The organism is Streptomyces sp. SS8 (assembly GCF_054072955.1).
Map to the genome: position 1 here is coordinate 1 of NZ_JBSVCZ010000014.1, position 111,132 is coordinate 111,132.

Genomic DNA, 111,132 nt, shown 5'->3' on the forward strand with positions numbered 1-111,132 from the left:
GCGGGGGGGCGCCCCCCGCCGGGGGGGGGGGGGGGGCGGCGGGCCCCCCCCCCGGGGGGGGGGGGGGCCCCGCCCCCCGACAGGGAGCGGGGCCGATCCACACCCGGGCGGTCCACCGGGAGGCGGATCAGATCCCGGCCGGTTCGCGCGGCGGCTCGGCGGGCGTCCTCGGGGGAGCGGCGGTCTCGGACAGCCCCACCCGGCCGTGCAGCAGGCGCAGGGCCTTCGGCGCGTACCAGGCGCCGCGGCCCAGCAGCCGCATCGCGGCCGGGACGAGTACACCGCGCACCGCGACGGCGTCGATCAGGATGGCCAGCCCGCTGCCGAGGCCGAACATCTGGATGAAGCTGATCTCGCTGGTGGTGAAGGCGAACAGGCTCACCGCCAGCAGGCCGGCGGCCATGGTGACGATCCGCCCGGTGCGCGACAGCCCGCGGGTGACGGCGGTCTCGGTGTCCTCGCCCGCGTCGTGCAGTTCCTTGATCCGGCTGGTGACGAAGACCTCGTAGTCCATCGACAGCCCGAAGACGATGCAGAACAGCAGCACGGTCATCGAGGTGTTCATCGGCATCGGGGTGAAGCCCAGCACCGAGGACAGGTTGCCCTCCTGGAAGATCCACACCATCGCGCCGATCGAGGCGGTGAGGCTGATGGTGTTCAGTACCAGCGCGCGCAGCGGCTGCACGACGCTGCCGGTGAACAGGAACAGCAGGGCGAAGGTGGTCAGCGCCACCCAGGTGATCGCGGCGGGCAGCCGGTCGCCGATGGCGGCCTTGGTGTCCACCAGCCGGGCGTCCGGACCGCCGACCAGGGCCTCCACCCCATCGGGGGCCGGCACCGCGCGGATGTCGCGCACCAGATCCTCGGCCGCGCCGGATCCGGACTCCGGCTCGATGGCGACGGTCAGCCGCTGGGCGTCGTCCCGGCCGAGCGCGGCGCCCATCGGGCCGGGCGGGGCGGCCTCGCCGTCCTGGTAGGTGCCGGAGGAGGCCTGGACGCCGGTGACGCCGTCGAGGCGGGAGAGGGCGGTGGCGTAGGCGTCCAGCCCGGCGGTGTCCACCGGGCCGGTGGTGACGATCTGGACGGCGGAGGTGTTGTCGCGGCCGAAGTCCTCGTCGATGGCGGTGGCCACCTGGCGGCTGGGCGCGTCGCCGGGCAGCACCCGCTCGTCGGGGTTGCCGAAGGACGCGCCCAGCAGGGGGCTCGCGGCGAGCAGCAGCACGGCAAGGACCGGCAGCGCGGTGAGTGCCGGCCGGCGCATCACCACCGAGGCCAGGCGGCCCCACACCGGCGCGTCGGGGCGGCGCACGGAGTCCGCCCAGGGCAGCCGGCCGCTGTTGACGCGGTGGCCCAGCACCGCCAGCAGGGCGGGGACGACCACCAGTGCGCCGACCGCGGCGATCGCGACGACGCCGATCCCGGCGTAGGCGAAGGTGCGCAGGAAGAAGGGCGGGAAGAGCAGCAGCGCGGCGAGCGCGGCGACGACGGTGGCGGCGGAGAAGGCGATGGTGCGGCCCGCGGTGGCCACGGTGGTGCGCAGCGCGTCCGGTACGTCGTCGCCCTCGGTCAGCCGCTCGCGGAAGCGGCTGACCAGCAGCAGGCCGTAGTCGATGCCCAGGCCCAGGCCGAGGGCGGTGGTGAGGTTGACCGAGAAGATCGAGACGTCGGTGATGCTGCCGAGCACGTAGAGCTCGGCGAAGGTGCCCATGACCGCGATCAGACCGATGGCCAGCGGCAGCAGCGCGGCCACGACACTGCCGAAGGCCATCACCAGCAGGATCAGGGTGATGGGGACGGCGATCGCCTCGGCGATGGCGAGGTCCTTGGAGATCTGGGAGGTGATGTCGCTGGCGACGGCCGCCTGGCCGCCGGTGCGCACGGTGACGGCGCCCCGGTCGCCGGACCACTTCTCGGAGAGTTCGCCGGCGCGGTCGGTGCGCTCGGTGTCGTCTCCCTCGATGTGGGCGAGGATCAGCGCCTGGTCGCCGTTGCGTGACGTGAGTGCGGAGCCGCCGGTGTCCCAGTAGGAGATCACACCGGACACGCCGGGCTCGTCCTTCAGCCCGTCGGTGATCTCCCGGCCCGCACGCTCGGCGGCGGGGGAGTCCAGCCGGCCGCCGTCTTCCGCCCTTACCAGCAGGACGAGGTTGCTCTCGCCGCCGAATTTCTCGTCGATCAGGGCGGTGGCGCGACTGGAAGGCGCGTCGGGGTCGTCGAAGCCGCCGCTCTGGAGCTTGCCGAAGGCGCCGATGCCGACGGCCGCCATGGCCAGCACGGAGACGAGCGCGGCCACCAGCACCGTTCGGGGGCGGCGCAGTACCAGATCGGCGATCCACGACAGCATGGTCTTCCCTCTCGCTCACTTGCGGACGCGCGCCGTAATATGTTTACGACGTTAACTTCGACTCTGGCAGAGAGATGTTAATGATGTCAACATCAGGCAGTATCGAATGATGCGAACAGAAGGCGCCGGAAAGAGCGGCTACCACCACGGAGATCTGCGCAACGCGCTCATCGAGGCGGCGACGGACCTCGCACGCGACGGCGGACCGGAAGCCGTCGTGCTGCGCGCCGCCGCACGCAGGGTCGGGGTCTCGCCGACGGCCGCCTACCGCCACTTCACCGGTCAGGGCGACCTGCTGATGGCGGTCAAGGAGCAGGGCCAGCGGGGGCTCGCGGAGACGATGGAGCGGTCGGCCGCCGACGGCGGCGCGGAAGGGGACGGGGCGCGAGGCGCGGGAGAGGCCGCCGAGGAGCGGCTCAAGGCGCTCGGCGCGGGCTACATCGAGTTCGCGCTGGCCGAACCCGGTCTGTTCCGTGCGGCCTTCTGCCGCCCGCCCGAGGCGGCGGACGGGAGCGGCGACCCCGGCGCGCAGGAGGACTCGGCCCGTTGGATGTACCGCTCCTTCCGCTTGCTGGCCGAGGCCCTGGACGGGCTCGTCACCACCGGCCGGATGCCCGCCGGGCGGCGCTCCGGCGCCGAGATCACCGCCTGGGCGGCGGTGCACGGACTGGCGGTTCTGCTGCTGGACGGCCCGCTGGGCCGGCTGTCGCCGGAGCAGCGGGACACCCTCGCCGCCGGAGCGCTGGACACGGTCATCCGGGGTTTCACCGCGTCGGAGTGACGGCCCGCGGCCCGCTCCGGCGGACCCGCGGCGAAGAATGCCCCGGTGTACGACGTAAGCTGATCCGGCCCCGTCGGACGGCGTGCGGGGCCCCCGACACCCGGTCGGCCGAGTACCGGGCCGGACCCGGGGCATGCCCGAAATATGATGTTCCACATCGCGGGTGGTGACCGACGGCCGCAGGCACGGACGGCCAGGGGCATCGATGCCCGGGTGCTGTCGGTCGGAGAGGCGGAGAGGTGACGGCGATGACAGCGGGCGGCCCCCGGTGACCCCCGCGCGGGACGCGCGCAGCCGAGCCGTCCTGGACAAGGCGGCGCGTGAGAACTTCCCCGTGGCCCCCCGCTTCCTGCCCCGCGCCTGGCGGGACGACCTGATGGCCGTGTACGGCTGCGTCCGCCTCCTGGACGACATCGGCGACGGCGACCTGCCGCCCGGCGGCGCCGACGCCGCGCTGCTGGGAGTGGACCCCGACCGGGCCGGTGACCGCGGCGCACTGCTCGACGCCTTCGAGGCCGAGCTGCACCGGGTCTTCCGCACCGCCCGGGACACCGGCGCCGGGGGCCGGGACGTACCCCGCCACCCCCTGCTGTACGCCCTGGTGCCGACCGTGCGCCGCCACGCGCTGACCCCCGAGCCGTTCCTCGCCCTGGTCGAGGCCAACCGGCTGGACCAGAAGGTCCGCCGGTACGGCACCTGGGAGGAGCTGCTGGGCTACTGCGAGCTGTCCGCCAACCCCGTCGGCCGGCTCGTCCTGGCCGTCACCGGCACCACGACCCCCGAGCGCGTCCGCCGCTCCGACGCCGTCTGCACCGCGCTGCAGATCACCGAGCACCTCCAGGACGTCGCCGAGGACCTCGCCCTGCGCGACCGGATCTACCTCCCCGCCGAGGACCTGGAGCGCTTCCGCGTCACCGAGGCCGACCTCGCCGCGCCCACCGCGAACGCCTCGGTGCGCGCCCTGGTCGCCTGGGAGGCGCGGCGCGCGCACGAACTGCTGAACGAAGGAGTCCCGCTGGTGGCCAGCGTCCCCGGCATACCGAAGATCCTCATCGCCGGATTCACCGGCGGCGGGCGGGCGGCCCTGCGCGCCCTGCGCGCCGCCCGGTACGACGTCCTGGGCGGCGCCCCGCGCCCGGGAAAGGCCGGTGTGCTGCGCGAGACCGCGTCCGTCCTGGGAGCGGCGAGGTGAGCCCGACGGCGAGGCGGAGCGCGAACGCGGAACGGGCCGCGCGGCAGGCGCCGCCCTCCCCGCAGGTCTTCGCCGCCTACCGCTACTGCGAGGCCGTCACCGGACGGCAGGCCCGCAACTTCGCCTACGGCATCCGGCTGCTGCCCACCGACCGGCGCCGGGCGATGTCCGCCCTGTACGCCTTCTCGCGCCGCGTGGACGACATCGGCGACGGCCCCCTAAAAGCGGAGGTCAAGCGCGCCCGGCTGGAGGAGACCCGCGCCCTGCTCGACCTCGTCCGCGCCGGGAAGGTCCCCGACGACGCCACCGACCCGGTCGCCGTCGCCCTGGCCGACGCCGCGGAGCGCTTCCCGATCCCGCTGGGCGGGCTCGACGAGCTGATCGACGGCGTCCTGATGGACGTCCGCGGCCGCGCCTACGAGACCTGGGACGAGCTGAAGGAGTACTGCCGCTGCGTGGCCGGCGCCATCGGACGGCTCTCCCTGGGGGTCTTCGGCACCGTGCCGGGCGCCCCGGGCGCCGACCGCGCCCCCCACTACGCCGACACCCTCGGCCTCGCCCTGCAGCTGACCAACATCCTGCGCGATGTGCGCGAGGACGCCGCGGAGGGCCGCACCTACCTGCCCCGCGAGGACCTGGCCGCCTTCGGCTGCGACACCTCGCTGGACCGCCACGCGCCGCCCGCCGGCGCGGACTTCGCCGATCTGGTGCGCTTCGAGGTGGACCGGGCCCGCGCGCTGTTCGCCGAGGGGCTGCGGCTGCTGCCGCTGCTGGACCGCCGCTCGGCCGCCTGCGTGGCGGCCATGGCCGGGATCTACCACCGCCTGCTGGCCCGTATCGCCCGCGACCCGCACGCCGTACTGCGCGGCCGGGTCTCCCTGCCGGCGCGCGAGAAGGCCTACGTCGCCCTGCGCGGCCTGTCCGGGCTCGACACCCGGCTGGCCGCCCGCACGGCCCCCCGGGAGAGCACGACGTGACCGGCGCACCCGATCCGCGCGCCGTCGTCGTCGGAGGAGGGCTGGCGGGCACCGCCGCCGCACTGCGCCTGGCCGACGCGGGGGTGGCCACCACCCTGGTGGAGAGCAGGCCCCGGCTGGGCGGGCTAGCCTTCTCCTTCCGCCGCTCCGGCGCGGCCGGCGAGCTGACCGTCGACAACGGCCACCACGTCCACCTGCGCTGCTGCACCGCCTACCGCTGGCTCCTGGAGCGCATCGGCGCGAGCGACCTCGCCCCCCTCCAGCCCCGCCTGGACATCCCCGTCCACGACGCCGCACGCGGCAGGACCGGCCGGCTGCGGCGCGCGGCCCTGCCCGTGCCGCTGCACCTGGCCGCCTCCCTGGCACGCTACCCACACCTCTCCCCGGCCGAGCGGCTGGGCGTGGGGCGGGCCGCGCTGGCGCTCGGACGCCTGGGCGGGATCGACCCGTCCGACCCCGCGCTGGACTCCCAGGACTTCGGAAGCTGGCTGCGCCGCCACGGCCAGTCCCCGCGCGCGGTACGGGCACTGTGGGACCTGATCGGCGTCGCCACCCTCAACGCCCGCGCACCGGACGTCTCGCTCGGGCTGGCCGCGATGGTCATCGGCACCGGCCTGCTCGGCGGCCCCGGCGCGGCCGACATCGGCTGGTCGCGGGTCCCGCTGGGGCACCTGCACGACACGCTCGCCGCCGCCGTGCTGGAGAAGGCGGGTGTACGCGTGGTCCGGCAGGGCCGGGCCCGGGAACTGACCCGGGAGCCGGACGGCACCTGGCGGGTCGCGGTGGACACCGGCGCGCGCCGGACCGGCGAGACGCTGCGGGCCGGCACGGTCGTCCTGGCCGTACCCCAGCGCGAGGCCCACCGGCTGCTGCCCGAGGGCGCCCTGGAGGAACCGGAGCGGCTGCTGCGCATCGGCGACGCGCCGATCCTCAACGTCCACGTGGTCTACGACCGCAAGGTGCTCCACCGCCCCTTCCTCGCCGCGCTCGGCACCCCCGTGCAGTGGGTCTTCGACCGCACCGCGGCCTCCGGCCTGCGGGAGCGGCCCGGAGGAGCGGCGAGCCAGTACATCGCGGTGTCCCAGTCCGCCGCGCAGGAGGAGATCGACCTGCCGGTCGCCGTCCTGCGCGACCGCTACCTGCCCGAACTGGCCCGTTTGATGCCCGCCGCACGCGGCGCGAAGGTGCGCGACTTCTTCGTCACCCGCGAGCGCACCGCCACCTTCGCGCCCGCACCCGGTGTCGGACGTCTGCGCCCCGCCGCCCGCACCGGTGCGCCGGGGCTGTGGCTGGCCGGGGCGTGGACCGCCACCGGATGGCCCGCGACGATGGAGGGCGCCGTGCGCAGCGGGCTGACCGCCGCCCGGGAAGCGCTGGCCGCCCTCGGCCGCCCGCACGACGACGTCTTCCAGGAGGCGGCGTGAGCACGACACCGAACGCAGAGGAGACCCCGTGACCCCGGCGACCCCGAGGACCCTGACGGACACAGCCGTCGACACCGCCAGCGTCATCGAGCTGCTGGAACGCGGCCGCACGCTCGCCACGCCGATGCTGCGCGCCGCCGTGGCACGGCTCGCGCCGCCCATGGACTCCGTCGCCGCCTACCACTTCGGCTGGATCGACGCACAGGGCAACCCGGCCCGCGGCGACGGCGGCAAGGCGGTGCGCCCGGCGCTGGCCCTGCTGTCGGCCGAGGCCGCGGGCGCCGAGCCCGCCGCCGGCGTCCCCGGGGCGGTGGCCGTGGAACTGGTCCACAACTTCTCCCTGCTCCACGACGACCTGATGGACGGCGACGAACAGCGCCGCCACCGCGACACCGTGTGGAAGGTGCACGGACCGGCGCAGGCCATCCTCGTCGGCGACGCCCTGTTCGCGCTGGCGGGCGAGGTGCTGCTGGAACTGGGCACCGCCGAGGCCGCGCACGCCACCCGCCGCCTGACCCTGGCCACCCGCAAGCTCATCGACGGGCAGGCGCAGGACATCTCCTACGAGCACCGGGAGAAGGTCACCGTCGCCGAGTGCCTGGAGATGGAGGGCAACAAGACCGGCGCGCTGCTGGCCTGCGCCAGCTCCATCGGCGCCGTCCTCGGCGGGGCGGACGAGGCCACCGCCGACGCGCTGGAGGCGTACGGCCACCACCTGGGCCTGGCCTTCCAGGCCGTCGACGACCTGCTGGGCATCTGGGGCGACCCGGCGGCGACAGGCAAGCTGCCCTGGAGCGACCTGCGGCAGCGCAAGAAGTCCCTTCCGGTGGTCGCCGCCCTGGCCGGTGGCGGGTCGGCCGCCGAGCGGCTCGGGGAGCTGCTGGCCGCGGACGCCACCAAGAGCCAGCGGGAGTTCGAGGACTTCAGCGAGGAGGAGTTCGCGACCCGCGCCGGGCTGATCGAGGAGGCCGGCGGCCGCGAGTGGACCTCCCAGGAGGCCCGCCGGCGGCACGCCACCGCCCTCGCAGCCCTGGACGGCGTGGACATGCCGGACCGGGTGCGCGAGCGGTTCGCCGCCCTCGCGGACTTCGTCGTCGTCCGCGAGGGCTGATCCGGCCGGCGGCAGGCCGACGGGGGCCTGCGGGCCGCCGGAGCCGGGGGCAGGGGCCGCGGCGCCTCAGAGCTCCAGCAGGCGGCCGCGCAGCCGCTCGCGCAGACCGGGGGTGAGGCCGAGCCCCTCGGAGAGGTAGGACTCCACCCCGCCCCAGGTGTCGGTGATGGTGTCGAACGCCGCGTGCAGATAGGCGGGGCGGACCTCGAAGAGGGGCGCGAGCAGCTCCCTGACCTCGGGCGACATCCCGCCGCCCGCGTCGGGGGAGCGGTGGATCCGGTAGCGGCGGTGCGGGGCGTTGGACTCCAGATAGTCCGCCTCGATCGCGTCCCGCTCCACGTTCAGTGCCAGCAGCGTCACCGCGACCGACAGCCCGGCCCGGTCCTTGCCCGCCGCGCAGTGCATCAGGGCGGGCACGCTCTCCTCGGCCAGCTCCCGCAGCAGCCGGCCGTGCTCGGCGGTGCGCTGCCCGACCATCAGCCGGTAGGAGGCCACCATCCGGGCCTCGGCCTGTCCGTCGCCGAGCAGGGACCGCAGCAGGGCCAGGTCGCCCTCGCGCACCATCGTCCAGAACTCGGCGCCCTCGGCCGGGTCCGACAGCGGGATGTTCACGTTCCGCACGCCCGGCAGCTCCACGTCCGGGCCCTCCAGGGCCTGGTCGGCGGAGTTGCGGAAGTCGAAGACCGTGTGCAGGCCGAGCCGGGACAGGAAGGAGGTGTCCTCCTCGGTGGCGTGTGCCAGGTGCCCGCTGCGGTAGAGCACGCCCTGGCGCACCCGCCGGCCGTCGGCGGTCGGCAGACCGCCGACCTCGCGGAAGTTGCGCACCCCCGTCAGCACGGGTTCCACGGTCTCGGATGTCATGGGCACTCCTTGTTCCGGCCTCGCTCCGGTGGTCGGGACGGCGGGGTCGGCGCGCGGCCCGCCGCGCGGTCCCGCACCGGCCACTGAGACCCTACGGCATGAGGGCGCGGGCGGGCCGGGTCCGCACGGAGATGGGGCGGAAGCGTGGAGATCCGGTGCGGCGGTGGTGCCGGGACCGGTGCCGGTCCGGGACCGGGAGGTGAGGTGGAGGACGTGGACGACGGACTGTTCCGGCTTCCGGCGGCCGAGGTGGCGCCGGGCGCGGTGCACCTGCCCGGCCACCTGGGGGAGGCCGCGCAGCGCGAGCTGCTGGACGCCTGCCGCGCCTGGGCCCGACCGCCCGCCGGGCTGCGCACCGTGCGCATGCCCGGCGGCGGGGAGATGTCGGTGCGCCAGGTCTGCCTGGGCCTGCACTGGTACCCGTACGGCTACGCCCGCACCGCGGTGGACGGCGACGGTGCGCCGGTCAAGCCCTTCCCGGCCTGGCTGGGGCAGTGGGCGCGGCGGGCGGTGGAGGAGGCGTACGGGCAGGGGCCGTGCACGGTCCCGTACGACATCGTGCTCGTGAACTTCTACGGGGGGAGGGCCCGTATGGGGATGCACCAAGACAGCGACGAGCGATCCCGCGCCCCCGTGGTCTCGTTCAGCCTCGGCGACACCTGCGTCTTCCGGTTCGGGAATCCGGACGGCCGCGGCCGCCCGTGGACCGACGTCGAGCTGAGCAGCGGCGACGCCTTCGTGTTCGGCGGTCCCTCCAGATACGCCTACCACGGCGTTCCGCGCGTCCGCCCGGGCACCGCGCCGCCCGGGACCGGACTGCGGGGGCGGGTCAACGTCACGGTCCGGGCACGGTGACCCGCCCCCGGCGGGCGGCGGTTGCGATCGTGCCCCCTTTCCCGCGGAACGACGGTGCTCCCATCTGCCGGGGCCGCCGAACCGGTGGAGCGGATCCGCCGGCGTGAGCAGGGTGTCCGGACGGCCTGCCGTGCCGGGGCCGGGTCCCCGGGTGTGCGGAGGCGGGAGGCCCTGTTCGGCCGCGGCCGCGGCGGGGAAGGGTCTTGTCCGACCCGCTGACCCACCGGCCTACCGGCACCGAGGAGCGAGAGAACTTGACCCTGCGAGCGGACACCACCCGGGCCCAGGACGGACTGCCCGTCGCCACCTACACCTGGTCCCCTGCGGAGGGAACGCCCCGCGCGCTGGTGCGGATAGCGCACGGCGCGGCCGAACACGCCCTGCGCTACGGCCGGTTCGCCCGTTTCCTGGCCGGGCACGGCTACGCGGTGGTCGCCTCCGACCACCGCGGCCACGGCGCCACCGCCGAACACACCGGCGGCTACGGCGTGGTGGGGGAGAGCGGCTGGCGGGCCGTGGTGGAGGACCTCAAGGCGGTCGGCGACCGGTTGCGCGCGGAGCTGCCCGGTGTGCCCCACGTCCTGCTCGGGCACAGCATGGGCTCCCAGCTCGCCCGCGACTTCGCCCAGGAGTACGGCGGAGAGCTGGCCGGGCTCATCCTGTCGGGCACCTTCCGCTCGCTGCCCGGTGCGGAGCCGCAGGGGGCGGTGGAGCGGCTGCGCGAGGAGATCGGCCGCGGTGGCCGCGCCGCGCCCTCGGACTTCGTGCCCGCCCTCTTCGGCTCCTTCAACGACCCCTACGAGTACCGCACCGGATTCGAGTGGCTCTCCCGCGACGAGGCGGAGGTGGACGGTTACGTCGCCGACGAGCGGTGCGGTTTTCCCTTCAGCGCCGGCCTGGCGCTGGACTGGGTGCTGGGGGTGCGCAAAATCAACGACCCGCGGCAGCTCGACCGCGTGCCGCGCGACCTGCCGGTGCACATCGCCGTCGGCGACCAGGACCCCTGCCACCAGGGCATGACGCTGGTGTACGAGCTCCTGGAGGACTTCCGCTACCGGGGGCTGCGCGACCTGACCTGGCGGGCCTACGGGGGAGCCCGGCACGAGATCCTCAACGAGACCAACCGCGACGAGGTCCAGGCGGACCTGCTGGACTGGCTCGGCGACCGGGTGTGAGGCGGTGCGGAGGGCGGGGCGCGGAGGACCGCCGCGCCCCGCCCTCCGCACCGTGCCGTCAGACCGCGGCGCGGGCGGTGAAGGCGGTGATCCGCTCCCGCAGCGAGCCCGGGTCCAGGCCGTGGGCCGCCAGGTGCTCGGTGGCCGTGCCGTAGCGGCGCAGCTCGGCCCGCGCCGTCCCCAGCCCGAGGATCCGGTGCGGGACGTCGGCCAGGGCGTCCGCGGCGGCGGCCGTGGAGGTGCCGGCCAGGTACGGCTCGACCAGGACGGCCTCGGGGGCGCCGGAGCCGGCGACGGCCGCCCGCAGCGCGGCCGCGTCGAAGGGGCGGACGGTGGCGGCGTACAGGACCGTCGCGTCCAGCCCCCGCACGGCCTCGAGGACGGGGTCGAGCAGCGGGCCGACCGCGACGACCACCGGCGCCCCGGGCCCGCCGCGCCGCACGGTGAGGAAGCCCTCGCCGGTGACCGGCCGGGGGCGGGCATTGGTCTGCGCCGACAGCCGGACGTACACCCGGTCGTTCCCCTCCCCGCTTCCCTCCCCGTTTCCGTCCCCGTTTCCGCCCGTGCCGCCCGCGCAGGCGCGGCGCAGCAGCGTCTCGGCCTCGTCCGGGTGGCCGGGGACATGGACGGTCCAGCCGTCCAGGGTGTCCAGCAGCGCCACGTCGCCGGGCGCCATGTGGGTGAAGCCGCCGGCCGGCCAGTCGTAGGACCCTCCGGCGCTCACCAGCACCCCGCCCGTCCCCTGGTGGCCGAAGTCCAGCTTCAGCTGCTCGAAGGGCCGCTCCACCAGGAAGGAGGCGAAGGTGTGCAGTACCGGGCGCATCCCGGCGAGGGCCAGTCCGCCGCCCACTCCGACCAGCAGCTGCTCGCGGATGCCGACGTTGACCACCCGGTCCGGGTGGCGTTCGGCGGCCCGGCGGAAGCCGTCCGTGCCGATCTCGGCGAGGACGACCGCCAGACGCGGATCCTCGTCCAGCAGGCGGGATACGACGGAGGCGAAGCGTTCGCGCATGGTGTCCATGTGACAGGTTCTCCTTGTGTTCCCGCGGGGGTCAGGCGTGCTTGGGTTCGACACGGGCGACCACGGCGTGCGGGCGTCCGGGGTGCGGGCGGGTGTACGCCGCGTACAGCGCCTCGTGGTCGCGGCCGTCGACGGTCAGTGCGGACCAGCCCGCGGCGGTGAAGCGGGAGGCGATGCCGCCGGGCAGGGGGTGGGAGGCGGAGGAGTTGTCGATCACCAGGGTGTGCAGGCGGTCGAGCCCCGCGGCGCCCGCGAAGTCGATGGCCTCGTGGTTGCTGCCCTCGTCCAGCTCGGCGTCCCCGACCAGCACCCACACCCGCGGCCCGGTCAGTTTCCGGGCGCGCAGCCCGAGTACGGTGCCCACGGCCAGCGGCAGCCCGTGCCCGAGCGAGCCGCTGCCGATCTCCACGCCGGGGATCAGCGTGCGGTCCGGGTGGTGCCCCAGCGGCGAGTCGTAGGAGCCGAAGCCCGGCAGCCAGTCGGCCGGGAGGAAGCCACGGGCGGCGAGCACGGCGTAGTACGCCATCGGGCCGTGCCCCTTGGACAGCAGGAAGCGGTCCCGGCCCGGGTCGCCGGGGCGGTCGGGGCGGACGCGCAGCACCCGGTCGTACAGCACCCACAGGGTGTCCAGGGTGGAGGTGGCGGCGGCGTCGTGCTTCTCGTCGCCGGTCATCAGGGACATCAGGGAGGGAAGGGAGTCGAATCCCGGGCTCCGCGGCGGTTCGGCGCCGGGCGTGGAGCCGGGCGCGAGGCCGGAGGAGTGCGGTGCGGGGCCGGAGGAGTGCGGTGGTGTCGCGGTCGTCATGCCAAGAGGCTGCAACCTCAAGGTGACTTGAGGTCAAGCAGTATGCTCGCCGGCATGACCGACCGAGACGGACGCCTCGCCATCGGGGAACTGGCCGCCCGCTCCGGGCTCGCCCCCTCCGCCCTGCGCTACTACGAGGAGATGGGCCTGATCCACTCCGAGCGGACCACGGGAAACCAGCGGCGCTATCCGCGCACCGCCCTGCGCCGGGTCGCCTTCGTACGGGCCGCCCAGCGGGTCGGCCTGTCCCTGGAGGAGGCCCGCGCCGCGCTGGACCGGCTGCCCGTGGAACGGGCGCCCAGCGCCACCGAGTGGAACGCCGTGGCCCGCACCTGGCAGCGGCGGATCGATGCGCGGATCGGTGAACTGGAGCGGCTGAAGGAGCGGCTGACCGGGTGCATCGGCTGCGGCTGCCTCAGCCTGCGCAAGTGCGGCCTGTACAACCCGGAGGACATCGCGGGCTCGCAGGGGGCCGGCGCCCGCTACCTGGAGGGGGACGCGCCGCCGGAGGGCTGAGGGGCGCGGGCGGTGTGCGGGTTCCGCGTCCGCCGCGCCGGTCCCCCACGCACCGGCCCGGGTTTCCACGCGCCGGTGCGCGGGCACTCGCGCGGCGCGAGAGACCCGGGAGGTTGACGATGGCCGACATCTCCGAGCTGGAACTGGACGCTCTGTGGGACGAGTTCCACGCCGTGGTGAACATGACGTCGAACGAACTGGAGGCATGGCTCAGGACGAGTGTCGCCGGGGAGCGGACCGAGGAACTGCCCGAGCAGGCCGGCTCCGAGCGGGGACGGCAGGTGCTGGCGATCCTGCGCAAGCGCCGCACGGACCTCACCGACGGCGACATCGCGGTGATGCGCGAGGTCGTCGACACCGTCGGCGCCGAACGCGAGCGGGTGCGCGTCGCCGAGGCGGTACGGGACCCGGACTGGCGCCACCGGATGATGTCGCTGGGCCACGACCCCGTCAGGGCGTCCTGACCGCGGTGCGGGCCGGGGGCCGTGCCGTGCGCCCGGCCCGCCCGTCATCGCGTGTCACCACGCCACCGCATGCCCGCCCGTCACTGTCCGGCGGCCAGCGGCAGGGCCCGCGACGACAGGCGCTCGGGCGGGCCGGGCCGGGCGTAGTACCAGCCCTGGGCGGAGTCGCAGCCCAGCTTCCGCAGCTGGTCGGCCTGGGCCGCGGTCTCCACGCCCTCGACGGTCACGGCCAGCTCCAGGGCGTGCGCCAGCGAGACGATGCCCTCGACGACCTTGAGGTCGACCGGGTCGGCCGGGTCCTGCTGGAGGCCCCGGGTGAAGGAGCGGTCCAGCTTCAGGGTGGTCGCGGGCAGCCTGCGCAGACTGGCCAGGTTCGAGTAGCCGGTGCCGAAGTCGTCCAGGGCGATCCGCACCCCCAGGTCGGCGAGCCGGCGTAAAGGCTTCAGCTCCGCGTCGTCGGCGCGGATCAGGGCGCTCTCGGTGACCTCCAGGCAGAGCGAGGCCGGATCCAGCCCGGCGTCCTCCAGCACCGCCACGGTCTCGGAGACCAGCTCCGGATGGTGCAGCTGCCGCGGCGAGAGGTTGACGTTCACCCGCAGCGGCCGGGGGCCGCCGATGCCGCGCACCTGCCACTCGCACGCCTGCCGCACCGCCTGCTCCAGCACCCAGCGGCCCAGCGGCACGATCAGCCCGGTGTGCTCGGCCAGCGGGATGAAGCGGTCCGGGCCCAGCACCCCGTGGAGCGGGTGCGCCCAGCGCACCAGGGCCTCGGCGCCCTCCACGCTGCCGTCCTCCATCCGCACCAGCGGCTGGTACTCGATGAAGAACTCCTCGCCCTCCAGGGCCGCGGGCAGATGGGTGGTCAGCATGTGGCGGCTGATGGTGCGGGCGTCGCAGTCGGGATCGGCCAGCTCGTAGCGGTTGCCGCCCCTGGCCTTGGCCCGGTACATGGTGATGTCGGCGCTGCGCAGCACCTCCGCCGGCGTCAGCTCCCCGACCGGCCCCTCGACGACGCCGATGCTGGCGCGCACCGGCAGCTCCCGGCCGGCCAGCGGGATCGGGCAGGACAGCGCGTCCAGCGCCCGCCGGGCCAGGTCGGTCACCTCCGAGCGCGAGGCGGGATCGCTGACCAGGGCCACGAACTCGTCGCCGCCGATCCGCGCGACCATGTGGCGCGGGGAGGCCACACAGCTCTGCAGCCGCTCGGCCACGTTCACCAGCAGCTGGTCGCCGACCGAGTGGCCCAGGCTGTCGTTGACCGTCTTGAAGCCGTCCAGGTCCAGGTAGCACAGGCCGATCCGGGCGGTGCCGGAGCCGGGGGAGAGGACGTGCTCCAGCCGCTCGAAGAACAGGGTGCGGTTGGGCAGGTCGGTCAGCGCGTCGTGGGTGGCCTCGTAGCGCAGCCGCAGGTTCAGCAGGCGCCGCTCGGTGATGTCCTCCATCAGCGCCAGCATGTAGCGCGGCTCGCCGTCGGGTCCGCGCAGCAGCGAGACGGTCAGATTGGTCCACAGCACGGTGCCGTCGCTGCGCGTGTACGGCTTCTCCACGCGGTAGTGGTCGCGCTCGCCCCGCACCAGCTCGTCGTGGACCCGCCAGACGCCCGGTGCGTCGTCGGGGTGGACCCAGTCGGAGACCCGGCGGCTGCGCACATGCTGCTCCGAGCCGCCGAACATCTTCGCGAGCGCGCTGTTGATGTCGAGGATGGTCCCGTCCATGTCGGCGATCCCGATGCCGACCGTGGCGCCCTCGAAGACCGCCCGGAAGCGGGTCTCGCTCTCGTGGAGGGCCTTCTCGGCGCTGGCCCGGGCCGCGAGCGCGGACCGGGCCAGCGCCTCCTGCTCGGAACGGGTGCGCTCCTGCAGCGCGCGGGCGAACCCGGCCGAGACGGCGTGCTGGAGGCGGGCGCAGCGGGCCCGCCCGTCCTCGGTCGGCAGCACCGACGGGTCGCTGCAGTACAGCAGCAGGTAGGCGTCCACCACGCCGAGCACCTGCGGCAGGGCCTCGGGCGAGGTGCAGTGCGCCCCGACGAGCGCCGCCCCCACCTCGCGCCCCGGCGAGGGGTCGAAGGGGCGGGCGTGCAGCGCCTGGCCGAGGATCCGCGCCAGCGGGAGGAGGTAGTCCTCGAACTCGGTGCGGGTCATCGAGGTGGCCGTGGCGGGGTAGACCGCGCGGCTCCAGATCCGGGCGAAGCGGCGGTATCCGTCGTGAGGGTCGCCGGAGGCCTCCGGCGCGAGGGGGCGGCCGGAGGCGGCGGGCCCCTGCGGAGTGGGGCTCACGCCTTGCGTCCCACTCCGCCGAAGCCGGTGAAGATCACGGGGTCCTCCTGGTCCACCGGTCCGTCCGGGCGCCAGTTCGGCATGGACACCAGACCGGGCTCGACCATCTCGAAGCCGTCGAAGAAGCGTTCCACCTGGGAGCGCGAGCGCATGATCAGCGGCGAGCCGATGTTGCGGTAGACGCCCTCCACCTCGTCCCCCTGCTCGGGTCTGCGCGGGCCGCCCTCGACCGAGGCGTGGGTGAGGACCAGCAGGCTGCCGGGGGCGAGAGCGTCGCGCAGCTCGGCCACCTTCGCCCACGGGTCGTCGCCGTCCTCCAGGAAGTGCAGCAGCGCCACCAGCAGCAGGGCCACCGGGCGCTCCAGGTCGAGCAGGCGCCCGACCTCCGCGCTGCCGAGGATGTCCTCGGGCTTGCGGAAGTCGGCGGCGACGACGCCGGTGCGCTCCTCCTGGCCCTCCAGCACGGCCCGGCTGTGGGCGACGGCGACGGGGTCGTTGTCGACGTAGACCACCCTCGCCCCGGGTGCGGCGGCCTGCGCGACCTCGTGGACGTTGCCGAAGGTCGGGATACCGGAGCCGATGTCGAGGAACTGGGTGACGCCCTGCCGCGCGGCGAAGCGGACGGCCCGGCGCATGAAAGCGCGATTGGCCTGCATGATCTTCGGCAGCCCCGGGAACACCTCGATGGCCCGCCGGGCGGCCTCCCGGTCGGCCTCGAAGTTGTGCGACCCGCCCAGGTAGTAGTCGTAGATGCGGGAAACGCTCGGCACGGACAGGTCTATGTCCTGCGGAGCCCAGGCGGGACGCTCCATCAAAGTCTCCAACCGGTCGGTGAATATGACAGGGACTCCTGAGGCTACTGATCCCAGGCTGACAGGTACACGGATCCGAACGCCGACGTTCCGGCACCGGCCCGCTACGTATAGCTTGCCCCGGTTCCTCCATCGGGATAATCGTGGCGGCCACCGGGTTTTCGCGGCCCCCGGCCCGGACACCCGGGGTGGATGAGTAACACCGATCACGACGAACTCCCGTTCCCCGACTACGATCACCTCTCCGCGGGCGAGCTGGAGCACCGGATCCGGGCCCTGTCGCACGAGGACCTGGAGCGGTTGCTCCACTACGAGCGCGAACACGCCGGCCGTACCCATGTGATCGCGCTGCTGACGGCCCGTATGCGCCAGCTGGAGGAGGGCAGCCCGCGCTCCCCGGGCGGCGCCGAGCCGCCCTCGGGGCCGCAGGGCGAGCCCGGCGGATCCCCCGTCAGCCCGGCGACCTCGCCGGAGCCGTACAACCCGCCCCCGCACGGCACCCCCGACCAGCGCGCCAAGCCGGTGGGCAACCGCTTCCGGTAGAGGCCGTACCGCGGTCGGGGCCCCGGGAGCCTGTCCCCGCTCCCGGGGCCTCGCCCGTGCCCGGCCTGTCCGCGTCGGGCCGCCCTTCCGGAAGGGCGGCCCGACGCGGACAGGCCGGAGGCCGGAGCGGCCCGGGGCTCAGTACTCCTCGGCGCGGGTGGAGGGCAGCAGTTCGCGGATGTCCGGCGGCAGCACGTGGCCCACCTTGATCATCAGCTCGGGCGAGACCGCCGCGTCGAGCACCTCCAGCACCGCCGTGGCCTCCCGCACCGCGGTGTCCTCCGTCGCGCGGGACCGCCAGGCCACCCGCCCGGCGAAGGTGGTCAGGTCGAACGGCTCACCGTGGGTGCGGGCGTCCGCCCGCCGCTGCGGCGAGGCCTCGTGCCCGGCCACCACCCGGCGCAGCGACTCCGCCGCCTCCCCGGGCAGCTGGGCGGCCAGATGGTCGGCCACGCCGTCCGGTATCCGCTCCGCCAGCGTCTCCAGCGTGGCCCGCAGGGCCCGCTCGGCCGTCTGCCGGTCCGGCAGGTCCGCGTGCGCCTGCACCTGGCCGGTGAGCTCCTCGTACCGCATGGTCGGCACTCCTCTCGGCGTCTGGTCGGGATCTCGCGGGAGGACCCCGCCGCGGCCCCCGGATGGCGGGTGACCCCGCAGGTGCGCATCGACACCTGCCGTTTCCGTGACCGGCGGCCGGGAACCCGTAACGGACCCGACGAATCGGAGGTGAGGAAGGTGCCCGCACGGAAGGAGCTTCCGTCGACCCTGGAGCGCTCCCCCGAGGAGGCGCAGCGCACCTGGATCAAGGCCCACGACTCCGCGGTGGAGGAGTACGGAGAGGGCCGGCGCGCACACCAGACCGCCTACGGCGCCCTGAAGCACAAGTTCGAGAAGGTGGGCGACCACTGGGAGCGCAAGGAGGGCGGCCGCAAGGGGCCCTCCGACGAGCGGGCCGCCCGCCCGCGGGGCAGGGGCGGACGCAGTGGTGAGGGCGTCGACGAGAACGCCAGCAAGGAGCACCTGTACTCCATCGCGCAGCGGCTGGACATAGGCGGACGCTCCAGGATGACCAAGGACGAACTGCTGCGGGCCATCCGCAAGGCCAACCGCTCCAGGACCCGCGAGGCGCGCTCCTAGCAGAGCCCGGCCGGTCCTGGCCGGGCAGGAGCGGCCGAAGCCGTGCCGGGCGGAGGCACCGCGGCCCGGCACGGCGCCGGCGGGCCGCGGTGCCTCAGCCGACGTAGCGGCGGGCGGCGGAGCGGCGCTGCTCCTCCTCCAGCAGCCGCAGCCGCTCCTCGACCTCCGGCGGCACCGCCCGGCGCTCGCGCAGCACCCACGGCAGCCCCGCCAGTGCCCGGCCGAAGGCCCGAGCCGAGGCCGCGTCGCGCGGCACCGTGCGCGCCAGCCGCCAGGTGCGGCGCAGCGCCGCGGGCAGCGGGCGGCGCAGCCAGCCGAACCACAGTGTGTTGCGCAGCCCGTCCTCCCGGCGCGCGGTCGCGTCCCGCACCGCCGAGGGCGCGTGGTGGACCGTCAGCTCCCCGGCGTAGGCCAGCCACCAGCCGCGCACCATCAGATCGGTGGCCAGCAGCTCCTCCTCGCCGCCCAGCCACAGCCGGGGCGAGAAACCGCCCGCCTCCCGGAAGGCGTCGGTGCGCAGCACCGTGGCCGCTGCCAGGAAAGAGCCCAGGGCCGGACCGGGCAGCCACCCGGGACCGGGGACGGGCGAGTCGCGCAGTTCGGCGACGATCGGGTCCTCGGCGCCGCCGGGCTCCACCACGATGCGCGCGGTGACCGCCGCCAGGCGGGGGCGGGCGTCCAGCAGATCGGCGGCCCCGGCCAGCGATCCGGGCTCCCACCAGGAGTCGTCGTCGCTGAAGGCCACGTACGGTGTGGTCACGCGCTCCACCGCGACATTGCGCCCCACCGCCCCCAGGTTCCGCTCCGCCCGCAGCAGCCGCACCCACGGGTGGACGCGTGCGACGGTATCGGCGGTGCCGTCCGACGAGGCGTTGTCGACGACGAACACCGGCGGGCGCTCGGGCAGTTCGGCCAGCCGGCCCAGGGTGCGCAGCAGCTCCTCACGGCGGTTGTGGGTGATCACCACGACCGAGACCCGGGAGCCGGTCTCCCCGCCGGCTTCGGTGATCCCCCCGGCTTCGGAGGCTTCGGCGGTTCCGGGGTGCTCAGAGGCCACGGAGCTGTCCTTCCACACGGCGTGCGGCTTCCTCGGTGTACGGCGGCAGGGGCCTGCGGGCACGCACCGCCGACGGCAGCCGGGCCAGCGCGCCGAGCAGGGCGCGGCGGGCCTGCGGATCGCGGCGGGCCCGCGCGGCCAGCGCCCCGGTGCGGCGCGCGGCCAGCGGCAGCGGCCGGCGCAGCCAGGTGGTGAGCAGTTCGTTGCGCAGCACCCGGGAGCCGCGCCCGGAGCGCTGTGAGGGATCGGGGTGGTGGTGGGCCACGACCTCCGGGCAGTGGGCGACTCCCCAGCCCCGGGCGGCCAGATCGTAGGCGAGCAGGGTCTCCTCGGCGCCGAAGAACAGCAGCGGATGGAACCCCCCGGCGTCCAGGAACGCCGACCGCCGCACCACCGAGGCGCACCCCAGGAAACCCAGCACCTGCGGGCCCGGCAGATCCCGGGCCGTGCCCAGCGGGGAACCGGACAGCAGACCGTTCAGGGGGTCGGGGTCCTCCTCGGGGCCCACCAGGGTGCGGGCGGCGATCAGCCCCAGCCGCGGATGGGCGTCCAGCAGATCGGCGGCCCTGGCCAGCGATCCGGGCTCCCACCAGGAGTCGTCGTCGCTGAAGGCCACATACGGCGTCCGAATCGCCGCCACACCCAGGTTGCGGGCGATCGCCCCCCTGTTCTCGGGCAGCGGCATCAGCTCCACCCGGGGGAAGAGGGACGCGACCATGGTGCGGGTGTGGTCGGTCGAGGCGTTGTCGACCACCAGCACCGGCGGGCGCTCGGGCAGTGAGGTCAGCGCGCGCAGCGTACGCGCGAGGCTGTCGGCGCGGTCGCGGGTGGCGATGACCACGCCCGTCGGCGAGCCGTTCAAGCGGTACGCACCTCCGGCAGCAGGGACAGCGCCTCCAGTACCTCCTCCGGCCGGATGCGCAGCAGCAGGGGGTCGGGGCGGCGGCCGTGGGGGTCACCGGGCGGACCCGGGTGCCACAGCACCCGGTGGCGCTCCAGCGGTGGCGGGCCCCACAGCGCGGGCGGCACCGGCCCGAACAGGGTCACCGACGCGGTTCCGTGGGCCACCGCCAGATGGGCCACACCGGTGTCGCCGCTCACCACGGCCGAGGCGCCGGCGACCAGCGCCGACAGCCGCTCCAGCGGCGGCTCGCCGTGGACGTCCGCGTCGGGCAGGCCGGCCGACTCGGCCAGCCGCGCCAGCAGGTCGTACTCGTGGGCGCCGCCGGTGACCACCACCCGTCGCCCGGCACGCCGCAGCCCGGCGGCGACCTCCGCGTACCGCTCGACGGGCCAGCGGCGGGCCGGGGAGCCCGCGCCGGGGTGGAGCAGCACCGCCCCCGGAGCGGGACAGGCCGCGGCGGGCGGCGGCAGCCGCAGGTCGGCGGGGTCGGCCGGGATGCCGTACCAGGCCAGCAGACGGCACCAGCGGTCGCGTTCGTGCTCCCCGGCGTACCACCGCGGGCCGTCGCCGGCGGCGAAGGCCAGCAGGCGGCCGGGGTTCAGCGCTGCCAGCGCCCGCATGCTCTCCGGCCCCTTGCCGTGCAGATCGACGGCGACCCGGGGCGGCGGTCCGTGCCACCCGGTGATCCGGGGTACGGCGCGGCCCGGCGCCGAGGCGGGCAGCAGGGTGTCCACCGCGCCGCTCGCGAGGGCGAGGGGCGCCAGCTCCGCGGGGGCGGCGAGTACGGTCTCGTGGCCGGGGAACGCCCGGCGCAGCGCCCGCAGCGCGGGCACCCCGGCCAGCAGATCGCCCAGGCCCAGCGCGCGCAGCACCAGCATCCGGGGCCGGTGGGGGGCGCCCGCGGAACCGTTCACGGGGGCGTCCGGCCGGGCGCTCGCAGCCCTCCGCTCCCGGCCGCTCACCGTGCTCCGTTCCGGGAGACGGAGTTCCGGGACACGGACACCGCCGCACGCTCGGCGATACGGCTGCTGGAGCGGCCGTCGAGGTACGGCAGCAGCACCGCCTGCCCGCCCCAGCTCTCCACCAGCGCGGCCTCGGGCAGATCGGCCAGCGCGTAGTCGCCGCCCTTGACCCACACGTCCGGGTGCAGCCGCTCCAGCAGTTCCTCGGGGGTGTCCTCGTCGAAGACCGCCACCGCGTCCACGCACTCCAGGGCGCGCAGCACCCGGACGCGGTCGGTCAGCGGGTTGATGGGCCGGCCCGGTCCCTTGCGGCGGCGCACCGAGGCGTCCGAGTTCAGGCAGACCACCAGGCAGTCGCCGGTACGGCGGGCGGCCTGGAGCAGTCCGACGTGGCCGGCGTGCAGCAGGTCGAAGCAGCCGCCGGTGGCCACCACCGTGCCGCCCGCCGCCCGGACCCGGGCCACCAGGTGCTCCGCGTCCTCGCCGCGGGCGGCCGAGGAGGGCCGGGGCGCGGCCCGGTCGGGGAAGGCCAGCGCCCCCGCGCCCCCGGCCGCCACATAGCCGGTGGCGGCCGCCACCGCGCCGCGTACGGCGGTCTCCGGCAGCGCGCCGTCGGCCAGCAGCCCGGCCGCGGCGGCCGCGAACTGGTCGCCGGCGCCGCAGGAGTCGCCGCTGTGCCGCGCGGGCGCGGGCACCAGCAGCGGATGGTCGCCGTAGGACAGCAGCGCGCCGCGGTCACCGAGGGTGATGGCCACCGAGGCCGCGCCCCAGGCCTCGGCCAGCGCCCGGGCGTGGTGGGCCGCCGCGTGCAGGCTCTCCGACTCGCCGGACGGCTTCGCCGGCCGCGCGGGCCCTGCCGCCCGCACGGTCCTCGGGGGCGGCGAAGCCCTGCCTGCCCTGGCCGGGGCCGCGCCGGCCGCCGGGCCGGACGGACCGCCGGAACCGCCGGGGCCCCCGGGACCGCCCTCCAGCCGTCCGGCGAACAGCCGGGCCTCCGCCGCCGTCGGGGTCACCAGACGGGTGCCCGGGACCGGCTCGCGGCCGCGCGGATGCGGATCCCACACCAGCGGTGCCCGGGCGGCCCGCTCCGCCAGCAGTCCGCGTACGGCGTCCGCCGTGCCCCGGCCGTAGTCGGAGACCAGCAGGGCCGGGGCCGAGGCGATCGCCTCGCGGACCTCCTCGGGCACGCTCCCGCTTCCGCCGGACGGGGCCCGGCCGTCGCCCCGGTCCATCCGGACCACCGGGCGGCCGCCGGCCAGCACCCTGGTCTTCTCCGACAGGGCGCCCTCCAGGGGCAGTGCGGCCACCGACACCCAGGGGGCCAGCAGTTCGCGCAGTCGAGCGCTGGCCGGGTCCTCCCCCAGGGCGGTCACCAGGGTGACCGGGCGACCGCCGAGCGCCGCCACATAGGCGGCCAGGGCGGCGCCGCCCGGGCGCAGCCGCTCCTCGCAGTCCTCCAGCACCGGCACCGGCGCGTCCGGGGCCAGACGGTCCGCGCGGCCCACCAGATCGCGGTCGAGCAGGGCGTCGCCGACCACGACCAGCGGCGCGGCGCCGCCGCCCGGCGCGGTGGAGGCACCGGGCGCCGGGCCGTACAGCGAACCGGGCAGCGGGCCGGGCGGCGTGTCGGACACCGGACCGTGTGGTGTACCGGGCATCGGATCAGGCGTCGGCGGCATCGTCCGCGCTCCCCCCTTCCAGGACGCCCTCCAGGGCGGCGTCGAACGCGGCGCACACCATGTGCACCGTCACCAGGTGGAGTTCCTGCACCGTCGCGGTGGAGCCCGCCCGCACGCACAGCGACTCGTCGCTGCCCGCGGCCAGCGGGTTGGGCGCGGGCCCGGTCAGCGCCCACACCGACATCCCCGCCTCGCGACCGGCCTCGGCGGCCGACAGCAGGTTGGCGCTGGCGCCGCTGGTCGACAGCAGCATCAGCACATCGCCCTCGCGCCCGTGCGCCCGCACCTGCCGGGCGAACACCTCGTCCACGCCGTAGTCGTTGGCGATCGCGGTGGTGGAGGAGGTGTCGGCGTGCAGGGCGATGGCGGAGAAGGGCGGACGGTCGTCGCGGTAGCGGCCCACCAGTTCGGCCGTCAGATGCTGGGCCTGGGCGGCGCTGCCACCGTTCCCGGCCGCCAGCAGCCGCCCGCCGCCCGCCAGCGCCCGCGCCAGGCGCTCGCCCCAGCTCTGGGCCGTGCCGGCCTGGTCGCGGAAGGGCGCCAGCGCGTGCAGCAGCTCGTCGCAGTGGCCGGTGACCGGCCCCGTCGCCGGGGCGGGGGCCGGAGCCGGTGCCGGTGCCGCCCGGACGCGGCGTACCTTCGCGCCGTTCCCGGCGGCGGACTTGGCAGAGGCTTTGGCGGCGGCTTTGGCCGCGGGCTTGGCGGCGGCCCCGGAGCCGTTCTTCGCGGTGGTCCTGGGTGTCGTCATCGGGTCGCCCCCGTCGGAACGCGGTGGCGCGCGACCACCTGGGCGTACACCTGCTCGGCGCCGTCGGCGACCCGCTCCCAGGAGAAGCGGGCCAGGGCGCGCTCACGACCGGCCTCGCCGTAGCGGCGCAGCAGCTCGGGGGAGCCGGTCAGCTCGTTGACGGCGCGGGCGAGCGCGCCGGGGTCGTCCGGCGGTACCAGCCGCCCGGTGATCCGGTCGGCGACCGAGTCCAGGTGGCCGCCGACGCCGGTGGCCACGATCGGCACCCCGCAGGCCATGGCCTCCAGCGGAACGATGCCGAACGGCTCGTAGCGCGGCGTGGACAGCACCAGGTCGGCGCCGCGGATCAGCCCGGGCATCCGCTCGTGCGGCACCGCCCCCAGCAGCCGCACCCGGTCCGCCACCCCCAGCTCCCCGGCCAGCCGCCGCAGCCGCACCGCCTCGGGGTCGGTCTCCAGCAGCGCGGGTTCGGGGCCGCCGGCGATCAGCAGCTCCGCGCCGGGGACCTGGGCCAGCGCCGTGATCGCCTGGTCGAAGCCCTTGCGCGGCACCAGGCGGCCGATCGCCAGCAGCCGGTGCGGGCCGTGGCGGCGGGCGCCCCGTCCGGCCGGGTCGGCCGGGCTGAACTCCAGGGTGTCCACGCCGCACGGCACCACCGACGTCCGCTCCGGCGGCACGCCCATCGCGGTCAGCTCGAACACCTCGTCGGCGCAGGTCGCCAGGACGCGGGCGCACTCGCGGCCGATGCGCCGCTCCACCGCGATCCGCTCGGGCGGGCTGGTGTCGTCCGCGCCCTGGTGGCGCCGCTTGACGGTGCCCAGCGCGTGGAAGGTCTGCACGACCGGGACGCCCCGGCCCTTCGCGCCCAGCAGCGCGGCCGTGCCCGACATCCAGAAGTGCGCGTGCGCCACGTCCGGCCGCCGTGCCTCCCAGCGGCGCGCCAGATGGTCGCCGAAGGCGGTCATGTGCGGCAGCAGGTCGTCCTTGGGCACCGGCCGGGGCGGCCCGGCCGGGACGTGCTCGACGATCACCCCCGGCGCCAGCGGCACCCGGCCGGGCGGCTCGGGGGAGTCCCGGCGGGTGTGGACGGTGATCTGGTGGCCGCGCCGCGCCAGCTCCTTCGACAACTGCGCGACGTACACGTTCTGGCCCCCGGCGTCGGGGCCGCCGAGCGCGGCGAGCGGACTCGCGTGCTCGGACACCATGGCGATCCTCATCGGGCCACCTCCTTGATCAGCCGCTCCCAGTCGTCCAGGAAGCGCGGCAGCCCGTAGCGGGCCAGTGCCGCCGTACGCGCCTGCTCGCCGACGTGGCGCGCGTACGCCGGGTCGGCGAGGAAACCGCGGACGGCGTCGGTCAGGACGTCGAGCCGGTTGGAGAGCACCCCGGCCCCCTCGGGCACGGCCGCGGACGCCTCGGTGGTGTCCAGCGCGACCACGGGCATGCCCAGGTGCATGGCCTCCAGCAGCGACAGGCCGAGCGAGGTCCAGCGGACCGGGTGCACGTACACCCGCCGCCGGGCCATGGCTTGGTGCAGCTCGCACTGGGGGAGTTCGTGGGAGCGGCAGCGCTCCCCGGGGACGCCGAGCCGCTCGGCCAGCCCCCGCGTCCGCATGCCGAAGACGTCCAGCGGCGCGGCCTCGGCGAAGCGCGGCAGCAGGTCGGTGCCGGTGGTGCGGCCGCGGCGCAGCGGCTCGTTGACCACCACCGCCGCCCGCTCCAGATCGCCGGTGTACAGCGGCCCCGGATCGACGATGCCGTGTTCGACGACGGCGGTGGGGGAGGGACCGCAGTCCCAGAACAGCCGGTTGAAGTGGGTGACGTGGACGATCGGCAGGCCCGGCTGCCCGGCCATCGGATGGCGGGTGTCGGGCACGTTCCCGTCCGGCGCGTTGTGCTCCAGGTAGACGGCCGGCACGTCGCGGCCCGGCAGCCGGCCGCCCAGCCACTGCTCGGCCAGGCCGAGCTCGTGGGGGCGCTGGAGCACCACCAGATCGACGTCCGTCTCCCGCAGCTCCTCCGGAGTCGGCTCCACCACGCTGTCCGGCCAGTCGAAGGTGACGGCGCGGCCGAGCCCGTCGGGACCCCGGTCCGGGGTGACGGGTACGAGGTAGGTGTGCGGGCCCTGGACGAACGCGGTGGTCCAGGAACCGTGCACATGCCACAGCAGGATCCTCATACGGCGCCCTCCCGGCCTGCACCATCCCGGCCGCCTTCGGCGGCGGTGCTCTGCCTACCGCCTTCGGCGGCGGCCTTCTCCACGGCGGTGACCACGTCCTGAGGCGTCACGCGGTCCAGGCAGGGGTGCCCGGGTACGGGGCAGACGCGGGCCCTGGTCCCGGCGCACGGGGCCTGCTGGTCGCCCAGCAGCACCAGGGGAACGCGGAAGGGGGCCCAGCGCTCGGCCGGGACGACCGGCGAGAACAGCGATACCACCGGCGCGCCCACGGCGGCGGCCAGATGGGCCGGGCCGGTGTTCCCGGTGACCACGGCCGCCGCGCCCGCCAGCACTCCGGCCAGCTGGGCGGGCGAGGTGCGCCCGCCCAGGTCCAGCCCCGCGCGGCCGGCCACGTACGAGGTGAGCTCGCGCTCCTCGGGCACACCGGTGACCACCACCCGGTGCCCGGCCTCGGCCAGGGCCTCGGTGGCCTCGGCCGACAGCTCCGGACTCCAGCGGCGGGCGGGCACGCTCGCGCCCGGGTGCAGTACGACATAGCCCGGCGGCCCGGCCAGCTCCTCCGCCCCGGGCGGCGGCAGCACCCGCAGCCGCCCGTCGTCGCCCCCGGGCAGGGGGAAGCCGGCCGCCTCGGCCAGCGCCAGCGCGGCCTCGGCCTCGTGCGCGTGCTCGTCGCGCCGGTGGCGGACGTCCAGCAGCGATCCGGGGTAGTGGACGCTGTCGGCGGCGATCCGGGAGATCCCCGCCATCCGCAGCACCAGGGCGGTCGGCAGAGGGCTCTGGTGGGCCGAGGCCAGGATCAGGGCGGTGTCGCAGCGCTGCCCGGCGACCGTCTCCACGGCCTCCTCGACGCTGTCCCGCGTGGTGGGGGGCGGGTCGAGGCCCACCCAGGGGGCGTCCCAGACGAGGACCTCGTCCACCCCGGGCAGCATCCGCCCGGCGGGCGCGCCGCGCGGGCCGCACAGCAGCGTCACATGGTCGGCGCGCGCGGCCACGGCCCGTACCGCCGGGCCTGCCAGCAGCACGTCCCCGAAGCTGTCCAGACGTGCGACGAGTGCTCTCATGACGGCCTCCGGACGGTGGCGGTACGGGCGGCTGTGCGGGTGGACGTACGGGAGGGAGCGCGGGCCGCGGTGCGGGCGGCCGCGGTGGTCCGAACGGCCTGGGCGGCGGGCGCCCGCACGGGAGCGCGGCCGTCCCCGGTCCGCTCGCCGGCGGGGCCGGGCCACGGTCCGTCCAGCGCGGCGCGCACCGCCGTGAGCAGGTCGGGGGCGACCGCGGGCGCCTGACGCACCTCCTCCGGAAGGGTCGCGGGGGTGGGGACGAGGATGGCGCGGGCGCCGGCGGCACGCGCGGCGCCCATGTCGGAGCCGATGTCCCCGATCACCACGCACTCGGCGGGGGCCGCGCCCAGCCGCCGGGCCGCGTCCAGCACCAGGGCGGGGGCGGGCTTGCGGCAGGCGCAGCCGTCGTCCGGGCCGTGCGGGCAGACCGCCCAGGCGTGGAAGGGGCCCAGCAGTTCGTCGATCCGGGAGTGCACCCGGCCCATGTCGTCCCAGCCGATCAGACCGCGCGCGATGCCGGACTGGTTGGTGACCACCGCTGCCGGCACACCGCGGGAGCGCAGCAGCGACATCGCCTCGGCGGCGCCCGGCACCGGGCGCACCAGATCCGGGTCGCCGTTGTAGGGGACGTCCTCCACGAGGGTCCCGTCCCGGTCGAGGAGCACCGCGCGCACCGCCGTCATGCCGTGCCTCCCCCCGCGCGGCCCCCGCCGCCGGGCCCGCCGCCCGGACCCGCCTCCCAGGGGGCGGCGGCGCGGTGGCGCAGCGTCCCGGCCAGCCGGTGGTACACCGCCAGCGGCGGTATGAGCGCGCTGGTCACCAGCATGGTCGTGACCTCCTCGCGGGTACGGGGGCCGGGCGCGATCCGGGCGCGGGCGAACTCTGCCGTGCCCAGCAGCCACCCCGCCCCGGCCAGGGCCGCGGCCCACCGCCGTCCCGCCGCGGCCGAGAGAAGCGCCGCGAGACCTGCCGCGGTGACCGCCGCGTGGCGCCGGATGCGGCCCCGGGGGGCCGCGGCCCGCCGCCACCAGGCGGGGCCGTGCAGCCGCAGCATCAGCGCGTCGTCGGCGTTGCCGCGCTGCATGCGCAGCGACACCCAGCGGCCGGCGGGCCGCACCGGATGCGTGGTCAGCCGGTTGCCGCGCCGGATGCGCCAGCCGTCGTCTAGCACCCGCAGCGCCAGGTCGGCGTCCTCGCGGAAGGCGCGCGGGAAGCGCTCGTCGAAACCGCCGACCGCCTTGAGCGCCTCGGTGCGGTAGGCCATGTCGGCCGTGGCCCACTGGGCGCGGGCCAGCCCGGCGGTGTTGCGCTCCCAGTCGGTGGGGCGCCGCCCGGTGGGCAGCGGCACGTCCAGCATGCCCTGCACCCCGGCGACGGTGGGGTCGGCCTCGCCCAGGTCGCGGGCCAGGGCCTCGCGCCAGCGGGCGCCCACGCGCACGTCGTCGTCGAGGAAGGCCACCCAGGGGGCGGTGACCAGCTGCCAGCCGATGTTGCGGGCGCCGGCCGGGCCCCGGCCGCCGGTCTGCACCACGGTGGCGCGCTCGCGCAGCGGGCCCAGCGCGTGCAGCGGCAGGTCCTCGCGGAGCGGTTCGGGCTGCGGCCGGTCGTCCACGATCACGATCTCGCGCGGCTCGGGGCCGGCCGACCCGCCCAGCGACGCCAGGCAGTCGGCCAGGCAGGGGCGGCCGACGGTGGGTATGACCACCGAGTAGTCGACGGCGGCCCGGTGCGGGGCGCTCACGCGAAGAACCTTCCGCGGCGGACCGCGAACGGTCCGATGGCCAGCAGGTCCACGGGGGAGGAGCCGAAGCACTCCAGCGCGTCGCGGGGGGAGTCCACCATCGGGCGCCCGGCGGTGTTGAGGCTGGTGTTGACCACCACCGGCAGCCCGGTACGGCGCTCGAAGGCCGCCAGCATGCGTGCCACCAGCGGCTCGTCGCCTGAGTTCACCGTCTGGATGCGGGCGGTGCCGTCCACGTGCACCACCGCGGGGATGCGGCCGCGCCACCGCTTGGCCACGTCGTGCACGAACAGCATGTACGGGCTGGGCAGCGGCCCGTCGAAGATCTCCGCGGCGCGCTCCTCGGCGACCATGGGCGCCACCGGGCGGAACTCCTCGCGGCCCTTCACCCGGTTGAGCCGGTCCAGGTTCTCCGCCCGGCCCGGGTGGGCCAGCAGCGAGCGGTGGCCCAGGGCACGCGGACCGTACTCGGCACGGCCCTGGAACCAGGCCACGATCCCGTCGCCGGCCAGCGTCTCGGCGACGGTCTCGGCGATGTCGGCGGGCCGCTCGTAGGGGACGGCCGCGTCCTTCAGGAAGCCCTCGATCTCCTCGTCGGACCAGCCGCGGCCCAGGTCGGCGCCGGGCATCGGCGGCGGGGACTCGTCGTGCGCGGCGGCCAGGTGCAGGGCCGCGCCCAGCGCGGTGCCCGCGTCGCCGGCCGCGGGCTGCGCCCACACCCGCTCGAAGGGGCCCTCGGCGGCCAGCCGGGAGTTGGCCACGCAGTTCAGCGCCACCCCGCCGGCCAGGGTCAGCTCCCGGCCGCCGCCCTCGGCGTGCAGCCAGCTCGCCAGGTCCAGCAGCGTCTCCTCCAGCACGGCCTGGGCGCTGGCGGCCAGGTCGGCGTGGTCCTGGTTCCACTCGGCGCCCGCCTCGCGGGCGGGGGCCAGCGCCGCCCACTCCACCCCGTGGGCGGTGAAGCCGCCCCTGCCGTCGCTGTGCACCCACTGGCGCAGCTGGGGCAGGAAACGCGGCTTGCCGTAGGAGGCCAGCGCCATGACCTTGTACTCGTCGCTGGAACGCAGGAAGCCCAGGTGCTCGGTCAGCTCCTCGTAGACCAGGCCGAGCGAGTGCGGAAGCCTCTGCGTGGCCAGCACCTCCAGCCGGTCGCCGTGGTAGCGGCCGGACAGGTGGGAGGCGCACTCGCCGCGCCCGTCGAGGACCAGGACCGCGCTGTCGCGGTGCGGCCCGGCGATCCCGGCGGACGCGGCGTGCGCCATGTGGTGCGGCACGAAGCGGACGACGGAGGGGTCCAGGCCCGGCAGCGCCTCGGCCAGGAAGGACGGGGCGCGGCGGGCGTACTCCTGGCGCAGGTGGTCCCAGGGGTCGTTCAGGCCCAGGGACTCGGCCGGCGCCGACAGTGCCGGGTCGAAGGAGTAGGCGACCGCGTCCAGGTCGGCGGGGGTGAGACCGGCCTGCCGCAGGCACCAGGCCGCCGACAGCCCGGGCATCTCCCAGGCGGAGAACGGCACCGGCCGCTTGCCGTGCTTGCGCCGGCTGAACCGCTCCTCCTCCGCCGCCGCGACGGTGCGGCCGTCGACCACCAGTGCCGCCGCCGGGTCGTGGAAGACGGCGTTGATGCCGAGGATGCGCATGAGGGATGCCTCCGTGGTGTCGGTCCCGGTGCGCCCAGGTGCGTCCGGGGCCCCTGGGGATGCCGTGGCGTCCGTGGTTACCTCCGGCGGTGATGCCAAACGCCGCAGGTCGACTCTGTACGGGGGAACTGACTCCAACGGGTGACGGAGAGCGCGCCCGGGAGGGCGCGGGGAAGGGCCGGGCGCGGCCCGGCCCCGGTCCGGACATCGGCTCGGCCCCCGGTCCGGGTACCGGCTCAGGCGGCGGCCCGGCGGGCGAACCAGCCGATGGTCCGCTCCAGCCCCTCCTGCCAACCCACGCGCGGCGCCCAGCCCAGCTTCTCCCTGGCCAGGGAGGTGTCCGGGCAGCGCCGGGCGGGATCGTCGCCGGGCCGCTCGACGAAGGTGACCGGCGAGGCCGAGCCGGTGAGCTTGACGATCCGGTGGGCGATGTCCAGGACGGTGGTCTCCTCCTCGCCGCCGATGTTGACCGGCCCCGGCAGATCGCTCCAGGCGAGCGCGACGATGCCCGCCACGGTGTCGTCGACGTAGCACAGCGAACGGGTCTGGCCGCCGTCCCCGGCCACCGTCAGCGGTTCGCCGGCCAGGGCCTGCCTGATGAAGGTCGGCACGGCGCGGCCGTCCCCGGCGCGCATCCGGGGACCGTAGGAGTTGAAGATCCGCACGATCGCGGTGTCCGTGCCGCGCGCCCGGCGGTGGGCGGTGACCAGCGCCTCGGCGTACCGCTTGGCCTCGTCGTAGACGCTGCGCGGGCCGACGGGGTTGACATTGCCCCAGTAGTCCTCGCGCTGGGGGTGCTCGCGCGGGTCGCCGTAGACCTCGGAGGTGGAGGCCAGCACCATCCGCGCGCCGTCGCGCCCGGCCAGCTCCAGGGCGTTGCGGGTGCCGCTGCTGCCCGTCTCCAGGGTCTCCAGCGGCAGCCGCAGGTAGTCCGCGGGCGAGGCGGGGCAGGCCAGGTGGAAGACCAGGTCGAAGGGGCCGCCGGGCAGGTCCTCCAGGGCGCCCGGCGCGCAGGCGTCGCGCCTGACGAAGGCGAAGCCGTCCCGGCCGAGCAGATGCGCGAGGTTGCTCTCGGACCCCGAGAGCAGGTTGTCCACGGCCGTCACCGCCAGGCCGTCGGCCAGCAGGCGTTCGCACAGGTGCGAACCCACGAATCCCGCACCGCCCGTCACCACGGCCCGCCGCCGGTCACGTTCACCCATCATCGGCAACCTCTTCCTCTCGTTCCCCGCTTTTGTCCCCCGGAGCCGGTGTAAGGGGGCGGTCTGCTGCGCACTCGGAGACCATGAGCGAAACGCACCCGGATCCGGACCCCAGGCGGTCGCCCGGTCTCGAGAGCGGTGGCGGAGTGCCGCCGGGCGAGACGCCGCCGGGCGAGAGCAGCACGCCCGCGGGCGCCCCGGACCAGAACGCCAACACACCCAGCGGCTGGGGCCCGGTGCCACTGGCCCTGCTGCTGGTCCTGGCCGTGCTCGTCGCGGGGTTCTTCATCGCCTACGCAGTGGCGCTGTGACCCCGAGTCCCCGGATGACGACACCGAAAACACCGGGAACACGCGAAGCACCCGGAGCGACCGCAACAGCCGAAACGACCGCGACGGCCGGGAGGGCCAGGGCCGCGGGAGCGACCAGAGCACTGCTCACCGGCTGGTTCTCCTTCCCGCACGGCGAGGCCACGGCCGGCGACGTGCTGGCGCTGGAGCGCGTCCGGGAGCTGCTGGACCGCTCCGGCATACCCCACGACACCGCCTGGAGCCCGGGCTTCCGGCCGGACGGACCGCACCTGGAGGACGCGGACCCGGCGCGGTACACCCATGTGGTCTTCGTCTGCGGCCCGCTGCACGGGCCGCAGGTCGCACAGCTCCACGAGCGCTATCCGGACTGCGTGCGCATCGCCGTGGGCGTGTCGGTCATCGACCCCGGCGACCCCGCCGCACGCGGCTTCCACCATGTGCTGCCGCGCGACGCCGACGGGGCGCGGCCCACCGCCGACCTGGCCGCCGCCGCGCCGGAGGCGCCCGCCGCGCCGGTGGCAGGCGTGATCCTCACCCGTGGGCAGGGGGAGTACGGCGGGCGCCGCCGCCACGAGGAGGTCGCCGACCGGGTGACCGGGTGGCTGGCGCGGACCGACTGCGCCCGGGTGGAACTGGACACCCGGCTGGCGGACGGCGACTGGCGGCTGTGCGAAACCCCCGCCCAGTTCCAGTCCGTACTGGCCCGGCTCGACGTCGTGGTCACCGACCGGCTGCACGGCCTGGTGCTCGCCCTGCGCGCAGGGGTCCCGGCCCTGGCCGTCGACCCGGTGGCCGGCGGCGCGAAGGTGACCGCCCAGGCGCGGGTGCACCGCTGGCCGGCCCTGGTGCCGGCCGAGCGGCTGACCGGGCAGGAGCTGGACCGCTGGTGGAGCTGGTGCCTGAGGGAGGGCCGGGCCGCCGCCCGGCGCCGGCGGCACGCCTTCCGCCGCGCCCCCGACCGGGACCAGGGCGGCGCGCTTGCGCGGCTCCTGCGACCGGAGCCCGGCGCCGCGTCCGGGCCGCCCGGCACCGGGCGCGTACGGCGGTAGCCCGCGGCGGCCGGGGACGGGCGGCCGGATCAGGCCCGGCCGCCCACCCCGGTGGCGATCTCGTGTCGCCGCCCGCCCGCCACGACGGGCGCCAGCGGGGCGGTGGGCGCCCCCGCCACCTCGCGCATTCCGCGCAGCAGCTCCCGCAGGGCCTCCTGCGCCGACCGCCGGGGCCGCCAGTCCAGCTCCCCGGCGGCCCGCCCGCAGTCCATCACCGGCAGCCGCAGGAACGCGTCCAGCAGCTCCGGCGGCGCGGGCACCAGCCGCAGCCGCCACGCCGCGCCCACCGCCGCCCGCACCGGCCCCAGCGGCACCCGCACCACGCGGGCGCCCAGCACCCCGGCCAGCACGGAGGCGTCCACCACCGGCCCGGCGGCCAGGTTGAACGCGCCGTGCACCGGCCTCAGGACCGCGAGCCGGTACGCCTCGGCGGCGTCGTCGGTGTGCAGCACCTGGAAACGCATCCCCGGAAGGGCGGGCACGGCCGGCACCACGCCGAGTCCGGCCAGCCGCTGCGGCAGGAACGGGCCGGCGAACAGCCTGCGCTGCTCGCTCGCCGCCTCCCGCTTGAAGAGGAAGCCCGGTCGCATCCGTACCACGCGCACCCGGGGGTGGTCGCGCTCGAAACCGTCCAGCAGCCGCTCCACGTACGCCTTCTCCCGGCAGTACGCGGCGTCCGGCCGGCCGCCGTGGGTCGGCCAGGTCTCGTCCACCGCGCGGTCGACGGGCCCGGGGGAGTAGGCGCCCACCGAGGAGGCGTACACCAGCGCGGGCACCCCGGCCGCCGCCACGGCGCGCAGCACCCGGGCGGTGCCCAGCACGTTGGTGCGCCAGGTGACCGGCGGATCGTGGGTGGGCTGGATCAGCCAGGCCAGGTGGACCACGGCGTCGGCACCCCGGAACAGGTCCGTCAGCCGCTCCTCCGCCGCCCGCCCGGCCGGGTCCTCGCCGTCGCCGCCGGCCCCGATGTCCGCGCTCGCCCACTCGGTCTTCGGCGGCGTCCACAGCGGCGTGCGGCGGGCGACGCCGAGCACCGAGCCGATGCGCGGATCGTCGCCCAGGGCCCGCACCACCGAGGTGCCCACATTGCCGGTGGCGCCCAGGACGACCACACGCAGACCGTCCCCGGCGCCCCCGGCCGGCGCCCCGGTCACCGCTCCTCCCGGCGCAGTCCGCCCCGGGCCCGGTCCGCCACGGCGGCGAACGGGCCCGCCGCGGCGTCCCCGCCGCCCGGCGGGGCCGGATACGGACGGGCGGGCGCCACCGATTCGGCGGCCCGCACGGCCCGGGCCATCGCCCTGCGCCACTCGGGGTCGCTCCCGGCCTCCAGCGGGGGGAACTCGTACCGCTCCTCGGCGCGCGCGTGCGCCTCCGTCCGCTCGCGCAGCGCCGCGAACTCCCGCAGGAAGGCCGCCCGGCCGTCCCCCGCGCAGTCCATCGACTCCAGCCGCAGCAGCGCCCGTCCGGTCTGCCGCTCCTCCTCCAGGCGCGCCGCGACGATCTCCTCACCGTCCTCGGCGGCGCCGCGCGCGTACGGGTGGACGATCTCCTCCTCGGCGGTCTCGTGCGTGGTCAGCAGCCGCACCAGCCGCCGGAACGCCGCCCGGCACTCGCCGCCGTCGTCGCCGGCGGCAGCGGCGTTCTCCACCGCGTCGAACAGCTCACGGATCTCGTCGTGCCGCCGCGTCAGCAGGGCCACCACGTCCTCCTCCGCGACGGCGCCGGGCGATGTGTCCCGTCCAGCCATCTCGCTCCTCCTCACGGCATGCGCTGTGGCCCGGCGCCAAGTACCCGCCCCCCGCGGGGGGAAACGGCCCGGCCCGCCCGGCCCGCAGGGGACCGAACCAGTGCACACCCGGTGTTTCCGTCCCCTCGCTCCGGGTACTGCGCGTGGTGCGGAAGGAGGGACGGTGCGGCGTGCCGGTGGCCACGGGGAGGCCCCCGCCCACCCTCCGCAAGCGCGCCGGCAGGGCCGGACAGCCGGACGCGCGCGTCCGCGAACCGCAAGGAGTCGCCGGGACCGCGCGGCCACGAACTGGACGAGAACGGACCGAGGCCATGAACTGCTACGAGTGCCTGACGCGGGACCGCGCCACCACCGCCGTCGCGGTGTGCTCACGCTGCCATGTGGGCCTGTGCCCCGAACACCTGCGGATCGAGGCCGAGCTCGTCAGCGAGCCGCGGGGAATGGGCCAGGTCACCCAGACACCGGAGGCGCGCCGGGCGCTGTGCGAGGTGTGTGCCCGGGCCGAAGGCTGACGCCGCGTCACCCGGGCCGGCGCCCCCGCCTCCGGCCCGGGCCCCCGGCGCGGCCGCGCCGCGGACGGGTGTACAGCCACGCGGTACACGTCCCTTTATGTACGCTCTGTTCGCCCATGCGCGGTTCATCCGGGAGTGCCCTTGCTGGTTCTGATCGCCGCCCACGCCGCCGTGGCCGCCCTCCTCCCCGCCCTCGCACCGCGAGCCGGGCGCGCCGTTTGGTGGGTGGCCGCCCTGGTGCCGCTGGCCACACTGGTCTGGACGGCGGCGCTCACCCCTTCCGTGCTCGACGGGGACACGCCCGTGGAGCGCTTCGGCTGGGCGCCCTCGCTGGGCCTGGAGGTCGTCCTGCGGCTGGACGCGCTCTCACTGCTGATGACGGGGATCGTCAGCGGCGTCGGAGCCGCCGTCCTGGTCTACGGCGCCCGCTACACCTCCGAGGGGCACGGTCGCGAATCCGCGCTGCTGCTCGCCTTCGCCGGCGTCATGCTCGGCCTGGTCACCGCCGACAACCTGCTGGTCCTGTACGTCTTCTGGGAACTGACCACCGTGGTGTCGTTCCTGCTCATCGCGGGCCGGGGCAGGACGCGGGAGCACCGCGAGGCGGCCCAGCAGGCCCTGGTCGTCACCACCGGCGGAGGCCTGGCGATGCTGCTCGGCTTCGTGATGCTGGGGGAGGCGGCCGGCACCTACCGGATCTCGGAACTGGTCGCCGATCCCCCGGACGGCGGATACGTCCCCGCCGCGCTGGTGCTCGTCCTGGTGGGCGTCTTCACCAAGTCGGCGCAGTTCCCCCTGCACGGCTGGCTGCCCGCCGCGATGGTCGCGCCCACCACCGTGAGCGCCTATCTGCACGCCGCCGCCATGGTCAAGGCCGGCGTCTATCTGACGGCCCGGCTGGCGCCCGGCTTCGCCGACACCGAGCCCTGGCGCCCCCTGGTGCTGACCGTCGGCCTGCTGTCGCTGGTCCTCGGCGCCTGGCGGGCACTGTGGGAGAGCGACCTCAAACGCGTCCTGGCCTACGGCACCATCAGCGAACTCGGCCTGCTCATCGCACTGTTCGGTTACGGCACCCGCAACTCCGCGCTGGCCGGCGAGGTGATGCTGCTGGCGCACGCCACCTTCAAGGCTTCGCTGTTCCTGATCACCGGCCTGGTCGAGCACCACACCGGCACCCGCGAGATCGGCCGGCTCTCCGGGCTGGGCCGCCGCAGGCCGGTCCTGCTGACACTGGCCGCACTCGCCGCCGCCTCCATGGCCGGACTGCCGCCGCTGGCCGGCTACCTGGGCCACGAGGCGTACCTCGACACCTTCTGGAAGGCGGCCCGGTACGGCCCGGGGGCGGGCGAGGAGTGGGCACTGGCCGCGCTGGTGGCCGGCTCCGCGCTCACCGTGACCTACGCCATCCGCTATCTGTGGGGGGCCTTCGCGAGCCGGCCCGGCATGGAGCCGACACCGCAGGAGGACCCCGGCGACCGGGCGCTCGGCATGGCCGTGCCCATCGCCGCCCTGGTGGCGGCCACCCTGGTCCTGGGCGTGTGGTACCAGGGCACCGAGATCCTGACCGAGCTCTACGCGGCGCAACTGCCGCCGTATCTGGCCCCGTACCACCTCGCGCTCTGGCACGGACCGAGTGCCGCCCTGGCGCTGTCCGTCGCAGCCCAGATCGCGGGCGTCCTGCTCTACCGCCTGCGCCCCGCCCTGGCCGCGGTGCGCGACAGGTCCCCCCGCGCTCCCGACGCGCAGGAGAGCTACCGGCGGACGGTGCGCGGCCTCGACGGGGCGGCCGTGTGGCTGACCCGCCGGACCCAGGTCGGCTCCCTGCCGGTCTACCTCACCGTGCTGCTGGCGACCGTCTTGCTGGTGCCCGGGACGGTCCTGCTGCTGGGAGACGTCGATCTGCCCGCCCCGCCGCTGTGGCACTCGGCCGTCCAGGTGCCGCTGGCGGCCGTCGTACTGATCACGGCGCTGGCGCTCGCGGCCGCCCGGCACCGGCTGGCGGCCGCACTGCTGGCGGGCGCGGTCGGCTACGGGGTCGCCGGGCTGTTCCTGGTCCAGGGCGCCCCGGACCTGGCGCTCACCCAGTTCCTCATCGAGACGCTGACCCTGGTGGTCATCGTGCTGGTGCTGCGCGGACTGCCGTCCGAACTCGGCGCCCGGACCGGTTCCCGGCGCGTACGCCGGCTGCGCCTGGCGGTGGCCACGGCCGCCGGCGCGCTCGTCGCGGTCCTCGCCCTGGCCGTCTCCACCATCCGCCGGGAGCCGGCCGTGTCCGAGTTCTACACCGACCACGTGGAGGAGGCCGGGGCCCACAACGTCGTCAACGCCATCATCGTGGACTTCCGGGCCCTGGACACCCTCGGCGAGATCGCCGTGCTGCTGGTGACGGCGATCGGGGTGGGCGCCCTGGTCGGAGTGCTGGGCGGCAGGGCCGCGACCATCCGGGCCCGGCCGCCGGCCGCGGACCGCTACGAGCCCACCGCCCGGTGGGCCCTGCCGCACGAGGAGTGGCTGCCCGAGGCGCGGGAGCTGCCCGCCCACGACCGGTCCCTGCTGCTGGAGGTCCTGACCCGGCTGCTGTTCCCGTCCGTCCTGCTGCTCTCGCTCTACCTGCTCTACTCCGGGCACCTGCGCCCCGGCGGCGGTTTCGCCGGAGGGCTGGTGGCCGGGCAGGCTTTCACCCTGCGCTATCTGGTGGGCGGCCGCGCCGACAGCGCGTTCGCCGTCCCGCTCGACCCCCGGCTGGTGGCCGGCGGCGGGCTGGCACTGGCGGCGACCGCCGGGCTGGCCCCGCTGGCCTTCGGCGGCGAACCGCTGGGAGGCGCGCTCGTGAGCGTGACGCTGCCGGTGCTCGGCCACCTGGAGGCGACCACCACCCTGGTCTTCGACACCGGGGTGTACCTGGTGGTCACCGGCGTCTGCCTGAAGCTGCTGTCCGCGGTCGGCCCCGCGCAGGAGACACCGGAGGAGGCCGCCCGGGAGTCCGGCGGCACACCCGACACACCCGACACCTCCGCCACCGCGACCGGGAGTCACGCCTGATGACAGCACTCGACCTGACGACGGCCCTGGTGGTGGGCGGCCTGTTCGCCGTCGGCTTCCACCTGCTGCTGCAGCGCTCCCTGATGCGCCTGCTGTTCGGCTTCCTGGTGCTGGGCCACAGCACCAACCTGCTGGTGCTGCTGGCCGCGGGACCGCCGGGCGATCCGCCCATCACCGGGGAGGGGCACTCGCCGGAGACGTTCGCCGACCCGCTGCCGCAGGCGATGGCGCTCACCGCCATCGTCATCACCTTCGGCATCACCGTCCTGCTGCTCGCGCTCGTCTACCGGAGCTGGCGGCTCCAGGGCCACGACGAGGTCCGCGACGACGTCGAGGACCGCAGGGTGGGGGAGGAGGTGCTGGAGTCGTGACCGGCTGGCTGCTGATCGCCCCCGTCCTGCTGCCCGTGCTGGCGGCGGGCCTGTCCCTGGCCGTGTGGCGCAGTTCCACCGCCCAGCGGCTGCTGGGCGCCGGGACCCTGACGGCGGTGCTGGCCCTCTCCGCCGTACTGCTGGTGCTCGCCGACCGGCGCGGCCCGCTGGTGCTCTCCGTCGGAGGCTGGCCCGCTCCGGCCGGGATCTCCCTGGTGGCGGACCGGCTGTCGGCGCTGCTGCTGGTGGTGGCGCTGGCGGTGTCGCTGGCCGTGCTGGTCTTCGCCATCGGCCAGGGAACCGCCGAGGGCGACCTGCCCCGCACCCCCTTCCACCCGGCGTACCTGCTGCTGGTGGCCGGGGTCGCGCTGGCGTTCCTCACCGGCGACCTGTTCAACCTGTTCGTGGCCTTCGAGCTGATGCTCGCCTCCTCCTACGTGCTGATCAACCTGGGCGCCGGGGAGGGCCGCATCCGAGCCGGGATGACCTACACCATCACCAGCCTGCTGTCCTCGCTGCTGTTCCTCACCGCCATCGGGCTGATCTACGCGGCCACCGGCACGGTCAACCTGGCCGACCTCGGTGACCGCGTCCCCGGGCTCCCCGAGGGGATCCGCAGCGTGCTCAGCCTGCTGCTGCTGATCGTCTTCGGCATCAAGGCGGCCGTGGTCCCGCTCCACTTCTGGCTGCCGGACAGCTATCCGACCGCCCCGGCGCCGATCACCGCCGTGCTCGCCGCCCTGCTGACCAAGGTCGGTCTGTACGCCATGGTGCGCACCCAGACACTGCTCTTCCCCCGCTCGGAGACCTGGACCCCGCTGCTGGTCGCGGCGGCGCTGACGCTCCTGGTCGGCATCGTGGGCGCCGTCGCCCAGCACGACGTCAACCGGCTGCTGTCCTTCGTACTGGTCAGCCACATCGGGTTCATGCTCTTCGGGCTGTCGCTGTACACCGTCGGCGGACTCACCGGGACCGTCCTGTACGCCGTCCACCACATCGCGGCCCAGGCCGCGCTGTTCCTGATCGCCGGCCTGGTGGTGAGCTGGAGCGGCAGCGCCGCGCTGTCCCGGCTGGCCCGGGCGGCACCGCCGCCCGGGCTGCTGGCCGGGCTGTTCGCGCTCGCCGCCCTCAGCCTGGCCGGGATCCCGCCGCTGTCCGGCTTCGTCGCCAAGCTCGCCCTGCTCCAGGCCGGCGTGGCGCAGGGGGGCGCGGCCGTCCTGGCCCTGCTGGCCGCCGCTCTGGTCACCAGCCTCCTCACCCTCTACGTGATGGCCCGGGTGTGGCGGGCGGCGTTCGCCGCCGGCCGGGAGCGCCCGGCTCCCGAGCGCGGGCGTACGGAGGGGATGCGGCTGATGCTCGGAGCCACGGCCGGAGCCGTGCTGATCGGCGTGGTGGTGGCGGCGGGCGCCGGGCCGCTGGCACGGCTCAGCGAACGGGCCGCGGTGGACCTCCTGGAACGCAGCACCTACCAGGAGGCCGTACTCGGCGATCCGGACAGGAGGGACGGATGAGCCCGGACAACCAGGCGGACGGGACCGCGAACGCCGCGGGAGGCCGGGGCGGGCCTCCGCGCCGGACCTCCCGGCAGTGGCCCCTGGCCCTGTGGCTGTGGGCACTGTGGATCGTGCTGTGGGGATCGGTGAGCCCGGTGGTGCTGGTGGGCGGGGCGGTGGTCGCCCTGCTGGTGGTGGCCCTCTTCCCGCTGCCCCCGATCGCCCGGCGGGCGAGGTTCCATCCGCTGTGGCTGCTTCTCCTCCCCGCGCACCTGCTGGTCGGACTGCTCGGATCGGCCGTCGCCGTGGCACTGGAGGCGGTGCGGCGCGGTCCGCGGGTGCGGGCCGCGGTGCTGGAGGTCCCGCTGCGCTCGGAGAGCGACCTGATGATCGCGGCCACCGCCAACATGGCCTCGCTGACACCGGGCACCCTCGTGCTGGAGATCGACCGCGACCGGCGGCGGCTGTACGTCCACGCGCTGCCCGCCCGCGACGCCCGGGAGGTGGACCGCCGCCGCGGCGAGGTCGTGGTGGCCGAACGGTGGGTGGTGCGGACCATCGGCCCCACCGGGATGCGCGAGGACCCGGACCTGAGGGAGAAGGGGTACGGGCGAGGGGAGGAACGGAAGTGAGCGTGATCGCGACCCTGGCCCTGGCCCTTCTCTCGGTCACCGCGGTGCTGGTGGTCCACCGCCTGGTGCGCGGCCCGCACGCACTGGACCGGATCGTGGCGGTGGAGATCCTGGTGACGACGGTCGTCGCGGGGGCCGCCGTGGCCGTGGCGGTGTGGGAGTACACCTCGGCCGTGCTCGTCCTGCTGGTGCTGGCGCTGCTGGGCTTCATCGGGTCGGTGACGGCGGCGCGGCTCGTCGAGGAGCGGGAGGACATGCGGTGAACGCCCTCGCGGAAACGGTCCTGGAGGCCGCCGCGGCCGTCCTGCTGCTGGGCGGCGCGGTCTTCTGCCTGCTGGGGGCCGTCGGACTGGTGCGCTTCCCGGACACCGTCACCCGGCTCCAGGCGGCGGCCAAGGCGCAGAACCTGGGCCTGCTGCTGATCCTGATCGGAGCCGCCCTGCGGGTGCCCCTGCCCTACGCCGGGCTGCTGCTGCTCATCGCGGTCTTCCAGATGATCACCGTGCCCGTCCTCGGGCAGATCGTCGGCCGGATCGCCTACCGCACCGGCGCGGTGGAGCGGCACACCCTCACGGTGGACGAACTGGCACGGCGGCTCGCGCCCCCGGACACCCCGGACGCCGGCGAGGGCGGTGGGGGACGGGGGCGCGAGACCTGACGCCGGGGCCGTGGTCGTCAGCGTGAGGGGCGTACCACCATCGCCGAGCCCCCGCCGCGCCGCTCCGGCTCGGCGACGGCCCGCACCCGCCCGTCGGGCAGGACCTCCAGCGCGGCCACCGCGCCGATCTGGGGCGACGGGGAGAACCGGTGGCCCAGCCGCTCCAGCGGCGCCCGCTCGGCGGCGGACCCCAGGAAGGCCGGCTCCGCCAGGGTGGCCGCGGTGTTGCGCTGCGACAGCCGGGGCGCCGCGACCGCCTCGGGCAGCGTCATGCCCAGGTCGATCCGGTTGAGCAGGGTCTGCAGCACGGTGGTGATGATGGTGGAGCCGCCCGGCGAGCCCAGCGCCAGCAGCGGACGGCCGCCCTCCAGCACGATCGTGGGCGCCATGCTGCTGCGCGGCCGCTTGCCCGGGCCGGGCAGGTTCGGGCCGGCCACATCCGGGGACGCAGGGGTGAAGTCGAAGTCCGTCAGCTCGTTGTTGAGCAGGAAGCCCCGGCCGGGCACGGTGATGGCCGAGCCGCCGGTCTGCTCGATGGTGAGCGTGTACGACACCACGTTGCCCCAGCGGTCGGCGGTGACCAGATGGGTGGTGGACGGGCCTTCGTGGTCCTCGCCGCCGCCCCGGCCCGCGGAGCAGTCCCAGGAGTCCGGGTCGCGCGGGTCGGCGGGTGCCAGCGGGCCGGTCAGCGCCCGGCCCGGGTCGATCAGGCAGGCACGCTCCTTGGCGAAGCGCTCCGAGAGCAGTTCCTCGGTGGGCACGTCGGAGAACGCCGGGTCGCCCACCCAGCGGCCGCGGTCGGCGTACGCGATGCGGCTCGCCTCCAGGTAGTGGTGGAGCGCCTGGGCACGGTCCATCCCGGCGAGGCCGAAGCCCTCCAGGATGTTCAGCGCCTCGCCGGTGGTGGTGCCGCCGGAGGAGGACGGGGCCATGGAATACACCTCCAGGCCCCGGTAGTCCACCCTCGTCGGCTCTTGGCGCAGTACGCGGTACCGGCCGAGGTCGCCAGTGGTCATCAGGCCCGGCCGCACCCTGCGGTCGGCGTCCGGTGCCACGGGCGGCCTGCGGACGGTGGAGACGATCTCGCGGGCGAGCCGCCCCTCGTAGAGGGCGTCCGCGCCCTCGCGGGCCAGCAGCCGGTAGGTGCCGGCGAGGCCGGGGTTGCGGAACCGCGAGCCCACCTCGGGCAGTTCGCCGCCGGGCAGGAACAGTTCGGCGGTGGGGGTGAAGTCGCGGAAGCGGTCCTCGTTCTGCGCCGTCTGGGCGCGGAACTCCTCGTCCACGGTGAAACCGTGCTCGGCCAGGCGGACGGCGGGCCGCAGCGCCCTGGCCAGGGAGATGCTGCCCCAGCTGTCCAGGGCGGCCTCCCAGGTCGCGGGGGTGCCGGGAGCGCCCACGGACAGACCGGAGTTGACCGCCTCGTCGAAGGGGATCGGCTTCCCGGTGGCCGGGTCGACGAAGGAGTCCGGCCGCATGGCGGCCGGGGCGGTCTCCCGGCCGTCGATCGTGTGGACGCGTCCGGTGCGCGCCTCGTAGTGGACGAGGTAGCCGCCGCCCCCGACACCCGCCGAGTACGGCTCGACGACGCCGAGGGCCGCCGCGGTGGCCACGGCGGCGTCCACCGCGTTGCCGCCCGCGCGCAGCACCTCAAGACCGGCGCGGGAGGCGTACGGGTCGACGCTGGAGACCGCGCCGCCGTACCCGGTGGCGACCGGCAGTTTCGCGGGCGGCTCGCGGCCGGTGTCGGCGGCCCGCGACGCGGCGGCGGAGGGCGCCGCCGACGGTGCCAGCAGTGCCAGGGCCAGCGAGGAGATCAGAGCCGCCGCCGTACCGGCGCGGCGGCGGAACGGGAGCGGGAAGCGCGGAGAACGGGGACGGCGGGCGCGGCGGACACGTCGGACGGGCATGGAGCCTCCGTGGTCTCCCGGGGACGCTCGGACCACGCAAACCCTGTCAGCGCGCGGGAGCCCCCGGCAACAGCGCCGCGCCGCCCGCCCGCGCCCACGACGCCCCCGGCGCGGCGGCATGGCCGGGAGCGGCGGCGGGTACCCGGCGCGGCCGGAGGACCCCCAGCCGAGGAGGTGTACCCGCATGCGGATCCCCGGCCGGTCGCGCACCGGCACCGAACCCGTGACGGCCCGCAGCCCACTGGGACTGCGGCTGCTGCTGTCCGTCCTGTACATCCCGGTCTTCCTGGCCGGGACGGTGTTCTTCGCCCTCTGGGCGGCGGACTCGGGGCCGGGCGACGTCCCCGGCGCGGACTCGCTGCGCACCATCGCCTGGATCTGCGCCGCGCTGACCCTGGTGGGCGTGATCGACCTGATCGTCGTCCTGGTGCGCCGCAGGCGCGAGCGCGCGGCGGGCGCGGGAGGGGCGGGGCGGCGCGGGCCGTGAGGGTCCGGTCCCCGGCCCGCGCCGCCCCGCCGTGAGGGCGGAAGGAGGGCGGCGGGGTCTACGGCCGCAGGACGACCTTCACCGCCCCGTCGGTCTTCTTCTGGAACATCTCGTACGCCTGGGGGGCCTTCTCCAGCGGCACGTGGTGGGTGGCGAAGTCGTCCACGCCCAGCACGTCCTCGTCCGTCAGCAGCGGCAGGATCTCCGGAATCCAGCGCCGCACGTTGGCCTGGCCCATGCGCAGCTGGATCTGCTTGTCGAACATGGTGAGCAGCGGCAGCGGGTCGGTCATCCCGCCGTAGACACCGCTGACGGAGATGGTCCCGCCGCGCCGCACCGCGTCGATGGCGAGCTGGAGGGCGGCCAGCCGGTCGACGCCCGCCGTGGTCATCAGCTTCTCCGCGATCCTCTTCGGCAGCAGCCCGGCCGACTTCTGCGCCATCTCGGCGACCGCGCTGCCGTGGGCCTCCATGCCCACCGCGTCGATGACCGCGTCCGCGCCGCGCCCGCCGGTCCTCTCCCGGATGACCTCGGCGACGTCGTCGTGCTCGGTGAGGTCCAGCACGTCCACGCCGCGCGCCCGGGCCCGCTCCAGCCGCTCGGGCACCAGGTCGACGCCGATCACCTTCTCCACACCCAGGTGCAGCGCGATCCGGCACGCCATGTCGCCGATGGGGCCCAGCCCCAGCACGGCCAGCGTGCCGCCCTTGGGCGCGTCCGCGTACGCCACCGCCTGCCAGGCCGTCGGCAGTACGTCCGACAGGTACAGGAAGCGGTCGTCGGCCGGCCCCTCGGGCACCTTGACCGGCCCGTAGTGGGCCTGCGGCACCCGCAGGTACTGGGCCTGGCCGCCGGGCACCCGGCCGTAGAGCTTGGTGTAGCCGAAGAGCGAACCGCCGGTGCCGAACTCGCGGTTCTGGGTGGTCTCGCACTGGGTCTGGAGGTCCTGCGAGCACATGAAGCAGGAGCCGCAGGCGATCTGGAAGGGCATCACCACACGGTCGCCGGGGGAGAGGTTCGGCACCTCGGGACCGACCTCCTCCACGATGCCCATCGGCTCGTGCCCGAGGATGTCACCCTCCGTCATGAACGGGGCCAACACGTCGTACAGGTGCAGGTCCGAGCCGCACAGTCCGCTCGACGTGATCCGCACCACCGCGTCCGTCGGCTCGCGGACCGCCGGGTCGGGGACCTCGTCCACCCGTACGTCGCGCCGGCCGTGCCAGACCACTGCCTTCATCGCTCTCCACCTCTCTGTCACGGGGAACCGGCCGGGTACCCCGGTGCGGGCCGGCCAGTCCCCGCCCCGCCGCCCGGACGGGCACGTTAGGGGAGGGGCAAACGAGGTATCCGGTGTTCATGCTGCTGCTCAGGCCCCCCGGGGTGTACGCGCCGCAGGACGACACCTGGCTGCTGAGGCAGGCGCTGCACGACGCCGCGCTCGCCCCCGGAGCCCGCGTCCTGGACCTCTGCACGGGCACCGGAGTGCTCGCCATGACCGCGCTGCGGATGGGCGCGGCCGAGGCGGTGGCGCTGGACGCATCGCCCCGTGCCGTGCTCGCCGCCCGCTGCAACGCCTGGCTGTACCGGCTGCCGCTGGCGGTGCGGCGCGGCGATCTCACCGACGCCCTGGCCGAGGCGGAGCACGGGCGCCCCTTCGACCTGGTCCTCACCAACCCGCCGTACGTGCCCTCCCCGCGGCGCGAACTGCCCCGCAGGGGCGCGGCGATGTGCTGGGACGGCGGGCCGGACGGCCGCGCGGTGCTGGACCGGCTGTGCGCGTACGCGCCCTCGCTGCTGGCACCGGGCGGCACCATGCTGATGGTGCACTCCGCGCTGTGCGGCACGCAGGCGACGCTGGGCCTGCTGCGCGAGCGGGGACTGAAGCCCTCGGTGGTGGCCCGCAGCACCATCCCGTTCGGCCCGGTGCTGCGCGAGCGCGCCGCCTGGCTGGAGGAGCGGGGTCTGATCGCCCCGGGGCAGCGCACCGAGGAACTGGTGGTGGTCCGTGCCGACCGTCCCTGAACCCGCCGGTGAGAGCCGCGCCCGGCGCGTGGTGATCGACCCCGAGGGCCCGGTGCTGGTGGAGGGGCCGCTGGAGGTCGTCCTCCCCGACGGCCGCATCGCCCGCTCGGACCGCTTCACGGTCGCCCTGTGCACCTGCCGCCGCAGCCACCGCTATCCGTGGTGCGACACCAGCCACCGCCGCAAGGAGCGGCGCCCGAGGCCCGCCGGCACGGACCCGGAGGGGAACACGGACGCGGAGGCGGGTACGGATCCGGAGGCGGGGACGGGAGGGGGCCGGGGCTGACCCGGCCCCCTCCCATCCTGGCCCTCTCCCGGGCCCCGCCTCCGTCAGACCTCCAGCGGGCGCCGCAGTGAGGTGGTGCCGGCGCGCCAGGCGCCCAGCAGACGCTCCGCCAGGCGCTCCTCCAGCAGCTCGGTGGCCCGGATGCCGAACACCACGTCGGCGGCCAGCTCCGGCTCGCGCGCCAGCAGATCGCCGATGACGTCCCGGCGCATCACCTGTTCGTGCACGGCGTCCGCCTCGATGTGCTCGGTGAAGAACAGCACGCACTCGGGCGCGGCGCCCAGCCGCTCCAGCGCCCTGGCCATCTTCCGGGCGCTGGGCGCGGTGCTGATCTCGGCCGCCGCGAAGTGGCCCACCAGCGCGCCGCGCAGGGACCGGTGCAGCCCGCACAGCGACATCAGGTTCACCCCGGCGACGATCGGGGCGGGCACGTCGTCGAGATAGCGCAGATAGGACGGGTCCAGGCCCGCGCCCGCCATCAGGTCCGCGAACAGCCGCGCGTGCACCCGCTCCCCGCGGCCCCCGCCGAACTCGTCGTACTCCACCGCCACCAGCGACGCCTTGGCCTGGCCGTCGAGGCGGGGGATGACCCAGGCGTGCGGGTCCGCCTCCTTGAGGTGGTAGACCGAGCGGTGCGCGATGTACTCGCGCATCTGCCACCACTCGCCCTCGCGCAGCAGGAAGTCCGACACCCCGCCGCCCTCGGCCGGCTCCACCAGCAGCGGCTCCAGCGCGGCGGACACGTCCGAGTCCGACGCCGTGCCGGTGAGGGTGTCGCGGCGCAGGGCGCTCAGGAAGACCCGCTCCAGACCGGCGCGCAGCCGCAGCAGGTCCGGGTCCCACTCCCACTCGGCCGCCACGCCCGCGAAGCCCCGGTAGTGCAGCTCGTAGCAGACGTACAGGGCCAGTTGCAGATCCTCGCCGTACGGATCGGCCCTCTCCACCGCCGCCCCGAGGGACGACGGCAGCCGCGCGGGCGGCGGGGCGGCCAGGGCCGCCAGCACCGCTGAGCTCAACTCACCGCGCGGAGACGGAAGTTCCGCTGTGACGGTGCCCGAGGGGGCGCCGGTGGCGGAGCCGGCCGTGCCGGCGGCGGTACCGGTGGTGGTCGTCATGCCTGCTTGTGCTCCCTCGCGTCGGTCTGGGCGGCCAGCAGTTCCACCACCGCCCGGGGGCCGCCCCGCGCCCAGGCACGCCGCTGCCTCTCGGCCCCGGTGCCGTCCTCGCGCACCGCCTCCAGCAGCCGCCGTACGGCCTCGGTGTCGCCGGTCTCCTCCAGGGCGGGCGCGACGTGCCGCAGCAGCGCGTGAAGCAGTTCGCCGGCCGGCACGCGGGCGCGGGTGACCGGATCGACGCCGTCGCCCCGCAGGCCGTAGCGCGCCGCGGCCCACACCGCGGCCCGGGCCGCCCGCTCGTCCAGTTCCGGTTCCGGAACCCCCGCCTCCAGCTCGGCCAGCGCCCGGCGCACCAGGGCCCGCCCCAGCGCGGCCTGGAGCACCGCGTCGTCGACGGTGGCCGCCGCGTCCGCGACCCGGAACTCGACCGTGGGCAGCCACGGCGAGGGGCGCATCAGCCAGAAGCTCATCCGGTCGTCGATCAGCGCCCCGTAGGACACCAGCCGCTCCACCTCCGCGTCGTGGAAGGCGGCGTCGGGGAAGCGGGGAGGCATCCCGGCGGCGGGGAAGCGCAGCTGCTCCATCATGCGCCAGCTGGCGTAACCGCGGTCGCGGCCCTCGCAGAAGGGGGAGTTGGCCGACAGCGCCAGCAGTGTCGGCAGCCAGCGCCGCACCCGGTTGACCACGGCCACCGCCGTCTCCCGGTCCGGCACGCCCACATGGACGTGGCAGCCGCACACCTGGTAGTCGTCCACGATGTCGGCGAAGAGCTCCGAGATGCGGCGGAAGCGCTCCCCCTCGGCCACCGGGGGACGCCCGTCGCTCAGCACGGCCGTCCCGGAGGACAGCAGCAGCAGACCCTCCTCCCGGGCGGCGTCCACCAGCCGGGCGCGGTCCTCCGCCAGCTCCCTGCGGATCTCCTCCAGAGAGGTGCACACCCCGGTGGCGGACTCCACCTGGCTGGAGAGGAACTCCGCCTTGTAGCCGGAGCCGTCGGCGGCGGACGCCTCGTGGTGGGCGCGGCGCAGTACCGCCTGTGCACCGGCCACGGTGCGGGCGGTCGCCGGGTCGGCCAGGAGGAACTCCTCCTCGACCCCCATGGTCAGTCCCCCGGTGGTTCCATCCCTGGTCACGGCAGTGTGGGTACCCCCGGCCCGTCCGGCGAAACGGGCGGGGGTCCTCCGTGGTTTTCCGGGGTGGGCCACGGGGTACCGCGACCGTTCGGCCCGGGCGCCACCGGGCGGAAGACCGGGCCCGGTGGCGCGGCAGGGCCCGGCACGGGCTCCGAGGGTGGCCGGCCGACGACAGTTCACGGAAGGAACCCCCACATGGCGGGACGGCAGGAGACGACGGACATCAGCGGGCACGACGAGAATGCGGTGGCGCTGCTCATGCGGCAGCACGGCGAGATCCGCAACCTCTTCGACGAGGTGGAGGCCACCGAGGGCGATGCCCGGCGCGACGCCTTTCACCGCCTGGTGAGGCTGCTGGCGGTGCACGAGACCGCCGAGGAGGAGGTGGTCCACCCCTACACCCGGCGCAATGTCGACGGTGGTGAGGGCGTGGTGGAGGAGCGCCTGGAGGAGGAGAAGAAGGCCAAGCAGGCCCTGAAGGACCTGGAGGACATGGATCCGGACAGTCCGGACTTCATGTCCCGGCTGGAGGCGCTGCGGCACGACGTGGAGGCGCACGCCCGGGCCGAGGAGCGCTACGAGTTCATCCACATCGCGCGCAACGCCGAGCCCGAGCGGTTGCGGACCATGGCCAAGGCCCTGAGGGCGGCGGAGGCCACCGCGCCCACCCGCCCGCACCCGGGGGCGGAGACGGCCGCGGAGAACCTGGCCGTCGGCCCGCCGGCCGCCGTGGCCGACCGGGTCCGCGACGCCGTGCGCAAGGTCACGGGCGGCCGCTGAGCCGGAGGCGCAGACCGAAAGGGCCGCCCCCTCCCCGCGGGGAGGGGGCGGCCCGGCCGCGCGCGGGGAGCGCTCAGGCCCGCTGCCGCTCGCGCAGCGAGGGGTCCGGGTGTTCACCCTCGGTGTTCAGCCGGTACTCGCCCCCGAACATCTCCCGGTGCCGGTCGATGACCCGCTCGCTCGGCGGCTCCTCGCCGCCGTGGATCCGCTCCTGCATCCGCTCGAAGCGCTCGTGCGCCTCGCGCACGTACCCCGCGCCCAGCGTCGTCAGGTCCAGCTGGGTGGCAAGCAGCTCGCGGATGTAGCCCTTGTTGGGCTCGAAGGCCAGCACGTTCGGCAGCTCCGGAGCCAGGACCTCCTCCGGCTCGCGGCCGTCGTGCCGCCGCATCAGGTCGCAGGCGATGTGCAGGTGCTCCAGCTCCATGTTCAGGTGCAGCTCCCAGACCGCCCTGACCTTCGGGTCGCTCTCCTGCTGCATGAACGAGTGGTACAGGTAGCACTCGTTGTACTCGTGGTTGACCAGCCGCTCCCACCACGTCTCGCCCGGGTCCACCAGCGACTCGTAGTGGGTGACGTGCTCCTCCTCGATGAGCCCGATCTCCTGGTAGAGCTGGCGGGCGATCGGCTCCATGTACTGCGGGCCGACGTTCATGTAGAAGTTCATGGTCTGCTGCTCGGCCGACATGATCGTCAGCGCGTGCAGCTTGGAGAGCGGGTTCGCGCGGTCCTTGTCGTACGGGTCGCGCACGTTGTCGGCCGGGTGCCGGTGGTGGTACTTGGTCGGCCGGCCCGGGATGACCTCGGTGACCTGGTCGACGATCTTCTCGGCCTTGCGGTGCTCGATCATCTCGTAGAGGTTCGAGTACCGGTACAGGTGGTCGAAGTCCTCCAGGACGCCGAACTGGTACGCCTGCTTGAGGTACGGGTCCGGCTCCATCCGGGCGACCCAGGCGGTCAGGTCCACGGCCACCTGCTCGTAGGCGATCGTCGTCTCCAGCACCGAGGACAGGCCCGGCAGCAGCCAGTTGACCGTCTTCTGCTGCTGCTGTTCGATGTACCGCACCTCGGCGAGCTGCCGCTTGACGTCCATGTCCGGGCACACCCGGGCGAAGTGGTGGCTGAACATGATCGCCTCCACCTCGATGCCGTTCATCGTGATGACGCGGCAGCGGGTGTAGGGGTCGGCGTGGTTCGGGTCGATCGGCTCGACGTCGAGTTCGCGCCAGTTGCGGAGCTGCCGGTCCAGCGGGATGCCGCGTTGCTCCAAGGGGTTGAAGGTCACCTGGTTCCTCCTGCTCGTCCACTGCGCTGACGCGTCCGGGACGCGGCCGTACCGCGGCTGCCCCGCGGCCCGCCGTTCCCCCGGCGCCGGACGCGAGGCGCCGGGGTACCCGCGCCGCCGCCCCGGAAACAGCACGATCGGGGCGCGGCCGGGGCACACCGCGCGTTTCCGTCCGGTACCGGCGGGTACCGGGCGGGTCGATGAGAGCCGACCGGATCACCGACGCGTGCGCGCCCCTGACCGACACCGGGACCCGGAGGGAGACCGACCATGGCTGACGAGAACGAGCCCACCGCCGCGGGCGACGACAGCAGGCCCGAACTGGCGGAGGAGGACGCCACCGTCAACGACGACGAGACCCCCGGCCTGCCCCCCGAGGGAGAGCCCGCCACCGGTCCCAGCCCCGGCGACTCGGCACTGGACGCCCCCTACGACCCGGGGGGCCGCCCCGAGGACGAGGGCATCCCCGACCTGCAGAACGGCATGCCCGAGCAGGAGTGGATGAACGATCCGCAGCAGATGCCCGTCCCCGGCGAGCGCCCGGTGGCCGCCGAGGAGTGGGGCACCACCTACTCCGAACAGGTGGAGGGCAAGCCCCTGGGCGACCGGCTGGCCGAGGAGGAGCCCGACGTGGGCGAGACCTCCCGGGCCTCCGGTCCGCCGGAGGAGGAGACCGGCCAGCTCAGCGACGACCCGCTCGGGGAGCGGCCCGCCAACCAGGACGTGTTCTCCCACGAGTCCGCGGCCGAGGGGCTGTCCCCGGAGGAGGCGGCCGTCCACACCGTGGAGGAGGACCGCGACATCGGCCAGCTCAGGGGCGAGGAGGACACCGAGCAGACCGGCCCGCCCGAGGGCGTGGGCGAGGTCGGCCCGTCCGGCGAGGGCGAGGGGACCGGAGTGCGTCCCGAGCCCGGAAGGAGCCGCAGGCCGTGAGCGCTTCCCCCGCCGACGACGAGTCGTACTGGCTGGCGACCGCCCCCGTCACCCCCGAGGCCACCCACCCGCCGCTGGAGCCCGGCAGCGGCACCGACACCGACGTCGTGGTGGTCGGCGGCGGCATCGCGGGCCTGTGCACCGCCTGGGAGCTCGCCCGCGCCGGCCGTCAGGTCACCGTCGTGGAGGCCGACCGGATCGCCGCCGGGGTCACGGGCCACACCACCGCCAAGGTCAGCGCACTGCACGGCATGGTCTACGACGAGCTGCGGAGCAAGCACGGCGCCGACGGCGCCCGGATGTACGCGCTCTCCCAGCAGGACGCGATCGGGCACCTGGCCGCGACCGCCGCCGAGCTGGACGTGGACTGCGAGCTGGAGCGCGTGCCCGCCTACACCTGGGCCGAGTCCGAGGAGACGGCCCAGAAGCTGCGGGCCGAGGCCGAGGCCGCCGCCGAGGCCGGCCTGCCCGCCGCCTACGTCACCGAGACCGGGCTCCCGTTCCCCGTCCGGGGCGCGGTACGCGTGGCCGACCAGGCGCAGTTCCACCCGCGCAAGTTCCTCCTGGCGCTCGCGCAGGACCTGGTGCGGCGCGGCGGGCGGATCGCCGAACGCACCCGCGTGGTGGGCCTGGAGGAGGGCGAGCCGTGCGAGGTGACCGCCGAGAACGGCGCCACGGTCACCGCGAACGCCGTCGTCGTGGCCACCCACTACCCCGTCTTCGACCGCGCGCTGCTGTTCTCCCGGCTGGAGCCGCATCGCGAACTGGTCGTCGCCGCCGCGATCCCCGCCGAGCAGGACCCGGCCGGGATGTACCTGACCCCCGAGAACGACACCCGCTCGGTGCGCACCGCGCCCTACGGCCAGGGGCAGCGGCTCCTGATCGTCACCGGTGAGAAGTTCCTGCCGGGCACGGCCGAGGTCACCGAGCGCTTCGGGAGGCTGGAGGCCTGGACGCGCGAGCGCTTCCCCGGTGCCCGGATCGTCCACCGCTGGGCCACCCAGGACAACAGCTCCACCGACCGGGTGCCGTACATCGGGCCGTTCCACCCCGGCGCGCGCCACACCTACGTGGCCACCGGCTTCGGCGGCTGGGGGATGGCGAGCGGGGTGCTGGCGGGCCGGCTGCTCGCCCGGTACGTCACCGGCGGCGACCTGCCGGCCTGGGCGAAGCTGTACGACCCCCGGCGGCTGCCCGGCTTCCGCGACGCACCCTCGCTGCTGAGCCTGCAGGCGGGCGTCGCCAAGCACTTCGTCGGCGACCGGCTGCGCCCCTCCCACGCCGACTCCGTCGACGACATCGCCCCCGGCGGCGGCGCGGTCGTACGGGTCGGCGGGAGCCGATGCGCCGTCCACCGCGACGCCGACGGACGACTGCACGCCGTCTCGGCCCGCTGCACCCACCTGGGCTGCCTGGTCCACTTCAACGACGCGGAACTGGCCTGGGAGTGCCCGTGTCACGGCTCGCGCTTCGCCCCGGACGGCTCGGTGATCCAGGGCCCCGCGACCCACCCGCTGGAGCGGCGCGACATCGGGTGACGGCCGCCCGCCGCCCCACCCGGCACTGTGCCGGGCGGGGCGGGCCGCGGGTGCGTGCGGGTCAGATCCGCACGCCGTTGGCGCGCAGATAGGCCAGCGGGTCGATGTCGGAGCCGTAGCCGGGGCCGGTGCGGATCTCGAAGTGCAGATGGGGGCCGGTGCTGTTGCCGGTGGATCCCGAACGCCCGATCCGCTGGCCGGCGTTGACCTGCTGGCCGGAGCGCACGGAGATCGCCGACAGATGGGCGTACTGGCTGTAGCGGCCGTCGGAGTGCTGGATGACCACCTGGTAGCCGTACGCGCCGCCCCAGCCGGCCGAGACGACCTGCCCGCGGCTGACGGACTGCACCGAGGTGCCCGTGGAGACGGGGAAGTCTATGCCGGTGTGGTAGCCGCTGGACCAGCCGCTGCCCGACTGGCGGTACGCGGTGGTGGGGGAGACGCCGCTGACGGGCGCGGCGTAGCCGGGGGAGGCCTGTGCCTCGGAGTGCTTGCGCTCGGCCCGCTCGGGCTCGGCCTGCGCCCTGATCTTCTCCTGCGCCTTCTCCCGCGGTTTCTCCTTCTCCGCCGGCTTGGCCTGCTCCTTCGGCTTCTCCCGGACCTCGGGCTTGGCCTGTGCCTCCGGTCTCTCCTGCGCCTTGGGCTTCTCCCCGGCCTTCGGCGCGCTCTTCTGCCGGGGCACGGTGGTGCTCCGGCCGGGGGCGTCGTCATGCTGCGTCCGGGCCGCGCCGCCCTGCTGGAGGCTGAGCCGCTGCCCGGGGAAGATCAGATCCGGGTCGCCGCCCACGACCGTGCGGTTGCGCTCGTACAGCGCCTGCCAGCCGCCGCGCACATCGTGCTCGTCGGCGATCCCGGAGAGGGTGTCGCCGCCCGCCACCACATGCGTCCGGCCGCTGTCGGAGGGCTTGTCGGCCGGCTTCGCGGCCGGTTTCGAGGCCTCGGCCCGCGTCTGTGCCTGCGTCTGGGTGCGGGGCTGGTTGCCCTCCGTCCCCGAGACGGTCTGCGCGGTGGTACCGGTGTCCCGGTGCTCCCAGGTCAGACCGGCCCGGGTCGAGCACACCGGCCAGGCGGCCGGGCCCTGCCCGTCGAGCACCCGCTCGGCGACGGCTATCTGCTCGTCCCTGGTGGCGAGATCGGCACGCGGAGCGTAGGCGGTACCGCCGAATTCCTGCCAGGTGCTCTGCTTGAACTGTAAACCGCCGAAGAAACCGTTACCGGAGTTGATATTCCAGTTCCCGCTGCTCTCGCACGCGGCGACCTTGTTCCAGATCTCCTCGGGCGCGGCGTGGGCGGCGGTGGCCCCGATCAGCGGGATGGCGATTCCGGCCCCTCCCGCGGTGACGGTCAGCGACGCGCGGGAAACCGCGTTGGGCTTGTAACGGCGATGACGCCCTTTTCCGGCCACAGCCGGTCCCTCCCCTACGCCGTATCCGGCGGTCCGTCAGTTGAGCTCTCACGCAATTGCGTTGACGAGCGCGCCAAAGATAGACGCGCTTTCCGTGTGACGGCAAGAGCCCGCCTCCGGAGCTCACCGCGAAAGCCCCGGGAACGGCGCAGCGCGGCACAGCGCGGTGCAGGACCGCGCGGCACCGCGCACAACGGCGCGGAAACAGCGCGCGGCGGCACGGAAACGGCACGGAAAGGAAAAGTGAACTCACGCATCCGCCGCGGCGAGCACCTCGTCGGCGGCCTTCCGGTCGAGGGCGACGCGGACCAGCCCCGCGGCCAGCCGGGGCAGTTCCTCCCGGGGCACCAGCCGTGCCAGCTCCCGGGAGGGGGAGGGCAGCCCCAGCCGCCGCGCGCCCTCGCGGGTCCTGCGGTCGAGGTACGGAGCGAACTCCGGCCAGACGCCCTGGGCCTCGCGCAGGAAGATGTCGGCCCCGGTCGGCCCGATGCCGGGGAAGCGCTGGAGCCGCTCGCCCACCCCGCTCTCCTCGCGCAGCCCGCGCAGATCCCCCCGGTAGCGCTGGAGGAGCAGCTCCGCGCCGTCGCCGAGCTGGGTGGCCGTCCGCTCGTCGTACCGTCGGTAGCCGCCCGCGCCCAGCGCGTCCACCCGCCGCTGCCAGGCCGACTCGGCCATGCTCCGCGCGTCGCCCAGCCCGGCGTCGAACAGGGCACGGGCCGCGGACACCGCGGTATCCGCCCGGATGCGGGCGCTCAGCAGCAGTGAGAGCACCAGCAGCCGGTACAGCGGCACGGGGGTGTTCCGCAGCCGGATGCCCGCCTCTCGCGCGTACGTGCGGCCGTGGAGCTCCAGCAGCGCGCGCACCACGGCGGGGTCGCGCTCCCTGGGCCCCGCGCGCCGGCCCGTGCCCGCCCGCGCGTTCCTCTCTCCGCCCGGCTCGGTCAAGGCCGCATCACTCCAACAGGTCGCTCATCGCCTCGGCGGCGCGGACGGCCGCGTCGCCGCAGCAGTTGTTGAACAGCACGTGCACCCGGTCGGTCCGCTCCGCCAGCGCCCGTATCCGCGGAACCCACTCGGCCAGCTCCTCCCCGGTGTAGCGGTGCCGGTAGGCGTCCTCCTTGGAACCGGCGCCCCAGTGCGGGCTGCGGCCGTGGAAGCGGACCACGGACAGCTGTGGCGCGGTCGCGGCGGCGACCGGGGGCACGGACGCGGGCAGGCCGCGTGCGGTGTCCACCGCGACCAGCGCCGCGCCGTGGCGCTTGGCGAGGTCGGCCGTACCGGCGGCGCGCTCGGGCGCGTACCAGCGAGGGTCGCGGAACTCCACCGCCGTGCGCCACCCCAGTGCGCTCGCGCGCCCCAGGCACCGCTCCAGGAACGCCTCCGAGTCGGGTCCGGGCCGCAGCGACGGCGGGAACTGCATCAGCACCGCGCCCAGCCGTCCGGCCGCGCGCAGCGGCTCCAGCGCGTCCGCGAAGCGCCGCCACACCTCCTCCACGGCCGTCGGCCCCAGTGCGCCGGCCCGCACCCGGGCGCTCGCGGGGGCGCCGGCCGGGCGCAGCTGTGCCGGAAGCGAGCCGACCCGGGTGGGGTGGCCGGTGAGCAGGGAGAACGCCTTGACGTCGAAGACGAACCCGTCGGGAGTGCGCTCGGCCCACAGCCGGCTGTTGCGTGTGCTGGGCAGCCCGTAGTACGTCGAGTCCACCTCGACCAGGCCGAAACGCCCGGCGTAGTACCGCAGCCGTCCCTCCGCACCCCTGGCAGAGGAGGGGTACCACCCGCTGCCGACCAGCGCGGGGTCCGTCCACGAGCAGGTGCCGACCAGAATGTTTCCCATGGCCGCCGGGTACCCGCGCCGCGTCGGCGAGATCCGCCGTCGGGAAGCATTCGGGGATTTCCGGGCTCGGACTCCGGGTCCCGTGGAGAGGAGCGAGGTCATGTCCGCTGAGGACGAGGGCACGGACAGGGAGCGGCGCGCCCGTGAGATCGCCGAGGAGGCCGAGCGGACGCGGAACCCGGGCAACGCCACGTACGGTCCGGGCCAGGGGCGGCCCCGAAGCGGCGAGGACACGGGCACGGGCGAGGACCACTGGGAGCCCGGCAGCGAGGAGGAACCGGGAGCCTCTCCGCTGGGCAAGGGCGATGTGCACGCCGTGGCCGCCGATGACATGGAGCAGCCCGAGATCGCCGCGGGGCCGACTCCGGGGATGCAGCCGGGCGAGACCGTGGAGCGCGGTCCCTGGACCCCGCCGGTGGAGGTGGATCCGCCGGCCGGCCCCGACCTGCCGCGCGACGCGGCGGAGGAGCGGGACGCGGTGCGGGAGCAGGAGGAGGAGGGCGGCCCCTGAGCCTCACCACGGGGAGCGCCCGCTGTGACGCCCCGGGAGGGGGCCGAACCGGCCTCCGCCCCGCGGGCGGGGCGGAGCGGAGGCGCCGGATCATTTGTTGACGCAGACGTTCCCGGAGGACGAGTTCAGCGCGCCGACGACGGTCAGCTGGTTGCCGCAGAAGTTGAGGTCGAAGTCGACCGGGACCTGCACCACGTTGCCGCTGAGGACGCCGGGGGAACCGAAGGCCACCGCCCCGGCGTAGGCGCCGTAGCCTCCGTCGTGGCCGCCCTTGCGGTGGTCGTCTCCGCCCTTGCGGTGGTCCTTCTTCTCGTACCCCTTCTCGCGGTCCTTGCCGTCGTCCTTCTTGTGGCCCTTCCTGTCGTCTTTCTTCCGGTCCTTCTTGTGACCGTCGCCGTGGTGGCCCTGCTGGTGGCCGCCCTTGTGACCGCCGGGCTGGTCTCCGCAGGCAGACGCGGCTCCCGCGCCGCCGAGAACCAGGGCGCAGGCGGCCGCGGCGATCGCGGCGGTCTTGGCGATACGGATCATCGCCGTTCTCCTTTCGGAATTCTTCGAACCGTGGTCGATCCGGGCTGTGAATGGGTTGTCCGGCCCGGGGGCGGTCCAACAGGGGTGATGCGCAGGATCACCCGGAGGGCCCAGCGGGATCACCGTTCCGGTGCTCTCCTGTGGGCCGTACCGCCGCAAGCGGATGCCGTACGTGCCGGACGCTGATCCGGGTGGTCACACGCTCGGCGCAACCCCCGCGCGTCACCTCCGAGGGAGGTGCACACGTCTGCCATGGTTTGCTCCGATTTGAACGGTATCGATCGGAGAAAGTCCATGCGTGTTTCCCTGGGGCTCACCAGCCGAGGAGTGCTGTGCGCACTGGCAGCCGCGGCCCTGGCGATGGCGCTGCCGCCGACCGCGGCCGCGCCCGCGCCCGGCGAGGCGCCGCGCATCCCCTTCGGGGAGCGGTACCGCGCCACGCAGCACGGCGGCATCGTGCGCGCCGCCAACTCCGCGGCTACCTGCCTCGCCCCCGCCGCCACCGGCACGCCGCCGTGCGCGCAGGCCCGGACGGGGGTGGCGAAGGGGAACAACGGCGACTACGAGATGACCTACGTCGACATCGACGACGACCCCAACACCTACAACTCCGGCAGCGCGGAGCTGCGCCTGCCCGAGGGGGCGCGCGTCACCTACGCCCGGCTGTACTGGGGCGGCAACCTCCGGGTCGGCGAGCAGAAGCCCCCCGAGGACAACGGACGGGTGCTGATCGCCGAGCCGGGCGGCCGGTACAAGGAGGTCCTCGCCGACACCGTCGTCGGCCACCGCCGCACCGCGGTCATGGACGGCTACACCGCCTCGGCCGACGTCACCGGCCTGGTCGCGCGGTCCGGCGGCGGCTCCTACACCGTCGCCCAGCTCAACGTCGCCGCGGGCCACTCGCCCGCCGGCGCCTGGGGCGGCTGGACCCTGGTGGCCGCCTACGCCCACCCGAAGGAGCCGCTGCGCCATCTGGTGCTCCTGGACGGCTACGAGGCCATGACCCCCTCCAAGGGCGCCCTCGAGATCACCGCCGAGGCCCTGCCGGTGCCGCCCGGGGCCTCCGGCGCGGCGGGCGTGGTGGCCTACGACGGCGACCGGGGCCGGGGCGGGGAGACGCTGACGGTGGGCACCGGCACCGCGCCCGCCCACCGGGTGCGCGACGCGGCCAACCCCGCCGACGACCCCATGAACTCCACGATCACCGACCACGGCCGCCCGGCGCCCCGCGTGCCCGCCCACCCCGACACGCTGGGCTACGACTCCGACGTCCACGGCATCACCCCCGCGCTGGTGCGCGGCGGCGACTCGCTGACGTTCCGCTTCACCACCCGTGACGAGGGCTACCAGCTCGGAGCGGTCTTCCTGCAGGTCGACGCGCGCCGCTGAGAGTCGCGGACCGGCGCCCTCGGCGCGACGTCAGAACGCTTCGACGAATGGCGAGTTCACGCGTGTCCCACAACGATCGGCAAGCGGTTCCCATGACGGTGCTGCACTTCTCCCAGCCCGTGGACGGCGGGGTGGCCAGGGTCGTCACCGACCTGGTCCGCGCCCAGACCGCGGCGGGGACGCGCGCCGTGGTGGCCTGCCCGCCCGGCGGCGCGCTGGGCCGGGACGCCGCCGCGGCCGGCGCGGAGGTGGCCGACTGGCCCGCGCTGCGCGAACCGGGCCCGGGCCTGTACGGCGAGGCGGTACGGGCCGCCCGGCTGGTGCGGCGCGTCCGCCCCGACCTGGTGCACACGCACAGCGCCAAGGCCGGACTGGCCCTGCGGCTCGCCCTGCGGGGCCGCGTCCCCACCGTCCACCAGCCGCACGCCTGGTCCTTCGACGCGGTCGGCGGGACGACCGCCCGGCTGGCCCTGTACTGGGAGCGGCTGGCGGCCCGCTGGGCGGACCGCGTGCTGTGCGTGGCCGGCGACGAACTGCGGCACGGCGAGGCGTCGGGGGTGCGCGCCCGCTGGGCGGTGGTCCACAACGGCGTGGACACCGGCCGCTTCCGCCCGGCGGACGGAGCCGCCCGCGCCCGCGCGCGCACCACCCTGCCCGCGATCGCCGGGATGCCTCCGCACGCCCCCCTGGCCGTCTGCGTCGGCAGGCTGTGCCGGCAGAAGGGGCAGGACGTGCTGCTGAGGGCCTGGCCCGAGGTCGCCGCCCGCGTCCCCGGCGCCCGGCTGGTGCTGGTCGGTGACGGCCCGTCGCGCCGGGAACTGGCCTCGGAGGCACCCGCGGGGGTGCTGCTCGCCGGGACGGCACAGGACACGGCGGCCTGGTACGCGGCGGCCGACGCTGTGGTGCTCCCCTCCCGCTGGGAGGGGATGGCGCTCGTCCCGCTGGAGGCGATGGCCTGCGGCCGCCCGGTGGTGGCGACCGCGGTGACCGGCGCGGCCGAGAGCCTCCCGCCGGGCCGCGCCGCCGACTTCCTGGTCCCGCCGGAGGACCCCGGAGCCCTGGCCCGCGCGCTGGCCTCGCTGCTGGCCGACCCGCCGCTCCGGCACGAGTTGGGGCTGCTGGCCGCCGAACACGTCCGGGCCTTCCACGACGTACGGCACACGGCCGAGCGGGTCGCGCGGCTGTACGCCGAGGTGCTGGCCGAGCGGTCCGCCGCCGCGCCCCGCCGGTGGACCCGCCCGCCGGCCCCCGCCGGCCGCCTTCCCCGGCCGGCCACCGGACTCCCGTCCCGCACCCATCCCGATCCCCACCCCGACACCAGGGAGCACATCAGGCGATGACCACGGACAACACCGGGACATCCAACCCGAGCCGGGTCCTGCCCCTGCCGGAACCCAAACCCCGTACCGCGGCGACCCACGTCGGCCCGCCGCGCGGACCCGCGCACCGGCCGCTGCCGGCGACCCTGCGCGGCAATCCGCACCGGCGCCGCGCCGCCGCCCTCCTCACCGCCGCCGACTGCCTCACCGCGGTCACGGCGGCCGCCGCCGTGACCGCAGCGCCCGGAGCGGGCGGCGGCGGGGGGCCGCTCGCGGCCGCCGTGCTGTGCGCCGCCCTGCTGGCCGTCCTGATGCCGCTCAACGCCCGCGCCGGCCTCTACCGCATCGCCTTGGCGCCGACCGCGCTCGGCGAACTGCCCGCCCTGCTCGGCGGTACGGCCGCGGCCTGGTGCGCGGCCGCCGTGCTCCCGGCCGCGACCTGGCAGGGCAGGACCCCGGACTGGACGGTCCTGGCGGCCGCGGTGGCCGCCCACACGGCTCTGGCCTGCGCCGCGCGCGGCGCCGTCCACATGGCGCGCCGCCGTGCCGGACGCCGCAGACCGCGCTCCGCCCTGGTGGTCGGCGCCGGGGAGGCGGGACGGCGCGTCACCACCGCCCTGTACGAGCACCCCGAGTACGGGATGCGCCCGGTCGGGGTGGTCGAGCCGGGAGGAGAACCGGCCGACGCGGCACTGGCCGAGGGAGTCTCGGTGCCGGTGCTCACCGGACGCGAGGACATCGTCCGCGCCGCCATCCAGAACGCCGTGCGCGACGCGGTGTTCACCCGCGACCCCGGCACGGACCCGGAGGCCGCGGCGCTCGTGCCGCTCTTCACGGACCTGGACTGCACCGTGTGGGTGGTCGGCGCGGCCTCCCCGGCCGCGCACCCGGCCACCGCCCTCCACCCCCGCGGCGCCGGGCGCACGGCCGAGCACCTGTGGGGCTTCCCCTGCCGCCGCCTGGACCCGCGGCCCCGGCACCGCCGGGCCGGGCTGCGCGGCAAGCGCGCACTGGACGTCGCGGTGGCCGCCGTGGCGCTGGTGGCCGTGGCCCCGGTGCTGCTGGCCTGCGCGCTCGCCGTCCGGATCGCCGACGGGCCCGGGGTGATCTTCCGTCAGGAGCGGATCGGCCTGGGCGGGCGTCCGTTCACCGTCCTGAAGTTCCGCACCCTGCGCCCCCGTGACGAGCACGAGTCGGCGACGCGCTGGAACGTCGCCGACGACCGCCGGATGAGCACGGTCGGCCATGTGCTGCGCCGCACCTCGCTGGACGAGCTGCCCCAGCTGTGGAACGTACTGCGCGGCGACATGAGCCTGGTCGGGCCCAGGCCCGAACGCCCGTACTTCGTCCAGCACTTCAGCCGGCTCCACCCCGGCTACGCGGCCCGCCACCGGATGCCCGCCGGGATCACCGGGCTGGCCCAGGTGCACGGACTGCGCGGCGACACCTCCATCGAGGACCGGGCGCGGTTCGACAACCACTACATCGAGACCTGGTCGCTGTGGCAGGACGTCTCGATCCTGCTGCGCACCGCGGGCTCCGTCCTCCGGCTCGGGGGCAGTTGAGGTGACGACGGCCACCACGGTCAACGCGTCCGGCACGGCCACGGCACAGCCCGCGGGGCCCACCGGGCCCGCGGAGCCCGGGGCCCTCGTGCGGGTCCCGGCCCCCGGGCCCCGCGGGGCCCGTCCCGTGAGGGCGGCGGCCGCCCACTGGCCGGTGCTGCCCGCGCTCGCCACCGTCCTGCTGGTGTGCGTGCCCGCGTACCGCGAGCCCGGCGGGGGTGGCGCGGGCCCCACCCTCGCCGACGCCGCCTCGGGCGCCCTGGTCGTGTGCTGCGCCGCGTGGGCGCTGCGCACCCGCGCGCGCCCGCTGGACGCCACGGCCGCCGCCGTCCTGGCGGCGCCGGCCGCCGGTCTGGCGCTGGCGGCGGTGACGGCCCAGGACCCCGTGGCCGGCCTCACCGGTTACGTCCGCCTGCTCCAGGTGTTCGTCCTGGTGCCGGCCGCCCTGGTGCTCGTGCTGCGCTCGCCGCGGCACGCCCGGCCGGTCGCCGCCTCGCTGGTGGCGGTCGCCGTGGCGCAGGGGGCGATCGGCGTCCACCAGTACCTCACCGGCACCGGTGCCTCGTACCAGGGGGAGAACGTCCGGGCGGTGGGCACCTTCGGTCCGGCGGACGTCATGGGGATGGCCTCCGCCGTCTCCTGCGGCGTCGTCGTCGCCCTGGCCGCCGGGCTCGCCCCGCCCGCCGGAGCACCCCGGTGGCTGCGGCCCGCGGCGCTGGGTACCGCCGCCGCGCTCCTGGTGCCCCTGGTCCTCTCCTTCAGCCGGGGTGCGTGGATCTCCACCGCCGCCGCCTGCACGGCGGTGCTGCTCCTGACGGGCCTGCGGACGGCCCTGCGCGTCCTGGTGGCCGCCTCGGCCGCCGCGGTGGTCCTGGTCGGCGGATTCGGCGTGGGCGGCGATCTCGTCGCCGAGCGCGCCGCCAGCATCACCGAGGTCACCGCGGAGCCCGACCAGTCCGTGACCGACCGCTACACCATGTGGGCCGCCGCGGTGGAGATCTGGCACGAGAACCCGCTGACCGGGGTGGGCCCGAGGGGATTCGCCGAGCACCGCGACTCACACGCCTCCCTCGCCCTGTCCTCGGCGAGCGACACCGCCGGGGCCGGACAGGACTTCCACCGCCAGCCCCTGCTGTCCCCGCACAACATGTACCTGCTCCTCCTGGCCGAGCACGGGCTGGCCGGGGCCGTCGCCGTCACAGGCGGCTGGGCCGCGCTGCTGGTACTGGGCGTGCGGCGGCTGCGGCGGGCACGGGCGGCGGGACGGGACGCCGACTGCGGTCTGGCCGCGACCGGCCTGCTCGTCCTGGTCTGCGTCGACTTCCTCTACGCCGACATCGGGGGCCCGTCCACGGTGCTGACCGCCGTGGCGCTCGGCCTGGCCGCCTGGTGGGCACTGGCGCCCGCGGCGGCGGTCGGTGCCGCGGCCACCGGCCGCGCGCGGGGCGCGAAGGAGGCGGGCGCACGGTGAGCACCAGCACCGCGACCGGCGCGCCCACCGCGCCCCCGCCGCCCTCCGGCCCCTCCGCCTCCCCGGCCGCGCCCGGTTCCGGTTCCGCGCCGGGCAGGCGGTTCGTCGCCCGGGCCGCCGCGGCCACCGCCGTCCTCACCGCCGCCGGCTCCTTCTTCGGCCTGGTACGGGACCAGACCATCGCCCACCTGTTCGGCGCGGGCAGCGAGACGGACGCCTTCCTGGTCTCCTGGACCGTCCCCGAGTTCGCCTCGACGATCCTCATCGAGGACGCCATGGCGCTGGTGCTGGTCCCGGCGTTCAGCCTCGCGCTGTCGCGCCGCGCCGCGGTCCGCGCGGCCGGGGAGGGAGGCACCGGAACCCCCTTCCCGGACAACCCCGAGAACCCCGAGAACCCCGCCGACCCGGTGCGCGCCCTGCTGGCGGCGACGCTTCCCCGGCTGCTCCTGGCGCTGGCGTGCGCCGCCGCGGCCGTGGCACTGCTGGCGCCGCTGCTGGTGGGCGCCCTCGCACCCGGCCTGGCCGACCCCGGCCTGGCGGTGGACTGCACCCGGCTGACGGCCGTCACCGTGCTGGGCTTCGGAACCGCCGGATACTTCAGCGCGGCCCTGCGCGCCCACCGCAGCTTCGTTCCCCCGGCGGCGATCTACTGCGCCTACAACATCGCCGTCATCGCCGTGGTGCTGGGACTGCACGCCCGGTGGGGGGTGCGCGCCGCCGCGCTCGGAGTGGCCGCGGGCAGCCTGGCGATGGTCCTGGTCCAACTCCCGGCGTTCTGGCGGCGCCTGCACCTGCGCGCCGCCGCAACCCCCCGCGCGCGCCGGGGCGCCCGCGCCGTACGCGCCCCGCGCGCCGCGGCGCTGGTGGGCTGGGGCGTGGTCGCCCCGGTGGCCGTCTTCGCGCTCTCCCGCCAGTCGCAGGTGCTCGTCGAGCGCTTCCTGGCCTCCGGGCTGCCGCCCGGCGCGATCTCGCACCTGAACTACGCGCAGAAGATCGCCCAACTGCCCATGACGTTCTCCCTGCTGCTGTGCACGGTCACCTTCCCCCTGGTCGCCCGGGCCATGGCCGACGGCCGGACCGAGCGGGCCCGGCGGCGCGTGGAGCGCGATCTCGTGCTGGCCGCGACGGTGGTGCTGCTGGGGGCCGCGTACGTGATCGCCTACGCCCCCCAGATCGTCCAGCTCCTCTTCGAGCGGGGCGCCTTCGGCGCCGCGGACACCGCCGCCACCGCCTCGGTCATGCGCGTCTACGCCACCGGGCTGCTCGGCCACTGCCTGGCCGGCGCCCTGGTGCGGCCGTTCTTCGCCGCCGCCCGGCCCACCTGGTACCCGGCCGCCGCGATGGCCGCCGGCCTGCTGCTCACCGTCGCGGCCGGCGCCCTGGCCGCCCCCCACTGGGGCGTCCACGGCATCGCCGCGGCCAACGCCGCCGGGATCACCACCACCGCACTGCTGCTCCTGTGCGGCCTGCGCACCCGCGTCCTGCCCGTCCGGGTGCGCGCGGTGGCGGCCGGTCTGCTCCGGCTCGCCCTGGCCGCCGCCGCGGCCACCGCGGCCGGCCTGGCCGCCGCACCGCTCCTGCCCTCCCCGCTGCCCACCGCCGCCGCCGGGGCGCTGGTCGTCCCGGCCGCCTTCACCGCCGCCGCGCTCGCCGTCCGGGCGCCCGAAGTACCGCAGCTGCTCACCGCCGTCACACGAAGGTTCCGCCATGCCCGCTGATCCGGCCCGCACGACCGCACCCGCCCCCTCCGCCGCCCCCGCGCCCCCCGCCTCGCTGCCGCGGATGCGGCCGGTGCGCCCCTGGGTGCTGATGTACCACTCGGTTGCCGAGCACACCGAGGACCCCTACAACGTCACCGTCTCGCCGGGCCGCCTGGACCGCCAGCTGCGCTGGCTGCGGCGGCGCGGCCTGCGCGGCGTGGGGGTGGGCGAGCTGCTGCGGGAGAGAGCGGCCGGGCGCGGCGCGGGCCTGGTGGGCCTGACCTTCGACGACGGGTACGCCGACTTCATCGGGGAGGCCGTGCCGCTGCTGCGCCGCCACGGCTGCACCGCGACCGTGTTCGTCCTGCCCGGCAGGCTCGGCGGCGACAACGAGTGGGACCCGCTGGGCCCGCGCAAGCCGCTGCTGACCGAGGCGGGCATCCGCGCCGCCGTCGGCGCCGGAATGGAGGTCGGCTCCCACGGGCTGCTCCACCTCGACCTGACGGCGGCCGACGACGAGACCCTGCGCCGGGAGACCGAGGGCAGCCGCGAGCTGCTGGAGGAGATCACCGGACGCCGGGCGGACGGCTTCTGCTACCCCTACGGCGCGGTCGACCACCGCGCGGTGCGGGCGGTGCGCGCGGCGGGCTACGCGTACGCCTGCGCCATCGACCCCGGCCCGCTGACCGGCCCGCACGCCCTGCCCCGCGTCCACATCGGCGAGAAGGACACCTCGCCGCGGCTGTACGCCAAGAGACTGCTGCACCCCCTGCGGCGCCGGGCCCTGCCCAGCGGGCCCACCGTCCCGGCCGCCGGATTCCTCACCGGGGCCGGACGATGACGGCGGCGCGCGGGACGGGCCGCCCGCCCGGAAAGCGGGCCCGGACCCGGAAACACGGCGCGGGAGAGGAGGACCGATGAGAGTGCTGCACATCATCACCGGCCTCGGCGCGGGCGGCGCCGAGCAGCAACTGCGGCTGCTGCTGCGCCATCTGCCGCTGTGCTGCGACGTCGTCACCCTCACCAACCCCGGCGCGGTCGCCGAGGGCATCGAGGCGGACGGCACCGCCGTCACCCACCTGGGGATGCGCGGCAACCGCGACCTGTCCGCCCTGCCGCGGCTGGTGGACACCGTCCGCGCCGGGCGCTACGACCTCGTCCACACCCACCTGTACCGGGCCTGCGTCTACGGGCGGATCGCGGCGCGGCTGGCCGGGACGCGCACCGTGGTCGCCACCGAGCACTCCCTGGGCGAGCGGCGGATCGAGGGTCGCCCGCTCACCCAGGGAGCCCGCGCCCTGTACCTGGCGACCGAGCGCATGGGGACCGCGACCGTCGCGGTCTCCACCACCGTCGCCTCCAGGCTGCGCCGCTGGGGTGTGCCCGGCTCACGCATCAAGGTCATCCCCAACGGCATCGACGCGGCCCGCTTCCGCTTCGACCCCGTGGTGCGCGCCTCGGTGCGCAACCGCCTGGGACTGCCCGCGCACGCCCTGGTGGTCGGCGGCGTCGGACGGCTGGTGCCCGGCAAGCGTTTCGACATCGCGGTACGGGCCGTCGCCCAGCTCCCCGGGACCCATCTGGTCCTGGCCGGGGACGGGCCGGAGCGCGGCAGGCTGCGCGAACTGGCCGCCGGGCTCGGCATCGCCGACCGCGTACGGCTGCTGGGGGAGTGCGGGGGAGCGGTGGGGGCCGAGCCCGGCGGGCACGAGGGCCGCCCGGACATCCCCGGACTGCTCAGCGCCATGGACGTGTTCGTCTCTCCGTCGGCCGAGGAGGCCTTCGGACTGGCCGTGCTGGAGGCGCTGGCGGCCGGGCTGCCCGTGCTCCACGTGACCTGCCCGGCCATCGACGAACTGCCGCGCTCCCACGCCCCCGGGGCACACCGCGTCGAACCGGGGGTCGCGAGCCTGGTCGCGGCGCTGCGCGAGCCGTCGTCGGTACCGCCCGGCAGGCGCCGGGCCCCGGTCTGCGAGGCCGTACGCCGCTACGACGTGGCCCGCGGCGCTGACCGGCTCATGGCCCTGTACGAGGAGCTCCACGGCCGCGCCCCCGCGAGGCCGGCCGCGGGCGCCGCCGCACACGCCGCCGTACGCGCCCTCGCGGCGCCCCTGCCCGCCCCGGCCGTTCCGACCACCTCCGCCGCCCAGACCGCCCCGACGACGAAGAGGTAGCCCGCCTTGAGCGAGACCCTGACCGAGCCGCGCACGCCCGAACCGCCCGAACCGCCCGAACCGGCCGCGCCGCCGCGCGGCACCGGCCCGTTCGCCCGCCTCTCGTCGCCGGGACGGACCCCTTCCCCGCCCGCCTGGTGGCCGCTGGCCCTGGGAGTCCTGCTGGGCCTGGTCGGCGCGGTGGCCTACGGCCTGCTGGCCACGCCCCGCTACACCGCGACCAGTTACGTGGTCGTGGTGCCCGGCCCCGGGGCGGACTCGGCGACCGCCCTCGGCTTCGCCCAGGCGTACGGCCGCGTCGCCACCGACAGCGCCGTCCTCGCCGACGCGAGGGCGGCGGCGAGGATGCCGGTGGAGGAGCTGCGCGACGCCGTGCGCTCGGCCACCTCCCCGGACGCGCCCATGGTGGAGATCACCGGTACCGCGTCCAGTCCCGGCCGGGCCGCGGCCGCCTCCAACGCGGTGGCCAACGCCCTGACCAGAACCGGGAACCATGCCACCGGCAGCACGGGGGTGCGGCTGTCGCTGTTCGCCCCGGCGCTCGACCCCACCGAGCCCGCCTCGCCCTCGGCGGCGCTCGCCGTCGCGGTGGGCATCTGCGCCGGCGGGCTCGTCGGCGGACTCGCGATGCTGGCCGCGCCTCGGGGCCGCCGCACCCCGGTCTCCGCCGGCGTACCGGCCCCCGCCGGGACCGCGGACCGGAGAGCCCGCGCCGAGCGGCCGGCGCCCGCCGCCGACGCGCCCCGTCCGCCGAAACCCTCCGCTCCGGAATCCCCCGCCGCGGCACCCGCGCCTCCCGCCCAGGCCGCGCCCGCCGCGGACTCCGGAGTCCCCGCACCCGCCGTCAAGGCCGCGGCCAAGGCGGCGGCAGCGGCCGCGGCGTCCGTCTCCGCGCCCTCCGCCAAGGCGGCGGCCGGGGAAGGGGCGCCGGAGGAACGGCGGAAGCTGAGCCGGCGGTCCGCCCGGTGAACCGCCGCACACCCCGTACCCCGCCCCGGCCGGCGAACGCACCGGCCGGGGCGGGGCACGAGGCGTGCGCTCCGGCCCCTGGCCGCCCGGGGCCCGGCCTAGGGCGTGTTGCGAAAGTCCCGTCTGCGGGGCGGCGCCATGCACGCGCCCTTGCTGCGTTGTCGGGCCTCGGCGCAGCACGCTGCGCTCTCGGCCCTCCGCCTTGCCATCGCACGCACCCGGCGCCGCCCCGCGCACCCTACGGGCGCACGACGCTACTTTCACAACACGCCCTAGGGCCTCCTCGCCCAGGAGAGGGTGACGCACAGCCGCCGGTCGCCGAACCAGCCGCCCAGCCAGCGGCCCAGGTCCACGCAGAACTCCGGCCGGTTCCGCCCCGGCCGCGAGGCGCCGGGCGTCATCCTCTCCCGGAAGACCGCGGAGGACCTGGGGTTCTCCTCGCACCGCCACACACCGTGCGGACAGTAGTCGCTGATGGTGTGGTAAAGCGGTTTCCGCTCCTCGATCCAGTCCAGCATGCGGCGCATGTACTCGGCGTTGTCGCCCCTGCGGAACAGCCCCCATTCGGGATAGGAGATCTGCTTTCCGCGCGCGGCGGCGAAATCCACCTGGTGCCGCAGGCCGTAGGGCTGGTTCACCTGATCGTCGAACGTCTCGCCGGGCGGCTGGTCGTAGGAGTCCATTCCGATGATGTCGACCACGTCGTCACCCGGGTAGCACTCGGTCCAGCCGATCGCGTCCCTTCCCCGGCTGGGCGCGAAGTCGAAGCGGAACCGCTGCCCGTCCACCGACCGCATGGCGCCGACGATGCGCCGCCAGTACGCCTTCCACGCCCGCGGGTCCGGAGCGCAGCGGTGGGTGTAGGTGGTGCCGTTCATCTCCCAGCCCAGCACGATCACCGTGTCGGGCACTCCCGCGGAGACCAGGTGCCCGGCCAGGGTGCGGAAGTGGTGGTCGAAGCGGCCCCGGGCGCCCTGGGCGAGCAGTTCGCGCACCTCGTGGTCGGGGACGCCGGCCTCGTTGCGCGCCTGCATCGGCACGTTGAGCACGAACAGCCGGTCGGGGTCGGCGCGCCGCCACTCGGCCCAGGGGCGCAGGAAGTACGGGTCGCTCTCGATGCGCTCCCAGGTGTCGCCCGGCAGATAGGTGTGGCCCACCCGCAGGTCCGCACCGCCGAGCCACTCCCGCAGCTCCGCGATCCGCCGCACCCCGTCCGAACCCGACCCGAGGAAGGCGCCGGCGGCCACGGAGGAGGAGCCCGCCCCGTCCGGCGGGCGGGGCCCGCCACCGTCCCCGAACGTGCCGGTCGCCAGCGCGCCGCCCGCCACCAGCGCTCCGGCGACGACGGCCCCGGCGCACGCGGCCGTCAGTCTGCGGCGCCGGGCGGGCGCCGCGGGCTTCCGGTGCCGGCCGGTCCTTCCCGGTCGGAGGTGTCGATGGGGCATGGTGCCTCCTTGCTGCGTCGCCAGAACGGCCTGCTCGTTCTCCCCGGCCCTGCGCGTCTTTTCCGAGACACTAATCGGAGAATCCGTCAAATGATCCGCAGGGCTGCTTTCTGATAACCCGTTCGCTTTTCCCGTCGCTCACTCGGCCCAGTGCCGGGAGGAATTCCGGGGGCCGGCGGTGCCGAGGATCCGGAAACCGGTGGGACCGTCGGCGGAACAGCGGAGGAGAACGGAGAGGGGCGGGGAAGTCCGCAGAGCGCCGAACGGCCCCGCGAACGCCGGAGAAACCCAGAGACCACCAGAGAACACCAGAGAAAACCGCAAGGAAGAACTCCCGAGGAACACCGAGGACTGCGCACCATGTCGCCACCGTTCGACACCGAGGTACCCGTACTGCTGCTGAGACTCGACCGGAACCCCTTCCACCACGGCACCCTGGGGGCCATCAGGTCCCTGGGGCGCGCCGGTGTCGAGGTCCACGCCGTCGTCGAGTCGCCGCACTGCCCCATCGGCCGCTCCCGCTACCTGCGACAGGGGCACCAACTGCCGGCGGACGGGGTCCGCGGCGCCCACCGGACGGGAGAGACGGTCGACGCCGGCGGCGCGTCGGACGACCGGCTGGAGCGGACGCTCCGCCAGATCTCCGACCGCATCGGACGACCCGCCGTCCTGATCCCCATGGACGACATGGGCGCCATCGCCGCGGCCCGTCTGGCCGGACGGCTCGCCGGACGCTTCCTGCTGCCCGAGCAGCCGCCCGAACTGCCGCAGCGGGTGGCCGACAAGGCCCGCCTGGCCGCCATGTGCGCGGAGCTGGACATCCCGCACCCGCCGACCGTGAGCCCGCGCAGCGCCGGCGAGGCCGCCGCCGCGGCCCGGGAGCTGGGCCTGCCCCTGATCGCCAAGTGGAGCCGCCCCTGGCTGCTGCCCCAGGGCGGCACACTGCGCAGCACCACCGTGGTCACCACGGAGGACCAGGCGCGCGCCCTGTACCGGCGCAGCGGCGAGGCCGGCAGCCGGCTGCTGCTCCAGCGGCTCGTGCCCGGCGGCCGCGACACCGACTGGTTCTTCCACGGCTGCTTCACCGGCGGCGCGGTCCGCCTCGCCGGAGGGGCCGGGCGCAAGGAGCGGTCCTGGCCGGTGGACGCCGGCCTCACGGCGGTCGGCCGCTGGCTGCCGAACCCCGAGGTCGAGCGGGCGGCACGGCTGCTGGCCGAACACCTGGACTACCGGGGCATCCTCGACCTGGACTTCCGCTTCGACGCCGCCACCGGCACCTACCGGCTGCTGGACTTCAACCCCCGTCCCGGCGCGCAGTTCCGGCTGTTCACCGACCGCTCGGGGCTGGACGTCGTACGCGCCCTGCACCTGGACCTCACCGGCCGCACCGCCGCCCCGGCCGGCCCCGTGCCGGGCCGCCTCTTCGTCGCGGAGAACTACGCCCTGCTGTCCTCGCTGGCGGCGCTGCCCTCCGAAGGGCTGCCGCTCACCGCCGCCCGGCGCGGCCGCTCGGCCGCCGCGGGCGGCACGGACGGCGCGGAGGACACGGAGGAGGGGAGGCGGGAGCCGCGGGAGACGGAGACCGCCTGGTTCGCCGCGGACGACCCGGCGCCCTTCCTCGCCATGACCGCCTCCTGGCTCGGACAGGGCGGGCGCAAGGCCGCGGTGCGCCTGGGGCGGCGCCTGCTGCGTCCGGGACGGCCGGTGGTCCGCGAGCCGGCACCGGAAGGCGCGGGCGGCGGGAGCGGCCGCACCGGCGTGGCCGGAGCGCCCCTGGGGGCGCCCCGGGCCCCGGCGGACCTGCGCACCACCGAACACCCCACGGCATGAAGACCCCACGACGAGAGAACGGTGACCGACCATGTACGACCTGGTAGTGGTGGGCGCGGGCCCCTACGGACTGTCGATCGCGTCCCACGCGGCGGCGGCCGGGATCGGGGTACGCGTCCTCGGCCGCCCGATGGCCTCCTGGCGGGACCACATGCCCGAGGGGATGTTCCTCAAGTCCGAGCCCTGGTCCTCGAACCTGTCCGACCCCTCCGGTGAGCACACCCTGGCCGCCTACTGCGCCTCCCGGGGGCTGCGCGCCGAGCACGGCAACCCGCTGCCGATCGGTGTCTTCACCGAGTACGGGCTGTGGTTCGGGCGGTCGGCGGTGCCGTCGGTCGAGGAGGAGACGGTCGTCTCCGTGCGCCCCCGGACAGAGGGCTTCCTGGTGGAGACCGAGGCGGGCGAGGCGATCCTGACGCGGACGGTGGCCCTGGCGGTCGGCCTGATGCCGTTCGCCCACCGGCCCGAACCGCTGCGGGCCCTGCCCCGCGAACTCGTCACACACAGCAGCCACCACCGGGACCTGTCGCGCTTTCGCGGCCGGGACGTCACGGTGATCGGCGCCGGGCAGGCGGCCCTGGAGACCGCGGCCCTGCTGGCCGAGTGCGGCGCCCATCCCCGGGTGGTGGCCCGCGCCGACGGCGTCGCCTGGAACACCCCGCCCCAGCCCCTGGAGCGCTCCGCGCTGCGCTCCCTGATCGATCCGCACTGCGGGCTGGGCACGGGCTGGCCCAGCTGGGTGTGGTCCGAGACTCCCTGGGTGGTCCGCCGCCTGCCCGGCGCGCTGCGGACGCGGATCGTGGACCGGGCGCTGGGCCCGGCCGGAGCCTGGTGGCTGCGCGACCGCGTGGAGAGCCGGATCCCGGTGCTGCTCGGCCAGCGGCTGCGGGCCGCCGCCCCGGCGGGCGGGGGAGTGCGGCTGAGTCTGGAGACGGCCGGGGGGGCCGCGACGACCCTGGAGACCGACCATGTGGTGGCCGCCACCGGATTCGTCCCGGACATCGGGCGGCTGGGCCTGCTGGACCCGTATGTGCGCAACAGCCTGCGGCTGGCGGGGACCGGCCGGGCGCCCGAGGTGGACGGCCGGTTCGAGTCCTCGGTGCCGGGCCTGTTCTTCGCCGGGCTGCTGACGGCGCCGTCCTTCGGCCCGGCCATGCGGTTCGTCCACGGGGCCGGCTTCACGGCGGAGCGGCTGGTGCGCGGGGTACGGCGCCGGCTGGGCGGGCGGCGGGGCGCCCCGGTGCCCGGCAGCCGGCGCTCGGCCGGCGCCCGGGCCACGGTGACCCTGGGCTGAGCCGCGCGTTCCCGGGCCCGCGCCGCCGCGGGCCCGGGAACGCGCGCCGTGGCCGGCGGGCGGTCCGCCCGGTTGCGGGAATCCGTTGGCGGCGTCCGACGTCTTGACGGTTTCTGTCATGCACCCCACGATCTATGGGAGCGCTCCCAGGTGTTGTGGGGAGCATCTCGTCATGCCGTCGCGTCGCCCCGTCCGTTTTCCCCACGCCGGAAGGACCGAACTGTGACACCTCATCCGCCCCCTCAGCCCCGGGCGACGCGCCGCCCGCACCGCGGCAGGCGCCGCGTGCTGGGCGCCGTGGCCGCCGCCGGACTGCTGGCCGGCGCCCTGACCGTCCCCGCACTGGCGGCCGAGTCCGCCGACGGGCCCGAACTGATCACCAACGGCGACTTCTCGAACGGCACCACCGGCTGGTGGTGGACGGAGAACAGCCCCGGCGAGGTCGTGGACGGCCGCCTGTGCGCCGAGGTGCCCGCCGGCACGGAGAACCCCTGGGACGCCATCGTCGGGCAGAACGACATACCGCTCGCCGCGGGCGAGGGCTACGAGCTGAGCTTCACCGCCAGCGCCACCGTGCCGGTCACCGTCCGCACCAACGTCCAGATGGCCACCGAGCCCTGGACCACCGAGCACGCCTCGGCCGACCGGGTCGAAGCGGAGGCGAAGACCTTCACCCACGTCTTCACCGCGGGCGCCGACCACGAGGCCGCCCAGCTCGCCTTCCAGATCGGCGGCAGCGAGCAGGCGTACACCTTCTGCGTGGACGACGTCTCGCTCACCGGCGGCGCCGAGCCGCCCGTCTACGAGCCCGACACCGGCTCGCCGGTACGCGTCAACCAGGTCGGCTACCTCACCGAGGGGCCCAAGAACGGCACCTTCGTCACCGACAAGACCTCGGCCCTGACCTGGACGCTCAAGGACGCCGACGGCACCGAGAAGGCCTCCGGCACCACCACGCCCGCCGGCACCGACCCCACCTCGCGCCAGAACGTCCACACCTTCGACTTCGGCGACTTCACCGAGGCGGGCGAGGGCTACACCGTCACCATCGACGGCGAGACCAGCGAGCCCTTCGACATCGGCGACGACCTGTACTCGCAGCTGCGCTCGGACGCGCTGGCGTACTTCTACCACAACCGCAGCGGCATCGAGATCGACGCCGACCTGGTGGGCGAGGAGTACGCCCGTCCCGCCGGACACGTCGGCGTCGAGCCCAACCAGGGCGACACCGAGGTCCCGTGCCAGGAGGGCCTGTGCGACTACACCCTGGACGTCTCCGGCGGCTGGTACGACGCCGGTGACCACGGCAAGTACGTCGTCAACGGCGGCATCTCCGCCGCCCAGGTGATGTCCAACTACGAGCGCACCCTCACCGCCGAGGGCGCCGACGGCGCCGCGCTCGGCGACGGGAAGCTCCGCGTCCCCGAGCGCGGCAACGGCGTCCCGGACGTGCTGGACGAGGCCCGCTGGCAGATGGACTTCATGATGCGGATGATGGTGCCCGACGGCGAGGAGCTCGCCGGTATGGCGCACCACAAGATCCACGACCGGCAGTGGACCGGACTGCCGCTGCTGCCGCACCAGGACCCGCAGCCGCGCGAGCTGCACGCGCCGTCCACCGCCGCCACCCTCAACGTGGCCGCCACCGCCGCCCAGTGCGCCCGTCTGTTCGAGGAGTACGACGCGGACTTCGCCGCGCGGTGCCTGGACGCCGCCGAGACCGCCTGGGCCGCCGCCAAGGCGCACCCGGACATGCTCGCCGACCCCAACGACGGCACCGGCGGCGGCGCCTACAGCGACAACGACGTCCGCGACGAGTTCTACTGGGCCGCTGCCGAACTCTTCGTCACCACCGGCAAGGAGACCTACCGCCAGGAGGTCATGGGCTCCCCGCTGCACGGCGACACCGACGCCGTCTTCCCGCGCGGCGGCATGTCCTGGGGCGCCACCGCCGGCCTGGGCGCGCTCAGCCTGGCCACCGTGCCCAACGAGCTGACCGACGCCCAGCTGCGGGGCGTGCGCGCCATGGTCACCGAGGCCGCCGACGGCTACGCCGCCGACTCCCGCGGCGCCGCCTACGGCGTGCCCTACGCGCCGCAGGACAACCACTACGTGTGGGGCTCCAACAGCCAGGTCCTCAACAACATGGTGGTCCTGGCCACCGCGCACGACCTGACCGGTGAGGCCGCCTACCGCGACGCGGTGCTGCGCGGCATGGACTACCTGCTGGGCCGCAACCCGCTCAACCAGTCCTACGTCACCGGCTACGGCGAGCGCGACTCGCGCAACCAGCACCACCGGTTCTGGGCCAACCAGCTCGACCCGGACCTGCCCAACCCGGCACCCGGCTCCGTCGCGGGCGGCCCGAACGTCGAGATCCAGGACCCGATCGCCCAGGACAGGCTCCAGGGCTGCGCCCCGGCGATGTGCTACATCGACCACATCGAGTCCTGGGCCACCAACGAGATCACCATCAACTGGAACGCCCCGCTGGCCTGGGTCGCCTCCTACCTCGACGACCTCGGCCAGGGCGGCGACGGCGGCGAGGACCCGGGCGGCGAGGACCCGGGTGAGACGCCCACCTGCGAGGTGACCTACTCCTCCAGCCGGTGGAACAGCGGCTTCAGCACCAACGTGACGGTCAAGAACACCGGCACCGCCACGCTCAGCGGCTGGGAGCTGACCTGGTCCTTCGCCGACGACCAGAGGATCACCCAGGCCTGGAACGCCCAGGTCGTCCAGACCGGGCGGGACGTCGTGGCCAAGCCGGCGCAGTGGAACAGCACCATCCCGGCGAACGGCTCCGTGAACTTCGGTTTCAACGGGACCTCCGGTGGCCAGGCGGCCGACCCGGACGCCGTCTCCCTGAACGGGAAGGCGTGCGCGGTCAAGTGACCTGACGCACCTTCGACCGCGCACCACCCGACCGGAGGGCCGGGGCACCCCGCACCGGGGCGCCCCGGCCCTCCGCCGTCGGTCCGGCCGTCAGCACCGCCGCGGCCCGTCGCCGGCACCGGCCGGGGAGCCGAGGACGACGGTGGCGTACAGCTCCTCGCAGACGGCCGTCCGAGGCACCAGACCGGCCCGGGCGACGGCCTCGGCCGTCCGCGTCGCCTGGTGCCCGCCCGTCTCCACCAGCAGGCACCCGCCCGGCGCAAGCCACCGCGGCGCCTCCTCGATCACCCGCCGCTGGACACCCAGCCCGTCCGGTCCGCCGTCGAGCGCCACCGGCGGCTCGTGCTCGCGGGCCTCCGCGGGCAGCAGCCCCATCTCACCGGTGGGCACATAGGGCGCGTTGGCGACCAGCACGTCGACGCGGCCGCGCAGCGCCGCGGGCAGCGGGGCGTACAGATCGCCCTCGTAGACCCGGCCCCCGGCGGCGGCGAGATTGCGGCGCGCGCAGCGCACCGCGGCCGGGTCGACGTCGGCGGCGTACAGCTCCACCCCCTCCACGGCCGCCGCCACCGCGGCCCCCACCGCGCCCGAACCGCAGCACAGATCGAGCACGACGGCGCCGCGCCGGCGCCCGGCGAGCGCCGCGGCCCGCCTGGCGAGGAACCCGGTACGGCGGCGGGGCACGAAGACCCCGGGTTCCACGGCGATCCGCAGACCGCAGAACTCCGCCCAGCCCAGGACGTGTTCGAGCGGAAGCCCGCCGGTCCTGCGCTCCACCATGGCGGCGAGTTCACCGGGGCCGCGTGCGGCGGACAGCATCAACCGCGCCTCTTCCTCGGCGAATACGCAGCCGGCGGTCCGCAGCCGGGCGGCGACGGCGGACAGGGCGCAGGGACCTGGAGGAACGGAGGGCGCGGAGGAGGAGGAATGGTGGGACACGAGAGCCTTTCGGGATGCCGAAGAGCGCTCTCACGGTCACCCGCGCCGGTGAGCCGGCGCCTTCGCGGGACCGATGGACGAGAGAGCCCTGCCTGACCTGGCGTCGACCGGTCTCACCTCCTCGCGTCGCACTGCGTTGCGGAGCGGAAACACTACAGCACCGCGGCCGGCCGGCGGATCCGGACGCGCCCTGGCCCGGCGCTCCCGGGGCCGGCCGTGGTGAGCGTCTTCCGCCCGCATGGCCCGCCCGCGGATCCGTCGCGGGCCGTGCGGCGGGTCGGCGGGTCGGCGGGGGAGGTTCGGGTAGCGATGGACTCGGGCCCGCCGCCGAGGCGGACCGGAGGATCCCGACCACAGGAGAGGACGCGAAGACGTGTCACAGAAAGTGCGGGCGGTCATCGCCCGGCGGAAGAACGAGCCGGTCACCGTCGAGACGGTCGTGGTGCCCGACCCGGGCCCCGGCGAGGCGGTGGTGAAGGTGCAGGCGTGCGGGGTGTGCCACACCGACCTGCACTACCGCCAGGGCGGCATCTCCGACGACTTCCCGTTCATGCTTGGGCACGAGGCCGCGGGCGTGGTGGAGTCGGTCGGCGAGGGCGTGACCGAGGTGGAACCCGGCGACTTCGTGGTCCTGAACTGGCGGGCGGTGTGCGGGCAGTGCCGCGCCTGCCGCCGCGGGCGGCCCTGGTACTGCTTCGCCACCCACAACGCCGCGCAGAGGATGACGCTGGAGGACGGCACCGAGCTGACCGCCGCACTGGGCATCGGGGCGTTCGCGGACAAGACCCTGGTCCACGCCGGGCAGTGCACCAAGGTCGACCCGGCCGCGTCGCCGGCCGTCGCCGGCCTGCTGGGCTGCGGTGTGATGGCCGGCCTCGGCGCCGCGCTGAACACCGGGAACGTCCAGCGCGGCGACAGCGTGGCCGTCATCGGCTGTGGCGGGGTGGGCGGGGCGGCGGTGATGGGCGCCAACCTGGCCGGGGCCTCGCGGGTCATCGCCGTCGACATCGACGACCGCAAGCTGGCCACCGCCCGGAAGCTGGGCGCCACCCACACCGTCGACTCCCGCGAGAGTGACCCGGTGGAGGCGGTGCGGGAGCTGACCGGAGGGTTCGGCGCGGACGTGGTCATCGACGCCGTCGGCGTCCCCGAGACCTACCGGCAGGCCTTCTACGCCCGGGACCTGGCCGGGACGGTGGTGCTGGTGGGGGTGCCCACCCCCGAGATGAGGCTGGAGCTGCCGCTGCTGGACGTCTTCGGCCGCGGCGGGGCGCTGAAGTCCTCCTGGTACGGCGACTGCCTGCCCTCCCGCGACTTCCCCATGCTCATCGACCTCTACCTCCAGGGCCGGCTGGACCTGGACGCGTTCGTCAGCGAGACCATCGCGCCGGACGGCGTGGAGGAGTCGTTCGACCGCATGGTGGCCGGCGACGTGCTGCGCTCGGTGGTGGTCCTGTGAGCACCGTACGCGTCGACCATCTGACCACCTCCGGCACCTTCTCCCTGGACGGCGGCACCTGGGAGGTGGACAACAACGTCTGGATCGTCGGCGACGAGGACGAGGCACTGGTCGTCGACGCCGCCCACGACGCCGACGCCATCGCCCGCGCGCTGGGCGGGCGGCGGCTGACCGCCGTCGTGTGCACCCACGCCCACGACGACCACATCGGCGCCGCCCCGGCCCTGGCCGAGGCCACCGGCGCGCCCGTCCTCCTCCACCCCGACGACCGGCCGTTGTGGGACCTGACCCACCCCGGCCGCGCGCCGGACGGGGAGCTGGCCGAAGGGCAGACGCTCACCGTCGCCGGGACCGGGCTGACGGTGCTGCACACCCCCGGCCACGCGCCCGGCGCGGTCTGCCTGTACGCCCCGGCGCTGGGAACGGTCTTCACCGGCGACACCCTCTTCGCCGGCGGCCCCGGGGCCACGGGCCGGTCCTTCTCGCACTTCCCGACCATCATCGACTCCATCCGCGACAGGCTGCTCACCCTGCCGCCGGAGACGGTGGTGCGCACCGGCCACGGCGAGTCCACCACCATCGGCGCCGAGGCGCCCCACCTCCAGGAGTGGATCGACCGGGGCCACTGAGCCCGCGCCGACGTGAGCCGGGCGCGGGCCGGAGCGACCCGCCGGGACGGCCCGGCGGGTCAGGTGCGGGTGATACGGGCGACCAGGTCGAGCCAGCCGGCCTCCAGGCGCTCCAGCGTCATGCCGCGCCGCTGGGTGAGGTGGTGCAACAGCGCGACGTCCAGATGGCTCGCCAGGGTGTGGGCCAGCAGTTCGGCGTCGCCGCCGACGCCGGCCTCGCGCAGCAGCGCGGTCAGGTGGGTGAGGGCCAGACGGCGGGGCGGGGGCTCGAAGCGCCTGCACGCCTCCGGCTCGGCGGACAGCAGCAGGGCCCGGTGGGCGGCCAGGTGCCTGAGCGTGGCGACGCCGAACTCCTCCAGCCGCCGTACGGGGGGCGCCCCGGGCCCCAGCGGCGGGGGACCGGTGAGGAAGGACTCCTGGTAGAGGCGCTCGGAGTGGTCCAGGAGGGCCATGAGCAGCCCGCCCCGGTCGCCGAAGCGCCGGAAGACGGTCCCCTTGCCGACCGAGGCGGCCGCCGCGACGGCCTCCATGGTCAGGTGCTCGGGGCCCCGCTCGGCCACCAGCCGGGCGGCGGCCTCCAGCAGACGCGTCCGGTTGCGGGCCGCGTCCGCGCGCATGGGGGGCGTCTGGCCGGCCAGCGGCAGCAGCGGCTGACCGGGCGTCTGCCCGGCCGCCTGCTCGGCCGTCTGCCCGGGGTGGCGCTGTTCGCCGTCGGGCGGCGCGATCGGAGTCACGAGACTCAGCGTACTCCCCGCGGGAAGAAAATGGACCACGGTCCGGTTAGCGTGCTAGAAAGTATTCGGACCACGGTCCGCTTACCGCTCCGCCCCTCCCCGATCCCACAGGAGACGCCATGTCCGTCCGCATCCTCGCCCTCGTCGGCAGCCTCCGCTCCGGCTCGCACAACCGCCAGCTCGCCGAGGCCGCCGTGAAGCACGCCCCCGAGGGCGTCGAGATCGTCGTCCACGAGGGGCTGGGCGACATCCCCTTCTACAACGAGGACGTCGACGTCGAGGGCTCCGTGCCCGCCGAGGCCGCGCGGCTGCGCGAGGTGGCCGGCGGAGCCGACGCCTTCCTGCTGTTCTCGCCCGAGTACAACGGCACCATCCCGGCCGTGCTGAAGAACGCGATCGACTGGCTCTCCCGCCCCTACGGCGCCGGCGCCCTGTCCGGCAAGCCGGTGGCCGTCGTCGGCACCGCCTTCGGGCAGTACGGCGGTGTGTGGGCGCAGGACGAGACCCGCAAGGCCGTCGGCATCGCGGGCGCCAGGGTGCTGGAGGACGTGAAGCTCTCCATCCCCAACTCGGTCGTGCGCTTCGCCGAGGCCCACCCGGCCGACGACGCCGAGATCACCGGGCAGCTCGTCGAGGTACTCGGCCAGGTCTCGGCCGCCGCCGAGCCGTCCGCCGTCTGACCGACCGCGTCGGCGCGACAGTGCGGGAGGGGCCCTCCGGAAACCGGAGGACCCCTCCCGCACTGCTTCGCGGTTCAGCGGACCCGGAAGTTCCGCATCATCTCGTGGTCCTCGTGCTCGAGGATGTGGCAGTGCCAGACGTACAGGCCGCGCCTGTCGAAGAGCGCCTTGATCCGGGTGACCCGCCAGGGCGGAGCCGACACGGTGTCCTTCGGACCCAGCTCGGTGGCGTCCGGCTGCTGCGGCAGCCCGATCTCGATGTTGGACAGCGCCCCGGTCTCCGGGTCCCGTTCGGCGGTGAACGGCGCCCGGTCCAGCACCTGGAACCGCACCAGATGCAGATGGATGGGGTGGGTGTCGGGCGTGGCGTTGAAGACCTCCCAGATCTCGGCGGTGTGCAGCCCGGGGTCCTCGGTGACCGGCTCGGACCACTCCAGCGGACCCCGCTCCACGGTGCCCAGCAGAGGCTTCATCCTGCCGAACTCGTCCGAGTCCTCGGACAGCAGCAGCCGGCGGGTCCGGGCCGGGGGCTTGGAGATCCGGAAGGGGGCGCGGCGCAGCCTCCGCGGCAGCCGGGGCTCGGGGACACGCTCGTCGCAGGGCCGGTTCACCCGGAACCGCATCACCTGGTCGGCGGGCGGGGCCACGGGTTCGCCGTAGGGGAAGGGTGTGGGCGCGTCGTTGGTCAGGGTGTGGGTCTCGCCCTTCAGTCCCCTGAAGTCGACGACCAGGTCCACCCGCTCGCCGGGGGCGACCAGCAGCGGCCCGTCCAGCGGCCGCGGCCGGTGGAGGAAGCCGAGGTCGGTCCCGATCAGGGTGACGGGGAACGGCCACCCGCCGCCGGCCGACAGCCGGTAGAAGCGCGAGTTCGATCCGTTGAGCAGCCGCAGCCGGTACTGGCGCGGCTCCACGTCCAGATACGGCCACGCCTTGCCGTTGACCAGGATGACCTGCCCGAAGAACTCGGGCCGCACCGAGGGCCCGCCCGGCCAGTCGGGGGAGCCGGCGGGGACGTCCGGGTAGGCCAGCCGCCCGTCCGGGTGGAACATGCGGTCCTGGATCACCAGTTCCAGCTCGTACGGCCCGCCTGGCAGGCGGTGGTCCTCGATGAGGGAGAGCTCGTGCGAGTCGCGCAGGAGGTAGAAGCCCGCCAGCCCGGCGTAGACGTTGAGCCGGGTGATGCCGAGGGTGTGGTCGTGGTACCAGAGGGTGGCGGCCTCCTGGCTGTTGTCGTAGCTCAGCTGCGTGCCGGCGAAGCGCGGTCCGACGGCGCCGCCGGGGGCGTACCAGGCGTCGGGGTGACCGTCGCTGTCCGGATCGGTGTGTCCGCCGTGCAGGTGCACCACGGCCGGTACGCCGTCGCGCTCGATGGTGTGGCCGGTGTGGGCGAAGGCCCAGTGGACCGTGGTGTCCACCGGCAGCAGGTGCCGGTGGGGCAGGTCGTTGATCCAGTGCACCCGTACGGGCCGGTCCCGGTGGGCCACGAGCGTGGGGCCGGGGTAGGACACCTGTGCAGGCCCTCCGGACGCGAGGCCGCCGCCGTGGTGCCCGCGCGCCCCGAAGCCCCACACCGGTGTGGTCAGGCCCAGCCCGCCGCCGAGGAGGTCCTGGCGCGCCGGGCCCATCACGAAGGTCCGGTCGCCTCCGCCCAGCGCGTCGACGCGTGACGGGCGGGGCATCGGGTCGGTGAACCGGGGGATGGCCGTGGGATCGGCGATCGGCTCGCGGTAGAGCGGGTCGTCGACAGGCGGCAGCGCGGCGGCCTCCCGGGCGGCTGCGGGCGGCACCGTACCGGGGCCGGACAGCAGCAGCGCGCCTCCGGTCAGCGAACTCGCCTGGATGAAACGTCTTCTGTCCACGGTCTGTCTTTCCCTCGAGTCGCGGGTGGCTGGACACCCGTGATCCTCTCCGGGAAAGAAAGGTGGGTATATGGACTGTTCGGGTAGAAAGGCCTGTTTGCCCGCATGGTGGTCCGGGGATGATCTCCGGAGCGCCGACAGGGCTCCGAAAGGGGGGCGCGGGCACGGAGAACCGGCGGGCCCGGGCCCGCCGGCGGTACGGTCGGGGATTCAGGACCTCTCGTCGACCACCTCCAGGTTCACGAAGCGGGGCTCCTTGCTGCACAGCCCCCGGATCTGCTCGGAGACGCGCTGCGTCTCGGGCATCTCGCTGTTCCTCATCGCCTGCTCGTAGGAGGGGAACTCGACGATGTCCACGTAGTGGGTGGAGTTCTCGCGGTCCTGCCCGTGGATCTCACGGGAGAGGGTCCGCCTGCCCTCCGTCATCCGCATCCACTGGTCCCAGAGATCCATCATCTCCTTGTCGTGCGTCGTCTCGTACTCGATGAGCTGTACGAACGTCATGGGACTCCTCCTGCGGCGGTCACTGCCGGGCCTTGGCGTACTCCTCCGCCATGGCGCCGGCGAAGTCGTACGCCACGACCGTCTCGTCGCCGACGACCCAGGCGTCGTGCCCCGGCGGGCAGACGAACACGTCGCCCGGCCCGACCTCGGCCTCCTGGCCGTCGTCCATGCGCAGCCGCATCCGCCCGCGCACCACGTATCCGTTGTGGTGGATTTGGCAGCTTTCCGTTCCGGCGATCGGGCCCACCGACTCCGACCAGCGCCAGCCGGGCTCGAACGTGGCCACGGCGAAGTCCAGCCCGGTGAGGTGGAGGGCTTCGAGGTGGCCACGGGGGAAGTCGCGCCGTTCGTCCGGCTTCTCGGTGGTCTTGACTTCCAGCATGGCTGAACCTCCGTTTCACGCCATATGTCCATGATGCGCGCACAGGCCGCGGCAGGGAAACGGCGGGGAGCGGGGATTTCGGGAATCCGGGAATCCGGAGGGGCCGGGCCCGTCACCACCGAGGCCGGCGGCCGCTCCGTACGCGGGGCCGTACACGGGACCGTGCGCGGGGTCGCGCGCGGAGGCCCGGTCAATGGCCGGGAACCCGGCCCGGCCCCCGGCGGCGCGGGGCCGGTTTCACCACGGGAGGAAGGCGTGGATCTCCTTGCCGTCCGGCAGCGGGTGGACGGTGAGCCGGTCGGCGATCCGCTCGACGATGGACCAGCCGAAGCCGCCCCCGCCGCCGTTCAGATCGGCTCGGCGGGGGCTGGGCGGGGCCGTCTCCCCGTCGCGGACGGTGACCTGTACGCGGCCCTCGGTGAACGCCAGGCACAGGGTGAGCGGGCCGGGGGCGTGGCGTACGGCGTTGGTGACCAGCTCGGAGACGACCAGCAGCACGTCGTCGTGTGAGCGCTCTCCGGCGGGCGGTTCGGCACCCGCCAGTTTCAGAAGGAAGGCGTCGGCGGCGTCGCGTGCCTGGGCGATGGTGCCGGAGTGGCCGTCGAAGTCGGCGCGCAAATGGGGAGCCCCCAAACCCTCGCTCAGCAGTTCCATCGCCGGTCCCCCAGTCAACACAGCGGTGTCCATGATGCGTCTTCCCGCTGTTTCCCACACCATACGCCGCCGTCGCCCCACCCTGCCGCATCCACCGCCCCGGACGGGTCCGGGCAGAGGGCTGCAGGGGGAGGAACGGTCAGCGGGCGACGGTGAAGAACCCGGCCAGACCCACCAGCTCCAGCAGCCTGCCGGGCTGTTCGCCGACGCCGGTCAGGGTCAGGGGGACTCCGCGGTCCCGGCAGCGGCGCTCCAGGGAGAGCAGGGCGTGCAGACCGGCGGAGTCCATGAAGGGGACACTCGACAGATCGACGGCCAGGCCCCGCCACGGCTGGTCGATCTCCTCCAGGATGCCCGCGAGGGCCGGCGCGCTGTCGTGGTCGACGTCACCCCGGGGATGCAGGACGACGGTGTCGTGTTGGCGGGTGATGGCGACGGACAGGGTGCGCATGGCCCTTCGACCCCCTTCCGGGGTGGATCGGCTCGTGCCGGCCGAGGTGTCTTCCGGGTCGGGCGGTTCGGCGATGCCCGGCCGGCGCGGGCAAGGGAGCCTCCCCGGCCAGACGGCGGGGCGACTCCCCCCACCGTCACACACCCGGGGCTGCGGCGCCACCATCGTTGTCCCAAATCCCGGACCGTGCGCACGTCCGGGTGAGCCGGGCGGGGCGGGAGGCGGCCGTGTGCCGGCCGGGGCCGGAACCCGGGCACCGCCGGCCGGATCCGGCCACGCCAGGACGCGGTGGTGAGGCCGGCGGGGCCCCGGGGCAGTCTGGCAGTGTGCCGCACCCGCCGCGGCCCGCCCGGCCGCGGCGTGGTGGAGCGGATACGCCGACCGGAGCGGAGGGACGCAGTGACCAGCCACAAGGAACGTATGCTCGCCGGGGAGCCCTACCTCGCCGACGATCCCGAACTGGCCGCCGACCTGCGGCGCGCGGCGGAGCTGTGCGAGCGGTTCAACACCTCGCCGGCCGCCGACCCCGCCGCGCGCCGGGCGGTGCTCGCCGAGCTGCTGGGCGGGCTGGGGGAGGGGGCCGAGATCCGCCCGCCGCTGTACGTCGACTACGGCTACCGGACCACCATCGGGCCCGGCACGTTCGTCAACTTCGGCGCGGTCGTGCTCGACGTCGCCCCCGTATCGGTCGGCGCCGACGTCCAGATCGGCCCGAACGTCCAGCTGCTCACCCCCACTCATCCGCTCGACCCCGAGCGGCGCCGTGCCAAGTGGGAGGCGGCCGAGCCGGTCACGATCGGCGACAACGTGTGGCTCGGGGGCGGTGTCATCGTCTGCCCGGGCGTGACCGTCGGCGAGAACACCGTGGTCGGCGCCGGGGCCGTCGTCACCCGGGACCTGCCCGCGAACGTCGTCGCGGTGGGCAACCCGGCCCGCGTCGTACGCGAGCTGTGAGCCCGGACGCCTCCGGCGGTGTCCGAAAGAGGGCGAATGCCCGTTTGCTCACGAAAAGCGGCTGGTTGCGGAGATCCGGGGGTGGGAGGGAAGTCGAGGGTGCCGTCCGTCTTGTCATGTCCCCTGAGTGGTCATAGAGTCCGCCGCGCAGTGATGGGAGCGCTCCCATAGGCTCCCCGCCCCGCTCCTGCCGAAAGGACAGCATGGCTTCCCCTCTGCGCACACCCTTACGTACGCCACTTCGCTCCCTGCCCCGGATGCGCGCCGTACTGCTGGCGCTCCTGCTGCTCGCGGGGGCCCTGACGGCCCTGACCGCCACGGCGCAGACCGCCCGCGCCGACGAGCGGATCTGCGACCAGTACGGGAGCACCACCATCCAGGGCAAGTACGTGGTACAGAATAACCGCTGGGGCACCAGCGCCACCCAGTGCATCGACGTGACGGGCACCGGGTTCCGGCTGGCCCAGGCCGACGGCTCCGTCCCGACCGACGGGGCGCCCAAGTCCTACCCCTCGGTCTTCTACGGCTGCCACTACACCAACTGCTCCCCGGGCACCAACCTGCCGATGCAGATCGGCTCGATCGGCAGCGCGCCCAGCAGCATCTCCTACACCTACGTCAACAACGCCGTCTACAACGCCTCGTACGACATCTGGCTCGATCCGACTCCGAAGAAGGACGGGGTCAACCGGACCGAGATCATGATCTGGCTCAACCGGGTCGGCCCGATCCAGCCCATCGGCTCCCGGGTCGGCACGGCGAACGTCGGCGGCCGCGGCTGGGAGGTGTGGACCGGCAGCAACGGCTCCAACGACGTCATCTCCTTCATCGCCCCCTCGGCGATCACGAGCATGAGCTTCGACGTCATGGACTTCGTCGACGAGACGGTCGCCCGCGGCATGGCCCAGCGCTCGTGGTACATGACGAGCGTCCAGGCCGGCTTCGAGCCGTGGCAGAACGGCGCCGGCCTGGCCGTGAACTCCTTCTCCGCGTCCGTCAACGCAGGCAGTGGCGGCGGTGACGGCGGCAGCGGCGGCGGTGGCGGCGGCGAGCCGGGTGCCTGCGAGGTCACCTACACCACCAACTCCTGGTCGAACGGCTTCACCGCCGACGTCCGCGTCAGGAACACCGGCTCCACCGCGGTCAACGGCTGGGAGATGAACTTCGCCCTGCCCGCCGGCCAGTCGGTCACCAGCGCCTGGAACGCCACGCTCTCCTCCGGCGGGGGCACGGTGACGGCCCGTCCGGTCGAGCACAACAGGAACATCGAACCGGGCGGCACCCAGTCGTTCGGCTTCCAGGGAACCCACTCGGGGGGCACGCCGGGCGAGCCGACCCGGTTCACCCTCAACGGCACCGTCTGCACGGTGAGGTGAGCCGCGCCCGGCGGGCACGGTGAAGCGGCGCGGGGCCCGGACCGCACAGGAGGTGGTCCAAGCCCCGCGCCGCGCTCGGTCCGGCGGCCCTCAGCCCAGCCGCGCCGCCACCTCCTCGCGCAGCCGCGGCAGCATGTCGTGGAGCACCCCGGGGCACAGCGTGCCCGTGTTGTAGTCCTTGTGGCCGTACATCCGCGCGGGTGCGATGCCGTACCGCTCGCACACGTACGCGCACAGGATCACCAGCACCTCCCACTGGGCCTGCGGTGGCACCGCGCCCGCGTGGTACGCGCCCTCGCAGGCGATGCCGACGGCGCGGTCGTTCTGCCCGGAGGTGTGCGCGCCGAGGACGAAGGAGGTGCCGCCGGTGAGGGTCCGCAGGCTGCCGTGCCGGCCCTCGGTGATCCAGCCTCCCCGGCTGACGGCGAAGTGGTAGCCGGTGTCGATCCAGCCGTTGTCGTCCATGTGCAGGTCCTGGACCCAGTGGGCGTGCGCGTGGGCCCGGGAGCGGGAGAGGTCGGAGGTGTTCGCGCTCACCGTGTGGTGGACGATGATCCGGTCCGGCCGGTACCCGAGGACGGTGACGTTCCCCCGGGGCGGCCGCGCGTTCCACTCGGAGGTGCTGTCGACGTCGGGTTCGACCGCGCCCGAGGCCCGGGCGGTGCCAGCCGACGCGGCGGCGGCGACGAGCCCGGCGGTGCCGGTGATCAGCAGGCGGCGGCGCAGTGGTTTCTCACCGTTCAAGATCGCTCCTCGGAAGGGCCGCGCGGAGCACGCGGGCCGCGGGGACGGGGTGGGGGAGAGTGAGGCCCGCGGGCCGGCCCCACCGCGCGGTGGGGCCGGCCCGCAGGCATCTCGGCCGCTTCGGAGGGTTACGGCGTGTTGTTGGCCAGGGCGAGGAGCCGGTCCCTGGAGCCGTTGAACTTGTTGCGGTCGACGTTCCCGGAGACGCCGCTCACCGAGCCGGTGCTGGTGTACTGCCACACCGTCCAGGTGGGGAAGCCGCTGGGGATGGTCGGGGTCTCGCTGGAGGTCCAGTGCGCCACCCACAGCGGGCTCTTGCTGTACATGCCCGTCCAGTTGCCGGTGCAGGTGTTCCACCAGCCCGCGGTCGTGTAGATCACCACGTCGCGCGAGGTGCGCGACTTGTAGGTGTTGTAGAAGTCGGTGATCCAGGCGCGCATCTGAGTGGTGGACAGGCCGTAGCACATCGCCCCGTAGGGGTTGTGCTCGATGTCCAGGACGCCCGGCAGGGTCATGTTGTCCCGCGACCACGCGCCCCCGTTGGAGGCGAAGTAGGTGGCCTGGGCCGAACCGCCTGAGACGTCGGGGCGCGCGAAGTGGTAGGCGCCGCGGATCACGCCGGCGTTGTACGCCGCCACGTAGTTGGTGTTGAACCGGGAGTCCTTGTAGCTGGTGCCCTCGGTCGCCTTGATCCAGGCGAACTGGACGCCCGAGTTCCGCACGGAGGTCCAGTTGATGGCGCCCTGCCAGTGCGAGACGTCGATCCCCTGCACGCCGCTGGTGTGGCCCAGCGCGCCCAGCGGCGGTTCCTCCCGTGCGTCGACGCCCTCGTGGAGCCGGTGGCCGGCGCCCATGAACGCCGTGCCCGGCTTGAGGCGCTCCTTTGCGGGCGGAGGCGCCGCCGCGGCCGTACCCGCCGTGGCCGCCAGCAGGGCGAGTACGGCTGCGAGCACGCCGACCGCGGTGATTCTCGGCCGGCGGTGGGGGGAGAGGGGTCTGTGCGGGCGCATGGCTTCCTCCTGGCGCTCGGTGAAGGCGGGGGTGAGGGAGGGGGAGGTGCTCAGGTGGTGCCGTCGGTGCGGACGAGCGCGGCGGCACGGCCGTACCGGCGCGACCTTGTTGACGTGCACGCGTCATAAGTGACGCATACCGCGGTCACTCTGTAAAGACGCTCCAGGCACTCTCTGTGGTCTCGACCTCTGCCGCCGGGCGCGAGCTGTGCTGACGGGTCGTACCCGGCGGGAACTTTCACGGGGCGAAAACCGGCGCCTCCCCCGGAGGGCACCCCAGGCCCGGAAAGCCCGCGCCGCGACGCCGGGCGTTCCGCCGTTCGGGTGAGCTTTGGGCTGAGCTTCGGAACCGGTCGGACAGGGCTTTCCGGTGTTTTCCCGGCCCATCCGGTGCCGCGCGGGGAAAGGCCGGAAATCCTGCGGTAGCCGCCCGGAAGTCACCAGAGTAGCTTTCGATGGGTGCCGACAAGCGCGGGAAGCCCGCCGAACAGGGCCGATGGCCCGGCCAGTTGCCCCGCGCACCGGAAAGACCGTCCGACAACGCAGGTGACTGCTCCGCGAAATCCGCGCCCGGCAGCCCCGGGCTCCCGTCGGCCGATCCCGTTCGGCAAGGGCCGCCGGGGGATCGGACACCGACCGCGGTGGAGGTGAAGCCATGGCGACGCAGACGGAACCCCTGATCGGGACGCCCGGCGTCGAGGACGGTGCCGCCGTGTGGCGCATCGCCCGCGACTCCCGCGTACTCGACCTCAACTCCTCCTACAGCTACCTGCTGTGGTTCCGGGACTTCGCCCGGACCTCCGCGGTGGCGCGCGGCGAGAGCGGCGCGCCCGTCGGCTTCGTCACCGGCTACCTGCGTCCGGAGAGGCCCGGCACGCTGGTCGTCTGGCAGATCGCGGTGGACGAGGGCCACCGCGGACGCGGACTGGCCGGCGCCATGCTGGACCACCTGGCCGCCCGGTCGGCCCCGCGGGGGATACGGCACCTGGAGGCCACCGTCGCGCCGGGGAACACCGCCTCCGACCGGCTGTTCACGCTCTTCGCCCGGCGGCACGGCGCGGCGCTGGAGCGCGAGGCGCTGTTCGGCGCGGAACTCTTCCCCGACGGCCACGGTCCCGAGGTGCTGTACCGCATCGGGCCGCTGCCCCGCGCGGCCCGGCCCTGATCCGCCGTCCGGCCCCGACCCGTCACGGGCGGACGGCACGCCGTCGCCCGGCACCACATCCACCGAGGAGCACGCCATCATGACCATCACCGAAGCCGAGACCTCCGTCTTCGACACCCTGGAGTCCCGGGTGCGCAGCTACTGCCGGAGCTGGCCGAGGGTCTTCGAGTACGCGCACGGCTGCCGCCTCCAGGACGAGGACGGTCATGTGTACCTGGACTTCTTCGCCGGGGCGGGCGCGCTCAACTACGGCCACAACAACCCGGTGCTCAAACGCGCTCTGCTGGACTACCTGGAGCGCGACGGCGTCACCCACGGCCTGGACATGTCCACCACGGCCAAGCGCGCCTTCCTGGAGACCTTCCAGGAGGTGGCCCTGCGGCCGCGCGGCCTGGACCACAAGGTGATGTTCCCCGGCCCGACCGGCGCCAACGCCGTCGAGGCGGCCCTGAAACTGGCCCGCAAGGTCAAGAGGCGCGAGACGGTGGTGTCCTTCACCAACGCCTTCCACGGCATGTCGCTGGGAGCGCTGGCGGTGACCGGCAACGCCTTCAAGCGCGCCGGCGCCGGCGTCCCCCTGGTCCACGGCGTGCCCATGCCGTTCGACCACTACCTCGACGGCAGGGTCGAGGACTTCCTGTGGTTCGAGCGACTGCTGGAGGACCGCGGCTCCGGCCTGAGCCGCCCGGCCGCCGTGATCGTCGAGACGGTCCAGGGCGAGGGCGGCGTCAACGTCGCCCGGGCCGAGTGGCTGCGCGCCCTGGCCGGCCTGTGCCGCCGCTGGGACATGCTGCTGATCGTCGACGACATCCAGATGGGCTGCGGCCGCACCGGCGGCTTCTTCTCCTTCGAGGAGGCCGGCATCACCCCCGACATCATCACGCTGTCCAAGTCCATCAGCGGCTACGGCCTGCCGATGGCGCTGACCCTGTTCCGGCCCGAGCTGGACGTGTGGGAGCCCGGCGAGCACAACGGCACCTTCCGCGGCAACAACCCCGCCTTCGTCACCGCCACCGCGGCCCTGGACGCCTACTGGGCCGACAGCGGAACGGAGAAGCAGACGCTCGCCCGCGGCGAGCAGGTCGAGGCCGCCCTGGACGAGATCGCCCGCGAGCACCGCCGAAGCGGGGCCGGATACCGGGGCCGCGGCCTGGCCTGGGGCCTGACCTTCACCGACGCCGGGCGCGCCGCCCGGGTGTGCGCCCGCGCCTTCGAGCTGGGGCTGCTGGTGGAGACCTCCGGCCCCGAGAGCGAGGTCGTCAAGCTGCTCCCGCCGCTCACCGCGACCCCGGACGAACTGGACGAGGGGCTGCGCACCCTGGCCCGCGCCGTCGACGAGACCGGCTGACCGGCCCGACCGCACGCGGTACGCCGCACGCCTCAGCCGTAGCCCCGGCGACAGCGCGCCGTCGTTCCGCAAGCGTCATAATCTTCTTGTATGGGATATCTCTGGCATGCCGGCCGCGGGGTGCCGCCACCGGGACGGACGGGGGCGGCGCGCCGCTGCCGTACACCGCGTGCCGCCGCGGGCGGGGCGGCCGGCGGCCCGGTCCCCGAGCCGGGCCGGAGGGGAGCGCACGGTGGCCGGGCCCGATGACGCGACGGCCGCGCAGGACCGGCTGGAGACGGAGTTCCTGGAGGTGGTGCGCGGTACCGGCGCGTCCGCCGCCGGCCTGTACCTGCTGACCCCGGACGGGGACGCGCTGCGGCTGGTGATGTTGTGCGGGGCGCCGCCCGGCTTCGTGGAGCCGTGGAAGAGCGTCGGACTGGCCGCGCCGGTCCCGGCGGCCGACGCGGTGCGCGAGAACCGCCTGGTGTGGGTGGGCGGCCATGAGGACATGGCCCGGGCCTATCCGCGCGCGGCGCTGACCGCGCCCTACCACTTCGCCCTGGCCGCCGCCCCCGTCGCCGCGGAGCGCTCCTGGGGGGCGCTGCTGCTGCTGTGGCCCGGCACCCACCCGCCGCGGATCTCCGGGCGGCGGCGCGACAACATCGTCTTCGGCTGCCGGAGGCTGGCACGGCTGCTGGAAGAGGAGGAGAACGCGGGCCGGCCGGCCCCGACCCCGTCCCGGCCCCGGCTGCTGAGCACCCGCACCGTGCGCACCGGCAGGTCGCAGTCGGCGCTGGCCGCTGAGGACTTCGCCGAGCGCCTGCCCGGCGGCTGCTGCGCCCTGGATCTGGAGGGCCGCATCACCTTCGTCAGCGCCGGCGGCGCCGAGCTGCTGGGCCGCGCCGCCGCCGAACTGCTCGGCACCCGCCCCTGGCACTCGCTGCCCTGGCTGGACGACCCGGTCTACGAGGACCGCTACCGGGCCGCGGTCGTCAGCCGCGAACCCGTCTCCTTCGCCGTCCGCCGCCCGCCCGGCCGGTGGCTCGACTTCCGGCTCTACCCGGACGCCAGCGGCATCAGCGTACGCATCGAACCCGCGGGCGCCGGCCCCCGCCCCGCACCGGTCCACGGCGAGCGGACCGGGAGGGCCGTTCCGGCGAGAGCCGGACAGCTCTACCAGCTGATGCACCTGGCCGCGGCCCTGACCGAGACCGTCGGGGTACGGGACGTGGTCGACCTCATCGCCGACCAGATCATGCCCGCCTTCGACGCCAGGGGCGTGGTCATGTCCGTCCTGGAGGACGGCCGACTGCGCATCATCGGCCACCGCGGCTACTCCGCGGCGGCCATCGAGCGGCTCGAGGGCGTATCGCTGGACACCTCCCTCACCCCGGCCGGGCGGGTGCTCACCGAGGCCACGCCGCTTTTCTACTCCTCCCCGCAGGAGATGGAGCGCGAATACCCAGGCCTGCCGCGGACGACCGACAAGCAGGCGTGGGCGTATCTGCCGCTGAGCATCTCGGGACGGCCCGTGGGCTGCTGCACCCTGTCCTACGACCAGCCCCACGAGTTCACCGCCGAGGAGCGCGCGGTGCTCACCTCCCTGGCCGGACTCATCGCCCAGGCACTGGACCGGGCGCGTCTGTACGACGCCAAGCACCAGATCGCCCACGGTCTCCAGCAGGCACTGCTGCCCCACACCCTGCCCGCCGTCCCCGGGCTGCGGGTGGCCGCCCGCTACCTGCCGGCCACCCGGGGCATGGAGATCGGCGGCGACTTCTACGACCTCATCCGCCTCAGCGACAGCACCGCGGCCGCCGTCATCGGCGACGTCCAGGGGCACAACGTCGCCGCCGCCGCGCTCATGGGACAGGTCCGCACCGCCATCCACGCCCACGCCACCGCCGGCGTCCCTCCGGACCAGGTGCTCGCGCGCACCAACCGGCTCCTGAACGACCTCGACCCCGGACTGTTCACCAGCTGCCTCTACGTCCACCTCGATCTGGCGCGGCGGTGCGCGGGCATCGCCAGCGCCGGGCACCCCTCCCCGCTCCTGCGCCTGCCCGGTGGCCGCACCCGCCCCCTGGACGTCCCGCCCGGCCTGCTGCTGGGCGTCGAGCCGGACGCCGACTACCAGGTCTTCGACACCTCCCTGCCGGCCGGGGCGGTCCTCGCCCTCTACACCGACGGCCTCGTCGAGACCCCGGGCATCGACCCCGACGAGGCCACCGCCGGTCTCGCCCGCCACCTGGCCCGCGCACCCGACGGGGATCTGGAGCGTATCGTCGACGCCGTCGTCCGCGGGGTCCGCCCCACCCGGCAGCGTACCGACGACATCGCCCTGCTCCTGCTGCGGACGGCTTTCGGCGAGGACTGAGCGGGGAGCGGGGCCCGGGTGGCCGGGCCGGGGGCGTCCGCCGGTTCCGCCCGGGTCAGCGGCCCACGGGGTCGCCCTCGGTGCCGTCGTCCCGCGTGCGCAGCACCATGTGACCGCCGTGGTGCAGCGGGGTGCCCAGTCGCGGGCGGGCCGCCTCGCGGCCCGTCTCCGCGTCCACGATGTGCACCTCGCCGTGGCCGCCGCGGGTGACGGCGATCCAGTCGGAGCCCGGCGAGGCGGCCACCGCCCTGCGCTGGACCCCTTCCCAAGGGGTGCCGCCGCGGCGCGGGGCGCCGTCCATGGCGGCCAGGGGCAGGCGGCGTACGGCGCCGTCCGGGTCGTCCGCGTCCAGCAGGACCAGCTCGTCGCCGTCGGGGTGGATGCGGGCGAAGGCCGCGTGGCGCCGGGAGAGCGCCAGGCGGAAGACCAGGCCGGGGCCGAGATCGGTCAGATGGGTGCGGTCCGTCTCCAGGTCGTGGCGCCACGCCCGGTTGGTCCACTCCGGCCAACTCGCCGGGTCCGGCGCCCCGCCGCGCAGCGTGCTCCACAGCGCCTGCCGGCGGGTGTCGAGGCGCAGGTACCAGCCCCGGCCGGGCGACCCCCACGGGATCACCGGCTCGGCCGTGAGCGCGTCGCCCGCCCTCCGGGCCCGGTGCACTCCCTCGCCCGTGGCCGCGAACACCCGCCCGGAGCCGGGCGCGTACGCGTCCCCGTGCCCGTCGTCCGGCAGCGGCAGGAGCGCGCGGGGTGCGGCCTGCGGACAGCCGGGCGGCGCCGCGAGGAGGTCCGCGAACCGGTGGACGGCCAGCGCGCCGGGTTCCCGGTGCCGCAGTACGACCAGCGGATCGCCGCCGCCCGGCACCGTCACCCCCGGCTCGCCGACGCGGGCGCGCACCCTGGAGGTCTCCTCGGTGGCGAGGTCGACGACCGTCAGCAGGTCCGACCACGGCTCGCTGTTCTTCCCCGCCCCGGTGGTCACGGCCAGCCTGCGGCCGGACGGATCGCAGGCGAGGTGCTCGGCCGGTACGGCGACCGGGACGGCCAGTCGCACGAGTTCGCCGCCGAAGGGGTCGAGCACCAGCAGCTCCCCCCGGCGGTCGTCGACACAGGCCACCCGGCCTCCCGGCAGCGCCAGGAACCCGGCGTGCTCCGAGATGTGCCGGCCGGTCAGGCGGTGCGTGACGGTGCCGTCCGGCACGGTCAGTGCGTACAGACAGCCGTCCACGTGATCGGAGACGAGCAGCGCGAGGTCGGTGGCGGGCATGGGGTCCTCCAGTGAGCCGATGTAGTGAAAACGATTATCATGTATCTTCGGCGTGTTCCGGCTTTCCCGAGAAGAAGAAGAGGGCGTCAATGCTGCGTTCACCGTCGAGATCCGTCCGCGGCTGGATCACCGCAGCGGTTCTGGGTTCCGTCCTGGCCGGCTGCGGATCGCAGCCGGAAGAGACCGCGGAGGGCAGGGCCGAGCCCACGGCGAGGACCGAGGTCACCGTCGAACCCATCAAGGCCGCGACGGAGTTGACCGACACCAACGGCACCAGGGTCTCCCTGGACGGTGAACCGGAGCGGATCGTCTGCCTGTTCGCCCTCTGCGACGACATCCTGACCGAACTGGGCATCGTCCCCGCGGCCACCAACAGCGCGCTGCTGGCCCACCCCGGCTTCCTGGGGAAGGAGAAGGCGAAGGAGGTCGACGTCATACCCGGCGGTTTCATAGCCCCGGAGGTGGAGGCGATCCTCTCCCACAAGCCCGACCTCGTGATCGGCCTGGGGGACACCCACGGCAAGCTCGCCCCCGCGCTGAAGGGCGCCACCACCTTCTGGGCCATGCAGCCCGAGACCTGGCAGGACAGCGTCGGATATCTGCGCGACGTCGCCGCGCTCACCGGCCGTACCGACGAGGGGGAGAAGGCCGAGAAGGCATTCCGCACCAAGCTCGCCGAGGCCGAGAAGACCCCGAGCGACAAGACCGCGCTCGTCATCTACGGCAGCGACGAGAACTTCGGCGTCGCCACCCCGGAGACCGACGTGGCCGCCAGCCTGTTCCCCAAGATCGCCGAATACCCGTGGAAGTCCCGTGGTGTGGAGGGCAGTTACAGCCTCGAGGAGATCCTCGCCGAAGGCGTCGACGTGCTCTTCGTCGAGACGATGAGCTTCGGTGACGCGGACGGCAAGCTCTCGGAGAAGCTGGCGGGCAACCCTCTGTGGGGGAAGATCCCGGCGGTGCGCGACGGCGACGTCCACGAGGTCGACCCGGAGGTGTGGGCCAAGGGCCGCGGCACCCGCTCGCTGGGCATCGTCCTCGACGAGGCCACGGCCGCGCTGCGGTGAGGGCGCCCGTCCCCGCACCCACCGCGGCGGAGGAAACCGGGGTGGAGGACGCCGGGGCGGGAGGCGCGGCGGCGAAGGGCCGGCGCGCCTCCCGCCGGGCGCGGTGGCGGCAGCCGCTCCTGGTGGCCGTGCTGCTGGCCGTCTCCTCGGTCTGCGCGCTGAGCCTGGGCACCCCCCATGTCCCACCGCACCGGCTCGTCGGCGCGGTGCTGGAGGGCGAGGCCACGCTCGCCGGGATCGTCGTCACCGAACTGCGCGTACCCCGCCTGCTGCTGGCGCTCCTCGCCGGCGCCTGCCTGGGAGCGGCAGGGCTCGTGCTCCAGGAGGCACTGCGCAACCCCCTGGCGGTGCCGGAGATGCTGGGCGTCTCCTCCGGGGCCGCGCTGGGGGTGGCCGCGCCCCTGGTGCTGGCGCTGTCCCTGCCCGCCGCCGTCCAGCCGCTGCTGGCCATCGGAGGCGCCGCGCTCGGCGGTGGGCTCACGCTGTTCGCCGCCGGGCTGGGCCGCAGCCCGTCCGCCGTGCTGCTGACCGGCGCCGCGGTCTCGGCCGCGCTGCAGGCCGCGCTGCTCGTGCTGATGGTCATGGCCGACCAGCTCGACCTCCAGCTCATCTACCGTTACCTGCTCGGTTCCCTGTCCGCCCGGACCTGGGACGACGTGGCGGGGCTGTGGCCGTGGCTGCTCGTGGTCGCCCCCGCCCTGGTGCTGTGCGCGCCGGTTCTGTCGGTGATGCGGCTGGGCGACGAGGACGCCGAGGCGCTGGGCGTGCGCGCCCAGCGGGCCCGGCTGACCGCGCTGGCCGTCGCCGTGGTGCTGATCGCCCCCGTGACGGCCGTGTGCGGGCCCGTGGCCTGGGTGGGCTTCCTCGCGCCGCACCTGGCCCGGTGGTTCGCCCCCGCTGCCGGGGCGGTGCGCTGGCTGCCCTGGTCCGCCGCATGGGGCGCCGCCGTCGTCGTCGCCGCCGACGTGCCGGCCCGGCTGGCGCTGGCGCCCGTGGAGACGCCGGTCGGCGCCTGGACGGCCCTGCTGGGTGTGCCGGCCGGGATCGTCCTGACGCGGTCGGGCGGTCGCGGACGCGGCCGTTCCCGGCGCGGGAGGGCCGGAGCGGCCGGAGCGGAGGGAGCGCGGTGAGCCGGCGTTTCGCGGCGCTCACGGCGCTGGCCGCGGTGTGCGCCGTGGTGGAACTGGTCGCCGGACGGGGCATGTCCCCGGGTACGGTCTGGGACGTCCTGGGCGGCGGCGGTGACGCGACCGAACGCCACATCCTGCTGCAACTGCGCCTGCCCAGGCTGCTGGTGGCACTCGGCGCGGGCGCGAGCCTGGCCGTGGCGGGACTGGTCCTGCAGTCCGCGCTGCGCAATCCCCTGGCCGGGCCCGAGGTGACGGGCGTGACGCCGGGAGCGGTGCTCGGGGCCGTCACCGCCACCGCCCTGGGGCTGGCCGGATGGGACTCCCCGCTGGCCGTCGTCCTGGCCGCGTGCGCGGGTGGATGCACCGGGGCGGCGCTGCTGTGGCTGCTGGCCGGACGTGGCCGCGGTGACCCCGCGGCCACCGCCGTGCACGGGGTGCTGGTCTCCGCGGTGCTCGGCGGACTCACCGCCATGGTGCTCCTGGTGGAGCCGGGCGAGCTCGGCAGCGTCGTGCAGTGGCTGGTGGGCACCACGGAGGGCCGGGTGTGGCAGCACTGGCACCTGCTGTGGCCGTGGGCGCTGCTGTGGGGGACGGCCGCCTGGCTGCTGGCCGGACCGCTGACCCTGCTGCGCTGCGGGGACGAGACCGCCCTGGCCGCCGGTCTTCCCGCCCGGCGGGCCCGGACCCTGGCCCTGCTGTGCGCGGTGGCGCTGACCGCGGGCGCGGTGGCCGCCGTCGGGGCGCTGGGCTTCGTGGGGCTGCTCGTACCGCATCTGGCCGTGGCCCTCTTCGGCGCCGACCTGCGGGTGAGCCTTCCCGGCGCCGCCGTGGTGGGCGCGGTCGTGGTGTGCGGTGCGGACGCTGCGGCGCAGCTCTCCTCCCGGTTGCTGGCGGCCGCGCTGGAGACCGGAGGGCTCACGCTGCCGGTCGGGGCGCTCACCGCCTGCCTGGGCGCCGTGCTGCTGCTGGCCGTCGTGCGCCGCACGCCGGACCGTACGTTCTGAAGTCGAAGGAGAGAGCCCGTTGACCGACACCGACACCGACTCCGATACCGGCACCGGCACCGGCACCGAGTCCGTGGGGATCCGCATCGAGGGGGTCCGCTTCGGATATCCGGAGCGGCCCGTGCTGCGGGGAGTCGACATGACCGTCCGGCCGGGCGAGCTGACCGCCCTCGTCGGGCTCAACGGCTGCGGCAAGTCGACCCTGCTGCGGCTGGCCGCCGGGCTGCTGCGGCCGGACGAGGGGCGCGTACTGCTGGGCGGGGACGACCTGGCCCGGCTGTCCCGGCGTGCCACGGCCCGGAGGGTGGCGCTGCTGCACCAGTCCGCGCCCGCCGTGCCGGGGATGACGGTGCGCCATCTGGTACGCCAGGGGCGGTACGCGGCCCGCGGCCCGCTGGGCATGCTGCGCGAGGGCGACGACCCCGTCGTACGCCGGGCACTGCGGGACGTGGGCGTGGAGCGGTGGGCCGACCGCGACGTCGACGCCCTGTCGGGGGGCGAACGGCAGCGGGTGCGGCTGGCGATGGCGCTCGCCCAGGACACCCGTGTCCTGCTGCTGGACGAGCCGACCACCTATCTGGACCTGCACCACCAGCTCGACGTGCTGCGGACGGTGGTCCGGCTGCGCGAGGAGCGCGGGCTCACCGTGGTGATGGTGCTGCACGACCTGGCCCACGCGGCCCGGTTCGCCGAGCGGATCGTCGCGCTGCGGGACGGCCGGGTGGCGGCCGACGGGGCTCCGAAGGAGGTGGTCACGCCGGGGCTGCTGGCGGATGTGCTGAGGGTGGCCGGCCGGGTCGGCCGGGATCCCGAGGGGGGCTGGCCGGTGTGTTACCCAGATCACCCTCTCCCAGGTATGGAATATGAAAATCATATTCACTAGAGTGTGAGTGCGGCGCTCGTTCGAACGCCGTATCCCCTTGCGAACAAGGAGAGTTCATGGACAACGAGCAGGTCTTCACGCCGATCGCCGACCCGGGTCAGCTGGCCCACGACTCGGCCTCCCACTCCAACGCCCTCGTCGAGAACCCCTTCGAGGACACCGAGGAGTAAGCGAGGGCCCAGCCGCTCTCGAACGTGGGTCCGCCCGGCGCCATCCGGGCGGGCCCACGCCCGTCCCGGGCTCCGCCGTCCGCCCCGTGCCCGGTCCGCCGCCCCGCCGCCCGCTCCCCGCCAACCCGCTCACAGGAGGACCGCCGTGTCCCGCAGTCAGCTCGCACCCGGTGTCGAGGTCGTCGCCGTACCCGGGCGGGGCCTCGCCGTCCGCACCGCCGAGGGGGAGTTCCTCGGCGTCCGGACACGGGGCGCCGACGAGGAAGCCCTGTTCCGTCTCCTGTCCGGCGCCGCCGGGGAACCGGCCGACGCCGAACAGCGCCGCCTCGTCAGGGCGTTCGAGGACGCCGGCTATCTGACGGACGGACCGGCGAGCCCGGAGTGGCCCGCCGCCCGCCAAAACGTCCGCCTGCTGGGCGATCCGGTGCTCACCGAACCGCTCGCCGCGCAGCTGACCGCCCTGGGCGCCCGGCCGCACGCCGGTCCGGCGGTCGCTCCCGGCGCGTCGCCGGGCGGCCTGGACGATCTGCTCCACGACGACCCCGCCGCCGTCGTGTGGTGCCTGGACGGACCCGTGCCCGGCGGACTGTGGGACGCCGCGGACCGGCTGCCCGCGCACGGCGTCGCCTGGCTGCGCTGCCACCGCGAGGGCCGGCAGGCCTACGTCGAGCCGCTCGCCGCCGTTCCCGAGGACGTCACCTCGGCCCACGTCAGGGCCCGCCGGCTCGCCGCCACCCCCGCCCACCGGGAACTGGCCGCCTACTGGAGCGGACCCCGCGCCTGCGGCGCCCCGGCCGGGCTCACCCCTCCCGCCGCCGGCCTGCTCGCGGCACTGCTCGCCGACGACCTGCTGCGGTGGGCCGCGGGCCTCCCCGAGGAAACCGGCCTGCCCGCGCGGCGCCGGCTCAGGCGCGTGGACCTGCGCACCCTGACGGTCACCGAGCATCCCGTCCTCCCCGTGCCCGCGGTCGCACCGATGCCGGAGACCGCCCGGAAGCCGGGGACCGCCCCGGCGCAGGGGCGGGACGGATGACGCCGCCCGGCGCCACCGGCGGGGGGCCGGCCGTCGGATGGGGACCGGTCACCGTCGGGGGACTGGCCACCGACGTCCGCCTCCCCGCGGGCCGCGGCCCCTTCCCGGCCGTCCTCCTGCGCACCCCCTACGACCGCCTGCGCCACCGGGCCGAGGCGGGAGGCTGGGCCCGCCGCGGATTCGCCGCCGTCGTCCAGGACGTACGCGGCCGGTTCGCCTCGCCGGGACGCTGGCGGCCGTACGAGAACGAGGCCGCGGACGGGGCGGCGACCGCCCGCTGGATCCGTCGGCAGCCCTGGAGCGACAGCCGGCTGGTGGCGGCCGGCGCCTCCTACGCCGCCCACTGCGCACTCGTCCTCGCCCTCGACGCGCCCGGGGACGCCCGGCCCGACGCAGTCCTGGCCGCCGTACCCGCCCTCGGCGCCGCCGAGACCGCGCGCGAACCCTCCGGCGTGGAGCGGCTGCTGGCCCGCGCCGGATGGTGGGCCGCCCACGGCGACCGGAGCGACTCCGACGAGAGCGCGCTGGAGAAGGCCCTCGCCGCCGACCCCGGCCTGTTCAGCCACCTGCCGCTGACCGGCCTGCCCGAGCGGCTGGGCCGGGACCTGCCCTCCTGGGCGGAGCTGTGGCACCACCGCGACCGGGGCCGCCCGGTGTCGCAGGCGGCCCACGCGGCCGTGCCCCTGCTCGCGGTGGGCGGCCACCACGACCCCTTCGCCGCCGACACCGACGCCCTGTGGCGCGCCTGGGGCGGCCCCTCGGCGCGGCTGCTGACGGGCCCCTGGGGACACGGCCTCACCGCCGCGCCCGGCCCCGGCGCCGGCCCCGCCCACCGGGTGAACCTCGGCGAGCTGTACGCCGGCTGGGCCCACCGCGCCCTCGCCGGCGAACTCTCCCCCGGACACCGCGGCGCGCTGGCACTGGGCGGCGCCGACCGGTGGCTGCCCGCCGGCACCGAGGGCGAGCCGCGCACCCAGCGGCTGCGGCTCCTGCACGGCCGCGCCTTCACCGCCGACCCCGAACGCCCCGTCCGCTCCGACGACCTCACCGTCCCCACGGCCGGAACGCCCGACCGGTGCCTGCTGGCCACCGCGCCGCTGCCCCGCCCGCTCGACGCGGTCGGACCCGCGCGGATACGGCTGCGGGCCGCGGCCGGCACCCCGTCCGCCGACTGGGCCGCCCGGCTCGTCGCCCTCACCCCGGACGGCAGGGCCGAGCGACTGGCCACCGGCATCGTCCGGCGCGAGGAACCACCCGGCCGGGAGGCCGAGTTCACCATCGGCCTGGGCCGGATCGCGCGCCGGCTGCGGGCGGGCACCCGGCTGCGCCTGGAGATCGCCGGGCACCACTTCCCGGCCCACGCCCGCAACCCGCACACCGGGGAGGACCCGATGACCGCCGAGCGGCTGCTCGCCTCCCGGCGGGAGGTCGACCCCGGCAGCGTGGCGCTGCTGCTGCACGTACTCCCGTCCCGCCCCACCCCCACCGAACCCGCCGAGGAGATCCTGCGATGACCGCGCTGCCGCTCCAGGCCCTGGTCGACCCCGTCTGCGGCGTCGTCCGCAAGGTCAAGCCCGTCGAGCACCCCGCGGGCGCGCCGCCCCGCTACACCGCGTTCACGGCCGAGATATCCGACGCGCGCAGACTCGGCCTGTGGCCCGCCGACCGCGTCTCCCTGGGCACCACCTTCGGCGACCCCGAACAGGCCCACCTCGCCGCGGTCGCCGAAGGGGTGGAACGTTACTGCGGAAACCGCGTACCGCCGCCCGGCCACCCGGACGCCCCGCTGCACGCCACGGCCGCCGAACTGGCCGGCAAGGGGCTGCGGCTGTACGGGCCGGGGGAGCTGCCGGCCTACGCGCCCTGGCAGTACGCCCGGGAGAGGTTCCCCTACCGGCCCCTCACCGACGACACCCCGGCCCTGTGGACACGCGGCACCGAGCACCTGCCCGACGGGACGACCGCCGAGGTCTGGGCACCGGTCGCGCTCACCCACCTCAACTGGCGCCAGGGCGAGTTGCGCTCCCTGCCCCGCACCCACCACCTCAACTACGCCGGCATCGCCACCGGCCAGGGCTTCGACGACGCGGTCGAACGCGGTCTGCTGGAGATCGTCGAACGCGACGCCCTGGAGCTGTGGTGGCACCTCGACGGACCGGCGCGCGGCATCGACCCGGCCAGCGTGCCCGGCCTCACCGACGACCTCGTCGGAGCCGCGCTCGACCTCCATCTCGTCGAGATGCCCTCGGAGTTCGCCCCCTGCATGGCCGCGCTCGTCCACGACCCCCGCCTGGGCCTGTACGCCGCCGGATTCGCCTGCAAGTACGACCCGGCCGAGGCCGCCCGCAAGGCCGTGCTGGAGGCCGTGCACACCTGGGTCTTCACCCAGGGACTGACCGACCCCGACGGCTGGGTGTTCCAGGCCGTCGAGGCAGGCCTGCTCGCCCGCGGGCTCTACCTGGACCACCGCGCCGACCGCCGCTACCTCGACGCCTGCGGCGAGGAGTTCGAGCACGTGCGGGACCTGGGAGCGCACGTACAGGTGTGGCTGGACGAGCGGATGGCGCCCCAGGCCCGGCGCTTCACCGAGCCCGCGCTCGGGACGGTGCCCATCGGCGCGGTCGAGCCCGGCAGCCGGGAGGGGCTGGAACGCGCACTGCGCGAACGCGGCCACCGCGTCATGACGTTCGACCTCACCACCGAGGACGTGGCCGAGACCCCGCTGCGCGTCGCCCGCGTCCTGGCCTCCGGGCTCCTGCCCAACGCCCCGGCCGCCTTCGGGTACTTCGGCTGCCCGCGCCTGGCCGACGCCGCCGTCGGGCGGGGCTGGCGTACGACCGCCCCCACCGGGCCGGAGGACTTCACCCTGGCACCCCCGCCCCACATGTGAGGGCCGCGCCGTGGAACACACCTATGCGGAACACACCTCCGGCGACCACCCGGTGGACCTCGTCGCCGCCCTCGCCCTCGCCCGGTCCCCCAAGCCCCCCGGCCCGGACACGCCCGCCGGCCCCGCCGCCCGGACCTGGCCCGGGCCACCGCTGCCCATCCCGGGCGCGGCCGCGGGAGAGATCGATCCGGACGCCGTACTGCGCCTGTCCCTGGCGGCCCCGGACGGTTCCGGGCGCCTGCGGCCCACCCCCTCCGCCGGCGCGCTGCACCCGGTGGACGCCGAACTGGCCGTGGGAACCGGCTGCTCCCTGCCGCCCGGCCGCTACGGCTACGACCCGCTGCGCCACCGCGTGCACCGCCTCGGCCGGCCACCCGGCGGCACACCGGCGGGCATGACCGTCCGCCTGTCCGTCACCGCCCGGCGCACGGTCTCCCACTACGGCCACCGGGCCTGGCCTCTGCTGCTGCTGGACACCGGGCACGCCGCCGCGGCCCTCTTCCTCGCCGCCCGCGCGCTGGGCACGGGCGGGCCCGAGGTCCGCCTGGACGGACTCACCGGGAATCCGCTCGCCGCGGTGCGCATCCCCCCGCCCGGCGGCGCACCACCACCGCGGGACGCACCCACCCCCGCCGAACTGCGGGCCCGCCGCAGCGCCCCGCCACCGCTGACGGGCGCCCCGTCCCCGGGCGCGCTGCGGGCCGTCCTGACCGCCGCCGCACGGGCGGGAGGCGGCGAACTGCGCTGGTGCGCCGCCGTCGGACCACCGGACCCCGGCCTGGTCGAGCCGGCCGCCGACGGCACGGAGGTGCGCCGGTACGCCGCCGGAGAGGCCCGCCCGACACTGGCGGCCTGGGCCGCGGGCCAGGCGTGGATCGCCGACGCCGGCGCCGTCCTGCTCGCCCACGGCTGCCCCGCGGACGCCGACGCGCCGCACATCCGCCGCACCCATCTGCGGGCCGGATTCGCCGTCCACCTGGCCCAACTGGCCGCCCTGCGCCACGGACTGGCCGCCCGGCCCGTCGGCTCCTGGCAGCAGGCGGACCTCGGCGCCGCCCTCGGCGGCGCGCCGGGCCGGGACTGGGTCGTCCACGCACTGGCCCTCGGCACCCGCCACGCCGACGAGGAGAACACCACGTGATCGTCCACCCCGAACTGCGCCGTGCCGCACTGCGCGCACGGCGCCCCCTGCTGGCGGCCACCCTCCTGCAGGGCGCCGTCACCCTCACCCACCTGGCACAGGCCGCGCTGCTGGCCGTCGCGCTCGCCGACCTGGCCCGCGGGCAGACCGGCAGGCTCCCGTGGCTGCTGGCCGCCGTACTCGCCGCCGTCGCCGCCCGCGCCGGGCTCGCCGTCCGGCAGCGGCGCACCGCCACCCGCGCCGGAGCCCGGGTGCGGGTGGCCCTGCGGGACGAACTCCTGTGCCGCCTCGGCCGACTGGGACCCGCGCACCTGGCCTCGTCCGCCCCCCGGTCCGGGGGAGCCCCGGCGCGCGCCGGGGCGGTGCGCACCACACTCGTCGACGGGGTGGAGGGCGTCGACGCCTACGTCTCCCGCTACCTGCCCCAGCTTCTGGTGACCCTGACCGTGCCGCCCCTGGTGCTCGCAGTCCTGGCCGCCGTGGAACCGGTGGCGCTCCTCGGCCTCGTCCCCGCCCTGCTGCTCGCCCTGTGCGGGCCGCGCGCCTGGGACCGGCTGCTGGCCCGGCGCGGCAGGGAGCACTGGGACACCTACGAAGGGCTGGGCGCCGACTACCTGGAGGCCCTCCAGGGCATGCCCGCCCTTCGCGCCGCCGGCGCGGTCGGCCGCACCCGCGAACGCCTGGAGGAGCGCTCGGCGGCGCTGCACCGGGCGACGGTCGCCAAACTGCGGGTCTCCCTGGCCGACACCGGCATCACCGACCTCGCCGTCCAGGGCGGCACCGCTGCCGCCGCGCTCCTGGCGTGCTGGTCGGCCGTCACCGGATCCACCGCGGCGACCGGCACCTATCTGGCGCTGCTGCTGGCCTCCGAGTGCTTCCGGCCGGTGCGGGACCTGGCCCGCGAGTGGCACGCCGGCTACCTGGGGGCCTCGGCCGCGGACGGGATCGCGGCGCTGCGTACCGCCGAGCCGGCCGTCCGCGACGCCGGAACGGCGCCCGCGCACTGGCCGGGGCCGCCCGAACTGCGCTTCGAGAACGTAGAGTTCACCTACGGCGGTGCGAAGGAACCCGTTCTGCGCGGTGTCTCCTTCACCGCGCCGGCCGGACGGACCACCGCGATCGTCGGCCCCTCCGGCGCCGGCAAGTCCACCCTCCTGGCGCTGCTCCTGCGCCACCACGACCCGCAGGCGGGCCGGATCGCCCTCGACGGGCTCCCCACGACCGCGTACGCGTTGGACTCGCTGCGGCAGGGCATCGCCGTGGTCTCCCAGGAGACCTACCTCTTCCACGACACCATCGCCGCCAACCTGCGCCTGGCCCGGCCGGACGCCACGGACGGCGAACTGGCCGACGCGGCACGCGCCGCCGGCGTCCACGACGAGATCACCGCCCTCCCCGACGGCTACGCCACCGTCCTCGGCGAGCGCGGCGCCACCCTGTCCGGCGGCCAGCGCCAGCGGCTGGCGCTGGCACGGGCCCTGCTGGCCGACGCACCGGTACTCGTCCTCGACGAGGCCACCAGCTCGGTCGACGAACGCCGGGAGGCGCAGATCGTCCGCGAACTGGTGAGCGCCGCGAGCGGCCGGACCGTCCTGGTGGTCGCCCACCGGCTCTCGGCCGTCCGGCACGCCGACCGCATCGTCGTCCTCGACCGGGGGCGGGTGGACGCCGTCGGAGAGCACGCAGTCCTGGCCGAGGCCGGGGGCGTCTACACGCGGCTGGTCGAGGCCGGCCGCGCCCACCGGGGAGGAGTCGCCGCATGAGCACCGCGACCGAAACCACCGCGACCGACACCACCGGCGGCGCGGACGCGCCCGCCCGCGGTTCGCTGCGCGCACTGCTCCCCGCCCTCGCCGGGCACCGCGCCATGGCGGCGCGCACCTGCGCCGCCGCGCTCGTCGAACAGGGCTCGCTGGTCGCACTGCTGACCCTGGCCGCGCACACCGTGGGGGCGGCCGTCATCGAGGGACGCGCCCCCTCGGCCGCCACCGTCACCGCGCTCGCCGCCCTCGTCCTGGTGCGCGCCCTGGCGACCTGGCGCGAGATGGACCTCTCCCACGACCTGGCCTACCGGGTCCTGGCCGCGCTGCGCATACGGGTCTTCGACGGGCTCGCCCGCAGCGCCCCCGCCCGCATCGCGGGCCGGCGCAGCGGTGACCTCGCAGCGACCGCCATGGCGGACGTGGAGGCGCTGGAGTTCTTCTACGCCCACACCACCGCCCAACTCCTGGCTGCGGGAACGGTCTTCACCGGCGGCACGGTGGTCCTCGCCGCGGTGGACCCGTGGCTGCCGGCGGCCGTGCTGCCGGTCGCGGCGCTGCTGGCCGCCGCGCCCTTCGCCGACGCGCGCGAACGCGCGGCACGCGGCGGCCGCACCCGGGCGGCCACCGCGCGACTGTCGGCTGACACCGTGGAGACCGTCGACGGGCTGCGCGAACTGCTCGCCTTCGGCGCCCTGGCCGGACGCCGCCGCCTGCTGGCCGACAGGGGGCGGCAGGTGGGCGGGGCCCAGCGCGCCGAGGCCACCCGGGAGGCCGTGGCCGCGGCGGTCCGCGACCTCCTCATCGTGGTGGCGGTCCTCGGCGTGGTCGCCGCGGCCGCGCAGTCGGTGACCTCGGGCCGGCTGCACGGCGCGTGGGCCCCGGCGGCGATGGCACTGGCCCTGTCGATCCTGGGCCCCGTCGCGGAGTCGGCCAGGACGCTCAGCCAGGCCGTGGCGCTGCGCGCCGCCGCCGCCCGGGTCGGCGCGGCGGCGGGCGCTCCCGCCCTCGCCCCGCCGCCCGCCGCGCCCCGCCCCCTGCCCCCCGGCCCGCTGGGCGTCCGGCTGCACCGGGTGAGCTTCGACTACGGCGGCGGGCCGGTGCTGGACGGCGTCGAGCTGACCGTTCCCCCCGGGCAGACCCTCGCACTGGTCGGCGCCTCGGGTGCCGGCAAGTCGACCTGCGCCCACCTGCTGGCCCGGTTCTGGGACCCGTCCCGGGGAGAGGTGCAGCTGATACCCGCCGACGGCGATCCCGTGGACATACGCGAGGTGGACGACGCCGAACTCCGGCGCGCTGTCGCACTGGTGGGCCAGGAGACGCCGCTCTTCCACGGCACCCTCGCCGAGAACCTGCGGCTGGCAGCCCCTGAGGTGGACGACGGCCTGCTCGCCGAGACGGCCCGGCTGTGCGGGGTGGACCGGATCGCACCGATGGACACGCCGGTCGGCGAACGGGGCGCCACCCTGTCGGGCGGCCAGCGCGCCCGTATCGCCCTGGCCCGTGCGCTCCTGACCCGGCCCAGGGTCCTGGTGCTCGACGAGTCCACCGCCCATCTGGACAACGACGGAGAGGCCCGGCTCGCCGCCGCGCTCAGGGAGGAGGGCCGCACCACGATCGTCATCGCGCATCGCCGCGCCACCATCCGCCGGGCCGGCCGCATCGCCGTCCTCGAAGGCGGACGTATCGCGGAGGAGGGCACCTGGGAGGAACTCACCGCCCGTCCCGGCAGCGCGCTCAACCGCAGCCTCGCCGCCACCGCGCCCTGACAGCTCCGTGGGCTCCGTACCGCGCCGCCCCGCCGGGATCCCGGCGGGGCGGCGCGCCGTCCCGGGCTCCTGATGCCGCGTCAGTGAGGGTTCGCCCGGTGGCGAGGCTCCCCCGGGCGCTGGAGCCTCCCCGGGCCCGCAGGGCCGAGGGGAGGCGTTCGCAAGGCGGCCGGAAGCCGCATGTACTCGTCCTGCCCGGGCTTTCGGCCGACGCGGCACGGGGGCGCCCCGGCCGGAGGCCGGGGGAGTGCGTGCCGGACGCCGCGGAGCAGGCGGGATTAGCCGGACAGGACCTGGGCGCCTGTCCGGGCCGCCTCTGCCCGGTACGGCTGTCCGGCGGGGCTGCCCGGCAGGGCTGTCGGATACGGCGCCGGGCCGGCCCCCGGGGAGCGGGTGCCGGCCCGGCGCCGGTGGAGGGCGGTGCCCTCCACGCGGAGGGGGCGGTCAGCGGCTGCCGTAGGGCAGCAGGGCCATCTCCCGGGCGTTCTTGATCGCGCGGGCGAGCTGCCGCTGCTGCTGGGAGGTGACGCGGGTGACGCGGCGGCTGCGGATCTTGCCCCGGTCGGAGACGAACTTCCGCAGCAGATCGGTGTCCTTGTAGTCGATGTAGGTGATCCCGGCGGCGTCCAGGGGGTTGGGGCGGGGCCTGGCGTTCTTGCGGGGGTCGGGGCGGCGTGGCATGGGGAGGTGCTCCTCGGTTCTCGCGGATCGGGGGTGCCGGACCGGCCCGGGGCTCAGGCGGCGTCCAGCAGGGGTGCGAAGGCGGCCGGGAGGCGCCTCCACGCCTCCCGGCCCGCGGCGTACTCGGCGTCGGTGAGCAGGCAGGAGTCGAGCAGGCGGACCAGCCCCTCGCGGTCCAGGTCGGGGGAGGTGAAGACCAGGTGCTGGCAGCGGTCGCCGTGCTCGGGGTGCCAGTCCAGCGCGGCGGCCGTCCGGTGGACGGGGTCCACCATCTCCCAGGCGGCGTCGGGCAGCGAGGCCAGCCAGGGCCCGGCGCTCTCGACGCAGAGCGCGCCGCCGGCGCAGTCCCAGGCCAGCAGGGTGTCGGGCCGGTCGGCCAGCCAGAAGCGGCCGCGGCTGCGGGCGGCGGCGCAGGCGAGGTCCTCCAGCGCCTCGTAGAGCCGTCCGGGGTGGAAGGGGCGGTGGCGGCGCCAGACCAGGGTGGCGACCCCGGCCTCGTCCGCCTCCTGCGGCAGCCGGGAGCAGGCCGGATGCTGGGCGGTGGCGGCCATCGCCGCATCGAAGCCGGCGAGCGCGGCCCCGGCCAGCTCCCCGGAGGCGGCCCGCACCCGGCGCGCGGCCGGGTGGAGCTGGGCCAGGAGCGCGTGGTCGGCCTCGTCGGCCTCCGGGCTGTCGACGAGGGCGAGCACGGGGGCGTACTCCAGTTGCCGCGCCCAGGTGTCGGCGACCGTGCGCTGGTCGGTGGCGGCCGCGGCCAGACCGGCCTCGGCCAGGTCGTCCCCGTTGGCCAGGCAGGGCAGGACGAGCGCGGGGTCGACGGCGGTGACGACGCCGGTCAGTTCCAGTGCGTCGCGGCCGTGGGCGTCGACGACCTCGGCCATGCCCTTGGGTTCGACCGAGTCCCACAGTTCGACGACCGCCAGCCGGGCGGAGCCGCCGGCGGCCAGCCGCTCCAGCTCCGGGATCAGGTCCTCGCGCAGCGCGCAGCAGGCGCAGTCGTTGACCAGGGGCGCCTCGCCGCGGGACAGCTCGCCCGAGGCGTCCCGCACGGTGCGCACCACCGTGCCGTGCGCGGCGCCGGACAGGTCGTGGTGGAGGGCCACGCCGCCCGGCACGGCGCGCAGCAGCCGCTGAACCACCTCGCGGCGGGCGTCGGCGTGCAGCCCGGCGACGATCACGACGGGCAGCCGGGCCTCCACGGTCATCGGCGGGCCCCGCGCGAACCGTAGCGGCGCTCGAAGCGCTCCACACGCCCGGCGGTGTCCAGGACCCGCTGGGTGCCGGTGTAGAAGGGGTGGCTCGCCGAGGAGATCTCGACGTCGACCACCGGGTAGGTGTTGCCGTCCTCCCACTCGATCGTCTTGTCGCTGCTCATGGTGGAGCGGGTGAGGAAGGCGAAGCCGGCGCTCCTGTCGCGGAAGACGACGGGGCGGTAGGGGGGATGGATTCCGGGTTTCACGGTGGTCTCCTCTGGTCGTGCGGCCGGGGCCGGGGCGGGTGTCGGGTTCTGGGCCGGGTTCCGGGCCGGGGTCAGCGTTCCTCGCGGAAGTCGACGTGGCGGCGGGCCAGGGGGTCGTACTTGCGCAGGACCATGCGGTCGGGGTCGTTGCGGCGGTTCTTGCGGGTGACGTAGGTGTAGCCGGTCCCCGCGGTGGAGCGGAGCTTGATGACCGGGCGGAGTTCACTGCGTGCCATGGCGCTAGTATATGACAATGGTTTCCATTATCGAAAAGGGAGCCGTCCGCACCGACAGGAAGGAACCCCCTTGTCCGCCCACTGCCAGCTGACCGGCGCCGAGCCGGGCTTCGGCAACAACATCTCCCACTCCCACCGGCGCACCCCGCGCCGCTTCGACCCCAACATCCAGCGCAAGCGCTACTGGCTGCCCAGCGAGGGGCGCCATGTCCGGCTCACCCTCAGCGCGAAGGGCATCAAGACCGTCGACGCCATCGGGATCGAGGCCGCCGTGGCGCGCATCCGGGCCAGGGGAGGAAAGGTCTGATGGCGAAGAAGAGCAAGATCGCCAAGAACGACAAGCGGCGGGCGACCGTCGAGCGGTACGCGGCCCGGCGCGCGGAGCTGAAGGAGATCATCCGCCGCACCTCCTCCACCGAGGAGGAACGCGCCGCCGCGCAGGCCGAGTTGCGGCGCCAGCCGCGTGACGCCAGTGCCACCAGGGTGCGCAACCGCGACGCCGTGGACGGCCGCCCGCGCGGCCACCTGCGGAAGTTCGGGCTCTCCAGGGTGCGGATGCGGCAGCAGGCCCACGCCGGATTCCTGCCCGGAGTCACCAAGTCGTCCTGGTGAGGAACCCCTTCGGTGCGGAGGCGGCGGGCCGCCTCCGCACCGAGGAGGCGGTGGGCGGGGATGTGCGGGCGTGGCGCGAGAGGGCGGGGAGGGTCTACCCCTCCAGCTGCCCGCGGACCCGGCGGGAGGGTGTGAAGGCGTAGAGGCCGAGGATGGCGGGAGGCTCGGCGAGGCCGGGGCCGCCGAGCTCGACCCAGGTGGTGATGTCGGCGGTGGCGTCGGGGTCGTTGACCAGGCCCAGCCAGACCGGCCGCCCGCCCGCCGCACGTCCGGCGGGGGAGGGCTGGACGACGATGACGTTCGCGTGCTCGCAGGCGTCCAGGCAGTCGGTGGCGCGTACGGCCGCGACACCGTCCAGGGCCCGGCGCAGACCGCGCAGCTGGGCGGCGTGGTCGAGGCCGGGGACCTTGGCGCTGCCGCAGCAGCAGCCGCGGCAGACGGTGACCGTGCACCGTGCCGCGCCCGGCGGCGGGGTGGAGCCGGCGGACCGGGAGCGCCTGCTCACCGGGCACCTCCCGCGGGGGTGCTCCGCCACGCGGTCTCGCGCAGCAGGCGCAGGCCGTTGAGGGCGACGATGACGGTGGAGCCCTCGTGCCCGGCGACGCCGAGGGGCAGCGGCAGGTTCCCGATCAGGTCCCAGGCCACCAGGACGGCGATGAACACACCGGCGATGGCCAGGTTCTGCACCACCAGCCGGCGGGCTCTTTGCGACAGCCTCACCACTGCCGGGACGGTGGCGAGTTCGTCGCGGACCACGACGGCGTCGGCGGTCTCCAGGGCGAGGTCGGAACCGGCCTCGCCCATCGCGACGCCGCAGTGCGCGGCCGCCAGCGCGGGGGCGTCGTTGACGCCGTCGCCGACGACCAGCACCCTCCGGCCCTGCCGCTCCCACGCCTGGACGGCCGCGGCCTTGTCCTGGGGCAGGAGCCCGGCGCGGACGTCGGTGACGCCGACCTCGGCGGCCAGGCGCCGGGCGGCGCGCTCGTTGTCGCCGGTCAGCAGCACCGGTGGCCGCCCGGTCAGTTCGGTCAGGGCGGCGACGGTGGCGGCGGCGTCCGGCCGCAGCCGGTCGGTGACGCCCAGCACGCCGACCGGGGCCCCGTCGCGGAGCACCACGACGGCGGTGCGCCCGGCGTCCTCCAACTCCCCAGCCACGGCGCGGGCCTGCTCGTCGCCGTCGGGCAGGAGCCGGCCGGGGGAGCCGACCTGGACGGCATGGCCGCCGACGGTGGCGCTCACGCCCCGGCCGGGGGCGGAGGCGAAGCCGGATGCGGTGGCCAGGGGGAGGCCGCGCTCACGGGCGGCGCCGACGACGGCGCGGGCCAGCGGGTGTTCGCTGGGGTGCTCGGCCGAAGCCGCCAGGGCCAGCAGCTCGTCGCCGGTCAGCCCGCTGCCCGGCAGCGGGCGCAGTTCGGTGAGGTGCGGGGTCCCCTCGGTGAGGGTGCCGGTCTTGTCCAGGGCGACGGTGTCGATCTGCCCGAGTCGCTCCATGACGACGGCGGACTTGGCGAGCACGCCGTGGCGGCCGGCGTTGGCGATGGCCGACAGCAGCGGCGGCATCGTGGAGAGCACCACCGCGCACGGCGAGGCCACGATCATGAACGTCATCGCGCGCAGCAGCGCCGACCGCAGGTCGTCGCCGAGGGCGAGCGGGACGGCGAAGACCGCCAGCGTCGCGATCACCATGCCGACGGAGTA

106 protein-coding genes (1 of these 106 only partly in view) are annotated in these 111,132 nt (G+C 75.3%); 59 read left to right on the forward strand and 47 right to left on the reverse strand.

Features of this window, described 5'->3' with window-relative positions; translation table 11 throughout:
- Positions 1 to 127: 127 nt before the first annotated feature.
- Positions 128 to 2,344 carry an MMPL family transporter gene (locus ACW69E_RS15185; RefSeq protein ID WP_457498773.1) on the reverse strand — a complete coding sequence of 739 codons (2,217 nt, stop codon included), beginning with the start codon at positions 2,342 to 2,344 and terminating at the stop codon, positions 128 to 130.
- A gap of 106 nt (positions 2,345 to 2,450) precedes the next feature.
- Here ACW69E_RS15185 and ACW69E_RS15190 point away from each other — a divergent pair, with 106 nt between their 5' ends.
- The 5 genes from ACW69E_RS15190 to ACW69E_RS15210 all read left to right on the forward strand — a co-directional run bounded on the left by ACW69E_RS15190 (position 2,451) and on the right by ACW69E_RS15210 (position 7,829).
- Positions 2,451 to 3,125 (forward strand): TetR/AcrR family transcriptional regulator, encoded by a 675-nt coding sequence (locus ACW69E_RS15190; protein ID WP_457498774.1) that lies wholly within the window; start codon positions 2,451 to 2,453, stop codon positions 3,123 to 3,125.
- 268 nt (positions 3,126 to 3,393) lie between these two features.
- Positions 3,394 to 4,317, forward strand: coding sequence for a squalene synthase HpnC (gene hpnC / locus ACW69E_RS15195; RefSeq protein WP_457498775.1), 924 nt, complete (start codon positions 3,394 to 3,396; stop codon positions 4,315 to 4,317).
- Positions 4,314 to 5,294, forward strand: a complete 981-nt coding sequence (gene hpnD, locus ACW69E_RS15200; RefSeq protein WP_457498776.1) for a presqualene diphosphate synthase HpnD — start codon at positions 4,314 to 4,316, stop codon at positions 5,292 to 5,294. The genes hpnC and hpnD overlap by 4 nt, the downstream gene beginning before the upstream one ends.
- Complete coding sequence (gene hpnE, locus ACW69E_RS15205; protein WP_457498777.1) at positions 5,291 to 6,718, forward strand: hydroxysqualene dehydroxylase HpnE; 1,428 nt, start codon at positions 5,291 to 5,293, stop codon at positions 6,716 to 6,718. Before hpnD ends, hpnE begins: the two co-directional genes overlap by 4 nt.
- Before the next feature lie 28 nt (positions 6,719 to 6,746).
- Positions 6,747 to 7,829 (forward strand): polyprenyl synthetase family protein, encoded by a 1,083-nt coding sequence (locus ACW69E_RS15210; RefSeq protein WP_457498778.1) that lies wholly within the window; start codon positions 6,747 to 6,749, stop codon positions 7,827 to 7,829.
- A gap of 66 nt (positions 7,830 to 7,895) precedes the next feature.
- On the opposite strand, the gene ACW69E_RS15215 is transcribed toward ACW69E_RS15210, so the two are convergent.
- Positions 7,896 to 8,690, reverse strand: coding sequence for a tyrosine-protein phosphatase (locus tag ACW69E_RS15215; protein ID WP_457498779.1), 795 nt, complete (start codon positions 8,688 to 8,690; stop codon positions 7,896 to 7,898).
- Between the two features lie 213 nt (positions 8,691 to 8,903).
- Here ACW69E_RS15215 and ACW69E_RS15220 point away from each other — a divergent pair, with 213 nt between their 5' ends.
- On the forward strand, positions 8,904 to 9,545 hold the full coding sequence (locus ACW69E_RS15220) for an alpha-ketoglutarate-dependent dioxygenase AlkB family protein (RefSeq protein ID WP_457498780.1): 642 nt from the start codon (positions 8,904 to 8,906) through the stop codon (positions 9,543 to 9,545).
- Positions 9,546 to 9,799: 254 nt separating this feature from the next.
- Positions 9,800 to 10,720, forward strand: coding sequence for an alpha/beta fold hydrolase (locus ACW69E_RS15225; protein WP_457498781.1), 921 nt, complete (start codon positions 9,800 to 9,802; stop codon positions 10,718 to 10,720).
- Between the two features lie 58 nt (positions 10,721 to 10,778).
- On the opposite strand, the gene ACW69E_RS15230 is transcribed toward ACW69E_RS15225, so the two are convergent.
- Entirely contained in the window at positions 10,779 to 11,741 is a 963-nt protein-coding gene (locus ACW69E_RS15230; RefSeq protein WP_457498782.1) for a transketolase, read from the reverse strand.
- Between the two features lie 31 nt (positions 11,742 to 11,772).
- Entirely contained in the window at positions 11,773 to 12,423 is a 651-nt protein-coding gene (locus tag ACW69E_RS15235) for a transketolase (protein ID WP_457498899.1), read from the reverse strand.
- A 177-nt stretch (positions 12,424 to 12,600) separates the two neighbouring features.
- Between ACW69E_RS15235 and soxR the strand changes: the two genes are divergently transcribed.
- Positions 12,601 to 13,062 carry a redox-sensitive transcriptional activator SoxR gene (gene soxR / locus ACW69E_RS15240; RefSeq protein WP_457498783.1) on the forward strand — a complete coding sequence of 154 codons (462 nt, stop codon included), beginning with the start codon at positions 12,601 to 12,603 and terminating at the stop codon, positions 13,060 to 13,062.
- Between the two features lie 119 nt (positions 13,063 to 13,181).
- Complete coding sequence (locus ACW69E_RS15245) at positions 13,182 to 13,526, forward strand: DUF3140 domain-containing protein (RefSeq protein WP_457498784.1); 345 nt, start codon at positions 13,182 to 13,184, stop codon at positions 13,524 to 13,526.
- 80 nt (positions 13,527 to 13,606) lie between these two features.
- Here ACW69E_RS15245 and ACW69E_RS15250 read toward each other — a convergent pair whose 3' ends face one another.
- Both ACW69E_RS15250 and ACW69E_RS15255 read right to left on the reverse strand, forming a co-directional pair.
- Positions 13,607 to 15,802, reverse strand: a complete 2,196-nt coding sequence (locus ACW69E_RS15250) for a putative bifunctional diguanylate cyclase/phosphodiesterase (protein ID WP_457498785.1) — start codon at positions 15,800 to 15,802, stop codon at positions 13,607 to 13,609.
- Complete coding sequence (locus tag ACW69E_RS15255) at positions 15,799 to 16,614, reverse strand: SAM-dependent methyltransferase (protein ID WP_457498786.1); 816 nt, start codon at positions 16,612 to 16,614, stop codon at positions 15,799 to 15,801. Before ACW69E_RS15255 ends, ACW69E_RS15250 begins: the two co-directional genes overlap by 4 nt.
- Before the next feature lie 192 nt (positions 16,615 to 16,806).
- Here ACW69E_RS15255 and ACW69E_RS15260 point away from each other — a divergent pair, with 192 nt between their 5' ends.
- On the forward strand, positions 16,807 to 17,157 hold the full coding sequence (locus ACW69E_RS15260) for a hypothetical protein (RefSeq protein WP_457498787.1): 351 nt from the start codon (positions 16,807 to 16,809) through the stop codon (positions 17,155 to 17,157).
- Positions 17,158 to 17,295: 138 nt separating this feature from the next.
- Here the strand turns inward: ACW69E_RS15260 and ACW69E_RS15265 are convergent, their stop codons facing one another.
- Positions 17,296 to 17,730, reverse strand: a complete 435-nt coding sequence (locus ACW69E_RS15265; RefSeq protein ID WP_457498788.1) for a DUF2267 domain-containing protein — start codon at positions 17,728 to 17,730, stop codon at positions 17,296 to 17,298.
- 159 nt (positions 17,731 to 17,889) lie between these two features.
- On the opposite strand from ACW69E_RS15265, the gene ACW69E_RS15270 reads away from it, so the two are divergent.
- The gene (locus tag ACW69E_RS15270) at positions 17,890 to 18,291 is read left to right on the forward strand and encodes a ChaB family protein (RefSeq protein ID WP_457498789.1); all 402 of its coding nucleotides are present in this window, start codon (positions 17,890 to 17,892) and stop codon (positions 18,289 to 18,291) included.
- Positions 18,292 to 18,385: 94 nt separating this feature from the next.
- On the opposite strand, the gene ACW69E_RS15275 is transcribed toward ACW69E_RS15270, so the two are convergent.
- The 12 genes from ACW69E_RS15275 to ACW69E_RS15330 all read right to left on the reverse strand — a co-directional run bounded on the left by ACW69E_RS15275 (position 18,386) and on the right by ACW69E_RS15330 (position 31,458).
- Positions 18,386 to 19,300: a glycosyltransferase family 2 protein gene (locus ACW69E_RS15275; RefSeq protein ID WP_457498900.1), complete on the reverse strand. Its 915-nt coding sequence runs from the start codon at positions 19,298 to 19,300 to the stop codon at positions 18,386 to 18,388.
- Positions 19,301 to 19,337: 37 nt separating this feature from the next.
- On the reverse strand, positions 19,338 to 20,210 hold the full coding sequence (locus tag ACW69E_RS15280; RefSeq protein WP_457498790.1) for a glycosyltransferase family 2 protein: 873 nt from the start codon (positions 20,208 to 20,210) through the stop codon (positions 19,338 to 19,340).
- Complete coding sequence (locus tag ACW69E_RS15285) at positions 20,207 to 21,130, reverse strand: glycosyltransferase family 9 protein (RefSeq protein ID WP_457498901.1); 924 nt, start codon at positions 21,128 to 21,130, stop codon at positions 20,207 to 20,209. The genes ACW69E_RS15280 and ACW69E_RS15285 overlap by 4 nt, the downstream gene beginning before the upstream one ends.
- Positions 21,131 to 21,210: 80 nt before the next feature.
- Positions 21,211 to 22,812: a D-glycero-beta-D-manno-heptose 1-phosphate adenylyltransferase gene (gene rfaE2, locus ACW69E_RS15290; RefSeq protein WP_457498902.1), complete on the reverse strand. Its 1,602-nt coding sequence runs from the start codon at positions 22,810 to 22,812 to the stop codon at positions 21,211 to 21,213.
- 64 nt (positions 22,813 to 22,876) lie between these two features.
- Positions 22,877 to 23,641, reverse strand: coding sequence for a D-sedoheptulose-7-phosphate isomerase (locus ACW69E_RS15295; RefSeq protein WP_457498791.1), 765 nt, complete (start codon positions 23,639 to 23,641; stop codon positions 22,877 to 22,879).
- Positions 23,638 to 24,858, reverse strand: coding sequence for a glycosyltransferase (locus tag ACW69E_RS15300; RefSeq protein WP_457498792.1), 1,221 nt, complete (start codon positions 24,856 to 24,858; stop codon positions 23,638 to 23,640). Before ACW69E_RS15300 ends, ACW69E_RS15295 begins: the two co-directional genes overlap by 4 nt.
- Complete coding sequence (locus ACW69E_RS15305; protein WP_457498793.1) at positions 24,855 to 25,820, reverse strand: glycosyltransferase; 966 nt, start codon at positions 25,818 to 25,820, stop codon at positions 24,855 to 24,857. The genes ACW69E_RS15300 and ACW69E_RS15305 overlap by 4 nt, the downstream gene beginning before the upstream one ends.
- Positions 25,817 to 26,881 carry a glycosyltransferase family 9 protein gene (locus ACW69E_RS15310; protein ID WP_457498794.1) on the reverse strand — a complete coding sequence of 355 codons (1,065 nt, stop codon included), beginning with the start codon at positions 26,879 to 26,881 and terminating at the stop codon, positions 25,817 to 25,819. The genes ACW69E_RS15305 and ACW69E_RS15310 overlap by 4 nt, the downstream gene beginning before the upstream one ends.
- On the reverse strand, positions 26,878 to 27,564 hold the full coding sequence (locus ACW69E_RS15315; protein WP_457498795.1) for a D-glycero-alpha-D-manno-heptose-1,7-bisphosphate 7-phosphatase: 687 nt from the start codon (positions 27,562 to 27,564) through the stop codon (positions 26,878 to 26,880). The genes ACW69E_RS15310 and ACW69E_RS15315 overlap by 4 nt, the downstream gene beginning before the upstream one ends.
- Positions 27,561 to 28,622: a glycosyltransferase family 2 protein gene (locus ACW69E_RS15320; protein ID WP_457498796.1), complete on the reverse strand. Its 1,062-nt coding sequence runs from the start codon at positions 28,620 to 28,622 to the stop codon at positions 27,561 to 27,563. The genes ACW69E_RS15315 and ACW69E_RS15320 overlap by 4 nt, the downstream gene beginning before the upstream one ends.
- Complete coding sequence (locus ACW69E_RS15325; protein WP_457498797.1) at positions 28,619 to 30,256, reverse strand: carbamoyltransferase family protein; 1,638 nt, start codon at positions 30,254 to 30,256, stop codon at positions 28,619 to 28,621. Before ACW69E_RS15325 ends, ACW69E_RS15320 begins: the two co-directional genes overlap by 4 nt.
- 236 nt (positions 30,257 to 30,492) lie before the next feature.
- Positions 30,493 to 31,458: an NAD-dependent epimerase/dehydratase family protein gene (locus ACW69E_RS15330; protein ID WP_457498903.1), complete on the reverse strand. Its 966-nt coding sequence runs from the start codon at positions 31,456 to 31,458 to the stop codon at positions 30,493 to 30,495.
- A gap of 83 nt (positions 31,459 to 31,541) precedes the next feature.
- Here ACW69E_RS15330 and ACW69E_RS15335 point away from each other — a divergent pair, with 83 nt between their 5' ends.
- Together ACW69E_RS15335 and ACW69E_RS15340 are read left to right on the forward strand one after the other, a co-directional pair.
- Positions 31,542 to 31,769, forward strand: a complete 228-nt coding sequence (locus tag ACW69E_RS15335; RefSeq protein WP_457498798.1) for a DUF6480 family protein — start codon at positions 31,542 to 31,544, stop codon at positions 31,767 to 31,769.
- 14 nt (positions 31,770 to 31,783) lie between these two features.
- The gene (locus tag ACW69E_RS15340; protein WP_457498799.1) at positions 31,784 to 32,818 is read left to right on the forward strand and encodes a polysaccharide pyruvyl transferase family protein; all 1,035 of its coding nucleotides are present in this window, start codon (positions 31,784 to 31,786) and stop codon (positions 32,816 to 32,818) included.
- Positions 32,819 to 32,847: 29 nt separating this feature from the next.
- On the opposite strand, the gene ACW69E_RS15345 is transcribed toward ACW69E_RS15340, so the two are convergent.
- Together ACW69E_RS15345 and ACW69E_RS15350 are read right to left on the reverse strand one after the other, a co-directional pair.
- Positions 32,848 to 33,972 (reverse strand): NAD-dependent epimerase/dehydratase family protein, encoded by a 1,125-nt coding sequence (locus ACW69E_RS15345; RefSeq protein ID WP_457498800.1) that lies wholly within the window; start codon positions 33,970 to 33,972, stop codon positions 32,848 to 32,850.
- Positions 33,969 to 34,565, reverse strand: coding sequence for a hemerythrin domain-containing protein (locus ACW69E_RS15350; RefSeq protein WP_457498801.1), 597 nt, complete (start codon positions 34,563 to 34,565; stop codon positions 33,969 to 33,971). Before ACW69E_RS15350 ends, ACW69E_RS15345 begins: the two co-directional genes overlap by 4 nt.
- 311 nt (positions 34,566 to 34,876) lie before the next feature.
- Between ACW69E_RS15350 and ACW69E_RS15355 the strand changes: the two genes are divergently transcribed.
- The 7 genes from ACW69E_RS15355 to mnhG all read left to right on the forward strand — a co-directional run bounded on the left by ACW69E_RS15355 (position 34,877) and on the right by mnhG (position 41,273).
- A complete protein-coding gene (locus ACW69E_RS15355) occupies positions 34,877 to 35,077 on the forward strand; it encodes a DUF2180 family protein (RefSeq protein ID WP_457498802.1) in 201 nt (66 codons plus the stop codon).
- 141 nt (positions 35,078 to 35,218) lie between these two features.
- Positions 35,219 to 38,119 (forward strand): Na+/H+ antiporter subunit A, encoded by a 2,901-nt coding sequence (locus ACW69E_RS15360; protein WP_457498803.1) that lies wholly within the window; start codon positions 35,219 to 35,221, stop codon positions 38,117 to 38,119.
- Positions 38,119 to 38,490 carry a Na(+)/H(+) antiporter subunit C gene (locus ACW69E_RS15365; RefSeq protein ID WP_457498804.1) on the forward strand — a complete coding sequence of 124 codons (372 nt, stop codon included), beginning with the start codon at positions 38,119 to 38,121 and terminating at the stop codon, positions 38,488 to 38,490. Before ACW69E_RS15360 ends, ACW69E_RS15365 begins: the two co-directional genes overlap by 1 nt.
- Positions 38,487 to 40,001: a Na+/H+ antiporter subunit D gene (locus ACW69E_RS15370; protein ID WP_457498805.1), complete on the forward strand. Its 1,515-nt coding sequence runs from the start codon at positions 38,487 to 38,489 to the stop codon at positions 39,999 to 40,001. Before ACW69E_RS15365 ends, ACW69E_RS15370 begins: the two co-directional genes overlap by 4 nt.
- Positions 39,998 to 40,615, forward strand: coding sequence for a Na+/H+ antiporter subunit E (locus tag ACW69E_RS15375; RefSeq protein ID WP_457498806.1), 618 nt, complete (start codon positions 39,998 to 40,000; stop codon positions 40,613 to 40,615). The genes ACW69E_RS15370 and ACW69E_RS15375 overlap by 4 nt, the downstream gene beginning before the upstream one ends.
- A complete protein-coding gene (locus tag ACW69E_RS15380; protein ID WP_457498807.1) occupies positions 40,612 to 40,878 on the forward strand; it encodes a monovalent cation/H+ antiporter complex subunit F in 267 nt (88 codons plus the stop codon). Before ACW69E_RS15375 ends, ACW69E_RS15380 begins: the two co-directional genes overlap by 4 nt.
- On the forward strand, positions 40,875 to 41,273 hold the full coding sequence (gene mnhG, locus ACW69E_RS15385; protein ID WP_457498808.1) for a monovalent cation/H(+) antiporter subunit G: 399 nt from the start codon (positions 40,875 to 40,877) through the stop codon (positions 41,271 to 41,273). Before ACW69E_RS15380 ends, mnhG begins: the two co-directional genes overlap by 4 nt.
- A gap of 17 nt (positions 41,274 to 41,290) precedes the next feature.
- Here mnhG and ggt read toward each other — a convergent pair whose 3' ends face one another.
- The gene (ggt, locus tag ACW69E_RS15390) at positions 41,291 to 43,180 is read right to left on the reverse strand and encodes a gamma-glutamyltransferase (RefSeq protein WP_457498809.1); all 1,890 of its coding nucleotides are present in this window, start codon (positions 43,178 to 43,180) and stop codon (positions 41,291 to 41,293) included.
- A 184-nt stretch (positions 43,181 to 43,364) separates the two neighbouring features.
- Here ggt and ACW69E_RS15395 point away from each other — a divergent pair, with 184 nt between their 5' ends.
- On the forward strand, positions 43,365 to 43,667 hold the full coding sequence (locus tag ACW69E_RS15395) for a DUF6343 family protein (protein ID WP_457498810.1): 303 nt from the start codon (positions 43,365 to 43,367) through the stop codon (positions 43,665 to 43,667).
- 58 nt (positions 43,668 to 43,725) lie between these two features.
- Here ACW69E_RS15395 and ACW69E_RS15400 read toward each other — a convergent pair whose 3' ends face one another.
- Positions 43,726 to 44,907 (reverse strand): zinc-dependent alcohol dehydrogenase, encoded by a 1,182-nt coding sequence (locus ACW69E_RS15400; RefSeq protein WP_457498811.1) that lies wholly within the window; start codon positions 44,905 to 44,907, stop codon positions 43,726 to 43,728.
- Positions 44,908 to 45,026: 119 nt separating this feature from the next.
- On the opposite strand from ACW69E_RS15400, the gene ACW69E_RS15405 reads away from it, so the two are divergent.
- Together ACW69E_RS15405 and ACW69E_RS15410 are read left to right on the forward strand one after the other, a co-directional pair.
- A complete protein-coding gene (locus ACW69E_RS15405) occupies positions 45,027 to 45,692 on the forward strand; it encodes a HemK2/MTQ2 family protein methyltransferase (RefSeq protein WP_457498812.1) in 666 nt (221 codons plus the stop codon).
- Positions 45,676 to 45,978, forward strand: a complete 303-nt coding sequence (locus ACW69E_RS15410; protein WP_457498813.1) for a CDGSH iron-sulfur domain-containing protein — start codon at positions 45,676 to 45,678, stop codon at positions 45,976 to 45,978. Before ACW69E_RS15405 ends, ACW69E_RS15410 begins: the two co-directional genes overlap by 17 nt.
- 44 nt (positions 45,979 to 46,022) lie before the next feature.
- On the opposite strand, the gene ACW69E_RS15415 is transcribed toward ACW69E_RS15410, so the two are convergent.
- The gene (locus tag ACW69E_RS15415) at positions 46,023 to 47,093 is read right to left on the reverse strand and encodes an iron-containing redox enzyme family protein (RefSeq protein ID WP_457498814.1); all 1,071 of its coding nucleotides are present in this window, start codon (positions 47,091 to 47,093) and stop codon (positions 46,023 to 46,025) included.
- Positions 47,090 to 48,226: a carboxylate-amine ligase gene (locus tag ACW69E_RS15420; protein WP_457498815.1), complete on the reverse strand. Its 1,137-nt coding sequence runs from the start codon at positions 48,224 to 48,226 to the stop codon at positions 47,090 to 47,092. Before ACW69E_RS15420 ends, ACW69E_RS15415 begins: the two co-directional genes overlap by 4 nt.
- Before the next feature lie 195 nt (positions 48,227 to 48,421).
- Here ACW69E_RS15420 and ACW69E_RS15425 point away from each other — a divergent pair, with 195 nt between their 5' ends.
- Positions 48,422 to 49,006, forward strand: a complete 585-nt coding sequence (locus ACW69E_RS15425) for a hemerythrin domain-containing protein (RefSeq protein ID WP_457498816.1) — start codon at positions 48,422 to 48,424, stop codon at positions 49,004 to 49,006.
- Between the two features lie 73 nt (positions 49,007 to 49,079).
- Here the strand turns inward: ACW69E_RS15425 and ACW69E_RS15430 are convergent, their stop codons facing one another.
- Positions 49,080 to 50,288, reverse strand: coding sequence for a hypothetical protein (locus ACW69E_RS15430; protein ID WP_457498817.1), 1,209 nt, complete (start codon positions 50,286 to 50,288; stop codon positions 49,080 to 49,082).
- A gap of 270 nt (positions 50,289 to 50,558) precedes the next feature.
- Between ACW69E_RS15430 and ACW69E_RS15435 the strand changes: the two genes are divergently transcribed.
- Both ACW69E_RS15435 and ACW69E_RS15440 read left to right on the forward strand, forming a co-directional pair.
- Positions 50,559 to 51,221, forward strand: a complete 663-nt coding sequence (locus tag ACW69E_RS15435) for a DUF5709 domain-containing protein (RefSeq protein WP_457498818.1) — start codon at positions 50,559 to 50,561, stop codon at positions 51,219 to 51,221.
- Complete coding sequence (locus ACW69E_RS15440) at positions 51,218 to 52,759, forward strand: FAD-dependent oxidoreductase (RefSeq protein WP_457498819.1); 1,542 nt, start codon at positions 51,218 to 51,220, stop codon at positions 52,757 to 52,759. The genes ACW69E_RS15435 and ACW69E_RS15440 overlap by 4 nt, the downstream gene beginning before the upstream one ends.
- Positions 52,760 to 52,820: 61 nt before the next feature.
- Here the strand turns inward: ACW69E_RS15440 and ACW69E_RS15445 are convergent, their stop codons facing one another.
- The 3 genes from ACW69E_RS15445 to ACW69E_RS15455 form a co-directional block, all read right to left on the reverse strand.
- Positions 52,821 to 54,164 (reverse strand): transglycosylase family protein, encoded by a 1,344-nt coding sequence (locus ACW69E_RS15445; RefSeq protein WP_457498820.1) that lies wholly within the window; start codon positions 54,162 to 54,164, stop codon positions 52,821 to 52,823.
- 249 nt (positions 54,165 to 54,413) lie between these two features.
- Complete coding sequence (locus ACW69E_RS15450; RefSeq protein WP_457498821.1) at positions 54,414 to 55,109, reverse strand: endonuclease; 696 nt, start codon at positions 55,107 to 55,109, stop codon at positions 54,414 to 54,416.
- Positions 55,110 to 55,116: 7 nt separating this feature from the next.
- Positions 55,117 to 55,998, reverse strand: a complete 882-nt coding sequence (locus tag ACW69E_RS15455) for a DUF72 domain-containing protein (RefSeq protein WP_457498822.1) — start codon at positions 55,996 to 55,998, stop codon at positions 55,117 to 55,119.
- 100 nt (positions 55,999 to 56,098) lie between these two features.
- Between ACW69E_RS15455 and ACW69E_RS15460 the strand changes: the two genes are divergently transcribed.
- Complete coding sequence (locus ACW69E_RS15460) at positions 56,099 to 56,509, forward strand: hypothetical protein (RefSeq protein ID WP_457498823.1); 411 nt, start codon at positions 56,099 to 56,101, stop codon at positions 56,507 to 56,509.
- Positions 56,510 to 56,599: 90 nt separating this feature from the next.
- Here ACW69E_RS15460 and ACW69E_RS15465 read toward each other — a convergent pair whose 3' ends face one another.
- A complete protein-coding gene (locus tag ACW69E_RS15465; protein ID WP_457498824.1) occupies positions 56,600 to 57,037 on the reverse strand; it encodes a chaplin in 438 nt (145 codons plus the stop codon).
- A 294-nt stretch (positions 57,038 to 57,331) separates the two neighbouring features.
- Here ACW69E_RS15465 and ACW69E_RS15470 point away from each other — a divergent pair, with 294 nt between their 5' ends.
- The 8 genes from ACW69E_RS15470 to ACW69E_RS15505 all read left to right on the forward strand — a co-directional run bounded on the left by ACW69E_RS15470 (position 57,332) and on the right by ACW69E_RS15505 (position 67,624).
- Positions 57,332 to 58,426 (forward strand): hypothetical protein, encoded by a 1,095-nt coding sequence (locus ACW69E_RS15470; RefSeq protein WP_457498825.1) that lies wholly within the window; start codon positions 57,332 to 57,334, stop codon positions 58,424 to 58,426.
- A 92-nt stretch (positions 58,427 to 58,518) separates the two neighbouring features.
- Positions 58,519 to 59,766: a glycosyltransferase family 4 protein gene (locus ACW69E_RS15475; protein WP_457498826.1), complete on the forward strand. Its 1,248-nt coding sequence runs from the start codon at positions 58,519 to 58,521 to the stop codon at positions 59,764 to 59,766.
- On the forward strand, positions 59,763 to 61,310 hold the full coding sequence (locus ACW69E_RS15480; protein WP_457498827.1) for an exopolysaccharide biosynthesis polyprenyl glycosylphosphotransferase: 1,548 nt from the start codon (positions 59,763 to 59,765) through the stop codon (positions 61,308 to 61,310). The genes ACW69E_RS15475 and ACW69E_RS15480 overlap by 4 nt, the downstream gene beginning before the upstream one ends.
- Positions 61,311 to 61,437: 127 nt before the next feature.
- Positions 61,438 to 62,781, forward strand: coding sequence for an O-antigen ligase family protein (locus tag ACW69E_RS15485; protein WP_457498828.1), 1,344 nt, complete (start codon positions 61,438 to 61,440; stop codon positions 62,779 to 62,781).
- Positions 62,778 to 64,499: a lipid II flippase MurJ gene (locus ACW69E_RS15490; protein WP_457498829.1), complete on the forward strand. Its 1,722-nt coding sequence runs from the start codon at positions 62,778 to 62,780 to the stop codon at positions 64,497 to 64,499. Before ACW69E_RS15485 ends, ACW69E_RS15490 begins: the two co-directional genes overlap by 4 nt.
- The gene (locus ACW69E_RS15495; RefSeq protein ID WP_457498830.1) at positions 64,489 to 65,322 is read left to right on the forward strand and encodes a polysaccharide deacetylase family protein; all 834 of its coding nucleotides are present in this window, start codon (positions 64,489 to 64,491) and stop codon (positions 65,320 to 65,322) included. Before ACW69E_RS15490 ends, ACW69E_RS15495 begins: the two co-directional genes overlap by 11 nt.
- 76 nt (positions 65,323 to 65,398) lie before the next feature.
- Entirely contained in the window at positions 65,399 to 66,655 is a 1,257-nt protein-coding gene (locus tag ACW69E_RS15500) for a glycosyltransferase (protein ID WP_457498831.1), read from the forward strand.
- Between the two features lie 6 nt (positions 66,656 to 66,661).
- Positions 66,662 to 67,624 (forward strand): hypothetical protein, encoded by a 963-nt coding sequence (locus tag ACW69E_RS15505; protein WP_457498832.1) that lies wholly within the window; start codon positions 66,662 to 66,664, stop codon positions 67,622 to 67,624.
- Positions 67,625 to 67,896: 272 nt separating this feature from the next.
- Here the strand turns inward: ACW69E_RS15505 and ACW69E_RS15510 are convergent, their stop codons facing one another.
- Positions 67,897 to 69,069 (reverse strand): glycoside hydrolase family 26 protein, encoded by a 1,173-nt coding sequence (locus ACW69E_RS15510; RefSeq protein WP_457498833.1) that lies wholly within the window; start codon positions 69,067 to 69,069, stop codon positions 67,897 to 67,899.
- Positions 69,070 to 69,429: 360 nt separating this feature from the next.
- Here ACW69E_RS15510 and ACW69E_RS15515 point away from each other — a divergent pair, with 360 nt between their 5' ends.
- The 3 genes from ACW69E_RS15515 (at position 69,430) to ACW69E_RS15525 (ending at position 75,088) form a co-directional block, all read left to right on the forward strand.
- Positions 69,430 to 70,899 carry a carboxylate--amine ligase gene (locus ACW69E_RS15515; protein ID WP_457498834.1) on the forward strand — a complete coding sequence of 490 codons (1,470 nt, stop codon included), beginning with the start codon at positions 69,430 to 69,432 and terminating at the stop codon, positions 70,897 to 70,899.
- Positions 70,900 to 70,930: 31 nt separating this feature from the next.
- On the forward strand, positions 70,931 to 72,193 hold the full coding sequence (locus ACW69E_RS15520; RefSeq protein ID WP_457498835.1) for an NAD(P)-binding domain-containing protein: 1,263 nt from the start codon (positions 70,931 to 70,933) through the stop codon (positions 72,191 to 72,193).
- Positions 72,194 to 72,478: 285 nt separating this feature from the next.
- Positions 72,479 to 75,088 carry a glycoside hydrolase family 9 protein gene (locus tag ACW69E_RS15525; RefSeq protein ID WP_457498904.1) on the forward strand — a complete coding sequence of 870 codons (2,610 nt, stop codon included), beginning with the start codon at positions 72,479 to 72,481 and terminating at the stop codon, positions 75,086 to 75,088.
- Positions 75,089 to 75,178: 90 nt separating this feature from the next.
- Here the strand turns inward: ACW69E_RS15525 and ACW69E_RS15530 are convergent, their stop codons facing one another.
- Positions 75,179 to 75,907, reverse strand: coding sequence for a putative protein N(5)-glutamine methyltransferase (locus tag ACW69E_RS15530; RefSeq protein ID WP_457498836.1), 729 nt, complete (start codon positions 75,905 to 75,907; stop codon positions 75,179 to 75,181).
- Between the two features lie 493 nt (positions 75,908 to 76,400).
- Here ACW69E_RS15530 and ACW69E_RS15535 point away from each other — a divergent pair, with 493 nt between their 5' ends.
- Complete coding sequence (locus tag ACW69E_RS15535; protein ID WP_457498837.1) at positions 76,401 to 77,486, forward strand: S-(hydroxymethyl)mycothiol dehydrogenase; 1,086 nt, start codon at positions 76,401 to 76,403, stop codon at positions 77,484 to 77,486.
- Entirely contained in the window at positions 77,483 to 78,115 is a 633-nt protein-coding gene (locus ACW69E_RS15540; RefSeq protein WP_457498838.1) for an MBL fold metallo-hydrolase, read from the forward strand. Before ACW69E_RS15535 ends, ACW69E_RS15540 begins: the two co-directional genes overlap by 4 nt.
- A gap of 59 nt (positions 78,116 to 78,174) precedes the next feature.
- Here the strand turns inward: ACW69E_RS15540 and ACW69E_RS15545 are convergent, their stop codons facing one another.
- A complete protein-coding gene (locus ACW69E_RS15545; protein ID WP_457498905.1) occupies positions 78,175 to 78,732 on the reverse strand; it encodes a TetR/AcrR family transcriptional regulator in 558 nt (185 codons plus the stop codon).
- A gap of 236 nt (positions 78,733 to 78,968) precedes the next feature.
- Between ACW69E_RS15545 and ACW69E_RS15550 the strand changes: the two genes are divergently transcribed.
- Entirely contained in the window at positions 78,969 to 79,529 is a 561-nt protein-coding gene (locus ACW69E_RS15550) for an NAD(P)H-dependent oxidoreductase (protein ID WP_279948714.1), read from the forward strand.
- Positions 79,530 to 79,603: 74 nt separating this feature from the next.
- On the opposite strand, the gene ACW69E_RS15555 is transcribed toward ACW69E_RS15550, so the two are convergent.
- The 5 genes from ACW69E_RS15555 to ACW69E_RS15575 form a co-directional block, all read right to left on the reverse strand.
- Positions 79,604 to 81,388 (reverse strand): multicopper oxidase family protein, encoded by a 1,785-nt coding sequence (locus ACW69E_RS15555; protein WP_457498839.1) that lies wholly within the window; start codon positions 81,386 to 81,388, stop codon positions 79,604 to 79,606.
- 210 nt (positions 81,389 to 81,598) lie between these two features.
- Positions 81,599 to 81,892 carry a hypothetical protein gene (locus tag ACW69E_RS15560; RefSeq protein WP_457498840.1) on the reverse strand — a complete coding sequence of 98 codons (294 nt, stop codon included), beginning with the start codon at positions 81,890 to 81,892 and terminating at the stop codon, positions 81,599 to 81,601.
- Positions 81,893 to 81,911: 19 nt separating this feature from the next.
- Positions 81,912 to 82,274 carry a cupin domain-containing protein gene (locus ACW69E_RS15565; RefSeq protein ID WP_457498841.1) on the reverse strand — a complete coding sequence of 121 codons (363 nt, stop codon included), beginning with the start codon at positions 82,272 to 82,274 and terminating at the stop codon, positions 81,912 to 81,914.
- A 237-nt stretch (positions 82,275 to 82,511) separates the two neighbouring features.
- The gene (locus ACW69E_RS15570; RefSeq protein WP_457498842.1) at positions 82,512 to 82,961 is read right to left on the reverse strand and encodes an ATP-binding protein; all 450 of its coding nucleotides are present in this window, start codon (positions 82,959 to 82,961) and stop codon (positions 82,512 to 82,514) included.
- Positions 82,962 to 83,067: 106 nt separating this feature from the next.
- A complete protein-coding gene (locus ACW69E_RS15575; RefSeq protein WP_457498843.1) occupies positions 83,068 to 83,379 on the reverse strand; it encodes an STAS domain-containing protein in 312 nt (103 codons plus the stop codon).
- Between the two features lie 420 nt (positions 83,380 to 83,799).
- On the opposite strand from ACW69E_RS15575, the gene ACW69E_RS15580 reads away from it, so the two are divergent.
- Positions 83,800 to 84,333, forward strand: a complete 534-nt coding sequence (locus tag ACW69E_RS15580) for a sugar O-acetyltransferase (protein WP_457498906.1) — start codon at positions 83,800 to 83,802, stop codon at positions 84,331 to 84,333.
- Positions 84,334 to 84,590: 257 nt separating this feature from the next.
- Complete coding sequence (locus tag ACW69E_RS15585; RefSeq protein ID WP_457498844.1) at positions 84,591 to 85,709, forward strand: GH12 family glycosyl hydrolase domain-containing protein; 1,119 nt, start codon at positions 84,591 to 84,593, stop codon at positions 85,707 to 85,709.
- Positions 85,710 to 85,799: 90 nt separating this feature from the next.
- Here ACW69E_RS15585 and ACW69E_RS15590 read toward each other — a convergent pair whose 3' ends face one another.
- Positions 85,800 to 86,453: a peptidoglycan recognition protein family protein gene (locus ACW69E_RS15590; protein ID WP_457498845.1), complete on the reverse strand. Its 654-nt coding sequence runs from the start codon at positions 86,451 to 86,453 to the stop codon at positions 85,800 to 85,802.
- A gap of 128 nt (positions 86,454 to 86,581) precedes the next feature.
- Positions 86,582 to 87,463, reverse strand: coding sequence for a lysozyme (locus ACW69E_RS15595; protein WP_457498846.1), 882 nt, complete (start codon positions 87,461 to 87,463; stop codon positions 86,582 to 86,584).
- Between the two features lie 655 nt (positions 87,464 to 88,118).
- Between ACW69E_RS15595 and ectA the strand changes: the two genes are divergently transcribed.
- From ectA to ACW69E_RS15610, 3 genes are all read left to right on the forward strand, one after another.
- Entirely contained in the window at positions 88,119 to 88,628 is a 510-nt protein-coding gene (gene ectA / locus ACW69E_RS15600) for a diaminobutyrate acetyltransferase (protein ID WP_457498847.1), read from the forward strand.
- Between the two features lie 79 nt (positions 88,629 to 88,707).
- Positions 88,708 to 89,976, forward strand: coding sequence for a diaminobutyrate--2-oxoglutarate transaminase (gene ectB / locus ACW69E_RS15605; protein ID WP_457498848.1), 1,269 nt, complete (start codon positions 88,708 to 88,710; stop codon positions 89,974 to 89,976).
- Between the two features lie 232 nt (positions 89,977 to 90,208).
- The gene (locus ACW69E_RS15610) at positions 90,209 to 92,335 is read left to right on the forward strand and encodes a SpoIIE family protein phosphatase (protein WP_457498849.1); all 2,127 of its coding nucleotides are present in this window, start codon (positions 90,209 to 90,211) and stop codon (positions 92,333 to 92,335) included.
- A gap of 55 nt (positions 92,336 to 92,390) precedes the next feature.
- Here ACW69E_RS15610 and ACW69E_RS15615 read toward each other — a convergent pair whose 3' ends face one another.
- Entirely contained in the window at positions 92,391 to 93,599 is a 1,209-nt protein-coding gene (locus tag ACW69E_RS15615) for a hypothetical protein (RefSeq protein ID WP_457498850.1), read from the reverse strand.
- Positions 93,600 to 93,688: 89 nt separating this feature from the next.
- On the opposite strand from ACW69E_RS15615, the gene ACW69E_RS15620 reads away from it, so the two are divergent.
- From ACW69E_RS15620 to ACW69E_RS15670, 11 genes are all read left to right on the forward strand, one after another.
- Positions 93,689 to 94,666 (forward strand): ABC transporter substrate-binding protein, encoded by a 978-nt coding sequence (locus ACW69E_RS15620; protein ID WP_457498851.1) that lies wholly within the window; start codon positions 93,689 to 93,691, stop codon positions 94,664 to 94,666.
- A 134-nt stretch (positions 94,667 to 94,800) separates the two neighbouring features.
- Complete coding sequence (locus tag ACW69E_RS15625) at positions 94,801 to 95,796, forward strand: FecCD family ABC transporter permease (protein ID WP_457498907.1); 996 nt, start codon at positions 94,801 to 94,803, stop codon at positions 95,794 to 95,796.
- Positions 95,793 to 96,800, forward strand: a complete 1,008-nt coding sequence (locus ACW69E_RS15630) for a FecCD family ABC transporter permease (RefSeq protein WP_457498852.1) — start codon at positions 95,793 to 95,795, stop codon at positions 96,798 to 96,800. Before ACW69E_RS15625 ends, ACW69E_RS15630 begins: the two co-directional genes overlap by 4 nt.
- 73 nt (positions 96,801 to 96,873) lie before the next feature.
- A complete protein-coding gene (locus ACW69E_RS15635) occupies positions 96,874 to 97,683 on the forward strand; it encodes an ABC transporter ATP-binding protein (protein WP_457498908.1) in 810 nt (269 codons plus the stop codon).
- A gap of 56 nt (positions 97,684 to 97,739) precedes the next feature.
- A complete protein-coding gene (gene amiA, locus ACW69E_RS15640) occupies positions 97,740 to 97,853 on the forward strand; it encodes a streptamidine family RiPP (protein ID WP_240958231.1) in 114 nt (37 codons plus the stop codon).
- A 145-nt stretch (positions 97,854 to 97,998) separates the two neighbouring features.
- Positions 97,999 to 98,886: a hypothetical protein gene (locus ACW69E_RS15645; RefSeq protein WP_457498853.1), complete on the forward strand. Its 888-nt coding sequence runs from the start codon at positions 97,999 to 98,001 to the stop codon at positions 98,884 to 98,886.
- Positions 98,883 to 100,400, forward strand: a complete 1,518-nt coding sequence (locus ACW69E_RS15650) for a CocE/NonD family hydrolase (protein WP_457498854.1) — start codon at positions 98,883 to 98,885, stop codon at positions 100,398 to 100,400. The genes ACW69E_RS15645 and ACW69E_RS15650 overlap by 4 nt, the downstream gene beginning before the upstream one ends.
- The gene (locus tag ACW69E_RS15655) at positions 100,397 to 101,776 is read left to right on the forward strand and encodes a YcaO-like family protein (protein WP_457498855.1); all 1,380 of its coding nucleotides are present in this window, start codon (positions 100,397 to 100,399) and stop codon (positions 101,774 to 101,776) included. The genes ACW69E_RS15650 and ACW69E_RS15655 overlap by 4 nt, the downstream gene beginning before the upstream one ends.
- A gap of 10 nt (positions 101,777 to 101,786) precedes the next feature.
- Positions 101,787 to 102,917, forward strand: coding sequence for a nitroreductase family protein (locus ACW69E_RS15660; RefSeq protein WP_457498856.1), 1,131 nt, complete (start codon positions 101,787 to 101,789; stop codon positions 102,915 to 102,917).
- Positions 102,914 to 104,680 carry an ABC transporter ATP-binding protein/permease gene (locus ACW69E_RS15665; RefSeq protein WP_457498857.1) on the forward strand — a complete coding sequence of 589 codons (1,767 nt, stop codon included), beginning with the start codon at positions 102,914 to 102,916 and terminating at the stop codon, positions 104,678 to 104,680. Before ACW69E_RS15660 ends, ACW69E_RS15665 begins: the two co-directional genes overlap by 4 nt.
- Positions 104,677 to 106,446 (forward strand): ABC transporter ATP-binding protein, encoded by a 1,770-nt coding sequence (locus ACW69E_RS15670; protein WP_457498858.1) that lies wholly within the window; start codon positions 104,677 to 104,679, stop codon positions 106,444 to 106,446. The genes ACW69E_RS15665 and ACW69E_RS15670 overlap by 4 nt, the downstream gene beginning before the upstream one ends.
- Before the next feature lie 444 nt (positions 106,447 to 106,890).
- On the opposite strand, the gene rpsR is transcribed toward ACW69E_RS15670, so the two are convergent.
- The 4 genes from rpsR to rpmG form a co-directional block, all read right to left on the reverse strand.
- Entirely contained in the window at positions 106,891 to 107,127 is a 237-nt protein-coding gene (rpsR, locus tag ACW69E_RS15675) for a 30S ribosomal protein S18 (RefSeq protein WP_457498859.1), read from the reverse strand.
- 53 nt (positions 107,128 to 107,180) lie between these two features.
- Positions 107,181 to 108,332 (reverse strand): CobW family GTP-binding protein, encoded by a 1,152-nt coding sequence (locus ACW69E_RS15680; protein ID WP_457498860.1) that lies wholly within the window; start codon positions 108,330 to 108,332, stop codon positions 107,181 to 107,183.
- Positions 108,329 to 108,586: a type B 50S ribosomal protein L31 gene (locus tag ACW69E_RS15685; protein ID WP_457498861.1), complete on the reverse strand. Its 258-nt coding sequence runs from the start codon at positions 108,584 to 108,586 to the stop codon at positions 108,329 to 108,331. The genes ACW69E_RS15680 and ACW69E_RS15685 overlap by 4 nt, the downstream gene beginning before the upstream one ends.
- 71 nt (positions 108,587 to 108,657) lie before the next feature.
- Positions 108,658 to 108,822: a 50S ribosomal protein L33 gene (gene rpmG, locus ACW69E_RS15690; RefSeq protein ID WP_093655888.1), complete on the reverse strand. Its 165-nt coding sequence runs from the start codon at positions 108,820 to 108,822 to the stop codon at positions 108,658 to 108,660.
- Between the two features lie 70 nt (positions 108,823 to 108,892).
- Here rpmG and rpmB point away from each other — a divergent pair, with 70 nt between their 5' ends.
- Together rpmB and rpsN are read left to right on the forward strand one after the other, a co-directional pair.
- Complete coding sequence (gene rpmB, locus ACW69E_RS15695; protein WP_237882025.1) at positions 108,893 to 109,129, forward strand: 50S ribosomal protein L28; 237 nt, start codon at positions 108,893 to 108,895, stop codon at positions 109,127 to 109,129.
- On the forward strand, positions 109,129 to 109,434 hold the full coding sequence (rpsN, locus tag ACW69E_RS15700; protein WP_457498862.1) for a 30S ribosomal protein S14: 306 nt from the start codon (positions 109,129 to 109,131) through the stop codon (positions 109,432 to 109,434). Before rpmB ends, rpsN begins: the two co-directional genes overlap by 1 nt.
- Positions 109,435 to 109,528: 94 nt before the next feature.
- Here the strand turns inward: rpsN and ACW69E_RS15705 are convergent, their stop codons facing one another.
- Positions 109,529 to 109,939 (reverse strand): (2Fe-2S) ferredoxin domain-containing protein, encoded by a 411-nt coding sequence (locus tag ACW69E_RS15705; protein WP_457498863.1) that lies wholly within the window; start codon positions 109,937 to 109,939, stop codon positions 109,529 to 109,531.
- Positions 109,936 to 111,132 carry the 3' portion of a heavy metal translocating P-type ATPase gene (locus ACW69E_RS15710; RefSeq protein WP_457498864.1) on the reverse strand. It continues 777 nt past the right edge of the window, so the window shows 1,197 of its 1,974 coding nt (coding positions 778-1,974); the start codon falls outside the window, past its right edge — the gene reads right to left on this strand; its stop codon occupies positions 109,936 to 109,938. Before ACW69E_RS15710 ends, ACW69E_RS15705 begins: the two co-directional genes overlap by 4 nt.

Bases quoted from the DNA above. Each gene is read 5' to 3' on its own strand.
- ACW69E_RS15300 (WP_457498792.1), bottom strand. From the start codon at position 24,858: ATGAGGATCGCCATGGTGTCCGAGCACGCGAGTCCGCTCGCCGCGCTC.
- ACW69E_RS15565 (WP_457498841.1), bottom strand. From the start codon at position 82,274: ATGCTGGAAGTCAAGACCACCGAGAAGCCGGACGAACGGCGCGACTTC.
- ACW69E_RS15435 (WP_457498818.1), top strand. From the start codon at position 50,559: ATGGCTGACGAGAACGAGCCCACCGCCGCGGGCGACGACAGCAGGCCC.
- ACW69E_RS15230 (WP_457498782.1), bottom strand. From the start codon at position 11,741: ATGGACACCATGCGCGAACGCTTCGCCTCCGTCGTATCCCGCCTGCTG.
- ACW69E_RS15570 (WP_457498842.1), bottom strand. From the start codon at position 82,961: ATGGACACCGCTGTGTTGACTGGGGGACCGGCGATGGAACTGCTGAGC.
- rpsN (WP_457498862.1), top strand. From the start codon at position 109,129: ATGGCGAAGAAGAGCAAGATCGCCAAGAACGACAAGCGGCGGGCGACC.
- ACW69E_RS15585 (WP_457498844.1), top strand. From the start codon at position 84,591: ATGCGCGCCGTACTGCTGGCGCTCCTGCTGCTCGCGGGGGCCCTGACG.
- ACW69E_RS15325 (WP_457498797.1), bottom strand. From the start codon at position 30,256: ATGCGCATCCTCGGCATCAACGCCGTCTTCCACGACCCGGCGGCGGCA.
- ectA (WP_457498847.1), top strand. From the start codon at position 88,119: ATGGCGACGCAGACGGAACCCCTGATCGGGACGCCCGGCGTCGAGGAC.
- ACW69E_RS15500 (WP_457498831.1), top strand. From the start codon at position 65,399: ATGAGAGTGCTGCACATCATCACCGGCCTCGGCGCGGGCGGCGCCGAG.
- ACW69E_RS15515 (WP_457498834.1), top strand. From the start codon at position 69,430: ATGTCGCCACCGTTCGACACCGAGGTACCCGTACTGCTGCTGAGACTC.
- ACW69E_RS15460 (WP_457498823.1), top strand. From the start codon at position 56,099: ATGTCCGCTGAGGACGAGGGCACGGACAGGGAGCGGCGCGCCCGTGAG.
- ACW69E_RS15350 (WP_457498801.1), bottom strand. From the start codon at position 34,565: ATGGCTGGACGGGACACATCGCCCGGCGCCGTCGCGGAGGAGGACGTG.
- rpsR (WP_457498859.1), bottom strand. From the start codon at position 107,127: ATGCCACGCCGCCCCGACCCCCGCAAGAACGCCAGGCCCCGCCCCAAC.
- ACW69E_RS15615 (WP_457498850.1), bottom strand. From the start codon at position 93,599: ATGCCCGCCACCGACCTCGCGCTGCTCGTCTCCGATCACGTGGACGGC.
- ACW69E_RS15510 (WP_457498833.1), bottom strand. From the start codon at position 69,069: ATGCCCCATCGACACCTCCGACCGGGAAGGACCGGCCGGCACCGGAAG.
- ACW69E_RS15285 (WP_457498901.1), bottom strand. From the start codon at position 21,130: ATGCTGGTGCTGCGCGCGCTGGGCCTGGGCGATCTGCTGGCCGGGGTG.
- ACW69E_RS15340 (WP_457498799.1), top strand. From the start codon at position 31,784: ATGACGACACCGAAAACACCGGGAACACGCGAAGCACCCGGAGCGACC.
- ACW69E_RS15405 (WP_457498812.1), top strand. From the start codon at position 45,027: ATGCTGCTGCTCAGGCCCCCCGGGGTGTACGCGCCGCAGGACGACACC.
- ACW69E_RS15480 (WP_457498827.1), top strand. From the start codon at position 59,763: ATGACCACGGACAACACCGGGACATCCAACCCGAGCCGGGTCCTGCCC.
- ACW69E_RS15530 (WP_457498836.1), bottom strand. From the start codon at position 75,907: ATGCTGTCCGCCGCACGCGGCCCCGGTGAACTCGCCGCCATGGTGGAG.
- ACW69E_RS15575 (WP_457498843.1), bottom strand. From the start codon at position 83,379: ATGCGCACCCTGTCCGTCGCCATCACCCGCCAACACGACACCGTCGTC.
- ACW69E_RS15260 (WP_457498787.1), top strand. From the start codon at position 16,807: ATGAGTAACACCGATCACGACGAACTCCCGTTCCCCGACTACGATCAC.
- ACW69E_RS15620 (WP_457498851.1), top strand. From the start codon at position 93,689: ATGCTGCGTTCACCGTCGAGATCCGTCCGCGGCTGGATCACCGCAGCG.
- ACW69E_RS15415 (WP_457498814.1), bottom strand. From the start codon at position 47,093: ATGACGACCACCACCGGTACCGCCGCCGGCACGGCCGGCTCCGCCACC.
- ACW69E_RS15580 (WP_457498906.1), top strand. From the start codon at position 83,800: ATGCTCGCCGGGGAGCCCTACCTCGCCGACGATCCCGAACTGGCCGCC.
- ACW69E_RS15550 (WP_279948714.1), top strand. From the start codon at position 78,969: ATGTCCGTCCGCATCCTCGCCCTCGTCGGCAGCCTCCGCTCCGGCTCG.
- ectB (WP_457498848.1), top strand. From the start codon at position 88,708: ATGACCATCACCGAAGCCGAGACCTCCGTCTTCGACACCCTGGAGTCC.
- ACW69E_RS15520 (WP_457498835.1), top strand. From the start codon at position 70,931: ATGTACGACCTGGTAGTGGTGGGCGCGGGCCCCTACGGACTGTCGATC.
- ACW69E_RS15305 (WP_457498793.1), bottom strand. From the start codon at position 25,820: ATGAGGATCCTGCTGTGGCATGTGCACGGTTCCTGGACCACCGCGTTC.
- ACW69E_RS15425 (WP_457498816.1), top strand. From the start codon at position 48,422: ATGGCGGGACGGCAGGAGACGACGGACATCAGCGGGCACGACGAGAAT.
- ACW69E_RS15310 (WP_457498794.1), bottom strand. From the start codon at position 26,881: ATGAGAGCACTCGTCGCACGTCTGGACAGCTTCGGGGACGTGCTGCTG.
- ACW69E_RS15245 (WP_457498784.1), top strand. From the start codon at position 13,182: ATGGCCGACATCTCCGAGCTGGAACTGGACGCTCTGTGGGACGAGTTC.
- ACW69E_RS15650 (WP_457498854.1), top strand. From the start codon at position 98,883: ATGACGCCGCCCGGCGCCACCGGCGGGGGGCCGGCCGTCGGATGGGGA.
- ACW69E_RS15265 (WP_457498788.1), bottom strand. From the start codon at position 17,730: ATGCGGTACGAGGAGCTCACCGGCCAGGTGCAGGCGCACGCGGACCTG.
- rpmG (WP_093655888.1), bottom strand. From the start codon at position 108,822: ATGGCACGCAGTGAACTCCGCCCGGTCATCAAGCTCCGCTCCACCGCG.
- ACW69E_RS15395 (WP_457498810.1), top strand. From the start codon at position 43,365: ATGCGGATCCCCGGCCGGTCGCGCACCGGCACCGAACCCGTGACGGCC.
- amiA (WP_240958231.1), top strand. From the start codon at position 97,740: ATGGACAACGAGCAGGTCTTCACGCCGATCGCCGACCCGGGTCAGCTG.
- ACW69E_RS15400 (WP_457498811.1), bottom strand. From the start codon at position 44,907: ATGAAGGCAGTGGTCTGGCACGGCCGGCGCGACGTACGGGTGGACGAG.
- ACW69E_RS15375 (WP_457498806.1), top strand. From the start codon at position 39,998: ATGAGCCCGGACAACCAGGCGGACGGGACCGCGAACGCCGCGGGAGGC.
- ACW69E_RS15185 (WP_457498773.1), bottom strand. From the start codon at position 2,344: ATGCTGTCGTGGATCGCCGATCTGGTACTGCGCCGCCCCCGAACGGTG.
- ACW69E_RS15465 (WP_457498824.1), bottom strand. From the start codon at position 57,037: ATGATCCGTATCGCCAAGACCGCCGCGATCGCCGCGGCCGCCTGCGCC.
- ACW69E_RS15680 (WP_457498860.1), bottom strand. From the start codon at position 108,332: ATGACCGTGGAGGCCCGGCTGCCCGTCGTGATCGTCGCCGGGCTGCAC.
- ACW69E_RS15330 (WP_457498903.1), bottom strand. From the start codon at position 31,458: ATGGGTGAACGTGACCGGCGGCGGGCCGTGGTGACGGGCGGTGCGGGA.
- ACW69E_RS15335 (WP_457498798.1), top strand. From the start codon at position 31,542: ATGAGCGAAACGCACCCGGATCCGGACCCCAGGCGGTCGCCCGGTCTC.
- ACW69E_RS15560 (WP_457498840.1), bottom strand. From the start codon at position 81,892: ATGACGTTCGTACAGCTCATCGAGTACGAGACGACGCACGACAAGGAG.
- ACW69E_RS15215 (WP_457498779.1), bottom strand. From the start codon at position 8,690: ATGACATCCGAGACCGTGGAACCCGTGCTGACGGGGGTGCGCAACTTC.
- ACW69E_RS15365 (WP_457498804.1), top strand. From the start codon at position 38,119: ATGACAGCACTCGACCTGACGACGGCCCTGGTGGTGGGCGGCCTGTTC.
- ACW69E_RS15190 (WP_457498774.1), top strand. From the start codon at position 2,451: ATGATGCGAACAGAAGGCGCCGGAAAGAGCGGCTACCACCACGGAGAT.
- soxR (WP_457498783.1), top strand. From the start codon at position 12,601: ATGACCGACCGAGACGGACGCCTCGCCATCGGGGAACTGGCCGCCCGC.
- ACW69E_RS15655 (WP_457498855.1), top strand. From the start codon at position 100,397: ATGACCGCGCTGCCGCTCCAGGCCCTGGTCGACCCCGTCTGCGGCGTC.
- ACW69E_RS15495 (WP_457498830.1), top strand. From the start codon at position 64,489: ATGCCCGCTGATCCGGCCCGCACGACCGCACCCGCCCCCTCCGCCGCC.
- ACW69E_RS15315 (WP_457498795.1), bottom strand. From the start codon at position 27,564: ATGACGGCGGTGCGCGCGGTGCTCCTCGACCGGGACGGGACCCTCGTG.
- ACW69E_RS15470 (WP_457498825.1), top strand. From the start codon at position 57,332: ATGCGTGTTTCCCTGGGGCTCACCAGCCGAGGAGTGCTGTGCGCACTG.
- ggt (WP_457498809.1), bottom strand. From the start codon at position 43,180: ATGCCCGTCCGACGTGTCCGCCGCGCCCGCCGTCCCCGTTCTCCGCGC.
- ACW69E_RS15475 (WP_457498826.1), top strand. From the start codon at position 58,519: ATGACGGTGCTGCACTTCTCCCAGCCCGTGGACGGCGGGGTGGCCAGG.
- ACW69E_RS15295 (WP_457498791.1), bottom strand. From the start codon at position 23,641: ATGACGACACCCAGGACCACCGCGAAGAACGGCTCCGGGGCCGCCGCC.
- ACW69E_RS15255 (WP_457498786.1), bottom strand. From the start codon at position 16,614: ATGGAGCGTCCCGCCTGGGCTCCGCAGGACATAGACCTGTCCGTGCCG.
- ACW69E_RS15595 (WP_457498846.1), bottom strand. From the start codon at position 87,463: ATGCGCCCGCACAGACCCCTCTCCCCCCACCGCCGGCCGAGAATCACC.
- ACW69E_RS15235 (WP_457498899.1), bottom strand. From the start codon at position 12,423: ATGTCCCTGATGACCGGCGACGAGAAGCACGACGCCGCCGCCACCTCC.
- ACW69E_RS15455 (WP_457498822.1), bottom strand. From the start codon at position 55,998: ATGGGAAACATTCTGGTCGGCACCTGCTCGTGGACGGACCCCGCGCTG.
- ACW69E_RS15545 (WP_457498905.1), bottom strand. From the start codon at position 78,732: ATGCGCGCGGACGCGGCCCGCAACCGGACGCGTCTGCTGGAGGCCGCC.
- ACW69E_RS15355 (WP_457498802.1), top strand. From the start codon at position 34,877: ATGAACTGCTACGAGTGCCTGACGCGGGACCGCGCCACCACCGCCGTC.
- ACW69E_RS15670 (WP_457498858.1), top strand. From the start codon at position 104,677: ATGAGCACCGCGACCGAAACCACCGCGACCGACACCACCGGCGGCGCG.